Origin of the sequence: Paenibacillus terrae (assembly GCF_000943545.1) — a bacterium.
Taxonomy (GTDB): Bacteria; Bacillota; Bacilli; order Paenibacillales; family Paenibacillaceae; genus Paenibacillus; species Paenibacillus terrae_A.
This window is the reverse complement of sequence record NZ_JTHP01000009.1, coordinates 1-115,343: the sequence shown is the minus strand read 5'-3', so window position 1 is coordinate 115,343 and position 115,343 is coordinate 1. Positions and strand designations below refer to the sequence as shown.

Here is a 115,343-nt window from a genome sequence, read left to right as displayed (position 1 = left end):
CAATCTCCCCGATAGCATTGGTGGTATTGACGAACACCAGCGCTTTTCTCGGATTAAAATGACGCACCAGTCGGCGCAGCATGTCCACCTTATCCCGTTCTTCGGATACAAAGTAATAGTGCTCCAGACCGCTGGCCGTCTTCTGGTCAGGATCAATCCCAATTTCCACGTAATCCTGCATTTCCCGCTTGGCCAGCGCTTGAATTTCGTCGTTCAGCGTCGCGGACAAAAATACTAACTGACGGTCACGCTGGGCGGTGCCCAAGATGTTCGTGACATCGCCTGCTCCCCCGAGCTGGAACATCTGATCCACCTCGTCGATGACGATGGTTGTAATGTTGTGCATTTTCAGCTTCTTGGAAGCGATAAGTTCTCGTACACGTCCCGGTGTGCCGACCACAAGCTGCGGATGGTCCTTCAGCTTCTCGATCTGGCGCTTGACTGCCGCTCCACCGATCAGGCCGAGCACACGGATGCCGCGATGCTCCCCATAACGCTGGCCTTCGCGTACAATTTGCATCGCCAGCTCCTGACTGGGAGCCAGGATCAGCTTTTGCGTAGCCTTTTTCTGCGGGTCAATGGCTTGCAGCAGCGGCAGCAAATAAGCCAGCGTCTTCCCTGTGCCGGTCTGCGAACGCGCCAATACATGCCTGCCCTTGATCATTTCTGGTATAGCCTGCGCCTGAACTGGCGAAGGCTGCGTAATCTCATGCTCAGCCAGCTTGGTCAACAGATCTTGTTCAACGCCGAGCGATTCAAAATTCAATGTCATGAAAAGGTCCAACCCCTATACGTAAATTCGTTACTCTCCATTATATGCGAAAACAGCCCTGCAACCAAATGCAGATATTTAGTCCCGCCCTCCTTTGCTACGAAATAACAAAAAAAAGATGTCCCTCCACCATCACATGGCTTGCGGGACATCCTTTATTTTTTGTTCATCACGCCATGGCCCAGCCTGTCGGTCAGTCTGGGAGCAAGCTGATACAGCTTGAGAAAAGGAGATATCCACCGTGGCAGATTAACCTCCTCCTTGCGAAGCTCCATCGCTCTCACGATGTGCTGCGCCACCTTGTCCGGCTTTAGCATAAACCAGCCTACATTACGGACATATCCGCCCGAAGGATCAGCGAGGTCAAAAAACGGCGTGTCAATCGGTCCGGGGTTAATCGTTGTTATCGTAACTCCGCTTCCGCGCAGCTCCTGCCGAAGCGCATTGCTGAACCCTAGCAGTGCATGCTTCGTTGCTGTGTAGGAGGACGATTTGGCTGTCCCGATTTTGCCGGCCATGGATGCCACATTGACGATCTGTCCCGTACCTCTTGCTGTCATTTGCGGCAGAAATGCCTTGATACAGCGGACAGCGCCCATATAGTTCACATCCATCATTTGTTCAAACTCCGTCAGGTCTGTCTCATGAAAATAATCAAACTTCCCGTAACCTGCGTTGTTGAGCAAAATATCGACCCTTCCGTACTGCTCCAGCACACGGGCAGCCACGGCCTCTACCTGCTCCTGACGAGTGACATCCAGAGGGATCAGCTCATGCCTGCCGCTAATTCCCGCCGACACTTGCTCCAACCGTTCCTGCGAACGCGCTGTCAAAATAGGAATCGCGCCCTTTTCGCTCAGCAACCGTGCGCAAAGGGCACCAATTCCACTGGATGCACCTGTAATGACAACCACCTTGTTTTGCAATGTACTCATGGCCATCCCTCCATATTAAAGAAACCTGCTTCTTTAATATTAAGAGATCATCACCTGAATATCCAGCTCACCGATCCCTTCCATCGTAAGCGGAATATAAAGGGCACGCTGAGGTACGAAGGAGGTCAAGTTTTCCGACTTCATGACCTGCGGAGGCGTAATGTCGACTACAATCCCCTGATTGGACAAAATCGTGCTGGCATTACCGCTGATCATATTTCCCAATTCAGAAATGGCGCTTTTGCCCATCTCATCAATTTCAGTCAAAACGAATCCGCCCATCATCGCCGATACCATGCGCAACGCTACCTGTTCATTCAGGCCGAACACAATATTTCCGCTAAGCTGTCCGGTCATCCCGATCATAATCCAAATATGGTCATCCACCAGCTCGACATTTTTCACCCCGAGATCGCCGGGTGAAGGAGATACTTGGATCAATTGTTCAATGACCCGCCGCGCCGACTCCAAAAAAGGATTTATCACTTCTGCCTTCACGATCATTGCGCCCCTTTACGATGGGCTTTTAGACACACAACAAAAGTCCCATTTTAATTAGAATTTTATTTTTCAAAATGATGCATAACGAGTCAACCTTCAATAAAATACTCTCTCTATCACTTATCGACAGCTATCCGGCAATTTTTTATAGCCGAATCACAAAAAATGTGAATAATGTCCTATTCCATCGCTTTCCATCGAATTCAAATGGGTTACTTTTGATGTATAGCAGGACTTTAGTCTTTATTTTCCAATATACCATACTTTACGGTGTTCTGCTTCGATTCATTGCCCTTCCCGCTCGAATAACCTATAATTTAATGAAATAAGCATAACGATGGTTTTACATATGCACATGTGGATTTGTGAAAAATCCTCAGGCTGTACTACTGCGACAGAATTAAGAAAAGAGAGGAGGAACTTCATGAACATCAGTCAACTTGAAACACTTATCATGATTTCCAAAACGATGAGCTTCCGCAAAGCCGGAGAACTTCTCAATTTGACGCAGCCGGCGGTATCCGCCCAAATCAAAAGTCTGGAGGACGAGTTCAAGACCATTCTGATCGACCGCAACCAACCCGTCACCCTGACCGACCGAGGGGCTGTTTTTTTGGAACATGCAGAGCGGATCTTGAGTGTTGTCGAGGAACTACGGCAAAAATTGTACGATCTGAACGAAACGCCACAGGGTCATATTGCACTGGGTACTACGACGTCCATCGCCATTCAAATTTTACCGCGTGTACTTTCCTACTTTCAGGATCAATTCCCGCTCATCAAAACCTCTATTCAATCCATGGCTTCCTCCATGATTTATCAACAGGTGGAAAACGGGCTTATTGATGTTGGCATCGGTTACTTGATCGAACGTAATCCAAATTTGAGCACTTCGATTTTGTATTACGATTCCTTTGAGCTTGTCGTATCGCCCACTCATCCGCTGGCCTCCCAACCGCATGCTACCATTGAAGCCCTTCGGGAAATTCCACTTATTCTGCTCTCACCCGATACGGTAGGACGAAAATTCGTGGACGATGTATTTAAAAAACACCAAATTGTGCCTCATGTCGTGATCGAATTGTCCAGCAGCGAGGAAGTCAAACGGATGGTCGAGATTAATCTTGGCGCTGCCATTATCTCCAGGCTGTCAGTCACTCCCGAGCTACGTGCGGGTACATTGAAAATGATCCAGATTACCGAGCTGGAGGTTAGCCATCCGGTGGGAGTCATTTATAAATCCGGCCGCTATCTGAACTCCGCTATGCAGCAGTTTCTAAGCGATCTAAAGGGTATGCCGGAAACCAATTTCATCAGTTCTGAATAACGCACTCCGCTATGAACACCATACGAAATACAAACCTTGATTACGAAAGGACGACATCCTATGAAATTTGATCTGCACACCCATCACTTCCGCTGCGGTCATGCAGACGGTAATATTCGGGACTATATCGAAGCAGGCATTCAGTCCGGTTTACAGGCTATTGGTATTTCGGACCATTCCCCCTACTTATGCAGCGAGCAGGATCAGGCTTTTCCAAAAATTTATATGGCGAAATCACAGCTTGCCGAGTACGTAGAAGAGGTACAGCAGCTACAGAAGGAATACGAAGGCCGTATTGACGTGCTGCTCGGATTGGAAACAGATTATTTTCCTGATTTTGCAGAACTGTACCGTTCCACCCTGGCCCCTTATCCGTTCGACTACCTCATTGGGTCGATCCACAACGTTGAGGGAGACAGCATTTTTAATCGCAGCCGTTGGAATGACGTAAGTGATGCACGCAAAATCGAGGTCAAACAAGCTTACTATGCGCTCATTCAGGAATCTGCGCGGAGCGGTATGTTTCAGATTTTGGGTCATATCGACGCCATGAAAGGGAATTTCCCTGCTTTCTCAGATATTCCTGCCGATGAAGCGATTGATGAAACCTTGAGAGTGATCGCAGAATCCGGTGTAGCGATTGAAATCAACACTTCAGGTAAAACCAAGCTCAGTGGCGGATGGTACCCGTCCGTTCCTATTTTAGAAAGAGCGCATCATTTTGGCGTAGAGGTCACTTTTGGTTCAGATGCCCATAAACCTGCGCGGGTAGGCGATGATTGGGACGAAGTGAAGGTGATGCTGAAGGATATTGGCTTCCGCGAATGGGTTTATTTTAAACAAAAACGTAAAATTTCGGTGCCGCTTTAGAATTTGTTTAGGGTGGGAATTGCCGCTTCGCTGCCAACCACCTTAAACCGCACGGCTCCATTATTTTAAATAAACGACATCTATGTGTGAGGAGAATTACATATGTATCCGGAAGACCCGATGGACAAGATCAAAAAGCTAAAACATGATATCACGCGTTTTATGCTGATCTATAAATTTGCGCTCGACGAGATGGAAACCAAGATTGAAATACTAAAGCAGGAATTTCAGGCGTTGCACGATTATAGCCCTATTGAGCATACCAAATCGCGCCTCAAATCCCCTGAGAGCATCATGAACAAAATGCTTCGTAAAAATAGCGAGCTTTCCCTTGCTGCCGTCAAGGATCACATTAAGGATATCGCGGGACTGCGCATTACCTGCTCTTTTATTTCGGACATTTATGATGTCAGCAACATGCTTCAGAGACAAAGCGATTTGAAGGTGCTGGAGGTCAAGGATTACATCAAAAATCCCAAACCAAACGGCTACCAAAGTCTGCATTTGCTGATCCAGGTTCCTGTATTCATGTCCGACTGTCAGGAGCTGGTCTGCGTGGAGGTACAAATTCGGACAATTGCGATGGATTTCTGGGCCAGTCTGGAGCATAAAATCTTTTATAAATACAACCAGTCCGTACCTGAAAGCCTGACACGCGAATTAAAAAATGCAGCAGATTCAGCCAATGCGCTTGACCTCCAAATGGAACGTCTCCACCGAGAAATCAAGGAAATTAAAGACGCTCAAGGTGAAGAAGACCCTGTTGAAGAGATTCGGAAGATTATCATTAATAATCAGCAATTTACGGTGCCAGCCAACTTTTTGAAGCTGCTCGGGGAGTAATTGGACAGACTTCGTTGGTGAATTCACCGCTACGCGAATGATTTGATCTTACGATCGCTGTTGCAACGGGATTCTCAGGATGGTATAACCCCTTTAAGGGTTAGAATCCCATTGCAAAGGCGAACGCTTACGCATATTCGACACCTCTATAAAATTGATTATCAATGAGTATCTGTAGGCTGATCCAATCGCCTGAAAGTGTCTTTAGAAACAGTTTACCGTTAATTAATCTTCCTGTTCTGTACATACACACTCCTCCTTAGTAAACAGTTAATAACCGGATACATAGCGGTCGACTTCGTCCTCAGCCTTTTCAATCGCTTGAATCAGGGGCATTTCAGGTTCCTCTTGTTTATATTGAATGGCCTTCTCACATGAGCCTCCTACCCCTGCCCACTCCCAATACAGATGGATGTCTACAGACTCCAGAAAATATACAGATAAGGCTTCAATAGGATTTGCAGCATACAAGTGAGCATTTTGCAACAATCCCAAGAGCGATTTCAAATCAGCAATATAGAGATCGAAACGGTTTAGTTCGTCTATCTATTGTACTTTCGAGCGTTGGGAATCGAATGATGCAAAATGCTGAACTCCATAAATTCCTCGTCTGTAAGCTGATGCTGCCGAAGATACTCACCTTTCATATTGCAGAGTAGATTAAAAGTGTCTTGTTCGTTAATATAAATAGAACGGGCAATGAATTCATTGCGCCTTTCAACCGAGTTCAGTATGATTTGCATAGCGTTACGGATGTGCTCATCTTCGGGATTGATATGAAACATTTGAATGAGATCGTTCGTGGTCAATTTGGGGTTAAACGGGGCTGGCTCTATGATTCGTGTCCACACATTAGTCTGTCCTTTCTCAAACACTTCAATAGCTTCCGAGACATTATAGCCTATCGTTTGCCATTTACGGTTCAGAGTATCGGTGATGTGATAATAATGTATCTCTTGGTCATCGCTTCCCACTTCTTGCGGCCAAACTGCTTCCATGCGAACAATGTCCAGAATGTGTTGTTTGTTGAGTTTGTTTCCTAGTGTAGTCATATGTATTTCCCCCGATTCTTTTTGGTAAAATGGCAATAGTAAATCCAAGGATATGATGCATATCCCCTTGTTTAGGATGAATTTTATAGTAAATATATACTCTTACAGCGATAAATAAAATATACTCTTGAAGATATAAATTGTCAATAAAAAAATCCCGGAGGCATCTATTTAATGTTAAAAATCAAAATTAAGCTAAAGGAAGTATTAAAAACAAAAGGAATCACTCAAAAAAGCTTAGAAGCTATGACAGGAATACCCCAATCCAGAATATCTACTCTTTGTAGTGGTAATCGACAAGAAGTTAACCTACTCATGCTTGAAAAAATTGCTCACGCTTTGGAGATTACTGATTTATCGGAGTTAATCCAGTTAGAAAAAGAGAACTGAAAGCTCTTTATTCAAGACAGAAGATAATCTAACATGAAACTGGTCATAAAACTTAAAGACGTTATGAAAGAAAGAGGCATCACTCAGTTACAATTAGCAAAAATGGCAAATGTCCGGCAAGCTGCAATATCGGAATTATGCAGAAATGCTCGGGAAGAAGTGAATTTAGCTATGCTAACAAGGATCGCCATCGCTTTAGAAATTAAGGACATATCAGAATTAATGCAATTCGATGAGACAGAGTAGAGAAATTCTACAGGGTTAACTGAAAGGAATAGATAAAACTCCATGTTTTTTTGGACAGACGACCGAAGTTAAATGAATGAGGTTTAAGGAAACATTACATCTTTGATAAAAACTCATAGCTGCCTTTAAATGTATATCTACCGAAGGTTATACTAACGTCTCCATGTGTGATGTAACTGAAGAAGCAGGCGTGTTATTAAATCAATTAAATTACTACTTTAAGGATTATTGAAACTCAAATTGCAACGAGCAAGCCTAAAATGGCATTGCTCGACATTGAAGCATGAGAATCTTTTTCGGGATACTGCTCAACACATTTCTTAATTGCAAGCATAGTTCTGATCTTTGACAAATTCCTTCCAGATCCACTCCCGTCATACCCTCCGTTACTTGAGCAAAAATAGAAAACGAAACATACTCATCAGGCGCCACCAAGTATCATATTTCGGTAAAGTTAGTGAAAAATAAGTAAACACATCCAGATCTAAACAAGGATACTTTCTTCCTTTTTACTACATGTGTCGAGACGATAGAAAGGGATATATTCCTTTTTATTATATATATTACCTACACTATCAAAAGCCACTCTTTCTCACAACACCCCTTTTTCCAGATGATGCCCGTTCTCCCTTCACTTCACTTCTATTGATCCCACTGATTCCATATGAGCCTGTATTAATTTACCGGAATCCATGATCACGATTAAATCAGCCACGTTCTTGACTTTGAAAGGCAATTGCCCAAAATTACTATCAGCTTTCTAAATTCCATTATTTAACATAGTAAATACACCAATCAATGGCTCATTATGTAAACTAAATCTCTCTTTTAACCGATAAATACATATGCTGGACTGTTTAATAAATATCACCTCTTACCCTTTTGTACCTTGAATGAAAGCTTACTCGGAACATCTGTATCCGAATATGAATGTTTTGTACCCAACAAACTCAGTGATACATATGGGTCTTAACTCAAAGTTGTGTCCATCCATTTCTTCTATTCGTCAGACCCGAATTAAAAATGCTGCACTTACTTTTGTAATCAGCCATCACATCTAGAAAGGAGTTATGAACTCACTTGAGCGCATTGTCAGATGGAATCGGCTATGAAAGCCTGCGCTTTTATGGTCCTTTTCAGCCACTACACATTGAATACCTTCAAATCGCACGTGCCATCAACGATCATGCGTACTTACAGATCCGTGGTATGCTCTCCGAAGAACAAGGAGCCGCTTGTATCGGTCAAAATATGGAGCAAGAGCCGATTGTCATTCGTCAGTTGGATGATCAGGGACAATCGCTAAGAAGGCTGTTCCATGGGATTGTTACGAGTATGTCTGTGCATTGTGTGAGAGGCGTGTATACGTTTGAACTGGAAGCTGCTTCCCATTCGTACCAAATGGATATCAAGGTAAAAAAACGCTCCTACCAAGATATTCACCGCACTTATGATGATCTGGTCACCGCAATGGTTCGAAAGTATCAGTATGGAGACGCCATTGATACCGTAACTAATTATGCCAAACTGGATACTTTTGTTTTACAATATGAGGAGACGGATTGGGCATTTTTAAAACGCCTCGCTTCTCGCTTTGGTTCAATACTTGTGCCAGAGGTAACCGCAGCCTCACCCAAAGTTTTCTTCGGGATGCCAGAAGGCAAGCAGCACAAAGTGGAACGGGATGTGTTTTACAGGGTACGAAAAACGTTTCATGAGTTGGATGCGGAAAAGCCCGGAGAACAACGTGCTGGCTCGTATGTCACCTATACAATTGAAAGTCTGCAATACTACGCTCTAGGTGACCTCATCACGTTACCCATTAGTCAAGGCAAAGAACTGGTCGTCGTTCGGGCAGTGACACAGTTAGAGGATGGCTTACTGCGTACCCGCTATGATCTCCAAGCGGAACAGAATATTCGCTATGCCCGGTATGAAAACGATCAGGCCACCGGGATTTCGCTGACAGGAACGGTGCTCAAGGTACAGCAGGATTTCGTACAGCTTCAACTGGATATCGACCCGAAGCAAGATCCTGCCAAAGCCTGTTGGTTTCCTGTAGCGACTCGATATGTAGCCGAAGAACATAGCGGCTGGTACGATATGCCTGAGATTGGGGAACAGGTCGAACTGTATCTGCCTACACACAGCGAACAGGATGCCTATGTGACCGATTCGCTACGACAACAACGCCACACAAATGGACAGCCGAATGTGAAGGTATGGCAACATGTGCAAGGTAGCGGGGTAGAAATGTCTGAGCATGAATTGACCCTCTCCACCTCGGATGGATTTTCTATTACACTGCACGAGGATACGGGCATCACCATCAACAGCCTAGGGGATGTACAGATTCAGGGTAGTCACGTGAAGCTCGATGCAGGTGAGGAACTGTCGTTAGAAGCTGGAACAGCCCTTCATCTAAAAGGTGGGGCCAGTAGCATGGTGCTGGATGGTGAGACGGATACCAAGTCTCCAGTGATTTATCAGGAAGGGACGGTGAAAGCTCCCGTTTTTGTAGCTGACCTCCCTCCTGTCCCAGAACCGCCATTAATGAGCATCAAAGCATATGAGGACGCACAAACCGCAACAGCCAAGAGCAGCCAAGCCCCTACTCCTAAAGCAAAAGTTACGACTCCAGCAGCGCTTCAACAGGCGAATGCCTTGATGGGGACGATATCCAAGCTATTAGGTTCCATTCCCGTAGTTGGGAACGTAGCCAGTGTGATGTTGAATACGGTGGGTGGACCAGCAGGTAAAGTGGCAGAAACGGTGTTACAAGCAACTGGAGCCATCCCTATTCGTAGTAAAGGAACGCCAACGGTTGGCGATGCTAAAGGAACGCCAACGGTTGGCGATGCTAAAGGAACGGGGTTACATCCGCTCAAACACTTGGCTGGTTTAGCCATGCAAGGGTTGATTAGTCAATACGAGCACAAGCTGGCTAAACAAGCTTACTATAGCAAGTGGATTTTGGGGAAAGTGTATACAAGTGCACGTCATGTGGCTGATTCCGGTGGCCCACTGGAGCTGGTGCAGAACTTACTGAAAGAATCAAATGCCAAGGCTCATGCCCAGCAACAAGTTCCTACCGATAAAGCCAAATACGATATCTCTAAGGAAAAGGGAAAGACTAAAGCAGCCTATGACTATAGCAAATATGGTAGAATGACGATAAGAGATGAGTGGTATTTCACCCAAGATGGTTATATTACTCCGGAATCAAGCAATGCTACCATGGCCTATAAGAAAGCTGTCCAAAGTGGAGAAATCAAAATAAAACAGGAACCTGTTCATGAGGATTTTACCATAAAACACATGAAAGCAGCTCAACAAGGTTATGATTCTATAACCGGAAAAAAAATAACAAAAGCACAAGCCGATACTATTATTCTCGGTAGTATAGTTAATAGTTTTCCAGGCGTTGGAGCTTCAATTGGTGTTAAGTTAAATGGGATAAAAATACCTTCTGGGCCGATTAAAGTTCCAGAGGGTAATATAAGAAAACCGGTAACAGTTAAACCTACGCCTTCAAAACCAATCGAACCACCCAAAACTGAGGGGACGGGTAATGGTGGTCAGGGAAGGAATCTCCTCAACTCAACAAATCCTAAAGATTTCCTTGATGAAGCGTTGGAACAACAGGGATTGACGAGCATACCAAATGGACTTAAGCATCCTTGGACGGCAGATGGTTATGTATACGAGGTAAGAATACATCCCGGCAATAGTCAACACACCAATGCTGGAAGTATATATAGAGTCTCAAGAAAATCAGTTCCTAATCCTGACCCTAAAGTTCAAGGAAGTGGTACTGAATATTTGGGGACAGATGGAAAATGGTACAAGGAAAGTGAACTGAAAGAGTTTAATAAAAAGGGAGACTTGAACCCGAATTTTAACGTTACTGGAGCAAAAAATACTCACATAGACTTACCTTAGGAGATGATTTTTATGTTTGTAATGAGTTTAGATGAGGTTAAGAAAGAGATTGACAAAATTAACTTGTATTTAAGCCAATGTTTATGGATGGACTTTGAATTTTGTCAAATGAACACATGGCAAATTGTTTTGTCAGGTAGCATAGACCAAAGTAGTAATGAGTACGCGATAGATATTGAGTTTGAAGAACCATATTTTGTTTCAACTTTGTTTTTATGGCACACAGACACATCAAAAGTATTTATTGAACTAGCCAATGATGAAGAAACTCTTGAAATGAATCAAAAATACAAGGTGGAACTAGGGAATTACATCTTCAAAGTAAGTGTGGAGGATTTTGAAAGCCCACCGATTTTCATTGTTGCAAAAAAAATATCATGTAAAATTCTAAATGATACCCCTTTTCCGAAATAATGGGATGAGCATACAGTAGTTAGCGGTGGGGGCTACCCAGTGCCGAATAAACCCATCATTCAACTAATAACACAAATAACCCATGTAATACCCGTATAAAGATTTCTTCATTTCGGTTGTACGCACATCAAATGCTTTAATTTTATAACCTAAATAACGCTATTCCGTTACATTGAACAGGTCGATTATGGTCAGATACCACCATAATGGATCTGTTTTTTGTTATGTTCGCTTTCTCACCGATTTTTCAAAATCATTCACAACTGTAAATTACGTTTCCTGATGGATGTAGGCTAGAAACATTGCACCTAAATTGCAGGATAGTTCGACCACTATATTGCGAGGCTGTATCTGAACCATTTTTACAAGGAAGCATGCAACGAATTTGATAGTAGTTACGATCTTTATTGTGTAAGGATAATCTGGTGACGACCAGTTGACATACAACAGGCAGGGTAACGTTTAAAGGCTAGCCACCTGCCCCCTAATTAAGCCCGAAATTCATGAAAAATTCGGGAGGGGGTGGCACATGAAAGGGGTAACGGTATCCATAGACCGTATTGTCATTGACTTTACAGACGTGTACTGGGACTTCTTCAATGAGTTCCATAAACGAATCTGTCACTATTACGGGGTCAGGATGACGGTGGGGGATAGAGGATTTCAATACCGTATCAGAATCAACACAGGGGAACACTTCCTGCACATCTCCTATAAGTTGGTTTATGCTCCGAAAACTCGAAAGAACACGTTAAGAATTGAGGTCTACCCGAAGTCGCTTGTCTACTTCCGTCATTGGCTTGAACAAATCCGAGACTATGCCAACGAAATCTTGTTTGTACGTTGTGACGTTGCTTTCGACATCCCTGTTCCAATAAATGACCTGTTTACAATGTCAACGAAGGGTCGCAGGTTACGACCGTTCAAAGGAACTCGTTATTACAACGGCAAGCATCAGCGACAGGAAGATGGCTATTGTCGGGTATATGACAAGAAACGTCAGTTGTTGGAGACAGGGCGGCAGGAAATCAAAGGGGAGAGAACGAGGATAGAGATTGTATATGCACCGAAGGGAAAGATACAGCTTGCTTCGCTCGTTCAGTATCCGCCGCAGTTTAACAGTAAATATCTATGTGCTGTGCTGACGGACTTATCCAAGTTTGCCCCGAAGGTGGGGCGGCTTGTTCAGGAAATTCAGCAAGGAGAACTTCTACCGCAGAATACAACTCCTTATTACCGTAAACAAATTCAAGAACAGATGAGAACGCAGGATATACTAGACCTGAACGATCTGGCGGCGGAGCAATGGCAGGAGGCAATAACGCTCCCTTGTGCCATTCTATCCGGCAAGATTAGTCATCTTCCAGTACAAGAAGTTCGTTCAGGCTAATGTCAAGCGTCCGACAAATTTGTTCCAGTGTATCGAAGTATGCCGCATTGACCTTATCGGAGCATAGATGACTGATTGTATTAGGGCGAACATTCATTAGCCGAGCCAATTCCCTTTGAGACATTCCTTTTTCCTCAAGGATTGCTTTTAATCTAAGTCGTATCGGCATAAGATACTTGCTCACAGCTTATCGTATCAGCAGGACGAAATCCGTTCCTATTGTCAGGAACAGGGATGGAACTTACTTCACATCTTCACTGACGAAGGAATCAGTGGGGCGAAGATTGACGAAGAAGCCCTTGAGGTGGACAGAATCGGCTTTCAGAGCCTGCTGACGGCTATTGCCGCCCAAAATGTGGATGCAGTTGTCGTACTCAATACAAGCCGTCTCTGGCGGTCTGACATCGTGAAAGTTCTCGTTCATCGAGAGTTCAAAAAGCATGGCGTGGATGTTCGTAGCATTGAACAACCGACTTACAGCATCTACAAGAAAGACCCATCCGATTTCTTAATCAATGGGCTTATGGAACTGCTTGACGCATACCAACGGCTTGAAATCTCGATGAAGTTAAGTCGAGGACGCAACAAGAAAGCACAGCAAGGCGGCTACGCAGGAGGTCGGGCGGCGTTCGGCTACAAAGCGAAGAAAGGTCAGAAGGCAATCGAAATTAATCTCGATGAAGCTACCGCTGTACAGCGATTGTTTGAACTCAAGGAGTTATTTCCTGACTGGTCATAATCTCAATTAGCGTATCAAATGAATGATGACGGCTTTACGACACAACAGGGCAAGAAGTTTACAAAGGTACAGATTAAACGCATCCTTGATCGCCGACCGTTATACGAAGGTACTTATCTCTACGGTGGCATTGAAGCCAATGGGCTTCATCAAGCCATTATATAGGCGGTGGCGGCATGGAGCAGATGGAAACCTACAATTGCTACGTCGAACAGGAAGACAGCTATTACAAGAAACTTGAAACGTTGGAACAATGCCAACATGCGATATTTGACCATATCTTCCGATATGGTGAAATTTTTGACAAACTGATGGTAGAAGAAGTATTGCTAGCCATCCACCAATTGGAAGACACAGTGCGTCTGGAACTTTTACATTTGAAATCAGCAAAAGCATTTCTGGCTTTTAAACTGAAATAACTGGTGACATTTAAGGCAAGGAATAGAGAGGCTTGCGTCCCATTGCTGCTCGAAAGAGTAACGCTTGAACTGAGGTTGCCCCTATTCTTTACCTGAGTCACGACAGAATCCGTAATCAGGGGTGAAGTCTTTTGAGCCACTACAAACAATATCACATCTATGTCGGTCTGGATTTACATAAAGCCCACCATACGGCGGTCATCATCAACTGTTGGAACGAGCGGCTTGGTGAGATTCAGATTGAGAATAAACCGTCTGCATTCGATGACCTGATGAAGTTCGTCAAGAAGCATACGGCAAAAGGCTTGACCCCTGTATATGGGTTAGAAGATACGGGCGGCAACGGCAGAGCCTTAGCCGTCCACCTAGTCGAGAAGAAGCAAATCGTTAAGGAAGTGAATTCTGCTCTGTCCTACAGCGAACGAATGAGCCATGCGACTACGCAAAAGAGCAACAGTTGGGATGCATTCTGCATCGCCAAGGTACTCCTTGCAAGACTCGATGAATTGCCGGATGCGAATCCGCAAGACTTGTACTGGACATTAGGTCAACTGGTAGCGAGGCGGAACGCCATCGTCAAATATGCCAGTGGCTTGAAGAATCAAATGCATCAACAGTTAAGTTATCACTATCCGTCCTACAAGAAATTCTTCTGTGACATCGACGGTAAAGCCGCCCTTGCCTTTTGGGAGAAGCATCCTGCTCCGCATCAGGCGTTGACCGTGGGGGTAGATGAACTGGCGGAATATCTACGCCAAGCGAGTCATAACACCTGTTCGACCCGTAAGGCAGAAGAAATACTAGAATTGATTAAGCAGGACGGCGAGACTAAGCGGAACTTCCAAGAATACAGGGACTTCCTCATTGTTAACATGGTCAAGGACATGCGGAGAAGTCGAGAACTCATCAACCAAATCGAGGAACAGCTTCGGGTGGTATTGGCACAGACTGATTACAGGCTAGAGTCGATGGATGGAATTAGCACCGTTACAGCGGCGGAACTGATTGCTGAAATCGGAGATATTCGTCGATTCTCTAACGCTGACAAGCTAGCCCGTTTTGCAGGAATTGCACCTGTCCGCTTTAGTTCAGGCGGCAAGGGCAAAGACCAAGCCAGTGGACAAGGTAATCGTGTTCTGAACGCCATCTTCCATAACCTTGCCGTTCAGCAAATCCAAGTTGCCAAAGGGAAGAACAAGAGACAGCGTAATCCCTTATTCTACGAGTTCTATCAACGGAAGCTAGCAGAAGGCAAGACGAAGAAACAAGCCTTCATATGCGTCATGAGAAGGCTTGTAAATATTATCTATGGCATGATGAAGAACAAAACCGAATACAGGGCGGCAAGTCCATAACGGAACTCAAAGCAGGATGATATAATGGTGGTAATTGGAAAAATGGTTACCATCTTCTTTATTCCCTAATTTAAGATTACTACTTAGGGGACGGGTAAAGCTAGTTCAACAATCAAGAATAAATTCCCTGATGAAGGGTTACCTAAAGACGGGAAAATACTCACATATACTTTGAAAAACGGAAAAATCAAAGGAATTAACGGCAGAACACAGGTGGATTTTGTTATAGATAAAAATGGTAAATTAGTTATTGGTAAACGACATCATACTTTAGGTAATCGAGATGAAGTTCTTGCGGCAGGGCAATTAAAAATAAACGGTCAAGGAGAAGTAAGAAGAATTGATAATAAGTCAGGCCATTATCGGCCAACAGTAGTTGAAGCATCAAACTATCCAGAACTATTTGAAAAAGCTGGAGTAAAGGTAAAAGGAGGGTGGATTGAATTATATAAATTTGAGATAAATAAATCGGGCTATCTTACAGAAGCCGAAAAAGTGGTAAGCAAAAAAATAAAATAATAGGAGCATCTTAAATTGGAAAAAATAACACAAATGAATAAGCAACTTTTTAGAGAAAATTTATTGAAGACCGTTGATGAAGTAAAAAAACAAAAAGGTTTAATAAACCAAGAAATCCGGTTTATTGTGGAGCCTGTAGAAGAGCATGGAAAAAACTTAAACTCAACAGATGAATGGATTAAATTAACCCTTTTAAGTAAAGAAAATACTAACGGGAGATATTTAGAGTTGGATGAGATAATAAAACTATTTACTGGATTAATCCCTCTTGTACCCATTTGGCTGAATATTTCTTTTGAAGAGGTAAAAGATTATGTAGCAATTTTTAAAATTCAAACAAGCTTAAGATTCCGTAAACCTAGCATATTACAAAATCAAGAAACAGGTCATCCTCCATTCAAGGCACTACTTTAGATACAATGTGAACCTCATAAGTTACAAACATTCTAACAGGATTTATATAGGTATTTACATTGTTAAATCAATATTATATATTACGAGCCTATCAATAATTTTGTGCAGACTCGACTTACAATCTTAGCACCATACACAAAACAACTTGACAAACACTTGATAAATTTTCGAAGGCTTATTCCAACTTGACTATGAGTTAGGAATGAGCCTTTTCAACTAAAAACAATGACTTGCCATCCCTTCCTATCAGAGTTAACATACACACACTTCAACCACGGGAGGGAAATGTGTTATGTCAGATTGGCCAGATTGGTTTCAAGAAGCATTACGCCAACGATTTTATCAATTAGAACTTGACAGTGAACAACAGGCTTCATGTTCATTAGAAGATGAGCCTCTGTTCACTCAAGTTGAGCAATTCAAAATGAATCAAAACGAGAATATTCAACATTTGTTATCCGAATGGGAAGAAGCCATGGCTATCAGGTAAGTCAAGACAAACAATCCATCTATATGGAAGGAGTTAAAGACGGGATTCGATTGATCCTTCCCGTCATACAACCCACAGTTACTCGTTAGCCTACTGATAGTGTTATCCTATGATTCCGTTAGCTCAATATTTCATCTATGCTCATTTCACTCTCCAAGATAAAAATAAAATGCCAACAACCGCTTGAATACATTTTCCCCCAAAAGAAACTATATGTATTAAACCTCCCTGCTCAATTTTCCTATTAATGAACTAAGTAAATTTTAAGTAATACCTTATCAGGCAGTCTTAGCGCTGTCCTATAAAAATATAATTGTTCAGCCATTGATATAAGGGGCTTGGAGCTTGAAATTTAGGTGTGGTTCGAAAGTAAACATGCTCCGGATCAATAACTTTCCCTGCCTTTACTTGATCTATAAATTGCTCAGGCACACATCGGATTTCATTGTTTTCAATATGAATTTTTTCTCCATCATGGGTTTCAATTACATAACGTGCTGAAAGACTCTTTCTTTATATATATTTACATGTTTATATTTACATATATAATTATTCCTATATTTCTGTGTCGTCAAATTGGGTTATTTTAAGATTACAACGTCATTTTTCTCGGAATAGTTGCCTACCTACGATGAGCTCAAATATAGAAAATAATAAAGCTAAGAAGAACAGGGGAATATTACTCAGATCAAAATTTAGAGTGAGAAAGACAAAAATACCTGTCGTTGTATACAAGCCGTTTATGAAAACCACAATTGCTAAAATGACTTTACTGTAGGGTGTATTAAAAAAGAAATACAGTATCCCCGCAAATAACGCAATAACAGCAAGAAGAAATAACACCAGATGAAAGCTTGAATGTAACGAAAAATTGAATAAGACAAAACTTTTATGATTCAGGTAATCCATCAAAGGGACATAACCGCCAAAAATCATAAACACAACAATGATAAATTGAAATAGACTTATTTTTTTCATGCGGAACCCTTTCTTGTACTATTATTATAGAAAAATAATCCTTTCATCGTTCCGTTTCCTTTGAGAACATTATTCCGTCTACCTTAATAAAACCAATCCCTTAAGGAGTGATTCATGAATGAGAAAGATACTTGTATTAGGTGGAACGCGCTTTTTTGGAAAAAGGCTGGTGGAACGTCTGGTGAAGGATTCCGAGAATAACGTTACGATCCTCACGAGAGGTCAAACAAGCGATTCGTTCAGTGACCGCGTCCAACGGATTATTGCAGATCGTAACGATGCCGAAGCGCTGGCTGAGGCGGTAGGTGAGCAGGTTTGGGATGTTGTCTACGATAATATTTGCTTTTCTCCAGATGAAGCCAGAGAAGCCTGCCGCATTTTTGATACTAAAGCCAAACGGTATATTCTGACCTCCAGCTTATCCGTCTACGATCCAAGTCCGGAAGTGCTGACCGAGAGTGTCTTCGACCCCCAGGCTTACCTGGTTCGCAAAGGCGGCAAGGACGATTTTACATATCAGGAGGCTAAACGGCAGGCAGAAGCGGTTTTCATGCAACAAGCTACGTTCCCGGTTGCCGCTGTTCGTTTTCCGATTGTATTAGGAACAGATGATTATACGAGAAGACTTCATTTTCATATTGAGCATGTTCGTGATGGAATAGAAATCGGCATACCAAATCCGGCAGCGCACATCTCGTTTATCCGTTCTGACGAAGCCGCAAATTTTCTGCTTTGGCTTGGTCACTCTCATTTGACAGGACCCGTAAATGCTTGCTCTGACGGTACTGTGAAGATTGGAGAACTCGTTTCCGCCATTGAACAGGTAACTGGAAAACAAGCCATGATTCAAGAAAAAACAGCCGACGAGCATATGTCTCCATTCGGTATTACACAATCCTGGTATATGGATACGACCAAAGCCCAGTCAAATGGGTACTCGTTCCTTAGCCTGACCGAATGGCTTCCCGACCTGATCACCAACCTGAACCGTTCCTATGAATCATAAAAGTAACTTGTAAATCACAAGTAGCTGCCATAGAAACAAGGCAAAAAAAAGAGGACCCGAATCATCGGGTCCCAGCAACATATATTATTCAAAAGGGGGTCATGTCTGTATTGTACCCGTCCTGTGTTAGAGTTAGTTTGCAGTTATATTTCATCTCTGTAACAAAATATTCCACTGTCGTTTCTATGCATAATCCCCTTGGGTAATCGAGAACACCAATACACTCGGCACTTCTCCTGAATGATCATAGGCACTGATTGTGCGCAGTAGGCGCATCTTATTTTTGATCAACACGCGCACGGAAGCCTGATTATCCTCTTGGCAACGACCTTCGATCCTCTTGAGCTTTAAAGCACCAAAACCAAATCTCAGCATTTCCTCCACGACCTCTGTAGCCAGCCCTTGTCCCCAGAAAGGACGGTCCAAAATATAGCCTAGCTGCGCCTCACCCGCTTTTTCATTCCATTGCTGGAAAGAAGCGATACCGAGCAGCGGCGAGTGGCTGCGTTCATTGAGTTCATTAAGTTCGCCGGGTTCGTTGTTTGCTGCTGTATTTCCCCCATGCCATTCCACCGCAAAATGCAGGGAATCCAGGGAATCCGCAGCTACTCTGATTTGCGCTACCAGACGCCGCATCCGCGCATCGACTGGCTTGCGAATCCGGTTCACATACCGGATAACCAATGGATCGGACAGTATCCGTTCCAGCGCGGGGTAATCCCTTGCTTGTAGCTGGCGCAACCGGACACGGTCGGTATAAAGCTCCGGTAGCCCTGACCCTGAACGAAGCATTTCTCTGGTCAGCACAATGATCCCTCCTGCGGATGGATTGGCTTTTTGCAGCGAATAGGTTGTACACTCAATCCAGGTCCTGAATTCCCCGGTAAATGCCTGTGCGCAACTCACGGATATAATACGGCAAAGAAGGTACGTCTGCTTCCTCAGCCTGTCTCACCGCCAGCTCAATATCATAAGGCACACGTACAAACTGGATGGAAAAAGGTGCAGGACTCTCTTCTCCCATGTTCCCCTCCAAAATGCAGTAGGAAGCCTGAGTTACATCCAGCGGATTGCCAACACTGCCGACATTAAAAAGCGTTTTGCCCTGAAAATGCTGTATAAAGGCATTATGCACATCTCCATACCCCACGACATCCGGGGCAAAAGCGGCTTTTCCACTTTCCTCGGCCAACGGGTCGAACATCGCGAGTCTTTTCTCCGGCTCATCCCATGGCTGCACGCGATGATATACACTTTGCGGCGAAGCATGCACCAGACGGATACGACGTCCATTCATCCTGAAATCATGATGAAACGGTAGGTCTGCCAAATACTGTAGCCGTTCTGTGCCCAGGCGCTCGGCTTGCCAGCTAAAATTGAGATCATCCGTAATGCTAACCAGCTCATCCCAATTGCCACGCACGACCACCTCGCAATGTTGACGGACAGCCTCCAGAACCTCGCACGGGCTAGGCCCCTTGCCGATCAGATCGCCCAAACAAAACACACGACTAATCCCTCGGGAAGCAATATCCTCCAGCACCGCCTCGCAGGCAGGCCAATTGCCATGTATATCTGAAATGACAGCAATACGATCCATCTGAATATCACTCCTTTATCCGAAACAGCTACAGACTACACTAAACCCTTTTTATGTGAGGATTTTGCAAAATCCTGATAGTAAGTTACAAGCCATGCTGATTGAAGGTAAACATATAATAGCCTATTGACCGGATTTCAGTGTAATGACACTCAGCTCCGGCCTGCATAGCACACGAATCGGCAGTTGGGTCATGCCAATGCCCCTGCTGACATACAGCGGCATCCTGTCGGTCCCTACATGAAATAATCCCTGAATGTACTTGCGTCCACCTGGAGGCGGCATCGGCGCTCCAATGACAGGCAAGCGCACCTGTCCTCCATGCGTATGTCCCGACAGCTGAAGATCAAAGGACATTCTCGCCGCCACATCCGCATAATCCGGCTCATGCATAAGCAGCAGCTTGCACATTTCATCAGGTAGTCCGTGGATGGCACGCCGTGGATTGGGTTTGCCCATAATGTCATCCTCTAAACCGACAATCGCCATTCGCTGTCCTGCTCGCTCCACAATCACATGTTCATTTCTCAGCAACGTAAATCCGGTTTTTGGATATAGCTCCTGTACCCCGGCTGGTAACCCTCTATAATCGTGATTGCCGAGAATGGCGAATTTGCCGAGTGTGGCGTGCATAGAGGCCATGACCGGAACAGCAGCTTTCATAGATACGGCATAATCATCCACAATATCACCTGTAAAACAAAGCAAATCCGGCTCCAGTCCTGCAATCCGGTCCGCAAGCTCCCGCAGGTCCTGCTCATCCATGTGAAAGCCCAAATGTACATCACTAAAATGCACCACCCTGATGCCATCAAAAGCCAACGGCAGACGGGGCAAAGCTAGTGTGAAACGTGTAATCTCCAAATGATTAGGCTCCCATAAGGAAGCATATCCTCCAGTCAAAAGCGCGGTTCCGGCTGTCGCTAAAGCGGCTTTTTTCAAAAAACGGCGGCGCAAAGGATTGGCTGGCTCATTTGAAATGGAACGCCGCCAAGAACCGGGAGGGATCGCGGCCTCATCGTGTGAGCCATCCTGACTCTCGCGGCGGGTTTGCGGCGTCTTCTCCATATGCGTGCCCCCTTGCTATCTATTCAACTATTGTACAGTTCAGATATCTCATGATTCAAATGTTCAAATATCTCACGCTTTTAGCCCTCTAGCGGTTGGTGGCTAACCATCGTTCTGCGTAGTCCACCAAATCGCGCTGCCTCGCTAAAAAACAGAATGCCTCTCCAATGTTGACCCGTGTAAAGCACGCAGGGCAATCCCGTTCAAAGTCATGGCCCAGCTGCTCAAAATCATCTGAGGTAATATTAAAATCCTGAAAAGTGACCCATGCTCTCTCCCCGTCCACCATTATTGGGGCCTGATGAGTCGTTTCTTCACGTCCATTGTACGCCGTGCGGTGTTCGGCCAAATGAAAGGACGTGTTGCTCTCATGTCCACAGCCCAGCAACAGCACATAGGCGTCTGCCTCATACAGCTTCGCTAGTGGCGAATGTTCACCCAGCCCGAAATCAAGCTCATGCCCCTCCAGCAAGCGTGAAGCGACAGGTCCACGGGCCGCAAACGAAACATGCGGGTGTCCACTGCGCAGTGTTCCCGGCAGGCCACGGAACGTTTCTACAATGACACCCATCCCCCCGGTCAGTGTCCAGGCCGGATCATAGACAGGCATTTCCTCGCGTACAAGCTCCCACCATGACTCATCCAGAGGCGGGTTCATCCATGTCGACGGATCGGTCAGATCATGGGATTGCGTCGGCGTGACCAGCGTCCCTTCCGGGCCAATGGCTTCGGTTAACGATGCAAGAATGGCAGAGGCCCCGCCCGGAACAAAACTGCCGAAGCTGCGCATCGACGAGTGCACAAGCAGTGTCATGCCTTTTTGAACTCCCAGATCCTTTAATCCCTTCAACACATCCGACCCGGTAACAGGCCGTCGCGTCATCGGTTGTACAGCCACCTGTCCAGCCTCCTTTTCTCCAAAAACGATACACAATACCATAATTATACCATAACTGCTGCCCCACTCTCCTCCCTCCATGGTAACTCCTATCTGTCCTGAGCACAAAAAAACAGGCTTTCTCCAGTTCAGGAAAAAAGCCTGTTTTAGTATAAAGCATTCACTGTCTAGTGCTATACGGTCAACCAGCGCTTGAACATATGCTTGGTCGTTTGCTTGTTCATTTCAGCAATGGAGGTTGTCAACGGAATGCCCTTCGGGCAGGAACGTACGCAGTTTTGCGAGTTACCGCAGCCCTCCAGCCCGTCGTCCGTCATCAACGCATCCAGCCGCTCCTCCTGATTCATTTCCCCAGTTGGATGACTATTGAACAGACGAACCTGAGATATCGCCGCAGGTCCAATGAATGTCGTTTTCTCGTTAACATTCGGGCAAGCCTCCAGGCAGACACCGCAGGTCATGCACTTGGACAGCTCATACGCCCATTGACGCTTCTTCTCTGCCATTCTGGGGCCGGGGCCCAGATCGTAGGTACCGTCAATCGGAATCCATGCTTTGACCTTCTTGAGCGCGTTAAACATCCGGCTGCGGTCGATGACCAAATCCCGCACAACCGGAAATGTGCTCATCGGCGCGATGGTAATCGGCTGCTCCAGCTTATCCACAAGCGCGGCACAGGCCTGACGCGGCTTGCCGTTAATCACCATGGAGCAGGCTCCGCACACTTCCTCCAGGCAGTTCGACTCCCAGCATACCGGGGCTGTCTCTTTACCATGGCTGTCCACCGGGTTACGTTGAATCTCCATCAACGCACTGATTACATTCATCCCCGGTCGATAAGCCAACTCAAATTCTTCCGTATATGGATTCGCATTAGGTTCATCCTGACGGGTCACAACGAACTTCACGGTTTTATCCGATTTCACTGCTTGCTCCGACATCTAATACACTCCTTTCTGTATCTTCCTTTTACTTGTTCTTGGAGTAATCCCGAATACGCGGCTTGATCAACGAAACATCTACCGCTTCATATGAGATTTGCGGTCCTTCCGGTGTCCAGTCCGCAATCGTCGTTTTCAGGAAATCCTCATCGTTACGGTCCGGGAAGTCCGGTTTGTAGTGGGCTCCACGGCTTTCGTTACGCAGCAGCGCCCCTTTAGTCATCGCTTCGGCCAGCTCCATCATATTCCACAGCTGACGTGTGAACGCCGCACCCGCATTGTTCCAGCGCGAAGCATCATTAATATTAATGTTGGAATAACGCTCCTTCAGCTCCTTGATCTTGTGGATCGTAGCTTCCAGCTTGTCATTATAACGAACCACGGTCATGTTGTTCGTCATCCACTCGCCCAGCTCTTTATGAAGGACATAGGCATTTTCTTTCCCGTCCATATGCAAAATACGCTCATACTTCTCTGTCTGCTGGTTGACCGCCGCATCGAACACGGAGGAAGCTACATCCTGCGCTGATTTTTTCAAACCTTTAATGTATTCTACAGCCTTTGGTCCAGCCACCATCCCGCCGTAAATAGCTGACAGCAGCGAGTTTGCACCCAAACGGTTCGCTCCGTGATACTGGAATTCACATTCCCCTGCAGCAAACAGCCCCGGAATATTTGTCATCTGATTGTAATCGACCCACATGCCGCCCATCGAATAATGCACAGCCGGGAAGATTTTCATCGGTATTTTACGCGGATCGTCACCGACGAATTTTTCATAAATTTCAATAATACCGCCCAGCTTCACGTCCAGCTCTTTCGGGTCCTTGTGGGACAGATCAAGGTACACCATGTTCTCGCCATTAATGCCAAGCCCATCATCGACGCATACACTGAATATTTCACGTGTCGCAATATCACGAGGGACCAGATTTCCATAAGCCGGATACTTTTCTTCGAGGAAATACCACGGCTTGCCGTCCTTATACGTCCAAATACGGCCGCCCTCTCCCCGTGCCGACTCGGACATCAGACGCAGCTTGTCATCCCCCGGAATAGCCGTCGGATGAATCTGGATAAACTCGCCGTTGGCATAGCGTACGCCCTGCTGATATACCGCCCCGGCAGCCGTACCGGTATTAATCACGGAATTCGTGGTTTTACCGAAAATAATGCCAGGTCCGCCCGATGCCAAAATAACTGCATCCGCTACAAAAGTCTTCACTTCCATCGTGCGCAAATCCTGCGCACAGATGCCGCGACAGATACTCTCATCATCCAGTACAGCCTGTAAAAACTCCCAGTTTTCATACTTGGTCACCAAGCCCTCGGATTCCCAGCGTCGTACCTGCTCATCAAGTGCGTACAGAAGCTGCTGCCCTGTCGTCGCTCCGGCAAAGGCTGTCCGATGATGCTGCGTACCGCCGAAGCGACGGAAATCCAGCAATCCTTCCGGTGTCCGGTTAAACATGACACCCATGCGGTCCATGAGATGGATAATCCCCGGAGCCGCTTCGCACATCGCTTTTACCGGAGGCTGGTTGGCCAGAAAGTCGCCGCCATAGACCGAATCGTCAAAGTGAATCCAGGGCGAGTCGCCTTCCCCCTTCGTATTCACCGCGCCGTTGATGCCCCCTTGAGCACAAACGGAGTGGGACCTTTTGACCGGAACCAAAGAAAATAAATGAACGTGAACTCCTGCCTCTGCCGCCTTGATCGTAGCCATTAGACCCGCAAGACCGCCGCCCACGACAATAATGTTGGATGCTGCCATTTCTGCTCACTCCTTTTTTTCAGGATTTTAGCCAAATCCCCTTTTACCATAAGAAATAGAATTTGCAAACGATGTATTGCAAACACGTAAAGTGTGCATTCATTTTTTACAGCAGCTGTTGAATAGCACTGCTTTGTATCAAGGCGGTTGCCGTTTCCTGGAATTCCGCGCTGCGGAATGCCAACAGGGAAGCGATGAAGCCGATGGATACAACCACGAACAAGGTCATGCAGATATAGGAGGACACTTTTTGTGCACGCGGTCCCACCGTAATCCCCCAACTGACCATAAAAGCCCATAGTCCGTTAGCAAAGTGAAAGGATGCCGAAACGACACTGATTAAATAAAGGGTAAAATAAACCGGATTGGTTACAATGCCATGCATCACGCCGCCTAGCTCCTCATGTGTTACATTACCCAGAGCCACCTGGAAACGTGTATCATATACGTGCCAGATAATGAATACGAACGTAATCACACCGGAAATGCGCTGAAACAGAAAGCGCCAGTTACGCGAATAGCCAAAATTTTTGACATTCGGATCGGCCTGATAAGCGATATACAAGCCATAGATTCCATGGAACAGCAATGGCAAGTAAATAAATAACGTTTCAAGCACAATAACAAGCGGTAGACCATTCAGGAAGGCCACGCTGCGATTGAATCCTTCCTTGCCGCCCTCCACCGCTGTGAAGTTGGTCACCAAATGCTCTACAAAAAACAGAGCCAGCGGGATGACGCCAAGAAGCGAGTGCAGCTTTCTGGAATAAAATCCTCTCATCTAGGTAATGCTCCCTTCTCCCAATAATAGCGTTTTCAATAGTAATATAACATATAAAATGACAGTTTCCGACAGGAAATGTCCAACAAGGTGTTCCTTAAAGGGGAAAACAAAAGTGTGAACATCTTGTGTCGCTTTCATGTTACTCCTTTTCGGCTTATAATGGAATTGCAATATACGTATTAATTGTTATGTCTTTTTTGCATATAGAGAGGAAGTGGACGATTTGTTTGAGGATTTGAACGCTTTTGCTGTCATTGTCGAGCAATCCAGCCTGAATAAAGCCTCCAAGCTGCTTAATCTGTCCCAGCCGGCCCTGTCCCGCAAAATCGCCAAGCTGGAGGAAGAGATGGGTGTGAACCTCTTTGATCGGAGGGGCAAACGACTCGAAATTACGTCGACAGGCCGATTTGTATATACCTTCGCACTGGAGCAACGGCAACGGCAGCTCCGCTTTTTGCAAAAGCTGTCCCAGCACAAAAACGAAGCCCAGAGCATGCTCACACTGGGCGCGAGTTTGACGACACTCCAAACGACCCTGCCTACCCTCGTTGAAGCTTTCATGAGCAAGCATCCCCAAACCGAGCTGAAACTACTCACGGGCAAAACCCATGAAATCGTCGCTTTTGTACGCGACAAAAAAGCAGACGCTGGTATTGTCGGGTCTGCCATTCATGAGGCCGGACTGCGTTGCATTCCGCTGTTTGATGATCATTTGGAGCTAGTCGTTCCGATCGGACATGAATTAACGATGAAGACGGGAACGGCCTCGATGAAAGACCTGCAAGGACTGCCGATGATTATTTTTTCCAAGGGAACCTGGTATCGCAGTCTTACAGATGACCTGTTCCAGCGCAGCGGCATCATGCCGGATATCCGTATGGAAATCGACTCGTTCGAGGCGATTGTGCGCCTGCTGCCGACCTGCAAGGCTTCCGCATTGCTGCCCAAATCCTACTTGCGCAGCGAGCTGCTGCGGGATAATGGGCTAACAGCGCTGTACTTGCCCGATCTGAAGGAGACACGACGCACCACCTCCCTTATCTACTCGGAGACGACTGATCTGGGGCCGACAGCACGGCGCTGGATTAGCGAGACACGTGCATCGTTTGCAGGCTATCGTATGGTGTAGCGGAGATCAGCTTTCCTAATTAACGTTAACGACCTCGTCCTCGAAGCGGCCGATATTATCATTGGAGCCGATGATGACCATAATATCGTCCGCTTTTAGCCGATCCATCGCTGTTGGTGCAATCAGGATACCGTTCGCCGTATGAAGCGCGACGATGCTGCAACCAAAGCGGGTGCGGGCATTCAGCTCAGATAGCGTTTTGCCATGCAGACATGCAGGAACGTTGAGTTCTACAATACTGTATTCCTTGGACAGCTCCAAATAATCAAGCAAATTAGGCGTGACCAGTTGATGCGCAACCCGTATCCCCATATCCCGCTCGGGATAAATGACCCGGTCCACACCGAGCTTTTCCAACGCCCGTCCGTGCAGCACAGAAATCGCTTTGGCAACGACTTTGCTCACACCCAGCTCCTTTAGCAAAATGGCAGCCAGAATGCTGACCTGAATATCAGCACCAATCGCAACAATGCCGCAATCGAAATTGCGGATGCCCAGTGATCGTAGTGAATCCTCATCTGTAGCGTCCGCCACGACAGTATGCGTCAACAGCTCACTCATACTGTCCACCACATCCTCATTCCGGTCGATGCCAAGCACCTCGCACCCCATATCTACCAATTGCAAAGCCAGGCTTGAGCCAAATCGTCCCAAACCAATAACTACAAACTGCTGCGTTTTCATATCTACTCGAAAACTCCCTTATCTGAATCAATTTCATAAATGATTGATTCATCCTATAATCATTTTGCCTTCCGGATGACGATATAATTCCTTACCCTTTTTCGGAGTCATTGCATAAGCGAGCGTGAGCGGACCCAATCTGCCCGCAAACATCGTCAGGGTAATGACCAGCTTGCCTATAACTGTCAAATCAGGTGTAAGCCCCATGGACAATCCCACTGTCCCAAATGCAGACACCGTCTCGAACAATATCATCAGAAAATGATGATCCTCGGTTGCCGATAAAATCATCGTCACGCCAATCACAAACAGCAGCCCCAGCAGTGTAATAGTCAAAGCCTTGTAAATTCGCCCCTGCGCAAGCCGGTATTTGAACAGCACAATATCCTCCCGACCCCGCAGCATCGAAATCACGGCTCCAATGAGCAGCGCAAACGTTGTCGTCTTAATACCGCCTCCAGTAGAGCCAGGAGAAGCACCGATAAACATCAATATAACGATGAAAAACTGCGTGGCCTGTCGCAAGCCAGCGATATCTAACGTATTGGCACCTGCGGTGCGTGATGTTACGGACTGGAATAAAGATCCCAGCAGCTTCCCACTCCAATCCAGCGAGCCCAGTGTCTTCGGATTGGTAAACTCGAATACAAAGATGACGAGCGTGCCGACTACAATCAGGGCAGCCGTCATACTGAGTACCACCTTGGTATGCAAGGAAAGTCTCCCGCGCTTGCGGTATTCTACCAGGTCCGACATAACCACAAAGCCGATGCCACCCGAAATAATCAGAAACATAGCTGTAAAATTAACAATAGGATCATACACATAACCTGTCAGGCTGCGAAATTGACCGAATAAATCAAAGCCTGCATTGTTAAACATGGAAATCGCATGCCAGATTCCAAAATAAATCGCCCTGCCTACGGGCATATCAAAGGACCAGCGAATCGCGAATATCGTGGCGCACACGCCCTCAATAATTAGCGAGTACAGCAACACCCTACGAATCAATCCGACAATTCCCTCAACAGAAGTCTGATTCATCGCTTCCTGCAAAATCAGGCGCTCCCGCAAGGAAATACGGCGCTTGAACACCAGCGCAATCAAAGTAGCCATCGTCATAAAGCCGAGACCACCAATCTGGATCAGCGCAGCGATAACCACCTGACCAAAGGTGGTAAAGAAGGTACCGGTATCCTTAACGACAAGACCTGTTACACAGGTTGCGGAGGCAGCTGTAAACAAAGCATCTATAAATGCAAGCGGCTTCCCCGTTGTATTGGAAATCGGCAGCATTAACAACAAGCTGCCTATAAGAATGATAATGGCAAAGCCCACAACGAATATCTGCGGTGGAGAAAGCCGAAGCCATCTTGCATTGGGATTCATCTATTTATCACGGCTCCTACTTGGTGAATTATGAGCATGGAGACGCTCCGGGTGCAGATTGTTCTTCCGATTGCTGTTACCCCCGGATTTTTTTCTGATTTTATAAGCCCTTTTAATGGTTAAAATCCGGTGGTAAAGGCAAACGCTGGCGCTTCTTCAGAACAATTCTGCCCCCTCCGCTTCTGCCAGCTCATAAAATCACCAATCTCTTTTCAGTTTCTTTAGTCCGTTTTTTTAGCAAACAGAAAAGTATCCGCAGAGCAAGATACTTTTACCTATCAGTACTCATCACACTTCATACCTCACTACCTCATGAAACGTTTAATGACTTTAAGGCGGGCAGCAGCGCAGCGATCCATTTGAATCTGGAGAAGCGGTAGCGCTCGCCTGAAAGCTTTCCGCAGGAAAGCTCGCTTCGTAAGCATAAACCATCTCTGAATTTTAACCTTAACAGGGCTTATCTAATCCAATAAAATTCAGAGACAACAGCGATCGGAAGATCAAATGGAGCGCGAAGCGGACTTAACTCAGCAACGTTTTAATTATCCAACTTTTATTCGCACAAAAAAAGACACCGGAAAACCGAGTGCCTGACTTGGTTCCTGCTCACAGCCTACGAGGTTAGCTGACGGATTCGGGCTGCACAGTATGCCCTATTCACACTTCCGGTTCGGGACCGGCTGTAAAATTCACCCCAGTAACATGGTTCCCCCGTTTTCCTATGGAAATTCGGCTCAAATGTATATCGTTACCTATATATTTCATATGCATTGTCTCAACAGATTATAATCCTTCTATATACAGAGCACAAAACCGATTTCGTTGAAATAACGTTAAATTAGCGGTAATTTGAGAATAGGCCACCTTTAATCGCAGCTTATCTTATTTTATTGAAACTTTAAAGTGCTTTCACTCCATTTTCATGAATATCGTAGGTCTGTTGGCGGGAACCTGTGCAGTATGATATCTTTAATGGATGTTCTTATTTACAGATTAAGGAGGAAACTCATGAATCCTATCGGGAAACCGGTCGTGCTCACGGCCAACTTCAAAAGATTAGGCTTGCTGGGCGCGATTGGCCTGATTTGCTTTTTTGTCTTTCAATTGCTTATTCCCTCATTTAGTAATCCGAATCCGGAGGCACTGGCGAATGCCAAGGTCATCAGCAAGCAGGAAGCAGTCATACACGCGCTGGACTTCGCCCGCTCCGAGCTGAGCTATACCGAATTACGGTCTAAGGAGCCTCTGGTGACCTATCAGGCCGAAACGGACCTGTACGGTTATTTATCCAGAGAAAAGCTGCTTCAACAGTATGACCGTACTTGGAAAAAAAGTTATCCTTACGAAACCTTCCGGGTCGATTTACCGGAGCCTTCTTCGAAGAGCAAGTTGCAAATTCATGTGGATTTGTCCACTGGCAAAGTCGTTAGCTTTAAACGAATTACCTCCAGCACCAGTTACACACAAGCTGATATTTCTACGGATGAGCAAGCACGTAGCAGGCTTGTACGTGCAGCCGAGGGAGACATGACGCTGGATGCGAAGGAGCAGGCAGCGACAGCTTGGGTGAAACGCTTTGGCTTTAAGCCGTCGGACTTGAAGCTCGCGACAACCGAAGGCGCGGGTGGATTGAAGTATACCGTGGACGATAAGAAAATCGGTTCCTCAGTGCTTACACTGGCTTTTACTTTTGAAGACGGGGATGTTCGCTCGTTTACACAAAGCTTTTCTGCCCCATCGTCCTATACGGATTATGTCAAAAAACAAACGTACTGGGCAAACTGGATGACCTACGCGGGTTATGCCTTATTAAGCATGGTCTTGGGCATACTTGCCATCGTATACGCCTCACTCACACGACGCCACACTTCCTTTGTACGCGGCATTGTTCTGTCCATTGTATATTTTGCTGCCAGTATGGCAGGGACATTTAACATGCTACCTATGCTGCAAGCAGAAGCAGGCGGTCGGGGAGCGCTTATATTTCTTATGATTTTGCAAGTTGTGGTTTCCTTCGTAATGGCTGTAGCGATCTACTTCTCCTTGGTCGGCGGTGACGGGCTGATGCGCAAGGTTGGACTGAATGCATGGCCACGCGCCAAAGAGCCAGGCTATGGGCTGTATGTGCTTCGAAGTATGTATGTTGGCTACTTGTGGGCCTTTATTTTACTTGGGGTGCAATCCATTTTGTTCTTTGTACTGGAGCGCACGCTTAATACGTTCTCCACAACAGATGCCACACAGTCTCCTTACAACATGGCTTATCCATGGCTACTGCCGATTATGGCTTGGATGGCAGGTATTGGAGAGGAAGCCGTATACCGTCTGTTTGGTATTCCAATGGTGAAAAAAATAGTGAGAAATACTTTTGTTGCCTGTCTGATCACCACATTGATTTGGGCACTGGGGCACACACTGTATCCGATCTATCCGGTCATTTCCAGACCGATTGAGCTGACCTTCCTTGGATTGCTGTTCAGTTTTGTGTTTCTGCGTTATGGCTTTATTGCCGCCATGTTCAGCCACATTATTTTTGACAGCATTCTGATGGGACTGAGTGTGATGACGCTAGGAGATAGCGTGAACCTGTTCGCAGGTATATTCTGGATCGTGCTCCCTGCCATTGTGGCTTATATCATGTACTGGTTTAGTCCAAAGAAACCAAATCGAGTTATGTTTGAGCCCATAAAAAAAGAAGAGCCGTATTCTACGACTCCTCCTCCCGAAGGGCAGCTATAATCTGACGCGCAAGCTTATCACCAATAGAGAGAGGCCGGAAGTCTTCGACGCTGGCCTCTCTTATTTTTTTAAGCGAACCAAAATGCTTAAGCAGCAGCTTACGCCGCTTCTCGCCAATTCCCGGAATCGAGTCCAAACGAGAGGTTACCATGGATTTGCCCCGTTGCTCACGATGGAATGTAATGGCGAATCGGTGAACCTCGTCCTGAATCCGTTGCAGCAGGTAAAATTCTTCACTGTTGCGGGCTAGTGTCACGGCCTCAGGAGAATCCCCCACCAGTAGTTGAGAGGTTCTGTGTTTGGCATCCTTCACCAGACCACACACAGGAATGAACAAACCCAGTTCATTCTCCAGCACATCCACAGCGGCCTTAATCTGTCCGCGTCCACCATCGACGACGATCAAATTCGGACGCTCCAGATTTTCCTTGAGCACACGTTCATATCGACGCCGAATGACCTCACGCATCGTTTCATAATCATCCGGCCCCTGCACTGAACGGATTTTATATTTACGGTACTCCTTCTTGGCAGGCTTGCCATCAATGAACACAATCATTGCCGAGACTGGATCGGACCCCTGTATGTTGGAGTTATCAAACGCCTCCACGCGATGCAGGCTGTCCAGCCCAATCGCACGCCCCAGATTGCTTGCAGCCTTGGATGTCCGTTCCTCGTCCCGTTCAATCAGCTTAAACTTCTCATCCAAAGCGACCCGTGCATTTTCCGTAGCCATCCCTGTCATTTGCTTTTTCAGTCCACGCTGAGGCACCAGTACCTTTACATCCAGCCATTCAGCCAGAGCTAGAGCCGCCGTAGCTGGTTCCTCCAGCCCGCCTGACAGTTGGGTTTCAGTATGGTCTCGATCCGTTGCTTCTCCATAAGAAGCACGCTCCTCTGCCACCAGCAGTGCATCAGCAAGACGCTCGAACGGATGCTCTGCATTCTGCACATCCGGCACTGTCCCTGCTTCTTGTGCAGCATCGTTACTGGTCTGTCCCGTTCCCTCGGTTGTTGCAGTGTGAGGAACAACCTCCGCCACAGCCGATTGACCGACATCCCCCAGTTCCGCCTGCTTCACCAGTTTAGGTGTATCCGGCAGCAATATTTCCTGCGGCACCGCCGGGTTATCACTATAATATTGCGTTACATAGGACATAAAATCGCTGTAAGCCTCTCCATAAAAAGGAAACGTAGACATATGCCGCTCGATCATTTTACCTTTACGAACATATAGGATCTGCACACACATCCAGCCCTTATCCACCGAAAATCCGAATACATCGCGGTCCTTCGCATCGGCTGTCGTGATCTTCTGCTTTTCCATCATCGCGTCAATGCTGATAATCTGGTCGCGTAGCTCCTTGGCACGCTCAAAGTACAGCTCCTCTGCGGCCTCCTGCATTTTGCGTTGAAGATCCTTTTTGATTTCCTCATGCCCGCCACTCAAAAAAGAACCGATCTCCTGACCAATCTGGTCATACGTTTCCTTCTCAACCTCTTTCACACAAGGCCCCAAGCATTGATGCATATGATAATAAAGGCACACTTCCTTCGGCATCACACCGCACTTGCGTAACGGGTACATGCGGTCCAGCAACTTCTTCGTCTGATGTGCCGCGTAGGAATTAGGATAAGGGCCAAAATATTTTGCTTTATCTTTCAGAACGCGCCGGGTCACCTCCAGCTTGGGGTGCTCCTCGTTCGTAATTTTCAAATACGGAAAGGTTTTGTCATCCTTCAACAGCACGTTATAGCGCGGCTGATGCTTTTTAATCAGGTTGCACTCCAGAATGAGCGCCTCCATATTACTGCCCGTAACGATATATTCAAAATCACGGATATCGGAAACCAGTCGCTGCGTCTTGCCGTTATGGCTGCCTGTAAAATAGGAACGGACCCGGTTTTTCAGCACTTTGGCCTTGCCGACATAAATGATGGTGCCCTCACTGTTCTTCATCAAGTAACAGCCCGATGCATCCGGCAGCAACGCTAATTTGTGCCGTATGTTCTCCAGCGCCTTCTCCTGATTCCGCAAGTCCTCCGCATAAGATTCCATTCGCCCGGTTCCTCCTTCCATTCTTAAATGACTTCGACTACTATATAATATGCAGGAATAATACACAAAAACGCCCCCGGTATTTACAACCGGAGGCATTGACCGTTCATGGCCGCTCTCCAAGCCCCCGCAGGAGCATGGGTCACATGCAATGATTACTGGTGTTTGGTAAGCATGCTTTTCAGCGCTTCTTTGGAGTTCAGACCTACCACTTTATCAACAGGCTGTCCGTCTTTGAAGACGATCAGGGTAGGAATGCTCATAACGCCGAAACGGGAAGCAGACTCTGGATTTTCATCCACGTTCACTTTCGCGATTTTGACGCTGTCGCCAACTTCTGTGGAGAGATCCTCCAGAATAGGAGCGATCATTTTGCAAGGCCCGCACCATGGCGCCCAAAAATCAACTAAAACGGTTCCTGTACCTTCGACTTCTGCGTTGAAGGATTGGTCGGACACGTTAACAATTGCCATTGTATGTTCCTCCTTTATAGAAAAGTCAAGATTATTATAACCTGTAATTTCTTTTTTGACACCTTTTAATTATATCACAATAGTTTTTTAATTGTAAGATATCAAAATAGCAAATGGATTTACAATTATCCTCGCTGATTTTTCCCTTTAACGGTAATAACATCTACAAAAGGGCGAATCCGATCCATCAAACGCTGTCCCTTGTACAATTCCTCACCGTCCTTGCTCGTAAAGCTCAAATGCTTCTCCAGCCCCTGCAACGAGTAATTCGAAGTATAAAAGGTAGGTTTGCGGTTCATTCGGTAATTCAAAATCGAGCCCATCACATGATCCCGTACCCATGGACTCAAATTTTCGGCTCCAATGTCGTCAAATACGAGCAGATCACAATTTTTAAGCATTTCGGTCGTTTCCTTCAGCTTTTGTCCTTCCTGAATCATGGACTTTAAGTCCTCCACAAAATCAGGCATATACACGATCACACCGTTCAGCCCGGACAGCGCCAACTCGTGCAGCAGATATCCCATTAAAAAGGTTTTACCCGTACCAAACGTACCTTCCAGGTAGAGTCCTTTTTTGGATAAGCCCTGGCTTTTCGTTTCTTCGATGTAACGGAATAGCTGTGTGACTGCGGGCATACGTTGTGAGTCCTTACGCGCAATCTCAAGGGCATTATAGCCTTCCAAGAGCGCACGCTCATCCACATAAAAGCTTTTAATCCGCTGACGCACCCGCTGTTCGTGCTGTGAAGCTACCAGTTTGGCGCAAGGGGTACGGATGTCCACCATTTCGGCTGTACCATTCGGATATTCCACGCCCAGCTTGCAAAAATGTCCCTGAAAATCGTTAGGACACTGTTCGAGTCCCGGACAGTTGCCGCAATTCTTACGATCCCGGGTATACTGAAAAAGCATGCTCATGTTTAATCGCAGTTGTGCTTCGTCAATATCGGGATGCGCAGCGCAAAATTCCTGCACCAGCGGATCATTGAGAACCTGATCGGCCACATTGCGCGTGCGCTGGCGAAACGAAGGGTTCTGCATCTGCTGTAGCAAATCGCCCAATGATTCCAAGAACGCTCCTCCTTTCTAAAATGTGTAGAGCTATCCACTACACCTTTTTCTGTTTACCAGATTGCATTCGTTCGGCTAGGCGCAGCAGTTCATCCAATTCTTCCTCGGATACGGATTCCTCGGAAGGATGATCCTGTACGATGGGAATGGATGGCTTGGATGGGCCGCTGTTTTTGGCATACGAACGCGAACGGCCGCCGGAAGGAGAAGCAGCGGACTGCTTGCCTTTTACCTTGGCTTGATCACGTATATATTGAACGGCCTTTTCGTAGGTGCTTACTTGCTTTAACAGCATATTAGAAGCGACGGCCTCGACAAAGTTTCGGTTAATCCGCTGATCGCTTCCTGATACCAGCAGGGACATTAAATAATGGATAAGTACATTGATGACTTCACCGGGCAGCTTGTAGCTGATATCAATCTTTTCGAATATATCCAGCAGGTTACCTGGAACCGTGCCGGGGAAAAAGGTTTGCAGCAAACGACGATAAGGCTCATTGCGCAGCATCATATTATATTGGTGAATGTCGCACTTGGCTGTGAACTGTGGTGGAACCTCCACATAAAATTCCATCTCCACGGCTTGCTCCGCAGGCGGCTCTTCTGGATTGGCAGCTTCTCTCTGGCGCAAGGCAACCACTTTGGCGGCCTGCACCTGCTGTTCCTCCTGACGCTTCCGATCCTGTCTGGAATGCTGGCTGGCCCGGAGTTGAAGCTCGTCTAGCAGCAAATCGCCCGCTTCGGTAAAAACACCGTCCTCATCCAGCAAGCGGCTGATGTCCTGTACAGATAAGTCAAATTTGCGAACAACGTAATTGACCATGCCTAACTGCTCGTGCTCAAAACGCAGACGCTCTACATGCTTGCGATTAACGGATTCACGCGGAAAACGGAGAATGATGTCTGCATAATTCAGCCCTTCCTCCGACTCTGCGGCCAAAGCCCCATTGTGACGCCCCGAAGACACCTCGGACAGCGCCTGCTCCAACTCGTAATCAATGACATGGGTGTTCAGCTCAAATAACTCGTAAAACGGAATAGATATATTCTCTTTATTATAGGAAGATTGCGACCATTCCGCAGATTCGCTGCTCCACAGCGATTCTCGCAGAGAAAGCACCGCAAACTTGCCAATTTTGTCTCTCAACAAAAGAGTAAGATGCTGCGTCCTGAAAAAATCGGCAGGTGCAAGCGGTGGCTGCATCTCATATTCATACATATAGTCGTCCGTTTCCGGTGCATACAGCCTGGACGTCTGCAACAGACCGACAGCCTCCAGCTTGGAGGTCTGTTCAATTAGATGCTTGCGTCCCTTCTCACTCGGCTCCAGCCCTAGTGTCAGAAAAAGACGACGCTGCTGCTCCAGCGGCGAATAACCGATCTGTCCGACTGGCACATGCTGGAACAATAGCCGATACAGGCTGACCGCAAATGCGCCTACCATCGGCTGATAGACGCTTCCCAGCATCAATTCATCCAGTGCGCTCAAGCCGAATTCCCGATAAACGCAGTAGCGGTGGTTCTCAGTATAGTGCAGCAGGTTTTTCATCCGCATTCCAACATTCTTCCTTTCCTGACATAACGGTCTCCAAGATGTTTTTCTATTCTATCATACTTGACCCCAGCTGAGACCAGCAAAATAAGTCCAATTGTCCTCCTTTTTGGCAGCCTCATTCGTCCGCGTTCCCCTTTTTTCGAGAATACTAACTATTTTACGACTTGTGACCTGCATCACGGAAAAAATAAAATTCTTCACATTTCTTTCATTGGTGAAAATCCTTTATTTGGGCTACAATATAATAGTTAAGCATTACACATTTTTCATTCGCAGGACATACTTAAAACGCACATGTTTCGGCCATGCCGATGATTATTTACAGATTTGAAAAAGGAGTGACCATTGTGAACCAACATCAACCTCAACAACCCCCATCAACGCCAAATGAAGTAGCATCCACGCTGGAAGGCTGGTATGCACTTCACGATTTCCGGTCCATCAACTGGACGGCATGGAAAACAGCAGACGATGAAGAACGCGCCGGGGCGCTGGACGAGCTTCAAGAATTTATGAAGGAATGGAGCGTTACCGAGGAAGCGGGTCTGGGCAGCTCTGCCGTATATACTGTAATCGGACAAAAGGCTGATTTTGTTATGTTACATCTACGCGAAACGCTGGAAGACCTCAACAAACTCGAAAATGAGTTTAACAAAACAACCTTTGCCAAATATACGACTAAAACCTACTCTTACGTGAGTGTGGTGGAGCTGAGCAACTATTTGAGCAAAGAAGAAGATCCGATGCAAAATCCGCAAATTGTTGCACGTCTGAAGCCTGTTTTGAACAAGGCTCGATACATTTGCTTCTATCCGATGAACAAAAAACGCGATCTGGATGACAACTGGTACATGCTTTCCATGGATGAGCGTCGCACTCTGATGCGCAGCCACGGTTTGATCGGACGCAGCTATGCTGGCAAAGTGAAGCAAATCATTTCCGGTTCTATCGGCTTCGACGATTGGGAATGGGGTGTCACGCTGTTCGCCGACGACGCACTTCAATTTAAAAAGCTGATCTACGAAATGCGTTTTGACGAAGTCAGCGCCCGTTACGGCGAGTTCGGCTCCTTCTATGTCGGCAGCGTCCTGAACGAGGAAACATTTGAAGACATGTTAAAGCTATAAAACGACCAAGGATTTCGTGAGCTCCCGCTTTAGGGACTGCGGAATCCTTTTTATATGCTGCAAAGCCGCACAAGATGAGAAAAGGCCCCCTCACAGGCGCCTAAAAAATCATATTCTTTGATATTAGTGTAACACAGGTTCAACCACTACAGCTGCATCCTCGCTTTTTGCTAGCTTTCTTTTCTCCAGAGCAATCAGAATAAAGATCAGAAGCAACAAAGCACTTAACAGGATCAAAAATCCTCCAACCTCAGGAATGAAATACTTCAAGCTTCCGCCCTTGAATCCCATCCCTCTCAAAAACTTGAAATGCCAGGTTAATGGAAGAATGTTACTTACATACTGCAACGATGGAGGTAGCATAGCTACAGGCAATTGAGCACCACTCAGCATAAACGAAGGTAATATAAGCAGCATGAGACGCGGGGAAGCTTTTCCCGGATTAGCCGCACTCCATCCCAGAACCATTGCAAACAAACCCAAAGTAATCGTGTACATTAGAAACGGAATACTCATTTGCCATACATTGGCTTCAAAACGGAGTCCGCCGATCTGCTTGAGCAAACCAATGGATAGAAAAAAGGATACACATCCTACTACCGCATACGGTATCACCCTCAAAATCAGACCGTATGAATGCTGCAGCTCTTCTTTTAATCGTCCTTCCTCCCGTAAGCGAGGAACAATCGTCAGCGTAGCAGCACCAATCAGCGAAATCATGATTGTATTCATAAACCCCATAACCGAGGTCATCAGCGTAACGTTGGTGGGATTATACAATAGCCGCTGCTGGAGCAGCATATTGGAGGTAAGCCCTGTAACCTGGCTGTCACTCATTCCCATGCCCTTTAGTCCACTACCAGCCAGCATCGCATTTTCCGTGGCAATAATCTCCGTCACCGCCGACCGCAGATTCCCTGTAGCCAGCCCGACCGTGTTATCTACATAAAAGCCGATGTTGCTCTGGACTCCCTTAACTCTATTCTCCTCCAGACCTGCCGGAAGATAAATCACTGCAAAAAACTTTTCATTATATAAGAGTAAATTCGGATCGGCTTCATTCTCTTGCACATAACGTACATCAATATACTGGGATGCATTTAATTTATTAATAAGCTGTCGGCTATAATTGCTATGATCTAAATCGACTACAGCGACAGAGGCATCATTAAGCTGATTGTTTTTAAAAACAAACCCTAAAGATGCCGATACGACAATCGGGACGAGCAGCATAACGAATACCAGCTTGCCGCTGATCAATAGCTTCCATTCCTCTATAAACGCCTTCATTTCGTCACAACCTCTATCGTCATTCCAGGTAATAATTCAGGTGTTCGCTGAACATCTACTCTTACCTGGAAGGAGCTTATATCCGACAAACCTTTATCCCGGCTCATTCTCATGTTGGTATATTGCGGAGCAGAGGTAACGTATCTCACCTTGCCTTGAATATTTCTGTCTAAAGCTACGACATGTGAAGCCACATTTTCCCCTGCTTTAAACTGTGAGATGGAATCCTCATCCACATAAATATCATAGTATAGCTGGTTGGTTTCAATAACGACGCCTGTTGCCCCCGTAGCAACGATTTCCCCCATCTTGGGAACAATGCGGGACACTTTACCGTCTGCGGATGCCTTCAGCACCGTACGTCCGCGCTGCAATTCCAAGGTTTTCAGCTGAACGGTTAATGCCTGCTTTTGTTGAGCCAGAAGATCCACGTTGTATTCACTATTTTTAACATCTTTACGTGTTTGGGAGGTCTGGGTAAGTGCTTCCTTGGCCTTTTCTGTTTTGATGCGGGCCTGTTCGCGTTCCTCTGCGGTTGCGCCTGCCTCCATTTTTTCCAGAGCGGTTTGCTGCTGGGCGATACTATTTTTAGCAATGTCGGATTGTTTGCTGGCCGCAGTAATCTGATTATTGGCAATCTCCACCTGATCCCGGGCTGTATCCAGCGTAATTTGGGCAGAATCCAGTTGGTTTTTAGCGTTATCCAGCTCCGCCTTGGTTCCAGCCCCGGCATCGTACAAAGCTTTGATACGGTTGTAATTGACTTTAGCCAGCTCATGCGCCTGTTGTCTGGAGGTCACTGTCTTTTGCGCGATCTCTGCATTTCTTTTGGCTGTCTCCACCCCTGTCAGAGATGCGTCCAGCGATTGCTGCGCCGCTTCAATCGCCAGCTTTTGCTTCTGGATATCCTCCGCACGTGTGCCTTGGTTCAACAGGGATTCTCCCGCTTGCGCAGCCTGAATATCCAGTTGCCCCTGTTTTTCTGAAGTCGAAATTTTCTCCGACTGATTTTGCAGTCCGTCTTTAGCCTGCTTTATTTTTACATCAGCCTGCGCGATATCCGTTTTTAATTTCTCAATTTGCAGATCGAGGTCCACAGGATCGAGGGTCATGAGCACATCCCCTTTTTTCACCTGTTGTTCCTCCTTCACCTCAATGGTGTTCACTCTTCCCCCAACGCCCTGAAAGGCAGCATTTACGGTATCTGCCGTAAGCAGCGTGTTTTTTTGTGTGGCAGCCATACTCACAGCATCCTTGCCGCTCATAGCCATCAGCGTACCTCCAGTACCTAACGCGGCAATAAGTATAACGTACACAATGATCTTCTTATTCATTGCAATGAACTCTCCTTCATGATGATTTAGCCAATAATAAGCGGAAAATGATTGTTTTAAAAAAACAAGTACGCAATCTGATAGTACGATGTCTAACTATCGGCCTCGGGAAAGGTATTATTCCCGTTTTATTCGCTCCAGACCTGTGGAAAGCTTCTGTAGCATCCCAGCGAAGTGGACATGATCTTCCTTCGTAAATTCCTTCAATAAATCCGAAAAAAGCTGAATGAACATCGGAATTCTTTCCGTCATTAACTGTCTTCCTTCCTCAGTCAAGTAGATCGCAGTCATACGGCGATCCACCAGCGTACTTCTTCGGATGATACCGTCACGTTCCAGCTTGTCGATTACACTGGTTACGGTTGAACGTGTAACTCCTGAATATTCGGCCAGTTCAGATGGAGTCAACGCACGTTCATGCAGATACAGCGGAATTAAAATTTTCAGACTTCCAATCGATAGTCCATATTCGGACAGTCTGGAGCACACACCATTGTATACTTCATGAGCTGTCTGAATGAAAAGCGCTAGCGTACTCAACGATTGGGGGTCCACATGCGGAAATTTTTCTGCCAATAAATTTATCTTTTTGGGATCACTCTTGAAGTTAAAATCAGAATACAACGTGAAGGCCCCCCTCTGTAATTAATATCCACACTATACGTCGCCGTATAGTTATGTGTCAATACCCTTTTTAGGGGTACATTAATAAAAAAGGTTTCCAAGCTCCCTGGCCAGGAGTCATGGAAACCTTCTCAATGCATAGGATTTTTTGATGCCATGCTCAAGCTTAGAAAAATCGTCCCTTTTTCAGCACCAACGGAATCCCGCCAATGATAAACAGATAACGGATATCCACAATTTTTTTCAGTTGCGCGGCTATCCAGCCCTTTATTTTGCGATTGCCCACGACCGCGACAGCCTCCCCTTTTCCAAGAGAAGCAACCGTGCCTTTGTTGGAAAATACGAACTTGTGCAGCTCCTTTTTCCGTAGCGTAGCTGCTAAATTCTTCGCACAGAGTACCCCTTGCTGCATCGCAATTTGGGCGGTCGGCGGATACGGGCGTCCTTCGGGATTAAACATTAAAGAACTGTCCCCGATAATAAAAATGTCGTCATGGCCCGGTGCGCGTAGAAAATCGTCGATCTTCACCCGTCCGCGCATCACTTCAAATCCGGCTTTCTCGATCAGGCCGTTACCACGAATACCTCCAGTCCATACGACCGTGCAGGCTTCGATTTTCTCATCCTCACCAACGATGACGCCGTCCTCAAGACATTCCTTAATGGGAACACCGATGCGGAAGGTAACGCCCTTGCGCTTAAGGACATCCATCGCGTATTCTACCAGCTCCGGATCGAAGCCCGGCAGTGCCGTAGGAGCCGCCTCGACGTTAATGATTTGAATCCGGTTAAAGTCAATATCATAGGCTCTCGCCAATTGTGGCAGACGATCCGCCAGCTCCGCCACAAATTCAATGCCGCTAAAGCCCGCACCTCCGACTACAAAATTCAGCCGTCCGGGGTTTCCGTCATTTTTATACAAAGCAAGCTGGTATTCGACATGCTCACGGATCAAGCGGACCGAGTTAATGCTTCGAATTGTAAGCGCGAACTTATCCATCCCCTGAATACCGAAGGTTTCCGGTTCTCCGCCCAATCCGATCACCAGATAATCGTAGGATAGCGATCCATCCTCCAGCACGATTTTTTTCTCCTTCGGTATGATATCCTTAACCGTCCCTTTGATTAGATCCACCTTGAACTCATCTATCAGCTGCGAAATCGGAATACGTGAATGTTCAATCGTATCCGTACCCGCTGCAGGCATGTGGAGATGCGTTGTTATATAGTGGTAATCATGGCGGTTAATCAGCGTGACATCAGCCTCGTTGTGCTTGAGCTCCTTTTGCAATTGCTGAGCCGTCAAAATACCGCCATACCCGGCACCCACAATGACAATTTTGGGAATACTGCTCATGCTTCTACCCCTTCCGGTTTACGTAATCAGTGATTATTCACAGCTTTGCTCTCAAAATGACTTATTTATACACGCCGGATAACCTTCATCAAAATATTAATCACTTAAACTTTCCAAGCGGAACCCGGCAGTTTATAATGATAAACAGTGAATCATGCGTTCGGCGGCTTTCTTAACCTCTATGCGGCTGATTCTACATTCAATATTCATTATCCATACTATCCCTTTCGGAGGTGTTTTTAGAGTGACAGTTCAATCCACAGGTGCGGAACTCCGCGATCTGATTATCATCGGAGGCGGCCCAGCTGGTATTTTCGCTGCTTTCTACGGGGGAATGCGTCAGGCATCCGTCACCTTAATTGAAAGTATGCCCCAACTCGGAGGCCAGCTTGCAGCCCTTTATCCTGAAAAATATATTTATGACGTCGCTGGCTTTCCTAAAGTGACTGCACAGGAACTGGTCAACAATCTGGTTCAGCAGATGAACCACTTTAATCCAGAAGTACAGTTAGAAGAGAAAGTCGTATCATTAGAGAAAAAGGAAGAACGCCACTTCATCGTAAAAACAGATAAAGGCGGCGAGTATCACGGTAAAGCGGTCATTATTACCGCTGGCGTGGGTGCTTTCGAGCCGCGCAGACTGGAACTGCCGGGCGCAGATCGTTTTGAAAAAACGAACCTGCATTACTTTGTCAGCGACCTGAGCAAATTTGCAGGCCGGAAAGTGCTGATCAGCGGCGGCGGCGACTCTGCGGTAGACTGGGCGCTCATGCTGGAACCGATTGCAGAACAGGTTACATTGATTCATCGCCGCGACAAATTCCGTGCGCATGAACACAGTGTAGAAAACCTCCTCGCTTCCAAAGTAAACGTCGTTACACCGACTGAAATTACAGAGCTGCACGGGGAAGACTCGATTACGAAGGTTACCCTTGCTCATGTAAAAACCAAAGAAACTCAGGAAATCGAAGTGGACGATGTGATCGTTAACTTTGGATTTGTATCCACTCTCGGCCCGATTGCCGAATGGGGAATCGAAATCGAAAGTAACTCCATCGTGGTCGATTCCCGTCAGGAAACGAATATTCCCGGCATTTTCGCCGCTGGGGACATTACGACCTATCCAGGCAAGCTCAAGCTGATTGCTGTCGGCTTCGGTGAAGCGCCTACGGCCGTCAACAACGCCAAGGTTTATGTTGATCCGGACGCCAAGCTGTCCCCGGGTCACAGTAGTAACATGAAACTGTAGTCTATTCTTAGACTATGACAAAAAAGGGTATTTTACTCCAAAATTGAATTATTGGAGTGAAATACCCTTTTCTACGGTGTGCCTATTCGTTGCAGTGATTGTCCGTAAAGTCATTCGAACCCTGAATGACTTCACAGTCGCAGTACGAGAGCTTGTCCGGTCTAATGAAGGACTACGGCTGTATTCATCTCTAAGTTTCTTTTGTGGATCTCAGCCAGCAACAGTGCAATGAAGTCGCATTCAAGTTTAAGCTCGATTGCCATCTGATAGGAATCCAAAAGCATTTCATCCGTCAGCATAGCCATCCTCGACACAACCTTTCCTTTTATTTCAAAATCTATTCTATCAAAATACCAAAAACGGAACAAGCGTTCTGTTATCCACAGCATGTTGTGGAAATCCTGTGTATAAATTGTTGGTAAGTGTCGTAAAGCCTTATATGTGACAGGGGATAATGTGGACAATACTTATACACAGGATTTTGACGCTTGTAAATAAAAAAAATATTTTTATAGTTTACACATATAGATTATATTTACAATCCACTAAATTGAATTTTATGGGAGTTAATTTAAGAAGATCCAGGATTATTGGGGCCTTGTGTTTACCTCCAAAATCCATATCCGTCCATTCGGATCAAGTCCATAATCAAATCCCAATTGTCCAATCCCCGGAATTCTTTTCTCCAGTACAGGAATACACCGCTGTGTAAGATTAACGATTTCACGTCGCTTTCGGGTAGCCACCTGGCAGGGATAAATCTTCCGAAGTGCATCCATTCCCTTCATCAAAGTCCCCCCTTTGCACAGGTTCGTAATGACCAGTCCGGGACGGGCATGACGTGCAACCACCGACCGGAAAACCCATTTCTGGCCCACTTTCACCACTTTTACCCGATAGTCAACAGGTCTGCCCTGAATAGTAGCCAACAAAATACCCTGCTGAATCAAATACGGACGCTGGAGCCGGAGCTTTCCGATTCCGACAGCAAGCTCTCCAAAGCTGCTGAACCGGTATGTGCGTTCCATGCGCGTGCAGGTGTATTCCCTGCGCCCCCTAGCCACACGCATGACTCCGATTCCACCGCCGCCCTTCACAGGCTTTATGAACACAAAAGCTTGCCGCCGCAGCATCATGCGCAGTTGATCTTCGCTATACAGACACGTTTCCGGTATATAAACGGCAATATACGGATGGCGGAGCAGCGCCTTCGTCTTTAACCACTTGCTTGCAAGTTGTCTCATGAATCCTCTCTCCTTTCGCCGTCAAACTATACTTATACATACTCAACACGGATGCTCTATTCTTGGATGATTGCCCGAGGCATATATTCATTTCGACAAGATCAATGCTAACGGTAGCATGCACGGGACATCACTGGTACAATGACAATAATCTACTTATATTTGCACGGAGCAGCGGGTTTGCCGGCAAATTGTTTTTTCGACAAGGAGGTCAACTCATGAACAGCAAAATCGGCATCATGGACATTGGCTCCAACTCCATACGTCTAGTGATCTATGAAATAACAGAGACAGGAGCCTACCGGATTGTCCAGGAATGCAAAGAGGCTGCCCGACTAAGTGAAAAGGTTGGAACCAACGGCCGTATGGAGCGGGAAGCGATTCGAAGCATCGCTCCATTACTGCGCCAATTTATAACGGTATGCCGTATGCACGAGGTTGTTCGTATGCGTGCAGCAGCGACAGCCGCTATCCGTAATGCGGCGAATTCGGATGAGATTGTTCAATGGATTGCGGAGGAAACAGGCTTAACGCTGGAAATATTGAGCGGGGAGCAGGAGGGCTATGCCGGTTTTCTGGGCGTCGTCAATACCATGAATGTAAACGACGGCATTATTATTGACATCGGGGGCGGCAGTACCGAAATTACGCTGTTCCGCGAGCGACAGCGGCTTCATACCGTATCGTTTCCTTTTGGCGCGGTCAACACGAATTCGCGCTTTGGCCAGGAAGTCAGGAACGGTGAATGGTCCCCTCAGCAGATCGAGGAGATGGAGAGCTTCGTCCGTTCTTCCCTGCAAGACCATGATTGGATCTTTTCCAATCCGGGCCTGCCGTTCATCGGTTTGGGCGGTACCTTGCGTACCTTGGCCAAAATCAATCAGAAGCGGCAGGATTACTCGTTGCCCGTGACGCACCATTACGAAATGACGACAGAAGATGTCGATTATTTTTATGTCAGTCTGCCCCATCTTCCCTATGAAAAACGCAAAAAAACAGCCGGCCTGTCCAAAGACAGAGCCGACATTATTGTACCGGGGCTAGTTATATTGAAAACGATATTCGAGGCCGCTCATGGCTCCACCTATTTGGTCAGCGGAGCGGGCTTGCGTGACGGTTTGTTTCATGAACTGGTCAATTCCGAAAAGCCTGTGGTCGACAATCCGCTCATCACGTCGATCCGCAATATACTTTCATTCGCTGTCCCGGTTAGCGAAGAGCACGTCAAGCGGGTTAACGAGTACGCTGTCCGACTCTATGACGAACTCGTTGACGTATGGGCTGACGTATCATCCTCAGCGATGGACAAACGTCTGCTGCTGACCGCCGCAACGCTGTACAAAACCGGAGCAGCCTTAAATTACTATCATTTCCGCCAGCATTCCGTGTTCTGGATCCTACATGCGGGCATCGGCGGTTTATCCCATCAGGAAACGGTGCTGGCTGCGCTGATCGCAGACTACCATCCCAAGAATCGGACGCCCCGACTGTTGCGCACACATGCCGATATTCTGGAGCCTTCCGACGAAGAACGTGTACATCGGTTGGGCTCCCTGCTCCAGCTTGCGATCGGCATGGATCGGAGCGAATCCGGCATCATCACCAGCATCAATCCCACCACAGGTGACGATGCGCTACATCTTCGTCTGGAAAGCATGGGTGAACCGATTCTGGAACAGCGGGAGCTGGAGGCTGTCGCCAAGGATTTTCAAAAAGCATGGAACCTTACGTTGTCGTGGTCCATTCTTCCTTCTTCCAATTTCTAACCTTCATGGCTTCGGATTGGCTCCGCATAGGGGCCTCTTCGTCGTTTCTTGCCACAAACTGATAACTGCCATTAGACAGAAGCTGCCGCGCCTTCACATTATCTCTCAAGGACAAATGCAAAATGTCCGACAGCATTCCCTTGATCCGGTCATCGTAAATCGGGCACATCAGTTCAATCCGGCGTGTCAGGTTGCGAGTCATCCAGTCCGCGCTGGACAGGAACAGCTCCGAAGCCCCTGCATTTTCAAAATAAAACAGCCTTGAATGCTCCAGAAAGCGATCCACAATACTAATGACGCTGATATTCTCGCTGAATCCTTCCACACCTGGACGCAAGCAGCAGACCCCTCTAATGATCAAATCAATCTTCACACCCGCCTGAGAAGCTGCATATAGTTCATCAATCATCTCCTGACTGGATAAGGAATTGATTTTGGCAATGATACGGGCTGGCTTGCCTGCAAGTGCTTGCTCCGCTTCCCTGCGGATCAGCTCGAACAGCTTGTTTTTCATTCCCGTCGGAGCCACCGTAAAAGCTTGCAGCGTCTTGAGTGCGGAGAAGCCCGTGATTTCATTAAACAGCTCGGAAGCATCCTCGCCCAAGACCGGGTCTGACGTGAATAACCCGATATCCGTATATACGCGGGCCGTGCTTTCATTGTAGTTGCCAGTCCCCACATGCACGTATCGTTTGAGCGTGTTACGCTCGTGGCGTACCACGAGAATGATTTTGGCGTGCGTCTTCAAACCGACCAGCCCGTACACCACATGACAGCCTGCTTTCTCAAGCGTACGCGCCCAGGCAATATTACGTTCCTCGTCAAAGCGGGCTTTCAGCTCCACGACCACCGTTACCTGCTTGCCCGATTCAGCCGCACGAGCTAATGCCGGGATCAGCTTGGATTCCCCGTTGACCCGGTACAGGGTCATTTTGATCGCCATCACATCCGGGTCCTCTGACGCCTCAATGATAAAATCCGTTACCGCATCGAACGACTCATACGGATGATATACCAGCACGTCCCGTTTGCGAAGTACGTTGAAGATATCCTCTTGCGGGGGCAGCTCTTCTGGATACACCGGTTTGATTGCCGGAAACTTCAAATGCGAATACCCTTCCAATTGATCGGCAAAGGACGATAGAAACGTCAAATCCAGCGGCCCGTCCATCTCAAACACATGATCGAACAGCTTGAATTCGCGCTGAAGCTCCATCAGAGCAAAGGGATGAATCCCTTTTTCCACTTCCAGCCTTACTGGCGCACCGCGTCTTCTTCGACGCAGTTCTTTTTCAATCTCTTCGAGCAAATCTTCGATTTCTTCTTCATTAATGGACAAATCGGAATTGCGCGTGACACGAAAGGCTTGAACCGATTCCGGCACATAACCCGTGAACAGCGTTTGAATATGATGCTTGATCAGCTCTTCAATTAAAATGAATGATTTCTTCTTGCTATTGGAACGTAGCGGCACAGACACGACACGCGGAATATTGGAAGGCACCTGCACGATGGCAAAAAACGGCTTATCCTCCTCCGTATCCCCTTGACGTCTCAATACAACTGCTAAATATACATATTTATTGTGAACTAGTGGAAAAGGACGGCTCTGATCGACTGCCATTGGCGTCAGCACCGGAAATATAATTTCATGAAAGTAGGTATCCAGAGACTTGCGCTGTGTCGCATTCAAGCCCTCATATTCAAGCAGCAAAATCCCCTTTTTCGTCAACAGGCGGGAAATTTCGCGATAGTTTCGATACTGCTCCGATACCATTGAGACCGTACGCTTGATCAGCCGTTTGTATAAACCGGAGGGGGTATATCCGGTAAAATCCTTTTGCATAAAACCGGCCTTGATCTTCTCCCGCGTCTCTGCCACCCGAACAGCCATAAATTCATCCAGATTGCTGGACACAATCGCCAAAAATTTGGCTCTCTCCAGCAACGGTGTATCTGTATCCTGCGCTTCCTGAAGCACACGGCGATTAAATTCAATCCAGCTTAAATCCCGATTAAAGTAACGTTCTGACCCGGCTCTATCTTTATCCTTATTCTGACTCTCTATCAACATATGGCCTCCATCAATCATGCAGTATAGTTATGCTTTATTGTACTATTAGATGAAACGCACTAGCATCATAGCTGTGTAAACACAATGTAAAATGTGTGTAAAACGCAGCCTGATGTTGAAAAGGTCACTCGGATACTTTACAAAAATAGCATTAAAGGGTACAGTGTTTACGTCTGTTTCATTGAGATAGATTGTCGAATCGTACTTTTTTTATCGTTATTTATGTTTATCATGCTGTTACTTGTCACATACCAGCCACTTTCAATTGTTTCATTTTCAAATGGCATCATATAGGGAGGATTTACGTTATGGAACCCAAGAAAACGCCACGCGTACTGCAAAAAAACATCGAATTTTTTACCGCGGCGCTGTCTCAGCATCTCGTTTCAGTCTGGCAGGAGGACCCGACGGGCGTATACTGCGAGATTGGCAGCGGATATATCGAATTGTTCAGCAGCGAGATGATTCGGGTGCGCAATCAGGATGGGACCCAAAGCCATTATGACCGCAATATCACGATGTTTCAGTTGATCACCAAGGATCAGCCGATATAATTATTATATGCTATGCCTGTACTGTTCTTCCAGATTAGAATTGCTTTTTTACCTTGAAAATAACTGATATCCAACTGTTACCACAGGGTAATCGTTATTATTTAAGGCAGCGATTCTGCTGGCTTTCGATTTGTGAACATATTGCAGGTTTATCCAAAAGGCGCCACAGAGCGCTTTTTTTTGTCGTTATTTTTTGAACATAATTTCAAAAAGCAGTATGATGAAGTAGCATATGATCTAAATTTAAAGGGGAATCAACCGATGGAGCATACAACATCAGACGGACGCATCCTGATCATGACCGCGGTTGAGGGCGAACGGGAAGCCGTGCTGCGCGGGCTGAACGGCGACACCCGCTTTGCGGTTGAGCTTGCTGGTGTGGGCGCTCCGTCCGCAGCGGCTTCGACTGCGCTGGCGCTGGCTGGCGGCGGCTACCGCCTGGTCATCAGCGCCGGAATCGGCGGCGGCTTCGTGGATGTCGCCGCACTGGAGAGCGTCGTCGTCGCTGACGCGATCATCGCCGCCGACCTCGGGGCCGAGACGGCGGAGGGCTTCAGCAGCGTGGACGAGCTGGGCTTCGGCTCCAGCCGAATCGCCGTGAACGGCGCAACCACACAGCGGCTCGTTCAGGCGCTACGCGCCGCTGGACAGACAGCTGTCGCCGGGCCGATCCTGACCGTCACGACGGCGACAGGTACAGCGGCTACGGCAGAACGGCTGGTGATGCGCGTTCCCAGGGCTGCTGCCGAAGCGATGGAAGGCTACGGGGTAGCCGTAGCGGCGAACAAGCTGGAGCTGCCTGTGATGGAAATCCGCACGATCTCCAATGCAGTGGGCCCACGTGACCGCGCAGCCTGGCGGATCAAAGAGGCTTTGCAAGCGTTGGAAGCCGCATTTTCTACATTAACGGAGGTTATATAGATGCAAATTGCTTTTTCACCTTGTCCCAACGACACCTTTGTCTTTCATGCCTTGGCGCATGGGTTGATTCCGGGCGCACCCTCGCTGGACATCACATTCGCCGATATCGACATCACCAACAATCTGGCGGTAACGCCAAACGGGCTCGATGTCATGAAAATCTCTTATGCTGCACTCCCTTGGGTGCTGGACGAATACGCTCTGCTGCCTTGCGGCGGCGCGTTGGGCCGGGGCTGCGGTCCGCTCGTGCTGACCAAGGAAGGCACCACGGCGGAAGGACCGGAAGCCCTGTCCGGCAAGCGCGTAGCTGTGCCGAGCGAACGCTCCACGGCCTATCTGCTATTCCGCCTGTGGGCGGCCAAGCATGTACCGGGAGGGGTCGATGAAATTGTCGTGATGCCGTTCGACCAGATCATGCCTGCTGTCCGTGACGGACATATGGATGCCGGGCTAGTCATTCACGAGGCGCGTTTCACGTATCCATCCTACGGTCTCAGCAAGCAAGTGGATCTGGGCAACTGGTGGGAAGAAGATACGGGTCTCCCGATTCCGCTTGGAGCCATTATTGCCCGCCGTTCTCTGGACCTCGATGCTATTGCAGGCTGGATACACGCCTCTGTCGAGTACGCTTGGAAACATCCCGAGGCTTCGCGCGAATATGTATTATCCCATGCGCAGGAGCTGTCACCGGATGTGGCCCAATCGCATATCGACCTGTACGTGAACGACTTTACTGCCAATCTGGGCGACAGCGGCTATGCAGCCATCGAAGCACTGCTCGGACGCGCCGCACAGGAAGGACTTGTTCCTTCGTTTGATTTAGCCAAGCTGCGCCTTGCGTCCACCACCCGCTAACGGACCGACATTGCATGTTTTCATGCTGAATAGAGCAGTTTAAACATATAAAACCTCCCGAACGAGCACATTGCCTAGCCATGCGCCCCATTCGGGAGGTTTTATGATTTCATATTGCGAATCATCATTCAGACTCGCCTGTTCCTTGTCCTTAGTTCTGTTCCACGACCTCGGTCTTAAACACGTTATCCAGTTTGGTACCCAATCTTTTGACCAGTGGCACCTTGATATCCCGGCTCAGCTCTTTGAAAAAAGCGTCCATGTCACAATTAATCTTATCCAACACGACCTTCACCGTGCCCTCTGCCAAGATCTGCTCATTCAGATCTTCCGGTACAGTAACCGAGATATCATACTTCTTGCTTAACGTTTTAATGTAGCGGGTAAAGATTTCGATAAGCTCCTCATTGTTGAACTTCTCGACTGCAACTTGCCCTTTGTTCGTAAATTTCAAATTCACTCTCACGTTAGCATTTCCCCTTTTCCTTTTGACCATTTATTTTGGATAAACGTTGAACCTTACGAGGCTCTTCAAAGAAAGGGCCTTACCGGTCGTTTTAGACTCTTGTCCTTTGATATACTAAGTATAACACATTAAGTGCGTTTTCATTTCCCAACCTGTCGTTTTATGATAAAAAATGATACAAATTGCGCATTTTCAGCATTAATTCTTTCTTTTCATGCCAATCATTAGGAAGATTTTATACATAAATACATAAAAAAACGCCTATCTCGCAAAAGAAAGACGTTTCCGTACAGATGCTTATGCAGCATGCATTTACAAAGGTTTTGTACATTCCCAACCATGTGAACGATACTCACGCACCGCATCCCGTACATCCTCGATATCATCGGTATGCAGCAGAACAGCAGGTAAAATCACCCAATATTCGTTCTCTGCCAGATCAATAAACACGTCCTCGACATCATAATATTGCATATCGCCAAAAGCCGTATCCCTGATTTTCTGTCCAACCAAAGGTGTAAAATGGGAATCAAGTGTTTTAATCACCTTCGTATATTCCTTCACGCCCGTTGCTGATATCTGCTGTGAAATAATGACGCTCAATGCTGTTTACCTCCCTGACTGATAATGCTCATTATAACCTCTTATCAGGCCTTCCACAAAACCTTGTGCTGCAAAAATAATAAAAATCAACAACCCGATGCCGATCCCAACGGAGCTTAAAACGATAATCAGGATGCCCTGTGTATTACGTTGCTCTATCCGTTTCGTCAAAATGCCGAAGACTAAACCCAGAATAGCCGACAGATTACCAATGACTAAAATACTTAATAGTAGCCCCAATCCTGCAAAAATCCAGCCAAACAAAGCAAGCACCCAGCCCTGCGGCTGCGGCTCACTCTGTCTCATCTGCCAGCGTTCCCTCGCTGTAGACGTGTACCTATCCATTCTTTAGCTCCCCCGCTCTTTAAGCATTACTCAAGAAAGAAATTCGTTCGCCTTCTCCCGGTGGGCAGGCTTGATATGCATGTCCAGCACTTTTAAGGCCGCCAGCACGACACCCGCATCATCCGTGAAGCCCAGCATCGGAATGACATCCGATATCGCATCCAATGGAGAAATAAAATACGCCAAGGCCCCGAAGGCCACCCCTTTGGCATAAAGAGGCGTTTCAGGATCTATCGCACAATAGTACATGGCCACCGCATCCTTCACAAAAGGAACCTTCCCGGCCGTGGATTTCACCTTTTTGAAAAATCCCTTTTTCACCTGTTCTTCCTGCTTCGGATCATACTTGGCTTTAGTTACATCAAAATCCTTCATAAGGTACCTCCTATTTCTGACTGGCAAGCTTGAAAATTCCACCTTCCCGCTTTCCAAGTTCATAATTTTGTACCGTCATTTCCACCTTCGTATTTTTATCCCATACCGGAATCTTGTCCGACGTACCATACTGTTTCATAGCTATGTCTATGACTTCCTCCGCCTTCTTCGTCAAAGTAGAAGAAGCCATATTATATTTACCATAACCTTGATAAGCACCACCCAAACCAAGATTCGGTTGATTGTTCACATTTAAAAGCACACCCTTCAACGTACCATTCTCTGCTACATTAAAGGTCACTTTTTCCAATACAAAATCATTAGTAACGACGGAAGTCTGCTCCAATGCATGCGATATGGACGACAGGTTGGCTGCTAATCTAACCTGTTGCAGCAGCGCCTCTGTATCCTTTTGTTGCTTTGTCAATGCTTGCGTTGTCTTGTTGAGTGAAGCATTCGCTGTAGTTAAAGTATTTACCTTTGCAGTCAGATTATAATTCCATAACGCCAAGGTAATACATCCGAGTACAGCTATTCCTGAAATGACCGTGGCTACAACTGCGAGCTTACGAACAGCCTGTGATTGCGGCTCCACAGACTGAGTATGACTGCTTAATTCCCCCATAGCAAACTTCCTCTCTATTTACATAGTCATATTTTACTATGACCCCCTTTTATAATCTAGTATATTCTTCCTACTTTCGCATTCTCTATTTATTTGAATCCATTTCATAAATGATTAAGCCAACGAAATGTATACTACATGTACTCTTTATTAAAGCTACTGAGGGTATTATGAAATGGATTTATTTGTACAGGATTTCGTTTCATTGGCCCTTGAGCTTCGGTTGCCTCGTTTTCCCGGTAAAGCCGTATTCACCAGATACACACTGCCCGCGATCAGCACCAATCCCACCACGAATGTCAGAGTAAGCGACTCCTTGAGCATCACCATACTGAAGATCGTAGACAGCACCGGAATCATAAACGTATAGGAGCCGACCGTTCCTGCTTCTCCGTTGTCAAGCAGTTTAAAATAAATCATCCAGCCCATCGCAATCACGAATACGGATATAAACAGCAAGATACCGATAAAGGAAGGGCTCCAATGAATATCGCTCCATTTCTCCGTGGTAAGTCCAATCCCATTAAGTAGAATCCCCCCAAAAATGAGCTGCATCGTCACCGCCCAAATGGAGTCCAACTGCTTGCTTTTTTTCTTCATATAAATCGTTCCGAGCGCCCAACACAGTCCAGAGGCCAGCCCCAGCATGATACCCAAGACGGACAAATGCCCTGCCATCCCGCCGGAGCTAATCACGATCACCCCGCCAAAGCCAAGAACCAGTCCAATGACCTTCATCGGAAACATGCGCTCACCCAACCACAACCAGGAGAACAATCCAAGCAAGATCGGCTGGAGGAATACTAAAGTGGAAAATAACCCGGCAGGCAAATACCGTAGCCCCACTGTCTGCAAGCCATAGTAGCCTGCAATATTAAATATCGCCAGAACGAGATACGTCCACGCATTCTGTCTCAAACGCAAAGTTTCCCTGTGACGCATAGCGAACAGAAGCAGGATTAGCCCGCCTAACAGTGTACGGATGCCTGAAAATAAAATCGGCGGTGTATCCGGCAGAGCCAGCTTGGTCAACGGCCAGTTAATTCCCCATACCATCACTAATATCAATACAAGCCACAGCGTAGCTTTAGGTGTTAATGTTTTCATAGATATCTTCCTCTCCCCTAGCGATGATCATCGCTCATTTCATACGGCTATAGTCATTTACAGCCATTTGCAAAGCTTTACTTTACTAGCGTATACTGTGGGCACTAATAAATAAAATGAATGTTTTCGATAAGGGAGATAACTTTTCGCTTATGACCATTACCCAAATCATGATCTTTGTCTGCGTAGCTGAAACGCTAAACTTTACCCAAACTGCCCATGAGCTGCATATGACACAACCCGCAGTCAGCCATGCCATCGCCAGTATTGAGAGTGAACTAGGTGTCCAGCTATTGCTGCGTGACCGGAAAAAAGGCGTACTGCTGACAGATATCGGGCAAAAGGTACTGCTGCAATTCCGCATGATGCTGCAAAGCATGGAAAAGGTGGAGCAGCAGGTCGCCGCCGAAAAAGGGCTCGACGTTGGCACCATCACCATCGGAGCCTTCCCTTCGGCATCCGCCTATTTTCTGCCCCCCATCATACATCATATTCGCCAGCATTACCCGAATCTCATATTCGATCTGCATGAAGGCTCCACGAATGAGGTTAAGGAATGGCTGCATAACCGAGAGATTGAAGCAGGCATCATTCTGCTGCCAGATCCGCAGGTGGATGTCATCCCTTTATGTCAGGATAATATGGTTATCCTCCTGCCGGACGGTCACCCTTTGCAATCACAAAGCAGAATCGCCATTCGGGACTTGAACCAGCAGGATATGATCTTCTGTAAAGGCGGACATGAGGTTGCCATTATGGAAGGCTTTGAGCGTGAACAAAGCCAGTTGCAGGCACGTTTCACCACTCACAATGTCAGCACCCTGGTCAGCATGGTTCGACAAGGACTGGGTATGGGAATCGTCTCTGCCCTCTCCTTGTCCACATTCCCCCATGATCTGACCGTCAAGGAAACCACCCCCCTGATTACGCGCCAGATCGGTATCGCCGTGCCATCCCTTCACAATGCTTCTCTGGCTGTACAGTTATTTGTGCACACCGCGCAGGAGCTGTTTACAGATGTGACAAATTAGGAGGCATTGGTAACGAGATTTTGGCAGATGTATAATGTTTCCTAAATACTTACTGATCGTAATCATAAGGGGGTCTATTCAGATGCAGGAAAATCAAATTATTGAACATGAAGAGAAGCTTCGTAAAGCCATGCTGTCCAGTGATGTGAAGGTCCTGGATGAACTGATTCATGATGATCTTATATTTGTAAATCACTTTGGACAGATGTTGAACAAAGAAGCGGATCTGGAGGCTCACCGTTCAGGTCTTTTACATTTTACGGATATTCAAGTTCTGGATCAAAAGGTGATTCCGCTGGATGGTACTGCGGTAACTGTGACGCGAGTTTCTTTACGAGGAACGGTAGGTAATGAACCCATTGAAGATGAAATGTGCTATACCCGTGTTTGGCACGATATGGATGGAGCGTTGAAGATCATTTCAGGGCATTGTAGCACGGTGAAATAGCTAAGTCTTACACCATTTGTAGAAAAAAGAATAGCGCTATGCTATACTATAAGCAGAAAATGCATCACGTACTACGTGTCATATATCATATGATACGTGGGTAAAATAAGAATAGCCGCGATGGTTGCACATCGCGACTTTCTGACAAAGGCCGGTGGGCGACCACGGCGAGAATTTCATACTGCGTACGAAAAATCACCGGATAGCTAGGCGCCTAACCTATTCCCGGTGGTTTTTCTTGTCTTTACGTGATTGTTTCCAGGCTTGAACCAAAGCCTTCAGGCCAGTAGTAATACTGACCAACTTTAGCACAACGTCAAGAACCTTCACGATTAGATCAAATGACACGGCGTCACCCCCTCTCGGGCTAGCTTCGCCGCATCTTCCCCACCGGTTATTTTGTCCAAATCATTATAGCATAAATGGGATAATTGGAATATAGAAGGAGCCATAAGAAAAACAATACTGGCTTACAGATTTCCCTTAGTTTTCACGAGGTTAAGTTCAATATGACTTCGACCTTGTAGCCATAGCAGTTCATCCAGTAAAAACGTCAATCCATCCTTACTACGCAAACGCTCGATCAGCTCTGTAACGACCTCCATAATCTTACGTTGTACATTCTCTGCTAATTGTAGCCCCCCACTTTCCCCATCCACATAAAGATACGGATGATCCGGTTGTTCTAACTTTCGTACATGTCGCAGATACAATATTCCATGTTCAATATAAAAGAAATAGCTACGATCATACAGGACTCCCTCAAATAGTTCATACATATGAGGATCATCATCAGGTCCATATACCATGGCAACTCTTTTCAATTCAACAGATTCGCTCATAAAATAAATCCCCCTACCTTATAATATTACTGATTTAATTATGTATTGTATTGATATCCAGCATAAACATGATTACTGTATGAATGATTTGGAAAACATAACGCCCCCCCCCCTTCACTCCCTAAATCATTGTTATAGAACAAAGTACCAAGTGATCAAATAGTAACAATATTGAGAGAAAATTAATTTTTTATACTAAAATTCGTATATACGTTTATGAGTAATAATATATACGGCTTTCAGTATAAAGTCAACATCTATTTTACGGATATTCGTATATTGGATATAATGGGCTGGAGGATGGTGTACATATGAGAACGATTCGGCTTAAATTGAACGAAGTTTTGACACAGCGGAGACTTACGCAAACTCAACTTTCCGAACTATCTGGTGTTCGTCAGGCGGCTATATCAGAAATGTCACGGAACATTCGTGAACAAATAAATCTAAAAACACTTATCAAAATCGCGGATGCACTTGAAATTGATGATATATCTGAACTCATAGTAATTGAAAATTCTGAGAAGGATCGCCTATAAAAGCGGTCCTATTTTTGTTAAGTAATTTTCGTCTGCACTGGCTAAACTTAAGAAATGTACATGAAAAGCGGAGAAGACGGAATGGTGCTGTACAAGCGAAGCGGTCGCTTTTGTCCCCGGATTTCTACCCAATTATAAGCTTTATTCAAGAAATCCGGGGGCGGTGGCGATGGGAAGCACCATCCGTCTGCGGAGTGGCACTAAAGTAACTTTTAAGTTCCATTTCTTTTAAGTTCCATTTATATATTCGATCTTTTGATTGGTTGCTCCACTGCTTTATACGTCATGCCAGGGTAATCACTTATAATAAAATGGAGAGTGATAAAATGCACTTTATAAAATCGATTTACACAAAACAAAACATAAATACCTCAGTGCTCTTTTTTGCATTTTTAGTTCTATATAGTGTTTTTTCTGAGATTGAAATTAAACCCATAGCACTCTTACTTTTTACAGTTGTATTTGCCTTTTTTAATGCCCTGAGTAAATTTGTCCAATCCACACGTAGTGATAATGATCTTAAATAAAGTTTCTTAAACACATTCAAAAAGGCCTCTATAGCAATATAGTATACGACTATACCGCTATAGAGGCCTTCATTTATAGTTAGATCATTTCTTTGCTTTCGTCTGATCCTACTATTGCTTTAAAAATCACTTCGATTGCTTTGTCGCTTCGTACAAACGCTGTAAAATGGTAACCGCTTCAGCCCGTGTGACTAGCGCTTTGGGGTGAAGGTATCCATCATTGGCGGTAAGGACGCCCATATTAGTCAGGGTGTAGAATGCTTCTGCCTTTTGATCTTGGGAATCTCCATCATAATAGGGCTCCTCTTGAGTCGTGTCGATGTATATTACTGGATAGCTGAACGAGTAATTGTCATTGTAATTCGCCTTACGAATTTTTATATCCTTATACTGCGCAGCTGCAGAGATTACTTCCTTGATCTCAGGATGAAGAGTCTGATTCGTATAATCCGTCCGAACGGAAGCAATCATCATAACATCCCAGCGGGTCAGCGGTTTGTCGGGATTGATATAGAATTGATAGTTTGGATATTTGCCTCCTACTCTTTCAGTGAAGCCCCAAACATAATCCCCATTGAATAATGCTGCAAAATCTTTATTCGCCCAGTGCTTACGCGCATCAACAAATTCTGAAGCTTTTCCGGACGAATGATTGATCTCTGGAAAAAGCTTGTGAAACATATTTACAAATTCCGCTTTCGTTATGGTTTTGCCCGGCTTGAAGGTCCCATCCGCATAGCCCTTGACAACGCCTTTGTCGACCATCGAACGAATGGATTCGGCAGCCCATTCATATTTTGTCCCGTTCACATCAGTAAACGTATTTGCCGCGAATGCGGATTGACTAAAAAACAGTGCCACCGCAACCAGCGGAGTGATAAGCCATTTCTTTTTCAACATCTTCTCTTGCCACTTCCTTTAGGTAAAATTTATGTAGAAAATAGTTCTCCAGAACTCCATGTTATATCGGCATCTCAAAAGCAAATGATGATAATAAACAGAAAAAACAACACAAAAACGACCTCCGCAACGAGTAAAATCCCGTCACAAAGGCCGTTATCCGCAACCTAAACGCATGTTTTTAGGGAACCATCCTGACATTTAGGCTTCTATAATTCAGACCACCACTCGAAAAACATTAATTAACAAGGCTCTTCGTTCGGCTTCCCTGCATCCGTAGCTGTACGGAAGCTTGAACCGCAACCACAGGTAGCGATTGCATTCGGATTATGAATGGTAAAACCGCCTGACATACCAGACTCTTCAAAGTCGATTTCCAGACCGTCCAGGTAGCGGATGCTTTCCTTTTCCACTACAATCTTCATATCCTGTACGTTCATATATATATCCTGATCCGTCTCGTTGTCGTCAAAGCCCATGGCATACGAGAATCCGGTGCAACCGCCCGGCGTAACACCCAGACGCAAAAACATATTCGGCGTTTCCTGCTGCTCCAGCATATCTTTCAAGCGCTCGGCAGCGGAATCGGTGATGTTAATCATGACTCCATCCTCCTCTTTTACTTCATGTTCTCCTTCAGTATACTCCACTATTTGCAGGTGCTCAAGTCATGGAATGTCCTTCCCTTACAGGCTTAAAGACCTGTTTTTCTATTCGTTTGTATTGAACACAGGTGGTGTGAGGTTTATAATAGGTGAAGAGTGTGTAAAAGAAACTGTCGGAAATTTGTCATTTCAAAGGCGATATTTTGAGACATTCATCATTGTAGCCTGGCATTGTAACATTTTTCACATATCGTATATCCGCGCTGCCGGATTCTTACCGACGGAACGGGACATCCTGTGCGCACCTAGCGCTTGTGCCGCTGATTTGGCGGACAGCCTCGCACAGAGCAACTTGAAGGAGGAATAGGCATGTCCACATTAGTTACACCTTTTACAGACCGCAGAATGGCGGAAATTGTAGAAAAGGTACAGAACGGTATTCGTTTGAACCTTGAAGACGGTATATATTTGTATGAAACTGACGATATCCTCACACTGGGTCAGTTGGCTAACGAAGCTAATTTACGCAAGAACGGAAAAAAGGTTTATTTTATCGAAAACATGAGCCTGTACTTCACCAATGTATGCGAAGCGCGCTGCGCGTTCTGCAATTTCCGCAAGGATCAGGGGGAGGACGGCTCTTATACGTTGTCCGGGCAGGAAATGATTGATTATGTAGAGCAACACATCCATCCGGGGGTAAGAGAATTTCATATCGTCGGTGGTCATAATAATCATGTGCCTTTCCAATACTATGTAGACTCATTGAAGGCGCTAAATGAAAAGTACCCCAACGTTACACTCAAAGCTTACACCGCAGCGGAAATTGACTTTTTCACACGTATTAGCGGCTTGAGCATTAAGGAAGTGCTTCAGGAGCTGCAAAAGGCAGGTCTGCAAACGCTGACCGGCGGTGGCGCAGAAATTTTATCGGATGAGTATCGCCAAAAGATGCGTGTCACCAAAGCGAATGTAGATCGCTATCTTGAGGTTCATCGCACGGCTCACAATCTCGGCATGAGAACCCATACGACAATGCTGTACGGTTCGGTTGAATCCTACGAGGATCGTATTGAACATATGCTGCAAATCCGTGCATTGCAGGACGAAACGAACGGATTTATGGTATTTATTCCACTGTCCATGCAGCCGAAAAGCAAAAATGCCAACATCATGCGCCGCAACTCCGCTTACGAGGATCTCAAAACGATTGCAATCAGCCGCCTGATGCTGGACAATATCGATCATGTTAAAGCTTACTTCATTAATATTGGCCCGCAATTGACGCAGGTTGCTCTGACCTTTGGCGCATCGGACGTCCATGGCACGATTGTGCGCGAGCAAATCAGCCATGCCGCAGGTGCACTGACCCCGGCCGGATTGACCCGTAAAGAGCTGATCTGGCTGGTCAAAGGTGCCGGACGCATCCCGGTTGAACGGGACACCTTCTATAACGAAATCGAAGTTTTCGAATAAAAGCCATATCAGATTCGGATTTCCCGCGTGCATTTTATCCCCATACCTCACACTATGCAGCGTCAAGCTGCCTCGGAATTTTCTGGTCTGCCTGCCTATAGGCGGGCCGGGAACCCGGGTTTTATAACAACAAAAAACCTGTGTCTGATCGGAAACATTGAATTTGCATGTCGCCGGGATAAGACGTAATTTGAAGGCGAACAAGGTTTCCTGATGAGGCACCAGACCATTTGCCGGGGACACGGCAGCGAAAGGACGGCGGATTTTGATGAAAAATTTCGTTATTCTGGGAGGCGGCTACGGTGGCCTTACCATTGCCAAGGAATTACTAAATAAACATATTCCCGACGATGTTCAAGTCATTTTAGTGGATCGGATGCCCTTTCAGGGATTGAAAACAGAATACTACGCCCTCGCAGCGGGTACGGTATCTGATTTTGATTTACGTGTGCATTTTCCCGATGAACAACGGCTCATTCGCAAATACGGAGAAGTCACCTCGATGGATTTGGAAAATAAAATCGTACATTTTCAGGACGGCGAGCCTTTGCCGTATGAACAGCTTGTGATTGCACTGGGCTGTACGGACCGTTTTCACAATACACCAGGGGCTGAAGAACATAGCTGTACCATCCAGTCCTTTAACAATACACGTCAAACGTATCTGCGCCTGAATGAAATCAAGCCATACGGACATGTGCATATTGTAGGTGGCGGTCTGAGCGGTGTTGAGATTGCTGCGGAATTGCGCGAAAGCCGCACGGATTTGAATATTACCATTATGGATCGGGGCGAGCGGGTGCTGTCGGCATTCCCGCAGCGTTTGTCTGCCTATGTGCATGCCTGGTTTAAGGAGCATCAAGTCGATGCGTTAAATCATGTCGGGGTTTGCCGCATTGAGCCGGGCGCTATTTACAACCATGATGAAGAAATTGTGACGGATGCGGTTGTATGGACTGCCGGGATTCAACCCGTGAAAATCGTGCAGGATTTAGCTGTGCCCAAAGATCCTCAGGGCCGCATTGTGCTAAATGAATATTACCAAATTCCGGATCATCCCGAGGTGTATGTAGTTGGAGACTGCGCCAGTCTCCCCTACTCCCCAAGTGCTCAGGCGGCCGAGGTGCAAGGTGAGCAGATTGCACACATTGTACACGACCTGTGGAAAGGCCACACGCCTCACCCGCATCCTTTGAAGCTGCGTGGCACATTGGGTGCGCTTGGCAAGAAAGCCGGATTCGGCTATGGTTTTATGGGCAGCACCTCGCTACGTGGTCGTGTGCCCCGCCTGCTCAAAAGCGGCGTGCTCTGGAAATCCAAACGCCATTTTGGCTAATCTGTTGGTACAACACACAAAGAAGACCTGCTATGGGAGCGGGTCTTCTTTGTTTTAAACATGTATGGACGGTGCATATATCATAGATAGAACGAAGCAGGCTGACGAATGATTAACATCCTAGTCCAGATCAAGGTTATCCCATGCCTCGGCTTCTTTGATTTTGTTCATAATCACTTCGTACAGCAGCTCTGCTGAATCGGCAGATACAATCTCGCCGTTGACCATCGCATACGGTTCTGCGTTACACTGACCACAATTGCTGAGACAGCCGTATTCAATGACGTCGTAATCCGGATTTTGCTCCAGTCTGGACATCAATTCATCGGTGCCAAAATGCATATTGCTGGTGCAAAATTCAATGATGGGTCTTAACATTTTTTCACCTGCTTTGGACGACGGGCATTTTAATTTGGCCCGCTTTGTAATATAATAAATAAGGTATAGGAAAGGAGTTGAATTCTAATGAGCGAAACACAAAGCGTTCAAATGTATGATGAAGTAGCGGATGTACTGGATAAGCTTCGTCCGTTCCTGCAACGCGATGGTGGCGACGTTGAGCTGGTTGATGTAGAAGACGGCATCGTTAAGCTGAAGCTGGTAGGCGCTTGCGGCAGTTGCCCAAGTTCCACAATCACGCTGAAAGCAGGGATTGAACGCGCTCTTCTCGAAGAAGTCGACGGCGTCCAAGAAGTGGTACAAGTATTCTAATGCTTGATGCATAATGATCATGAGAGTCTTGACTTCGGTAACGAAGCTCAAGACTCTTTTTTGTGTGACGGGGTCTACTGGATCTTAATCCCTTATATGATCGGCCGAATCGGGTCCAGCCCTCCCGACACATCCATAATATTACCCGTTATAAAATCTGAATGCTCATCACACAAATAAGCAATCACTCGCGCAATATCCTCTCCACTCCCCGGGCGTCCGCGCGGTGTCTCTTTATCCTGCAAGCCGATGACGTCGGCAATTGACTTTTCCTTGTTCGCCCCCCGGATATCCCCGGGACAAATCATATTGACCGTGATACCAAAAGGAGCTTCCTCCACAGCCAGTGACTTCGTAAATGACACCAGCCCCACCTTGGCGGCTGCGTATACCGCGCGATGCGGCCAAGCTCGTGCTTCTCCAGCATGACCGAAGCCAAAATGAATAATACGTCCCCATTGCTGGTTCCGCATATGAGGTAATACCAGATGATCCAGCAGCATCGTACCGACCAGATTCCCCTGAATCATGGTATGAATCTCGGCTACACTGTAATCCGCAAACAAGCGACGTTCCCGAATGAACGGTCCGGCGTTATTTACCATAATATCTACGCCGCCCAGCCGATCCTGTACTTCACTGATCAGCCTTGTAATATCTTCCTGAATCGAAATATCCCCTTGCAAAGACAGACAGCGTACTCCCTTGGCTTCAATCACCTGCCTAAGCTCTTCGGCTTCCGTTTGGCTATGCACATAGTTTAGTGCAATGTCACAGCCTTCATCAGCCAGACGCAGAGCGGTCATTTTACCTAATCCTTTGGCACTGCCCGTTATAAGTGCGACTTTGTGTCTCAACAGTTTTCCTCCTCTTCACAGAGAACGGTCACCCCCAAGTATAAAATATTTACGCTTCGCCCACAACTCCAAGCAAAAAAGAAACCCCAAATCCTCTTGTTTATGAGAATTCGGGGTTGGGGTTCAAAGCGTTCTTGTGTCCAGCTTAAAATGCCGGGATAATCGCGCCTTGGTATTTGTCTTCAATGAATTTTTTAGTTTCCGGGGATTGCAGCGCTTTGATCAGCTTTTGAATCGCTTCGGAATCTTTATTATCAGGACGTGCTACCAGAACGTTAGCATATGGAGAATCTTTATCTTCCAATGCCAGTGCATCCTTCGTCGGGTTTAGCTTCGCTTCCAGAGCATAGTTCGTGTTGATCAGAGCAATGTCCACTTCAGGCAACTGACGTGGCAGCATAGCCGCTTCCAGCTCCTTGAATTTCAGGTTTTTCGGGTTTTCTGTAATATCTTTTACGGTTGCTTCGATGTTGCTTGCGTCTTTCAGCTTGATCAGACCTTGTTTCTCCAACAACAACAATGCACGACCTCCATTGGTTGCATCGTTCGGGATGGCTACGGTAGCACCGTCCGGAATTTCATCAAGCTTTTTATATTTTTGGGAGTAGATACCGAATGGTTCGAGATGAACCGCGCCCACAGAAACCAGGTCCATTTTGCGCTCTTTGTTCATAACATCCATGTATGGTACATGTTGATAGAAGTTAGCATCCAGTTGCTTGTCGAACAATTGTACGTTCGGTTGTACGTAGTCGTTAAACTGAACGACTTGAAGACGAACGCCCTCTTTTTCCAACTGAGGCTTGATCGCTTCCAAAATTTCCGCATGTGGCACAGGAGAAGCACCAACTTTCAGCTCGACTTCACGTGGTGACCCACCAGTATTTTGGGTCGCATTGTTTGTATCGGATGTCGTGCTTTTCGTGCCGCAAGCAGCCAATACCGCAATTAATGTCAAGCTTAATACGGCCAATACCCATTTTTTCATGTTATTACCCCTCCAATGAATTGTGATGTTCAGGATTCAGACGCCCTGATCAATAAGGATTTCTATATGGTTTCCCTATTTTCGAGTATAATGCCGCACCAGACGGTCTCCCGCCATTTGCAGCAATTGCACCAGTACGACCATCAGTATGACCGCAACGATCATTACAGCCGTTTCATAACGGTAGTATCCGTAGTTGATAGCCAGTGTACCCAAACCACCGCCCCCGATCATACCGGACATTGCTGTATAGGATACGAGCGTAACGACGGTAATCGTTAATGCGGCGAGCAGACCCGGCAGTGCCTCACGCAACAGCACCCGCCTAATAATCTGACCTGTAGAGGCGCCCATGGCTTGTGCAGCCTCGATAACACCCTTGTCTACTTCGCGCAATGACGTCTCTACGAGACGGGCGAAGAATGGCGCAGCGCCAATGACCAGCGGTGGAATCGTACCCAGCACCCCGGTAGAGGTACCAACCAACGACCGCGTAAAAGGAATTAGTGCAACAATCAAAATAATAAACGGTACGGACCGCAAAATGTTTACGATAAAGGAAAGTACAACGTATATCACCTTCATCAGACTCCATGAAGAGCGGCTTGCCAGAAATAATAAAATCCCGAGCGGTAAACCAATAATAAGGGTGAACAACGCAGATGCACCGAGCATCTGGAGTGTCTCTAATGTAGAGTTACCTAGTTCTTCCCAACTCACTTGCGAAAAATCAAGTTCACTCATTGTCCGATCACCTCCACATCAAGTCCCTGACCGGACACTTCGCGCAGCGTATGCTCAATATCCTCCTGATTTCCTTCAAAACGGACGATAAGCTGTCCATAGGGTACATTTTTAATCGTGGAGATGGTTCCCTGCAAGATCGCAAAATCAACGCCGGTACTACGAGCCGTTCGTGACAGAATCGCATCGTATGTCTTGCTGCCCAAAAATGAAATCCGTACAACATGGGCCGATTCGCCGCCTCCTGCTGCTGCAATCGCTGCTTGCAGCTCCTCGGGATGCTCAGACTCCCGCTGGATAAAGTCCTTGGTCACCTGATGCTGCGGCTTGAGGAATACTTCTGCCACCGGACCTTGCTCCACGATGTCGCCCTGATGAATGACGCCGACACGATCACAGATGCTTTGAATGACATGCATTTCATGCGTAATCAGCACGATGGTCAAATTAAAACGCTGGTTAATGTCTAACAGCAATTTCAGGATGGACCCTGTCGTCTGTGGATCAAGCGCCGAGGTCGCCTCGTCGCACAGCAGTACATGAGGATCACTGGCAAGCGCCCGTGCAATACCTACCCGCTGCTTCTGTCCGCCCGAGAGCTGTGACGGATATTTTTCGCTGTGCTCTTCCAGACCCACCAGTTCCAGCAATTCACGAACCTTCTGGTTCAGCTTCTGCTTGGGCGTGTTCACCAGACGCAACGGAAAGGCAATATTGTCATATACCGTCGCCGAGGATAACAAATTAAAATGCTGAAAGATCATTCCGATTTTACGACGCTGTTTCTGTAACTGGGATTGGCTTACCGTGGCGAGATTCACGCCATCTACCCATACCTCGCCCGAGGTCGGACGTTCCAATAAATTAATACAGCGGATCAGCGTACTTTTTCCCGCTCCGGAATGACCGATGACTCCAAATATTTCACCACGCTCTATGGAAAGATTCAAACCTGACAGCGCACTAACGCGTCGGCTGCCTTTGCCATAATGCTTGGTTAATTGTTTAAGCTCTATCAACGTGCTGCGACCCCCTTCACTCTTCCTTACCCTTTTAAGCGACGTTCATCTCTATGATGATACAAAAAGAGCCCCTTTCACAGAATGAAAAGGGCCCCGCTATGCGAACCTTTTCTCATCTGTCAAAACCGCTATAACTCTAGCGGTTTTGTAGGAATTAGCACCATCATGTCCCCTCCCGGTGTGTTACACCGGGAAAGAACGGGTTGCCGGGCTTCATCGGGCCAGTCCCTCCACCTCTCTGGATAAGAAAAATATGTTAAACTCCAGCTTTAGCTGTCCGTTAAGTTTATATTTAAAATCATAATTCAAGCATTTTTCTGAAACTAGATTTCAGTATAGATAGTTTACATAGCTTTGTCAAAGGATATTTTCTCACATAATTATGGGCGAGCTTCCCGGTTCTCCCATTGTTTCACCGTATAACGAAAGGCAGTTGTCAAGGAACGGTTCACCATCTCCAGGCCTTGCTTCAAATCCTCCAGGTGATGATCCAAATCCTCCAGTTGTATCTTGCCGTACAAAGCACGATGCCGTTGCCAGAGATCATCCTGCATTTCCGTATTCATATAGTGTATTTCCGTGTTACGCCGCTTGCGCAGCCGATTGATCGCGTCAGTGTATGAGTCCTTGATATCATTCAGATCGTCGGTCATTGCAGGATGCATTTTCAAATACCTGAATTGCCGTAGCACGGTAAAATAAGAATAATGCGGCTTATACTCGCCTGTTTTCAGATCATACAAATCATTGAGCCAGTTCCCGAGCTTATCCAAAATGGAAAATACCCTCACAAACCCATCCTTATAAAAGAATACGTACAACGCATAATCCGATTTTTCATTAACACTCATATCCTCGGCATATCCGGCTTTGACTTTCGTTCGGAAAAAGGCGGCAGCATGATGGCTCTGCTCCAGCTCATCCAAAGATGACATCAGGCCGCGTGTCAAAATATCCGCCTTGCGAAAAGCATGAGTCGGATCTCCACTGGCCTGAATTTGCCGCTCCAGCAGTTTCAGCATGTCTGACATGCTGTTCATAGCATCCAGCAGGATGCCCTTGTTCACACGTGGCGGCTCGCCTAGCAGCTTGCGTATCATGCTCACGCCTCCTTTTATGAATGTAAAATCCGGTTGTTGGGTTGGCTAGGGCGTCAAGCGAAATAACTCGTCCACCGTTGGTCTACAAGCTTAACAATATCCTCGCGCGGCAGCACTTCATCCGGGTAGCCCGGCTTCATACGCGCATCCACTACAATTGGCAGCTTGTAGTTCAAATGATGCAAACGCACCTCGCTATCTGCATACATATCCGTAGCCGGGTTAAATCGCGTAAACACCGTCCACAAAAATGATGCTTGTGAGCGAACGACTTCCTTGGCATCATCTACAATAAAGATAAGTGGCCATTCCTGCTCACCCGCAGCCAAACGCTCCAGTACCCGCGCCGCCAACTCAGGCTCCTGCTCAAAGGACGCACCGGATACGACGAGACAGCCTCCGCAATACGGCTCAATCTCGCGAATACCCGGCAGGTCGCCACCTTCATAGGCTCGAGGCAGTTCACGTATAGGCTCACCTACACCCATCAGGATCGCTTTACTGCCGTGATTCAGCTTGCGGCCCGTATAATCAAGTGTATCGTGAGACGTATGATTGAAAATAAACAAATCTGTCGCCGGATTAAATCTCTCCAGAATGGTTTCCAGCAGCAGGTTAAAGTCGGATAAATCAATGACCCGATCCGTGAGCATCAGGAATTTGGTTAACGACAATTGGCCCTGTCCCAAAATGGTAAAGCCTGAGACCAGTGCTTCACGGGAATAGCTTTCACGCACAACTGCCGCTGCCAATGCATGTACGCCCGTTTCTGCGTAAGCCCACAGCGACTTGACGGAAGGCATCACAAGCGGATAGGCAGGTGACAGCAGACGTTGTAAAAATTCTCCGAGATAGTAATCCTCCTGCCGTGGTTTACCTACAATGGTCGCTGGATAAATGGCATCCTTGCGGTGGTACATATGCTTGACATGAAATACAGGGAAATCATGCTGTAAGGAGTAGTAGCCAAAATGATCTCCAAACGGTCCTTCCGGACGGCGTTCATGAGGCGGCACGTAGCCGCTGATTGCAAATTCGGCCTCTGCCGGAATCCGGTGACCGCCGAGCGGGTCCTCCGTCATCGGCAGCTTGCCGCCCATAATGAGCGAGGCAAGCAGCAGCTCAGGCAGATTTTCCGGTGCCGGAGCAATCGCGGACGCAATCAGGGCTGGTGGCCCGCCGATAATAACTGTCGTCGGCAACGGTTCATTACGCAGCTCAGCTTCATGATAATGAAAGCCGCCGCCTTTATGAATTTGCCAATGAATCCCGGTCGTCTGATCATCATAAATCTGGATGCGATACATGCCCAAATTATGATCCTTGGACTGACCCGGCTTCTCGGTATATACGAGCGGAAGCGTGATAAACGGCCCCCCGTCATCCTGCCAACTCGTCACTCTTGGAAGTGGAGCCAGCGGAGCATCCGTACGGCGAACTCCCAGTACAGGAGCCTCGCTATGGGATACCGTTTTCAGCCCTACTTTTAGCATGTCCTTAATCAGTCCACGTTCATTCCACAAAGCCTTGGGTGTGGGTGGAAGCAATGTTTTGGTCGCCCCTACAATCGCATCCATCAATTGCTCCGGGCGAGGGCCAAAGGCCATGTCCACACGACGGTTTGTGCCAAACAGATTGCTGGCTACAGGGAACGGGGTACCTTTTACATTGGTGAACAGCAATGCCGGGCCTTCTTCCTCAATAACTCTCCGATGAATTTCGGCCAGTTCCAAATAAGGATCGACAGGTGCTTCTATTATTTGAAGATTATTTTCTTTACGTAGCGCTTCAATAAATTGGCGCAAATTCTGGTAGATCAACTGGACGATTCCTCCTAAGCAAATCAAGCCCTCGAGTAACTCGCGGGCCAGGTTTGTTTCTTATACAGGATTTTGCAAAATTCGGTTCCAGTCGCTCCAAGGGTACAATATATAGACGGATACAATCATTTTGATCTATCTATTGCTGATGACAAGTCGCTTTGTGGATTTTTGCAAAATCCTTATATGCTATTATACGTGCTTCAACGCCACTTGGGCAAAATATCCGTTTCACCAACCATAAATGAACTACTTAAGTGCGCTGTGTGTGCGTCCGAACAATGTTGCGATCCGGCGACAACTGCCATACCCGATAGCTCAGATAAGCCAAGATGGAGAACAACGATGCAATCACCAGCATATGTCCCAGCACGATAAACATGTAGATTTCAGGTCTGTTGACGTACAACAAGATAATTCCAATCACCACTTGAAGCAAGATTAACAAGACCGATACGACACCCAATATACGGATATCCCGGTGATTCGGGTGATAACGGTATGAGTAGTGACCCACAGCCAAGATAATGACGAACAGCAGACCAGCTGAAATCTGATGAAGCAGCAGCGGAGATATGAAGCCCCCAATATTTACAACCTTCTGGATGACCGAGTGACTAAGCAACGCCCCTGAATAGACAGCAATATAGGTATAAATCGTCGATAGCCATATAAAGTTACGAAAGCCCCGACTGACAGGCCCAGGAATCAGACGCGGGGTGTAGCGTGAATCCGCATGCTCCTGCCAGGCCCCCAGCGTCATCATGGTCGCACTGGCAAAAGCGATAAGCGCAAAGCCAAAATGCAGCCCCATGACTGCAGCAGATTGAGAAAAGATGACAGCCAGTGCCCCCATCGCTCCTTGTATTATGACAAACATTAACGTCAGCAACGAGAATAACTGTAAATCCTTACGATGCTTCATAAACAGCAAAAAGCCAACAAAAGAGGCAATGGAGAGTATGCCAGCCATGGCACTAACAGAGCGATGCGTAAACTCAATAACTGATGCGATCGTATGCGCCGGAACCAGCTTGCCATTACAAAGCGGAAATTCACGTCCGCAGCCCAGCCCCGAATCCGTCCGCGTCACGACGCCTCCACCGAAGGTAGCCAGAAACATGACAATACATGTTACGAGTGCAAGCCACTTTAATATTCTGATTTTGTTATTCAAAGAATTCACCCGTATCCTTCCAAATATAATATTTATTCACTTCATAATGTTGTGAAATGATTACTTAAAATAATTATAACTGATATATCGTTCCTTGACATACGTGCTTTGTTGACAAAATGTGAACGTGTCCGTGAGAAAGCCGCCCCCTTTGGAAGGAAGCGGCTTTCTGAATGCCCTAATGAATAGAATTCCACAACATCAATTATTTAGCCAAGCTGGCGTGTACTTCTACTGCCCGATCCAAAAATTGCTCGATTTCCTCACGGGATTTGCGCAGTTTGTTTACCAGACGCACTAGCTCGCGCCCTTCACTGTAAGCGATAAAGCTGGGAATACCCAACACATTCTGCTCCTGGCTGACACTTTCGGCCTGCTCTACATCAATTTCAATCAATGTAAGCTTGTCTGCATATTGTTGCTCCACATCAGGCATGAACGGATCAATGAAATGGCAATCCCCACACCAGTCCGCCTTAAACACAGCTACTGTTACGCCAGAAGTGGATATTGCCTTATTAAAGTCTTCATGAGAGACGATCTTTTGCATGGATTATTCCTCCTTGAATTCTGTTTGTAAAAAAGAGCTTGTGCTCTCTATTGTAACGCCAAGTGGCGCTTTTGCACACTCCCCTATTATTCCCGTATCACCGATTGGAAGCCCTGCCATCGAGACATACTAACCATATAAACTTAAGAGCACACTTAGTACATCCCAACATACTTAACGGGTACGGAGTGTTCTCATCATTGAAAGGAGGTTATCAAGTATGTCTCTCACCGAATGGTTCCATGTGGCATCACGTCAGCTTCAGGGTGGGCTAAAGCTGCTCGGTTCCGTACCACGTGCTGCGGAGGAAGCTTGGGAGGGCAAGCGGGCGGCCTGGACCGAGTCCCGCAAACTGCGCTATCCGCTGCGTGAGCTACCGTGGGATTACCATACCGCACAGGCCGCCATGGATGAAGCCGAAGCGCTGATGCTGGTGAATGCACCCGCATCCCGTCCCTCTTCTCTGAATATGCCCTTATGTGAAACGGACTGCGAGCTAGTCGAGCGGATCAAGAACGATACGGCACAGGAAAATCGCAGCAACATCACCCGTACAGCCGCTTACCTGGAGTGCTATCATGGCTACCCCGAGTTGCATTGGGCGCTGCTGGCTCACCTGGTTTCTCGCAATGGTGGCTATAACATGACCGATTTGAAGGGCGGTCTGATCGACAGTCTGTTCGGCGAACAAGAGAAGGAATGGTTATATCGGCTGCTGGAGCGCTGCAATGCCCTTATTTTTCAGGACGCCTACCCACAGCTGCAACTATACATGCACAGCCGTCATTTGGGCCGAAGCTGCTTTCATTTGCTGCCCCATTTCCATGTATCACCATTCATGAGACCCTTCTGGGAACGTTTCTGGGCTTGGCGGGACAGCTCTCTCTTAAGCGTAGCCCTGATCATCAATGAACAAAACTATATTGAAGGCCGGGTGGTGAAAGATCCATATTTCCAAAAATTTGTGATGCACAAGCCGGGCTTTTATTTGCACGATTGGCTCCAGTTGAATCAGATCATATTTCCGCTCGGACTAAACGGGGGGCTCGCCGGACTTGTAATGGAGCGCTTTGGCCATCTGGATGAACGGATTGGCTTTGGTAAAAGCCTGTATGCCATGCTGTTTGGACACCAGCAGGTGCTGGATCAAGTAACAGCATTCGCTACCAGCGTGCCCCACACTGGCTCACGCAGCGACTATTGGCCGGGACTGTTCACTCCGGACAAACAAAAAGCGCTGCGCTCCCCTGAAGAGAGTGCAGCGCTCTTGGCGCATAAATGGCTACCGCAAGAACAACGCCTGTATAGCCCCAAGCTGAACGCTGTCTGGTCGGATACGGCTTATGATCCGATCCCCCGTTACGACTGGTTTCAGGACGGATCCACGCTTGGGCATCTCAGCGAACCAAAGCGACCGCTGTTATTTGCCATGCGGCATGAGCACCGCCATGGCATCCAAAAAACAGCGATGGCCCATGACGCTCATGCCAGCCTGCGGCCTTTCCACTAAAAAAGCTGGAGGGCTGCCTATACTTCTTTTAGCCTCGTTGCCCTGTGGACTCACGCTGGAGACGCATCAGTGGACGCAGTACCTTTTGCAACACACGCGGGTAGTTACCCAACTCGTCCCTGCGCAGTACGCGCAGCACAACCAGCAACACCAAATAGCATACCAGTACAGCCGCCCCGGCAATACAGCATGCGATGAAGAAGGCCACACGTGCAGGCATGATATGAACCAGCAGAATACAAGCCTCATTCACACCATATCCAATGACTCCCGAGAGCACGACTGCGGTCAGAAAGCCTGCCCAGCGACGGCCCATGATGGAGAAGGATACGATGCCTTTGAGCACACGCAAATTCAGCAGCGTAATCACAAGGAAACATAATCCGGTTGCGGCAATGATGCCGTAAATCCCGAGCCAACCAGCCAGCAACCAGCTCGCAGCCAGCTTAACAACGATACCGACCAAGACATTAACCATTGAAATACGCGGTTTGCCCATACCGATCAAAATCGAGTTAGAGGTCATCATCGTGATCTGGAATATCGTTCCGAGTGTCAGAACAGCGATAATCCCGCTGCCTCCAAGCGAACTGAACAGTAAGCCATTGATGGAATAGGCGGTTACACACAAGGCCAGCACAATCGGCATTCCGGTCAAAATAGAGATCCGCAAGGCCAGCGTCATCTGATTTTGCAAATGCTGTTCATCCTTGCGGGCAAAGGCCGCCGAAATGATCGGAATGAGCGATTGACTGAGCGCGATAGCCAAAATCGGCGGAATTCCCGCGACACTCTGCGCACGTGCTCCCAAATAACCCAACTGGGTGGTCGCCTGATCCAAGCCAATTTGGACGGACAGCAGTCTAACCACAATCGACGTATCAATAAAGTTAACGGCCGGAACCGTCAAAGAAGACAATACAATTGGAATAGACAGCGTAAAAATGTCTTTGTAAATGCGCATCATCGGCAGTGCGGAGCTTTCCTCCTGGAATTGCTCTTGTCGATCCTGACGATCCTGGCGACGCATTTTCACCATGTAATACAGCATAACTGCCAGTGCGCCAAAGCTTCCCATGACACCCCCGAACGATGCCCCCGCCGCAACCTCGCGATCTCCATAACCGAGCTTCAAAATAATAAAAGCGAGCAAAATTGCAGTAGCCACCCGTGCGACTTGCTCCACAATTTGTGAAATACCGCCCGCGGTCATGTTACCGCGCCCTTGGAAGTACCCACGCATCATGGCAATGGCGGGAAACAGCAGCAAGGCAGGTGCCAATGCCTGAATAGCCAAGGCCGACTGAGGAACTCCCGCCACATGCTCGGCAAAATAAGGCGCGCCAAAATACAGCACCACCGTAATGATAATGCCCGCCGCCGCCGCAAACAGCAACGCCGCATGGTACACACGTCGTGCTTCTGAAGGCCGATTCAGCGCGTAGCGTTCGGAGACCATTTTGCTCAACGTGCTTGGAATACCCGCCGTAGCCACCGTGAGCAACATTAAATAAGCATTGTTCGCAATCGTAAACGAGGCGTTCCCTACGGAACCAAGCAAATGCTCTAACGGAACTCGCTGCACCAGACCCAGCACTCTCGCCACCAAGGCGGCTGCGGCTAAAATAAGCGTGCCTCTAAGAAATGTTTCTTTATTGGACAAAATGCGTTCCCTTCTTTCTTGCTGTTGACACGCATGCAAAAGCTCCGCAAAGCAGTCATGGCCTGAGCCATCACCGGTGCGGAGCCGCATGTCGATTCTGTCTCTGCAAATCACAAGCATAGGATGTTAAACTAGAACACCCAAATCAAGAATACAAGAATCATGACAAGCTGTAAAATTACTTTCATCACGGTGCTGGTAAACAGCCCTAATACAGAACCAAAGCCCACTTTAATCGCTCGATCCAGCGGGGCCTTGCTAATTAGTTCACCCAGCACAGCGCCAATAAACGGCCCTAAAATCAGACCAAACACCGGAATAACAAAAGGGCCGATAATAATCCCAATGGTACTAAGGATCGTGGACAGACGCGAGCCGCCAAATCGTTTCACTCCCCACGCAGTGACGGCATAATCTGCAACAAATAGTGCAACGACGATAAGCGTCTGTATGATCCAAAACCATGCGTTATAAGCAGCGAACGAGAAAAACCAGCCGTACACAAAAAATGCAAAATAGATGGCGAGCGCCCCTGGCAATACGGGATATACCGCCCCGGCCATGCCAACAATGAACAGCGCCACAATAATAATCCAGCCTACAACGTCCATTGGCTCCCTCCTTCTCGTCCAATTATTATCCTATATGCTTCATCATTCGTTCTCTTAGACAAGTACATAATCGCGGATAACTTCAACGATGCCATCTTCATTGTTCGAAGCTACGACCAGATCAGCCGCTTCTTTTACCGTATCCTGTGCATTACCCATCGCAACACCCAGTCCAACCGCTTGAATCACAGCCAAATCATTCAAACTATCACCCACTGCAACTACCTGTTCCATTGTAATTCCAAGCAAATCGCATACTTCAGCAATCCCACTGGCCTTCGATATACCAGCCGGATTGATTTCCAAGTTCGTCATGGATGAATTGGAAATTTCAAGTCCACCCATGTCCTGAAGCTTGAGCAAAATTTGATGACGAATTTCGTCATTTTCCGTATTAAAACCGAATTTTAGCCATTCCTGTGTATCCAACGTATCCGGCCAACGATCTCTGTTAAATAATTCATCAGTGGAGTATGCCCAGAACCAGGACCCGGTTTCTACAGCAATCTGGTGCATTTCCCGAACTAGCTCCTTATCAAGCAAATAACGGCGCCACAGTTCATGCGGGGATTTCCATACCTCGCTGCCGTTTACCGTTACCATAGGCGTATCCAGGCCGAGCTGTTGCCCGTAAGGCAAGGCATGCATCGCCGCCCGTCCGGTAGACAAGCACACGTGAATCCCCTCTTGAATCGCCTTATTAATCCAGTTGATCGTTTCCAGCGTAATTTCATGATTGTCGTTCAATAAAGTTCCATCCATGTCGAGCGCAAGCAGCTTGTATTTATATTGGTTTTCTCCCATGGGTTCTCTTCCTCCTGTATGTCCCTTATGTCCAACGACATTTTACCATGAAAAAGAGAAGCCCACAAAAGAATTCAAGTCCTCATTTCGCTGCCTGCGGCTTTTTTGGTGTACCATCCAATCCGTAAACCTCGTCATAAGCTTCAAATATTTTACGTGCCACAGGCCCGGCGCTCGTCGCGCCAAAGCCCCCTTCAGGAATAATGACCGCTACGGCCAGCTTCGGATTTTGACGCGGAGCAAAAGCAATGAACACCCCGTTATCTTTAACAGCACGTCCCACCACCTGCTGGGAAGTCCCCGTTTTACGGGCATAATCATATGGAAACCCGTTAAATGCTTTAACATCCGTAGCCATACCGCGAATCACCGTATTCCAGTACGTATCTGAAAAAGCGACCTCATTTAGCACCTTGGGCTTGAAGTCACGCACGAGGTTGCCCTGATCATCCACAATTTTACCGACCAAATGCGGCTGCATACGCTTGCCCTTTGTTGCCAGTACAGTTGTATACTGGGCAAGCTGCATCGCCGTATATTTCCCCTGTTGACCAAAGGATGCCTGTACCAAGCGTGTCAGCGCACTTTCATGCTTGCTCGTATACTCAAGTCTGCCTGCCCACTCGCCCGGCAGATCGACTTCAGTCGGGACGCCTAATCCAAATTCCTTCATATACTTGTCCCATACATCAATTCCCTGATGCATCCCTGCATTACTTCCGTATTTGTCATACAGCGGCTTGCCGATCATATCCACCATGAAAGTATTCGACGAGAACTCAATTGCCTTGCTAGGTGTCAGAGGACCATACACGTGTCCACTCGAATTACCGACCCGGCTTGATCGATTTTTACCATAGTATGCGCTACCCGTATCCAGATAAGTTTGTCCGGGAGAAAATAAGTTTTCCTTCAACCCGATCAGCACGGTTAGGGGTTTAATGGTTGAACCCAGCAGCACCGAGGATTCTGGATGCGGACCCGCTTTTCCACTAGGTACGGATTTAATCGTTCCGTTCCCCATTTTATGCTGAATTTCGTCATATACCGAAGGCGATGTACTTCCCGTTTTCCATACATTGGAGTCATAGTCCGGCATACTGGCCATCGCTACGACATTTCCTGTCTCGACCTCCATCGCTACAGCGAAGCCGGTAGTGGCATCGCCGTGGAGCTTACCCGATACCGGATGAGTATGAAGCCAACGAAGCTGATCAACAATCGCTTGTTCCGTTTTTTGCTGAATTTCCTTGTTAATGGTGGAATACAGATGGTATCCTTTTTTCGGAGGAGTAATGGATTCAATGCCTTCTGGCATGCTACGCGGATTTACCTCTATCGTTTTATAGCCGTTTTTTCCTCTCAGCTCATCCTGATACTGAAGCTCCAAGCCATCATATCCGACGGTCTCACTTTCCGAGTAAACCTGTTCGGGTCTTAGGACCTCCGAATTGGCTTGATATATCTCCTTGTATTTTGGCCGATTGGTACGCGCTCCTTTGAACTTGTACATATATCCAATCGTTTGCACCGCCACCCGATCCGGGTCATAATGGCGCACACTCTCCTCCACAACTTCTACTCCGGGAAACTCCTGCCGATGCTCCAGAAAATAGGCAATTTCCTCCCGATTCAAGTCAGATTTGACCAGGCGCGGAGTAAAGCCCCTGTATTGAGTGTAGTCCTTGTCCAGCCGTTCCTTAATTTTCTCTACATCAAGCTGCTCGCCCTCTGTACTTCCTAACTCATTCAGCTTGACAGCAAGCTTTTCAACAAAAGCATTAAACTCAGGAAGCAGCTTTTTTCCCGGCTTACGGTCTTTTTCTGCTCGTTTGCTATAATCCTTGGGTAAGGTCACATACAGCGACTGTACCGGAGTTGAATACGCCAGCTTGACGAGACCCGTAGAGTCATAAATCGTGCCGCGTCTCGGGGCTAACGGGACATTTTTCGTATTTACGGATTGCTGCTGCTCCTTCAGCTCTGCCGATTGCACAAACTGTAAAACCGCCAGTCTGGTAATGATAATGGCAAATAACACAAAAACACTAAAAAAAAGAAGATTGGTCCGATAAACCGTCCGCTTTTTTTGTGTCTCTTCATTTTCTTCATGGCTTTTCTTTTTGAATGAAAACTTCTTATCCAAACTTCCTCTGTCCATATTAGCAGGTCATTACTCCTTTCACCGGGGTTATCATATCCCTGATCCTACCATAATAGTGGTAAATAACGATGAATTTGGTGGTTACAATTTTGTAAGAAAACGGATAAAGATCATAAAAAAAACTCCTCTTAGCACAATGGCCGAGAGAAGCTTTAATGAATTGTTACGTAGTACTTTATTATGGCTGTTTAACTGCATTGGGATCGGATGCTGTAGCATCCTTTTTCTTAGGCACTCCGTCCAAACCATACACCTCATCATAGGCGTCAAAGATTTTGCGTGCCACAGGTCCAGCGCTCGTCGCGCCAAAACCTCCTTCGGGAATAATGACCGCTACGGCCAGCTTCGGATTCTTTCGTGGTGCAAATGCAATAAATACCCCGTTATCCTTCAGTGTTCCGCCTACGCTTTGCTGAGATGTACCCGTTTTGCGGGCAAAGTCATACGGGAAACCCTTAAATGCGCTGACATCTGTAGCCATCCCGCGTATGACTTCATTCCAGTAAGCATCCGGGAATTTCACTTCATTCAGCACCTTCGGTTTAATCGTTTGAACTACATTGCCGTTAGTATCTTTAATTTGGCTAACCAAATGAGGCTCCATCCGTTTGCCCTTGGTCGCCAGCACTGTCGTATATTGTGCAAGCTGGAGCGTTGTATATTTACCCTGTTGACCAAAAGAAGCATACGCCAACTTGGACAGTGACGACTCCTTATCATTATGCGCATACTCTCTTCGTCCTGCCCATTCAGTTGGCAAATCTACCCCCGTAGACACACCTAGTCCAAACTCCTTCATATAACGGTCCCATACATTCACACCTTGATCTTCCTTGGCATTATTAATGTATTTGTTGTACAGTCTTTTGCCTACCATGTCGACCATGAATGCATTCGAAGAATGTCGAATGGCAGATGCCGGGTCCAGTCCGCCATACACATGACCCGAAGAGTTACGTACCCGAGACGAATTGTTACGTCCAAAATAAGCAGCACCCGTATCCTGATAATAGGACGATGTACTGAATAGACCTTCCTCTAAGCCCACCAACACAGATAGCGGTTTAATAGTGGAACCGAGCAGTACAACCGACTCTGGATGTTGACCCGATTGACCGGAGCCGAAGGAGCGAATAGTACCATTCAAATATACATTTTGAATTTTCTTGTAGTTATCTGATGATATATTTCCAGTTTGCCAATAGTTCGCATCATAATCCGGCATACTGGCCATCGCCACTACATTCCCTGTATCCACTTCCATGGCTACAGCAAAGCCTGTCTTGGCATAAGGATGAGTCTTGCCAGATACAGCATGGGAATGCAACCATCTTAATTGATCCATAATGGCGTTTTCTGTTTTAACCTGAATCTCTTTGTTAATGGTGGAATAAATGTTGTTTCCCTTTTGCGGAGGAGTAACGGAATCTACACCCTCCGGCATATTACGCGGATCAATCGGGACCGTTTTGTAGCCATTTTTCCCTCGTAACTGCTCCTGATATTGAAATTCCAATCCATCAAAGCCAACAGATTCGTTATCCATATAGATGAGTCCCGGATCATTTTCCGCTGACATGGATTTTTGAATGTCTTTATATTTATCCAGGTTTTCACGCGCACTTTTGTAGCTTTTAATGTAACCCACTGTTTGGACAGCCACCGTATCAGGATCATAATGTCGTACGGTTTCCTCCACAACATCTACCCCTGGAAACTCACTCTTATGCTGCATGAAATAGGCAACTTCATCTTTATTAAGATTGGTTTTAATCAGGCGGGGCGTAAAACCGCTAAACCGTTGATAGTTCCGGTCCATAGCGTCCATAATTTGCGCTGCCGTCATTTTCGGCTCGTTTTTATCGCCATATTCGGCAAATCGATTCGCCAGCTTTTGCGTCATTTTCTCCAGCTCAGGCAACAGCTTTTTATCATTATCACGCAATTTTTCCATACTATCACTGTAGTTCTTGGAAAGCGTAATATACAGCGATTGTACAGGTGTAGAATATGCCAGCCTGTTTTGCCCGGTTGAATCGTAAATCGTTCCGCGAATCGGCGTAAGCGGTACATTTTTGGTAACATTACTGGCCTCCTGCTGCTTAAGCTGAGGGCCTTCCACAAATTGAAGTATCGCCAGTCTTACGATAATGACCGTAAATATAATGAACGAGCTGAAAAAGAACAGATTGATCCGGAAGCTGAATCTTTTTCGGTCGGACGTCTCGTTGTCTTTTCCTTGCTCGTTGTCCATCTTTCTCATGTGCCCTTTTCCACTCCTTTTTAAATCACTTTATCCTTGATATGTGTTTGGGCAAAACCAGGCGGATTAAACCAGTCTCCACTCTGTGCCCAGGTCGGGTCTAACGGTACCCACTGATGCTGCCCACTCAAGTACACTTCATTCCAGGCATGTGAACCGTAGCCTCCCTGTCCGTTGTAGCCAAGCCCGGTTACCACCTTCACCTGAAGCCCTTGAGAGCGAGCCATCACCGCATACAGACGGGCATAGTCAATACAGACACCCTTGCGTGTATCAAATGTATCTCTCGGGGTCTGCTCATGCCAGTCACCACGCTGCTCATAGGCCTCTACTTTGCCGTAATCATAGCTAATACGCGTGCCTACCCACTGATACAACGCTCTGGCTTTTTGCTCATCGCCGCTTACCCCCTCTGTAATCTTGGTCGCGGCCTGCTCAATATCGTTCGGAATATCCCGGTCAATCATTTCATATTTACGCTGCAAAATGCCGTTCAATTCCTTGGTGACGGCCTGCGTAAATACGGGCAGCTTATCCTTAATCAGCGTACCGGATAAAGGTTCAATGACCGATTGCGCTCCTTGTTTATAAATCGGTGAAGCTTGGACATAGCTGCTAAACCCGCTGTCCGGGTATAAACTTACACCTATAAATAGTAACGCTATGACCATCACAGCGCGTGCTCCACCGATAAGGGTACCAATCCCGGCCCCCGCCAGCCTGCTGAAAAAGCCCGATTTCTTTTCCTGCTCACGCAGAGAGGAATCCGATCTGCCACCCACTACCATCACATAAATCGCACGCAGCACAAATTGCGCAACAGCATAGCTGAGCATGAACAAGACGGCAAAACGCAACAGCGGAAAGCCTTCAAGCCCTGCTACAAGCGTATAATAAAATTGCTCAATTCCGCTCAGTCCCCGTTGCGGCAAATGCTCCATATAAGCGGCCAGCCATTGCTGCACCTTTGGTGAAAGCCACATAGCCAACCCTAATGAGCACAGAATTCCGGCAACAGTCAGTATGCCATCCACAATGAGACCGAATAGTGCACCTACAGATCTGGAAGCTCCCCGCCGCCAGCCCTGTATTAACGACAAAAGAACGATAGCGATCAACAACACCGTCACGCCATTCCAATGAAGGACAGGCTCCAGCCAGGATGGTTTCATCATGCTCCCCCTGTCTTTACGGCGACTGCGGCGACTGTTGTGTTACAGTCGAGCCTTTCGCACTTTCGATATATTTCTTGACGGTGTCGCTCATGCTCCACTCGCCCAGCGGCATGCCTTGAAACCATACCTTGACCTTATCGCCATCGAACGGGCCTTTTACCTCCAGGTTGGAGCTGGTTACCGAGAACGTACCGTCTCCGTTAGAGGTGTATTTCGCATCCCGTCCTTCCTTGATCATCATACTCAAGGCCTCGCTCTGAAACTTGTTAATCGCATCATCCTTCGCCTGGGTAACTACCTTGCCCACCTGATCAAAGGAAATACCGCTGTAAATTAGCAAGCCCACAACCACCACAATGACAAGCAGCCATTTAACAAGGGTTCTCACAATCTTCAATATGACAAGCAATAGGACAAGCCCAATTAATATATATAGCCAGTTATCCTGAACGATCTGCCAATTATGTTTTAAAAACTCTGTCCAGACACTCTTATCCATTTCACTACACTCCCGTTTTCAACTGCATCTTTCGAATTGTAAAATCGTCTCTGTAATTATACATGATTACATAACGCCCTGTCAGCTTAGCTCTTTTCCGCCCCTTGTCCGCACAAAAAGGGTCTATGTCCGTCCACTCCAGCGTACAACTTAGAATGAGCTCATGCCACATAGCAGCATAGAAAGTCTATCTAGGGAAAGGGGGTCATCCACTTGAAAACAGCCCTCTGGCTGTATCTGTTTTTGTTCATCGCTTTTTTTGATCTGCACGCACAATATCCTATTCTCACACCATTCGCCATCTCTCTGGGCGCAGCGCCCACCTTTATCGGCTGGATGTTGGGCATATACTCCCTGACTCATCTGCCTGGTAATTTAATGGCGGGGCCAAGGGTAGATAAACACGGCAGCCGCCGATATATTATGTTCAGTCTGACAGCTGCAGGGCTCATCCTGATTATTCAGGCATACATTCATACCCCGTGGGAGCTACTTTTTCTTCGTGCAATCAGCGGCTTTGTGCTGGCTTTTTTGTCCCCGGCTTGCATGACTATGCTCGCCCAGCTATCCGATCACCCGGTTACGCAGGGCAAATATATGTCGGGACATGGCGTAGTTCACACGCTAGCCTCTGTCCTGTCTCCAGCGGCAGGCGCGTTCATTGTAGCCAGCTTTGGCTTTAGCGAGACATTCCGTTCCCTCGGCATCATTCTCGTGATCACAGGACTCATGGCTTATTTTACATTGCCCAAAACGGCGCCCGCTCTCCAGGCTCAACGATCTGACGGACATACAGCACCCGCTCCACTAACCGGGGCACAACCGCTTCTACCCTTCAATTGGCGTTACCTACTTGTGCCTTTTGTTTTGGCGTGCGCACAAGGCATTTTATTTTACGAAATCCCGTTGCGCAATAACGGTACTGCGTCCATGATGTCCACAGGACTGCTCTTTTCCATTATCAGTCTGGGAGCGCTCTGTACACTCAGTCTGCTTTTTCTAAACAAGTATTCACCGATGATACGGCTGATTTGCGGCATCATACTGATGTCCCTGTGCTTCTATGCCCTCGCCACCTTGCCCGAGTCCGTGATTGGAATCGTACTCTTTATACTGGGAACAGCCAAAGGCATTACTTTTCCAGCACTGGCCTCACTCTTTATACGGCTTGGAGGTGCACGGTTGGGCAAAACCTTTGCGATGCAATCCATTGCAACGTCTCTCGGCTCCTTTGCCGGACCGGTGCTGGCTGGCCAGCTCCCCGTTCATTTTTCACCTTTTTTTATCGCTTTTCTGATTTTGATGACCGGCCTGCTGTTCATTCCTATTCAACGGTTATTCCCGGCACCGCCGCTGTCTACTTCAGGGCCATATCATTCCTAGATCGTTTGAGATGCTCCCCCTGTAACGCCCAAAGCACCTTACAAAAAGGCGAATGCACAGTACCTAAATCCCTTATCAACATAGACTGGTTTGACTGAACATTTATGTATGAAGGGAGGTGCATTCCGTGAGCCACTGTCATCCTGTAAGCCCTGTTTCTTGTGGTGGATTTGGGACTTCGACCGGCACCATTCTCGTTCTTTATATCCTGCTCGTCATTATTCTTCGTACTTGCTGGATTTAATGTCTGAATTGCCCTAACATGCCGCCCTTGTACCCATGCCTGCCACTTCTGGCAGGCTGTTTTGTTGCTTTTTTGCATGAGAACCCTGTTTGGAGCTACACTATACACATATTCTTTCATTTCCCGGGGAATTTCGAGCACAGGCTTTAAGCAGGGGGTGAGCAAGATGACGATTACCGTTATCGTTGAAGGGAAAAATGACCGTAGTAAACTTCGTCGTTTACTTGATCCCGAGGTTCATATCTTATGCACCTTCGGCACGCTAAACTCAGTAAAACTGGAGTCCCTCCGCAAGAAGGCCAAGCATGACGAAATATACTTATTTATGGACAATGACAGCTCAGGCAAAAAAATACGTGGTGTGCTTGCCGACTCTTTTCCAGATGCGCATCATATGTATACCCGCAAAGGATACGCAGGAGTAGAAGGCACACCAGATGAATATGTGATCGCCCAATTGGAAAAGGCAGGACTGGAAGAGTATATTTTATACCCGCCTGTTCTATAGTTATGAGAACCCTAGTCATGAAAACCATCCACAAAAAAAGCTGTCCGCCAGGCCGATTTATGCCTGATGGACAGCTAAATGTTACACATTTAAAAATATCTTGTCTTAGAACTTGTGAACCGTATCCACGATCATCAGCAGAAAGCTGAGTGTCAGATGGTTAATGGAAAAGAAAAATACTTTTTTAGCCCAGGAATCCGTCTCTTCTTCTTTAATGGTGAAACCTTTAAAGGCATAAAAGGCCCAGAGCACGGACAGCAATACGGAAACGATCATAAAAATCATGCCAGCATATCCATAAGCATACATCAGGATCGGTACCGGAATCAGCAACACGATATAAGGAATCATTTGAATTTTAGTACGGTGAATACCTTTCACGACAGGCAACAACGGAAATCCTGCTGCACGGTATTCTTCGACCCTGCGGATTGCAAGTGCCCAAAAATGAGGCGGCTGCCATAGGAACAAAAGGGCGAATAAGAGCCATGCGCCCATGTCAATACGACCCGAAGCGGCCACATAGCCGATCACAGGAGGCATTGCGCCCGAAATACCGCCAATGGATGTACTCCATGTGGATGAGCGTTTCAGCCAAAGCGTGTAAATACCGACGTATACGAACATGCCGAGTATACCGAGCAATCCTGCCTTGACTCCAGAGAAAAAGAACAGTACAGCCAGCCCGACAACGCCCAAAATAATAGCGTATGACAACACCGTTGTGGGAGTCAAACGCCCTGTTGGCAGTGAGCGATTGCGTGTACGCTCCATTTTCAAATCCAGTTCACGATCAAAATAGTTGTTAAAAACACAAGAAGACGCCATAACCAGCATTGTACCTAGCAACGTCAGAATCAGCTTTATATAGTCAACGTCCCATTGTGAGGCCAACCAAAAACCACCAAATGCCGCAACCAGATTAGTGCGGAGAATGCCTGGCTTGGTGACTGTTATAAAATCTTTCCATGTACCCGCCTTACCGGGTGGTTTGGATTTAACCGAATAGGTAGCCGTATCTGAAGTAGCCTTATAACTAATATTGTCCATAGTGAGTAACTCCCCCTTAGAGATATATGAATTCGGGAGTAAGTTGAACTCCGATATAAATTTTATCATATAGTTTCCGTAAAAAGTTTGACAGAAAACGCACAAAACGTTCACAATTTCGATAACGAATCGAGCTTGCTGATCGTTTACAGTAAATTGGGGTAGTAATAAGTACAGGATACAATACAAAAAGGAGCGACAGATATGGATACAGCCACACACTTTGTCATGGGGATCGGGTTGGCCGGGCTCGCCTACACCGATCCTGCCGTCGCCGCAGATCCTAAGCTGGCGGCAGTCATACTGCTGGCCACGGTCGTAGGGTCACAGGCACCAGACTTTGACACCTTGCTTCGATTAAAAAACAATGCAGCCTACATCCGCAATCATCGTGGACTGTCGCACTCCATCCCCTTCTGGTTGATATGGATCTTGTCCATAACGGGATTAATTGGCCTTATTTTCAGGGATGTACCTATCGAACATGTCGCCTTGTGGGTCACGATTGCTGTCTGCCTGCACGTGTTTGTAGATTTGTTCAATACGTACGGGACACAGGCATTTCGACCGTTTACGCCCAAATGGATATCATGGAATATTATTCACATCTTTGATCCCTTTATATTCGGCACCCATGTTGCTGCTATTCTACTGTGGGTCACTGGACTGGTTTCACCAGCTCCCTTATTTATTACGTTGTACATCATTACAGGCCTGTACTATATTTGGCGCACCTGGAGTCATTTCCGTACCAGAAATGCGGTAGGTGATATGGACACCGAGCGTCAGCCGGACGATATCTATTATATCATTCCCACGGTTTCATGGAACCGGTGGCATGTGGTAAAAGCTCATCAGAATGGAAGTTATGACATTGGTGGACTGAACGGAAAGCATCTTTTTTGGACAAAACATGCGGTTCCGTCCACACATCCGGCCGTAGAAGCATCCAAATCCTACCGTGATGTGCAGGCATTCCGCTATTTTTCTTCCTTTGCTGTTGCGGAGGTGGAAGAGCTGGAATGGGGCTACATTGTACGCTGGGCGGATGTTCGGTATCGGCATCGGAGGCAATATCCCTTCGTGGCCGTAGTCGCCATGGATAAGCAGTTTGGACTGATCAACAGCTATATCGGCTGGCTCAGCCATGAAAAGATGCAGAAACGCCTCTCCCTGCATACGAATTAAAAAAGCATATCAGCAAGCAACGCGAACGACAAAAGAACAGCAAGTCTCCCCTGACCCTGGAGCTTGCTGTTTTTTTGCCATTCACCGAAAAAACCATCCCTCCATAAAGAGCTGCATGAAAGCGCCCTCTTGACGAAGCGGACTTGTGTGATTCACAATGGTCATAAGCCATGCTCGCAAAAAATCCGGAGCATAATTGCTCCGGATTTTCTTCATCACAGTTGCTCATAATACAGCTTCCAAGATGGAGTGTTTATGTGTATTACTGCATACGGCCACTGCCCGACAAGGATTGCTCTGCTTGTTGGACCAGCTTTTTAGTGATGTATCCCCCGAGAGAGCCTGTTTCGCGGGAAACGACGTTACCGTAGTAACCATCCTGAGGGATTGTGATGCCGAGTTCTTGAGCGGCCTCATATTTTAATTGTTGTAAAGCGGCGTTGGCCTGCGGTACTTGCAGGTTGTTTGAACGACGTCTGCTCATATTTGAATCTCCTTTCAGTTCTTTGTGAGTGAGGTTCATTGCAAGCTTGCAAGATTATTATGGCTCGCTTACACCTGCTTATTCCTAAAATTCAACATTCGAACGCTGGAGGTTTTTTCCATGAGCAAAGGTCTATCACTGTGGTTCGCCGTTTCATCCATTGTCCTGCTGACGGCAGCCGCCATATCCATCAGTTATTCCGCTTGGCTTGCTATTTTACTGGGCCTTCTCTCTGTCGGCAACATCGGCTGGGGCTTTGTTATCAAGGCCAAACAACGTCGCTCCTGAGACATTCACATTCCTGTTAAACGCCTGATCGCGTTGGCCTGCGGTTTGTCTTAGCGCTTGCGGGGCAGAAACCCCATACGTTCTTTGACCGCAGCCAGCGTGATTTCAGCCGCTTCTTGCGCCCGCTCTGCGGATTGGGCCAAAATGCGTCCAATCTCACCGGATTCCCTGATGTCACGATAACGCTGTTGAATAGGCTCCAGGGTGGATACAACCGCCTCTGCCAGCTCTTTTTTGAACGTACCGTACATTTGACCTTCATAACGATTCTGTACTTCCTGAAGCGACAGGCCCGTACACTGGCTGTAAATTCCCATCAGATTGCTGATCTCCGGTTTGCTTGCCGGGTCATATTTAACCTCACTGCCGGAATCAGTGGTAGCGCGACTGATTTTCTTGCGAATGACTTTCGGTTCATCCAGCAGAGCAATATAGCTGCCCGCATTCGGATTGCTTTTGCTCATTTTTTTGGAGGCATCATCCAATGACATAATTCGTGCACCCACCTCAGGGATATACGGCTCGGGAACAGTGAAATAATCTCCATAACGATGATTGAAACGACCTGCCAAATCGCGCGTTAGCTCCAGATGCTGCTTCTGATCGTCACCTACAGGAACCAAATCCGCATTGTAAAGCAAAATATCAGCTGCCATCAGTGCTGGGTATACGAACAATCCCGCACCTACCGAGTCCTTACCCTCCGATTTGTCCTTGAACTGGGTCATGCGTTCCAGCTCGCCCATATTGGTCAGGGTTGTCATCAACCATCCCAGCTCCGCATGCTGAGGTACATGGGACTGTAAAAAGACGTTGGATTGCTCGGGGTTAATACCTGCTGCAATAAATAATGCCGCCACGGCCTCCGACTGTTCACGCAATTGAGCAGGTTCCTGCGGCACCGTAATGGCATGAAGGTCTACGACCATAAAGTAACAACGATGATCCTCTTGCAACTTGACAAAGTTTTTCATTGCACCGATATAATTGCCCAAAGTAAGCTGTCCGCTGGGCTGAATACCTGAAAGTACAGTTTTCATATTCATCATTCCTCCTGAATTTATTGAAACAATTGAACGCAAAAAGGCCCCGCATCCTCAAGGGACGCGAGACCGTGGTACCACCCTTATTCATTGCCTTCAGCCTGTTACTTGTCGGAGTCATGCCCCGTGGCTGCTTGCAATCTTATAGCTCCGTTAACGGGGAGCAATCGGCCGTCATACTGAGGAAGAATGCTTCCTGTTCTGTACGGCACTCCAAGGTCCATTCAGCAGTGCAGGCTCACCGGTTCGCATCTACCACCGGCTTTCTGAAGAGCGTATGCGAAGGCTTACTTGTCCTCATCATCGCGTTATCCATGTCATTACATCGTAAACTACATTTATGATAATTCCGCATCCTGTAATTGTCAAATGACGATTGTACCCTGCGAGCAAAAATCTGTTATCATAATGACACGAAGCTTCAACCGATTATAGTGGACAAAGGAGCATGGATATGAAACAAGTGACCAAAGAACATTGGAATGGTTACGACACGTATGTTTTACATAGCCCTGAGCTGGAAGTTACGATGATCCCCCGTCTCGGGAATAATATTATCTCGGTGCGTGATCTGAAGCTGGATCGGGATATCGTACGGCGTCCTGGCGAGGAAGAACTGGCCTTTTATTTGCAAAAGCCGTATCATTTTGGCTTGCCGATTCTGATCCCTCCCGGCCGAATCCGCAAAGGACAATTCGAGTTTGACGGTGTTCCCTATCAGTTTGATCGGAATACGGCCAACGACAATCATATACATGGGCTGCATCGTAATCAATCCTGGCGTTGCAGTGATATTGAAGAAGATGAGGAAGGTTGCAGCGTGACCACCGAGCTGTTGACGGAAAGTGATCCGCACTGGATCGAGCAGTTTCCTATTCCTCTGCGTCTGGAGATGACTTACCGCTTGCAGGGACCCGTATTGAGTCAAACGCTGCGTGTAACAAATCTGGGTGACAAAGCAGCCCCGTTCGGCTTGGGATACCACACCTGGTTTATGGTGGACGGAGAGCCTGAGCGCTGGCGCCTGGAGCTGCCTGTGAATGGCATATATGAGCAGGACGCTGAACAGCTCCCAACAGGTACAATCACCCCTTTGAATGACTTGGAGCCGCTATCTACGGGACTTTCCCTGAAAGGAACGAATCTGGATACGCTGCTGCGAGCATCGGAAGGACCTGCTGAGGCCCTATTGACCCGTGATGACGGTTATCAGATACGCTACACGGCGGATGAACAATACTTTAAGTATTGGGTGTTGTATACCAAGGGTGAATGCGATCAGTATCTTTGCATCGAGCCTTATACCTGGCTGTCTGATGCACCCAATTTACACGATCCTGTGGGGACAGGCGGACTGATTCGTCTGGAGCCTCAGCAATCCATTAACCTGAAAACTCAGATTCATATGATATATCCGTAATTTCCCTCTATTCATTTTCCTTCCTTCGGCGCATATTTTCATAACTCTGTCGCATAATAACCTCATCACAGCCGAAGGAGGTGACTACACATGGCTAATGGAGCTAATCAAGGCAGAGGACGCCGCAGTAACAACCTGGTCGTACCTCAGGCCACCAACGCACTGCAACAATTGAAATATGAAGCAGCACAAGAACTCGGCATCACCATTCCGGCAGACGGTTATTATGGTGACATGCCATCCCGTGAGGCTGGTTCTCTGGGAGGTTATATCACTAAACGCTTGGTACAGCTGGCCGAACAGCAATTATCAGGACGTTCAGGTCAATAAGCGTCATTATTCCACATGTTGCATTCCGTTCATCGCATTTAACCAAAATGCGGTAGGGCGGGCATATAACAAAGGCGGTCTTCCCCAGGAAGGCCGCCCTTTCTTTACCCTTTTCTATGGATGATTATTCCGATTTAGCCGCTCGGTATGTAGGCTTGTTATAACGGATCATGAGATTCGCCATGTTATAGTTCGATTCCAGCGTAGCATCCACCAGAATGGTTCCCTGTCTGACAGCAAAATCGAAAGCAATTTCGCCATGAGTCCAACTCCGCTTGTGATTTAGCGTATCCAGCGCCATACGACGGAAGTCCGCCCGATGATCTACAGACAGTCCCGGCTCCACCGCTCCAAATGTACCTCCTTTGCCTGCAATCGGATTATGACGGATACCAAATTTCCCAACCACGTTGTTACGTATTTGTACAAATACAGTTCCTGACGACAAACCCGCCAGTTCATCATCCAGTTCTTTAAAAACGATATCCATCTGCCTTGCTAACGACAATTGACCTACTTCATCCATTATAAAAATCCCCCTATATACCTGTTTCAAAACCATTAATAGGTCTTATGACTCAATTATATGCGAAGCTTTTTAACGTTACAATCATAAACAACATAAATGGGCATTTATAACTAATTTCTAAGTATATCCATCAATTTAAATTTCGCCAACAGGTAATACCAACGCTTATTCGACACATTACGACTTTATTCCTCATTTTCTGCAAGAATCGCAAAAAAGGCCCCCCCTCGTGAGAGACCTGATTTGAAGTACATCCGTTATTCCGTCATTTGCAAAAATTGCTCAATATCCTGAACTGTGACTTGCGCGGCATTACGCCAGAAGTCAGCCTGTGTTAAATCGGTCCCCAAATGCTTGGAGGCCAATTCTTCCACGGTCATGCGACCCGTATCACGCAGCAAGGCATCATATTGATCGGCAAAGCCATCTGAATTTTTCTTCGCAAAGGCGTAAATCCCGGCACTGAACATGTATCCAAATGTATATGGGAAGTTGTAGAATGGAGTGTTCGTAATATAGAAATGCAGCTTGGAGGCCCAAAAATGAGGGTGAGCCTCATCCAAAACACCGCTGAACGCTTCACGCTGTGCTTGTTCCATCAATTCGCCCAGTTGCTGTGCTCCTACGACCCCTTTTTTCCGCAGCTCGTAAAAACGGGTTTCAAACAGGAAGCGGGCATGGATATTCATGAAAAAGGCTACGCCGCGCTGAATTTTATCCTCCAGCAATGCTACCTTCTCCTGACCCTCGGCAGCCTCCAGCAAAGCATCCGATACAATCAGTTCTGCCAACGTCGAAGCCGTCTCGGCTACGTTCATCGCATAATTTTGATTCAATGGATGCAATTCATTCATCACATGCTGATGATAACCGTGTCCAAGCTCATGGGCCAGTGTCGAAACGTTGGAAGGCGATCCGGCGTAGGTCATGAAAATACGGGTCTCTTTACTAAGACGAAGGGAAGTACAGAATCCACCAGGACGTTTGCCCGGACGATCTTCTGCTTCAATCCAGCTTTTCTCAAAAGCCATTTGAGCAAAATCAGCCATTCTTGGACTGAATTTACCGAATTGCTCAACAATCGTTACGGCTGCATCGTCGTATGGGATTTTAGTAGTAGACGTTCCCAGTGGGGCCTCAACGTCATGCCAAGACAGTTTCTCCAAGCCCAGCAGCTTCGCCTTCCGCTCCAGATATTTAACCAGTACAGGCTTCGTTTCATTAATGACCTGCCACATTGTATCCAGCGTCTGTGCCGACATGCGGCTGATTTCCAGCGGCTCCTTGAGCACGTCAGTCCAGCCCCGATTTTCATACAGCTTGAGGCGGAAGCCTGCCAGATGATTAAGCGTATCCGCACAATAGTCCTCAACCTTGGTCCATGCTTCTTCCCAACGTGTGAACACTTCTTGACGTACACTACGATCCGGTTCATCCAGCTTGTTGGCAGCCTGCCCTACAGACAGATTTACGATTTCTCCATTCTCTGGAACAGGGATCGTCATATTTTTGACAATCGTGTCATAAAAATCACCCCAACCGTGGTAGCCGTCCACAGCCAAATCCAATGCCAGACTTTCCAGCTCAGGTGCCATTTTCTCACGAGCCTCGTTCCGGTATTCATTCAGGACAAAAGAGATTGGCTTAATCGCTTCCCGTTCCATCCACTTCTGCCAAATGTCTTCACTCGTTTGTGCCAGCAAGTTCTGGAATGAAACCAAAGCACTTTTCCCCTGTGCATACAGCGTATTTATGCGTGCGCCCAGTTCAACAGCCTGCTTGTCATGTTGGTTCTGAGCAGTCAGACAGGAAACAAAAGAACCTGCTTGCGATGCTCCGTTAAACAGCTCTTGCATAGCACTCAGCACACTATCCAGACGCTCGGTATCCAATACCGTTTGCGGTACTTTGGCTGATTTAAGCTGGGACTGCAATTGTTGAACCTTGCTCTCCAGTTCCTCCAAAAATGCTTTAAATGAGGGAGAGGAAGACCCCCCACTAAATATGGATTCCAAATCCCATGTTTGCTTCAATGGTGTTTTCATAGCAGTTCCACCTTTCTTTTTGGCGAATCATGTGGTTTCATATACAATAAAGCTACATCGTGATGGTAAAATCACTACAATTGGGAGGAATACAGGATGAGACCTTTACAAATTTCGCCGGAAACGGCTGTGAAATTATCCGAAAAGCTCGGCATTCCGCTGGAACATCTCATGCATACACCCCAGCATATTCTGATGCAAAAGCTGGCCGAACTGGCCAAAGAAGAAACCGCTGACCCGAACGGCGGTGAATCGGACAAATCATGATTCCTTTTCACAAAACCTGGCCTTATGACATTGTCATGGGAGACGTTTATGTACAATATTGTCCGTTTTGCGACCATGAAAACGTCCTGCTACCCCTAAAGCCCAAAGAGCTTAAGCTCATACATGAAGGTATGAAAAAGCTACTTGTGTTTCCATGCTGCCATAGCAGGATTACTTTGGTGGATTGTGACAACGATTATCTGCTGTCAGATACCACCCTGCGCCATCATTAATTCATGAGGCAGTACTGAGAAAGGTAACCTTTTTTTATTAAACAAGGTGTGAACCATGAGCCTGATCCGGCCATAGTGCACACCTTTTTTATCAGGAGGAGCTTGCGTCCTGCATTTCCTCCGGCAGTTGAATATCCTTAGCCAGCATTTGTTCTCTCAATACAGCCCATTGTTCACGGGAAGCCCGGATCATAGCCGCATCCATAATTTTCGTGTCATTAATGACACGTGAAAACCAGCGAACCGCTTCGTTAAAGTTGCCTGTACGTCGATGCAATTCTCCAATCAGATAGAGAAGCTTGGCATTATTCGCCCCGACACCTTCCAGCTCATAGACTCGAATATAGGAGTCCAGACTAAACTTTAGAAACCGAAGCTCCTGCTCCTCGTTCCCCTGGTATCGGTACATCCACGCGATATGCTGTAACAGGCTGGCTATCACCCGTTCCTTTTCCCCGATGACCTGCGCACACAGTAAACCCAGCTTGTACGTTTCCAGCGCCTCTTCCCAGTTGCGATGTCCGCTATACTCACGGGATTGCCAGCGATTACCAATTTTGTTGTTAAACAGCTTGTTCTGCTGATCGCTTAACTGAACGGTAGAATGCTCAGTCGAGGTAAATCCGCAATGAGGACAAACCCGTACGACATAAAAATCGGGATTTTCATTCTTGTAATACGCGCAGAAGTCTGAATCCGTACGAATTGCCTTCTTTAGGCTCGGTCTGACACGAGATGTCTGAAATTCTTCTTCACAAAGCGGACAAGAGATTTTAATCTGATATAACGGTTCAAGTTCCAATGTTTTTACAACCCTCTCCAAAATTCGGCAATCCCCGCAAGTTTACGGGGTATTTACAAAATGATGCGCAGGACCGGACAATCGGTTAAGTATAAATGAACGAAGCGGCTCCTCAATGCCTGTATCCGTTAACGCACCCGCCATACAGGACAACCATGCCTCTGCTCGCTCCTCCGTTACGGGAAACTTCATATGTCTGGCACGTAACATCGGGTGACCATAGGCATCTGAAAACAGGGATGGTCCGCCAAAAAACTGGCTCAGGAACATATACTGTCTTTCCTTGACCGACTCTATGTCTTCAGGAAACAGCGGACTTAACAACGGATCTTTATAAACTCTCGGGTAGAAGGCCTCAATAATAGCACGAACACCTTCCGCACCCCCAAGATTGTCATAAATGCTCAGGCTAGGATTCACTTTTCCCCCAACTTTCTGTGCTATGGTAATAAATATACACCCGTATTATAACAAAAAACAAAAAATGACGCTAAGAATAAGCGTCATCTTATCATTTCACATATACAGACAGGCTCGCACGACTTACAAACAGGTCCGCCATTCAACAAACACAGCTAATAACTCCGCCAATCCTCTTCACCGGGATGGACGAGAGAGGCACGAATAACATACACAAAAGCACACACGAGTAGACCGGCAACGATACTCATCCTGATCACTCCATCCTTAAGGTTATGGATCGTTGTTTTTTTAATTTTAACATATTCTTTACAAAAATACAGCAATTCGCGCAAACGATTTCTTGACTTTTTGGTACTCTTTGTCCATCCTCGTCCATAGAAATAGTAGTAGAACTCCAAAGGAGGGGCCTCTATGCCGCTGTACCGCCGTTACTCACTCCCTTTGCTCATTCTTATGCTGCTATTCCTATTTATACTTATGGCGGCGCACCCGCAATCTTCTCTGAATGCCGGACTTCGTGGTCTAGCCATTTGGTGGGACGTGCTGTTTCCGTCTTTATTCCCGTTTTTCGTTATTTCCGAGCTGCTGCTCGGTTTTGGCATCGTTCATTTTATAGGTACACTGCTGGACCCACTCATGCAGCCTTTGTTTCGTGTACCCGGTTGCGGAGGCTTTGTCGCCGCTGTCAGTTGTGCATCCGGCTACCCGATTGGAGCCAAATTAACGGTCAAGCTGTGGGAGCAAAAATGGATCACCCGCATCGAAGGAGAACGGCTGGTCGCCTTTACAACTTCCTCTGATCCGATATTCCTGATCGGTGCCGTTTCCGTCGGCTTCTTCCATCAACCTGAAATTGCAGTCGTGCTGGGCGCTGCCCATTATGGTGGCGTGCTAATCATCGGCCTGCTCATGCGCTTTCACGGTTCCCGCTCGGGGGACGCTGATACTCACGGCAACCGTCCCCAGTCTGCTGCAACCGCAGCAGGCCACACCGGGCAGCCTACACCAACATCCCTCGCTGTCGCTCCAAATGCCAAATTAGATGCGTCTTCTGCGCAACGACGCGGACGACTGCGCCAAGCGTTATTTGCTATGCATACAGCACGCTTGGAAGATGGCCGTCCGTTTGGGGAGCTGCTCCGTCAAGCCATTGCTTCCTCCCTCCGTCTTATTATTGTCGTAGGAGGACTGGTTGTATTCTTCTGCGTCATTCTGGAAGCTTTGACGAACTCCGGTTTAATGAGCGGGCTTCGTCTGCTTACAGCAAGCTTGTTGTCCGCCTGTGGCCTTCCTCCTACGTTAACAGATTCCATTGTAGGTGGTATTTTCGAAGTCACTTTAGGGGCACAAGCCGCTGGTGAAGCCATAGGAGCGGCTTTGCCGTTCAAGGTAGCCGCAGCAGCCTTTGTCCTCTCCTGGGGCGGACTATCGGTTCATGCACAAGTCGCGAGTATTTTGAATACAACGAATCTCCGGTACCTACCTTTTTTGCTGGCTCGGGCTGCGCACGGCATCATCTCTGCTCTGCTGGCTCTCGTGCTATGGCGTCCGCTCATGGGCTGGGGAAGCTCGCCGGTCTTTTCTCCGATATACGTTATCATCTGGTCTCCCGGCTTCTCATCCACTGTGCTGTGGCAAAGCCTGCTATTCCTTACCTGCCTGCTGATAGCAATGCTCTGTCTCTCTTGGTTGAGTGCAGGCACAAGCCGCTTATTCGCACGTCTAAGGGGAGCGCCCAGGAAATGAACGATTGTGTTCTTGCTCATAATTGATTATGATCGGTATATACCCATGACAAAGGAGCTTTTCATCTTGAGATATTATGTTCTGGATCGCGGGGATCAGCACTCCATGGACTTGAGTCAGCAGTTTCACCGTCTTGCCCAAGAAAAGAATTTCAAGCTGGATGCCGAATCGCCGGAAATCGTCGTGTCTATTGGAGGCGACGGTACTATGCTTCATGCGTTTCATACCTTCATCGACCGACTTTCGGATATAGCCTTTGTTGGTGTACATACCGGTCATCTGGGCTTTTATGCCGATTGGCGTGCGGACGAGCTGGAGGAGCTAATCCACCTGATGAGCCAAAGCGGATCTGAGGGACCCCTTAAACCGAGAATCGTCAAGTATCCATTGATCGAGCTGGAGATTCACAAGAAGTCGGGAAATGCTTCTTTTATTGCGTTGAATGAATTTACGTTAAAAGGGGTCGATGGCACTGTCGTTGCACAAGTGGATATTAACGATGTCACTTTCGAAATGTTCCGTGGAGACGGAATATGCGTTTCTACCCCTTCAGGTACGACTGCCTATAACAAAGCACTCGGCGGAGCTATGGTTCACCCCACCATTGAAGCGTTGCAATTAACCGAGATCGCTTCCATTAACAACCGGGTGTATCGGACACTTGGATCGCCATTGTTGCTGCCCAAGCACCATCATTGTGATATTTTTTCGAGAAAAGATCAGCGTCTTCTGTTGACGGTAGATCATCTGAACTTCCCTGTGGATGATTTGATTTCTGTTCGTTGTCAGGTCTCCAGTCACAAAGTCAGTTTCGCTCGTTATCGTCCCTTTCCATTTTGGGATCGGGTACGCATTGCCTTTCTTAATTAGGCAAGCTGCTTTCGAATACACATAGAACTGAAAAGTACTAGTACAAGCAAAAAGAGCCAACCTTGGCTCTTTTTGCTTGTATGATAGGGCCAACTCAATCCATAGTTGATCTTTTTACCAGTAAACAAAAACGGCTCCTGAAATTCAGGAACCGTTTTGTTGTGGAGCTGTGAATGTTTTATTCTTTTTGCTTCCCTCAGCTCTTTCGGCTTTGGCAGCAGGCTGCACCTGACGCTGGCCTCCGGAATCACGTGAGACGCGGACTTGCCGTCCCTCCCGGTTTTCCTTCGGTTGACGCTCATAGCGTGGGCCACGGGATTCCTTTTTCTCGAAATTCCCTTGCTGATTACGCTGTTTCCGGGCTTGCTGCCCTTCACCGGAAATTCGTCCATCCTTCGCCTCACGCGGTTCTCTCGGCTGACGCGAATCACGTGCTTCTCGTGGCTCACGCTGTCGATTCCCTTCACGTCCTTCTCTGGACGGACGGCTTTCACGGAATTCCCGTGGCTGTCGCTCACGCGGTTCCTGGACTTCCCTTGGTTCCCGTTGTTGCAACTCCCGTGAGTCCCGAATTTCCTGAGCTTCACGCGGCTGCTCCACTCGCAGCTCCTCGGCTTCCCTAGACTCGCGACTTGGCTCCGGCCATTCCCGTTCTTCTCCGTCTGCGCGTTGCAGCACTTCTTGCGGCTCTCCGGCTCCAACCGTTTCCATTGGTTCCGCTTGAGGTTCTGCCAACTGTTGATGATCTGGCGAAACGGATTCATCATTGTTTTCATTCTTGCCGAGCACTTCGCGGCTCTTAAGCAGCACAAAATAAGCACAACCGAAATTACAATATTCATTAATGTAATCGTCCAGTACTGCTATGGATGTATCTTTGTTGGCCTTGGGATGCCCGTCACGGTAAAAACCCTTTAGACGTAGCTGATTGTAACCCCAATCACCAATAATATAATCATAGCGCTCCAGCACTTCACTATACCGGTCACGAAAAGCTTCGGGATTCCACCCGTTCTTGTGATCCTGCAACACTTCATAGTTTTTACCACCGATATGAAACAAGCTAATCTAACCGCCTTTCCCGGATCAAGCCTGCGAAAGGGCGCCTTCTTCCTTATGCTGAGCGGCAGACTTCACCTGCTCATGCGCTTGGTAGGAGCTGCGGACCAACGGACCAGATTCGACGTGGCTGAACCCCCGTTGTAATCCCTCTTCCTTTAACTTCGCAAAATCTTCCGGTGGGTAATATTTTTGCACATACAAATGTTTCTCGGATGGCTGCAAATATTGTCCAATTGTCATAATATCGCAATCGACTTTACGCAGATCATCCATGGTTTGTAAGATCTCGTCAAACTCTTCTCCGACACCCAGCATGATACTGGATTTGGTAGGGATGGACGGATTTAATTGCTTTGCACGTTGAAGAAGCTCCAGGGAGCGACGGTATTTGGCCTTGGCCCGAACTTTATCGGACATCCGCTCCACCGTTTCAATATTATGATTCAAAATATCTGGCTTGGCATCCATGACAATTCGCAGCGATTCGATATCGCCCATAAAATCGGGAATCAACACTTCTACGCTGCAAAAAGGCAAACGACGACGAATCGCCCGCACCGTTTCTGCAAATATAGTGGCTCCCCCATCCTTCAAATCATCGCGGGCCACACTGGTTACGACACAGTGTTTCAAGTTCATGTTTTCAGCCGCTTCCGCGACGCGTTCAGGCTCCTGTAAGTCCAGTTCCGTAGGCATTCCCGTATTCACTGCGCAAAAACGGCACGCACGCGTACAAATATCACCCAAAATCATAAATGTAGCTGTCCTGTTGGCCCAGCATTCATATATATTAGGGCATCGCGCCTCCTCACATACGGTATGTAATGTCTTGGAACGCATCATGCTCTTGATTTCCTGATAGTTATCGCCTGTCGTGAGTTTAATACGAATCCAGTCGGGCTTGGCTTCCTTCACTTTTCTAGACAATGGCATAGACCTTCTTTCTGATAAGCTTGGGCTGTCATTGCCATACATTATAACATGAAAGCCATGGAAAAACCTCCATTCATTGTTCCCTTTTTGATATGACTTTGATGCCGGAAAAGTAAACTCCTTATATGGATAAAAGCGACGGATATGGCTCAATCTAAACCAAAGCGCCCGTACCGCTGCCGTTGGATGCGGGCCTGTAATCTACGGGGGCTGTCAAGCTCCCTTATGAGGAGGTCGGTTCACGTGCCTTACCCTAAACGTATAGCCCGCGCTGTTCGCCTGTTGCCGCTGCTATTATGCGCTACTACTTTGACAATGGCCTGTCCGCTTCCTGCTCAGGCCTTGGCCAAACCTTTACAAACATCATCCCAAAGCATTCAGCAAGCACATGTCGCTACTCCAAATTCCCAGTCATCATTGTATACGTCCAGGCTTGCTCTATATCGTTCCGTCGAAGCCTTGACAGGGATTCCCTGGTACAGGCTAGCCGCTATCGACCAGTATGAACGTACGCTTACGATTGCGCATCCCAAGGATCGCAAGCATGCAGAGCGAGTCACAGGTATATTTGTCACCGGTCCCGTCTGGTCCGGTCTGATGAACCCTGATCCGGAGGATCGGCATCCACGTTCCATTTCTTTTTTTTCCGGGTTGGGACAGGACGGTTCGGGTGACGGAATTGCTGACCGTGATGATGACAGGGACTTGCTGTTCAGCATCGCCTCTTATCTCGGTAAATATGGAAGCACAGAGGATGAGTTTTCCATTGCGGTATGGGAATATTACCACAACAGCCGCGCCGTTCAAAGGGTACAGCAGTTTGCCAAACTGTATCGAACATATGGAAAGCTGGAGCTTGGCAAACAAGCCTTCCCGCTTCCCTTGAGCAGCATTTATAGCTATCGCAGCACTTGGGGCAGTCGTCGGAGCTGGGGCGGTTACCGCATTCATGAAGGAACAGACCTATTCGCTGGCTATGGCGTTCCGGTTCGCAGTACCTGCTACGGCGTAGTGGAAATGAAAGGCTGGAATCCGTTCGGTGGATGGCGAATCGGGATTCGGGATCTCAGCAACCGCTATCACTACTATGCACACCTCTCTGGCTTTGACAAAACTGTTCACAACGGGGACATTGTCAAGCCAGGTCAGATTGTCGGCTGGGTCGGAAGCTCGGGTTACGGCAAGCCCGGTACCGAGGGTAAATTCCCGCCACATCTGCACTACGGCATATACCGGGACAACGGTTGGATGGACTGGTCCTTTGACCCGTATCCGTTATTAAGACAATGGGAGCAAACGGAGCACAAAGCGCTGAAAGCTGGCAAAACAAAAGGGACCTCCTCATAAGGTCCCTTCACATTCCACTTGCCTTCGCTTATGGCGTTGGAGATGAAGTGGTGGGTTCGTCTTGCTGCATCTGTGGAACACTCTCTATGCCGGAATCCGCAACGCCGCCTGTCTCTATCGAATGGGGTGGAAGCGCCAAATTGGGGGCGACAGCTCCATTTTTACCAACGGGCTTACCCTGATTATCATAGTAATACATCGGGACATTGCCCACCACGAGCAAATAAGACACCGGAATTTCCGTCTCCACAATCTGAGGCTGCATTTCAAAAGGAATCACGACGGACACCTCCGTCGTAATCCGAATATACACTTCCACCAAAATCATGTTGATGCCCGCATCCTGCTGGCGTGTATTTAAATCTACCTTGATCGCTCCATGCGGCTCTACCTTGAGTGGAACCTTCGGGCCATAGGCTGCCAACAGCGGACTACCCAATGCCTGACCGATCGGAACGCTCTCATCAAAATGGCTCATGCTGTCCATCGTTGCCTTGACTGCCTTGAGCGTATCCGAAGTAATTCTCATATGCTCCGCATAATTCAGAACAAAGCCGGAGGTTTTCCCTTGCGCATCTGTTCTCCATTCAATCAGTTTATCAGCGGTCTCGCCCTGCTCTACCTGCGCAGTAATCGCTGAATTAATGGCCTCCGTCGCCATTTGCTTGACCCGCACTTTTGCCAAATGCATCATAGGCGGCTTCAAATGCTGCTCCACATAAGAGGCAATCTGTACGATTCCTACCAGCAGTATCAGCCCCACAATGAGCCATACTCTGCGCCTGCCTTGTCTTCTTCTGTTGGGTCGGCTATGCCAATGCGGTCTTCTCTTCATCCCGATCCCCCCGCAGCGATGAGCTTACCCTACAAGGATATGCGAGGGATACACGAAAAAGAAGCCGCCCGTCCGGCAGCTCCTTTTGGTGTGCTAAAAATATATAATCCCCGATGTGACTCTTAAGTCAGGATTTTGCAAAATCCTCAAGTATTATTTGAAAAAATTATTTAAAAATACGGTCAATCTTTTCAATATCCGCCTGGCTCAGTTGAACATCCAGCGTTTTCAGATTCGCCAGCACCTGCTCCGGCCCCTTCGCCCCTGGAATGAGGGCATCAATCGAATCGCGGGTCAAATACCATGCGAGCACAACATGAGCCACCTCTGCATTCAACGCATTGGCAATTTGCCGTACCTGCTCCACTTTGTCCAAATTACGAGCAAATGCTTCTCCCTGAAATAATGGACTTTTCGCTCTGTTGTCTGTGAAGGTTGTGTCTTTCGTATACTTACCGCCCAGCAATCCGGAAGCCAGCGGGAAATAAGGAACAAACGAAATGCCATTGGCCTTGGTGTAAGGCAGCAGTTCCTTTTCCGCTTCCCGTTGGAGCAAATTATATTCGGATTGAAGCACATCTACATAGCCGTCACTATTCGCATCCTTAAGTTGTTCAATGGAAAAGTTAGATACGCCTATGGCCTTGATTTTGCCTTCGTCCTTGAGCTTCTTCAATTCTCCGACAGCCTCTGCCTTCGGCGTAGCTTCATCCGGGAAATGGATATAGAACAGATCAATATAATCGGTCTGCAATCTTTTCAGACTGGATTCGACAGATTCACGTAAAAAAGCAGGCGAGTTGTCAACAACAACCTCTCCGTTCACAAATTTGTGTGCCCCCTTGGTCGCAATGACAGCTTCCTCACGTTTACCACGTTCTTTCAGCACCTCACCGATCAACCGCTCTGAGTGCTCAGGTCCATAAATAAAAGCCGTATCCAGAAAATTGATGCCGTTGTCCAAAGCGGTGCGAACGACTTCTTTGCCCGTTTCATCGTTCAAACCAGAAAAAAGATTATGTCCTCCCACCTTATTTGCACCCAAACCGATTTGCTTTACATATAGATCTGTTTTGCCAATACGCACTTGCTCTGCCAATTCACGTCATCTCCTTTTTTTTAAGTTACTTCCATTTTAATATTGGATTCCAAAAAAAGCAAAGCTAATATACTTAAAATCAAATAGGAATAATAAGAAATAAACTGATACTATTTTCTTTTTCGCTTCATACTGCGAATGGTTGTTTTCGTTTCCTGATCCACCCGGTATGATTCCGTGATCTTTTGCAGAGCTTTGTTGAACGTAAAATCATCCAGTGTATTATTTTTCAAGTAATTCATCGTAATCTCAGGCAGCTTGATATAACAGATAGATATTGCCCATGCGACCGCCATTTGTACATAATAATCCTCACGGTGGGTTTGATCCATCCATTGCAGTACCCGGATGATATACTCTTCCTCAATATAAAAATTCAGAAGCATGACCACTCCAAACCGAATTTCATATTCTTTTCTGGATAACAGATACGGCTGGATAAAGTCCCATACCCGTTCCTTATGATTTTTCGTACATTTTAATCCGGCGCAGAAGCTATCACACACTGACCAATTATCAATTTTAGGAATAAGCCTGGTGACGTAGCCCAAAACTTCCTCTATATCCGCTTTCACATAGCCAATCACCATACCTTGCAGCATTACTTCTTCGAAATGTTCACTTTCAGCGGTTTCAAGGTAGAGACGCCAATCGCCCTTGGCAATATCCTGAGCCAGCTTACGCAGTATCGGCAGACGTACGCCCAGCACATTATCAATATTCGGAATCAATGCCGCCGTAAATTTTTGAAAATCTGAATCGACATATGATAGTATTTGTTCTCTGATTGTTGTTTTCACCGTTCCCACTCCCTGATCCTTAACGAAATGAAATACTCCATAAATAAATAGAGGCCACCGAACCATAAGGCGAATAGACTCGACGGTACTCTTCGAATTGCTTCCTGGTAAGTGAATCCAGATTGTACAGCTTCATCATCCCCCGCCGAATAGCTATATCGCCCCAACTGACGACATCCGGACGTTCCATGGAATTAATCAGCATCATTTCAGCCGTCCACGGGCCTATCCCATGCAGCGAGGACAGTTTTTGAATCACTTGTGTATCGGAGAGTTCATATAATTCCTGCAAATCCAACAAGCCCTGCTCTATCGTTTGGGCTATATTCAGGATACAAGCCGCCTTTTTCATCGTGATACCACAGCTCTGAATAGCTTCAACCGACTGGGTCGCTATATTTTCCGAATTCATCGCACCCAGCTTCTCCTGCATTCTTGCCCATATGGTTTGAACCGCCTTGGCAGAAATAAGCTGTCCCACAATCGCATGAACAAGCGCAGCGAACAGATCGGGAATAATCACTCGTTCGACCTTGCCCATTTGCGTCATCGCTGTGCCGAGTACGGTATCCACATTTTTCAGATAATTGATTTCCTTCTCCCCATAGTCAAAATTTTTCGTGATCACAGTTTGCACACTCAGCTTCCCCCTCTACAACCCTTATGCTGTCCACCCACATTCCATTTGAATGAGGTCTATTCCAAAATCAGGGCTCAAATCCTTCACGACTCACATAAAGCTGTTCTTCTGGAAAAATGTTACGAAATTGTTCGTAGACCGCCTTGTAGGCAGCCGGATGATACCAATCCTCCAGCCCTAGCGGCTCATACAGCGCACCGATATTTAAGCTTCGTGTACGCCTTCCTCCACTGCCGTCTCCCATAAAATAATCATCAATACAGACACGGTTGACCAGTGGCAAAAGCTTGTCCGCAAATTGCTCGCTGCTTGGAAGCATCGGAGCGATGGTGGCTTGCGTCGGTACTCCTGCCTCTTTTAACAGTTGCAGCGTCTTGAAACGGGCCTGAATGGGGGGCGCATCCGGCGTAAAATGTTTGCGAATATCTTCGCGGTCTGTTTCTACCGTCATGCTCACCCGTACGCGATCCTCTAATCGGAGTAACAAGTCGATATCCCGCCTTACAAGCGGACTGCGAGTCTGTAGAAACAGGAAATCCGGCGCATCTTCCACCATCACCTCCAGCAGTGAACGGGTCACTTCTTCCTTGTACTCGGCAGGTTGATAAGGATCTGTGCTGGAAGACATAAAAATAGTGACTTTGCCCCTGGATTTGGCCCGCCGAAGCTCCTTGCGAAGAAGATCTGCCGCCTGCTTTTTAATATCAACCCATGTGCCCCATTCCTCGCCGCGAAACGTCGAAACCGGCATTTGGCGTACATAGCAATACGAGCAACCAAATGTGCAGCCTGTATACGGATTTAGCGAGTGCGTATACCCCGACAAGAAACCTGTTCCTTTATTCAGAAGGGTCTTGGGGGATTTGTATATATGATGTGCTTCCATTATTAACCTCTTTCGAGCTGCAAAAGCTTTACTTTCATATCCAAACCACCGCGATATCCGGTTAAAGCGCCATTTTTGCCGATGACCCGATGGCATGGGACGGTGACCAGAATCGGATTAGCACCGATGGCAGCTCCCACCGCACGAACAGAGGCAGGCTTTTGAATAGCGTTGGCAATGTCTGAATAGGATTGTGTCTCTCCATACGGAATGTCACACAGCGCGTTCCAGACTGCCATTTGAAACGCAGTCCCCCGAAAGTCAAAAGGAACGGTAAAACTTGTGCGTTTCCCTTGAAAGTATTCAATAAGCTCTGTGGCATAGGGCTGTAAAACCTTATCATCTTCAACTAATGGACTGCCGGAAAATCGACTCCCTGCGCACGAAGCCAATTCCTCTATAGGTTTCTCGGGTGAACCTACGTAACATAATCCATCCGGTGTAGCTGCAATATATAAATTCCAATCCTCGTGGGTTAACAATGACCAATAGATTGTTTTAGGGGTTTGGGTTAACATGATGTATACCTCCATTTTGTAATTGTTCTGATTTAAGGTGGCGATATTGCAAAGGGGTGTAGCCTGTATTCTTTTTAAATAACGTAATAAAGTAAGGGGTATTGGACAGACCTACGCTCTCCCCTACTTCCGCAACGGACTTATCCGAGTCCATTAGCTGTTGCTTGGCATGCTCCAATCTGGTTTGCTGTATATATTCCATCGGGGTTATATCCATGACCCGCTTGAAGGTACGATGTAAATGGTACGGGCTCCCATGACTCATCTCTGCAAGCAGATGCAGCGTTAAATTTTCCTTATAGTTAGCATCCACATACTCTGTAACCAGTGCAATCCATTCATGATCAGGCAAGCGTTCCCCCGTCGGTTTACACCTTTTGCATGGTCGAAAATGCTCCGCTAAAGCCTGTTCTGCTGTTTTGAATAAGCGGATGTTTTCTCTTTTGGGAGGACGGGATTTGCAGGAGGGGCGACAACATATTCCTGTTGTCTTCACAGCATAAAAAAATTCACCATCATAAGACTTGTCGTTCTCCACAATAGCTCTCCACTTCTCGTCAGTGATGGGCAACTCGGATTTCTTCATTACATTCACCTCTCATTTGCGATGTAGCCTCCCATTTATCTATGTCTAAATTATAAACCAAACAGTGAACATATGTACCCCTCTTGGAATGTAAAGGCAAGATAACGAAAAAAAGATGACTCCATCGGAGCCACCTTTGATCTTACATGCCCATCTTCTTTTATGCACTGAACCAAAGCCCGGAAATACCGATAAGGTGGACCCTCAGAGCTTATTTTTATGTCATTCAGGCAATGCCCTCTTTCTCATTGGTACCGCCGAACAGTTTTAAGAGCGGTTCCTGCACCCTTACCTGTCCTTTGGTGGTTGGAAGGATTTCTGAATAAGCGGAAGAATTCGTAACGATAATCGGCGTAATCGTAGGGTAGCCTGCTGCCCTGATCTGCTCAACATCAAATTCGAGCAGAAGGTCCCCCGCTTTTACCTGGTCGCCTTCTTTGATATGGGAGGTAAAATGTTTACCGTCCAGCTTAACCGTATCTACTCCGACATGAATCAGAATTTCTGCGCCTTTGGGCGAAACAACCGCAAGCGCATGTTTTTTCTTGAACGCCACGGTAATCGTCCCGTCGAAAGGAGCTACAACTTTGCCCGATGTCGGTTCGATGGCGACGCCTTTACCCATAGCTTCCGACGCAAATGCAGGATCGGGAACTTCCGAGAGGGAGACAACGGTTCCTTCAATCGGACTAAATACCTCTTCGTTAGAAACATCTGTTGTATGAGCTGGTTCTTTAGTCGAATTTTCGGGTGATTCTTCCGCTTCAACCGGATCTTCAAACCCTAAAATATAAGTCAGAATGGCCGAAACCAGAAACGATACCGAAATTCCTAAAATCAGTCCCGGGAAGCCTTGTCCGCCAGGGCCGTAGAAGATTGGCAAGGTCAGCAGTCCCGGCGCGCCGGAAGCGAATGCTTGCGTTCCCGCTTGGCCGATAATTGCACCACCGATAGCACCGCCGATAATACCTGCAATAAACGGACGTTTCAGCGGAAGCGTGACTCCATAGACGGCTGGTTCTGTGATACCGAACAATGCGGTAAGCGTAGCGGAACCCGCCAAGGTCTTCAACTTTTTATTTTTTGTTTTAAGCATGACACCAAACGCAGCACCGGTTTGGGCGAAGATGGAAGCCGCAGCGGAAGGTTTGATTCCGTCTCTTCCGTTAACAGCAATGTTATTAATGAATACAGGTACGAGACCCCAATGGACGCCGAAAATAACGAGAATTTGCCAGCAAGCACCCATGATTGCGCCAGCCAATAACGGGCTGAAGCCGAACGCGGCAATGAGTCCAGTTGCGATGCCGTTGCCCACGTAGACCCCGAATGGACCAAACACGATCAAGGTCAGAGGAAGCATAATCACGAGCAGGATCAATGGCGTAATAAAATTTTTGACGCTTTCATGGATCAACCGATTACACCATTTTTCTAGCTTGCTCATGACAATGATAGCAATAATAATGGGAATAACCGTAGACGAATAACTCATCATGACAATTGGAATACCGAAAAAGTCAGTAGGTGTACCTTCCGTTTTCAACGTGACGATGGACGGGTAAAGCAATCCTCCGGCAATGGTCAGGGCGACGAAGATGTTACCTTCAAATTTTCGGGCTGTTGTAACCGCTAACAAGAGCGGGAGAAAATAAAACAGACTGTCAGCAGCGGCCAGCAAAATAATGTAGGTGGTGTCCTTCGGTGTCAGCCATCCAGCGTTGCTGGCAATCAGCAGCAGGCCTTTCAGAATACCGGCTCCCGCCATGACTCCGAGTAGCGGTGCAAAAATGCTGGAAACAACGTCTATAATGGCACCGAAGCCTTTGTTGGCTTTAGCAGGTTTTTCATCTTTTTTGGACTCGTCCAAAATGTTGGATACCTTGCTGATAGCACTGTATACTTCTGGTACTTTGTTACCGACTACGACCTGAAACTGGCCACCGCTTTGCTTAACCGTGATAATCCCTTCGGTTTTTTCCAGTTTTTCTTTGTCCGCTTTCGCCTCGTCCTTTAGCACAAAACGCAAGCGGGTGGCGCAGTGAACGAGTGATACCACATTTTTTTCACCGCCTACCAGATGAACGATTTCCTTAGCCAATTTTTCATAACTCATGCTAGACACCTCCATGTTCTAATGGGCATTTTACGTATTTAGGCACACAAAAAACCTAAGCCTTGAAAAATGGTGGGCGCTTTTTGTCCCGCAATTTTTCATGACTTAGGTTTTGCCTGCATAACCAGTAACAATCCCAGTTAAAACTTATTAAATTCCTGTTGTTTTCATAATATAATTAATCAACCATATCTGTCAATAAAAATATTTACCCATATATTCTCTATCCTGTTTGCAGGAAAAGTCCAGCTTATCTGTTAACCACCCGCTCAATATGCACGGTCAGATACAGCTTTTCTTCGTTCGTCAATTCGTGGTTGTATTCTTTTTCCACAAAAGCTCCGATTTTCTCCGTGCAATCAGCCGCGTCTCTATGCTTTTCCTTGATCATGTCATACAAATGATCGTAGTTGTTTTCGTAGTGATTCCCCTTAAACACACGCTGGGCGAAAAATTTCAGATGCGTAATAAAGCGGAAATAACTCAGAGAGTCCTCGTCAAAATCGACCTTAAAATGATATTTCGCTATATTGATAATTTGCTGCATAAATTTTGTAATACTCATTGTGGTGATAACTTCCTCGTTCATTTCGGCATTCACGATGTGAATCGCAATAAAAGCCGCTTCGTCCACTGGCAATTCAATATCGAGCTTTTGTTTAATTTGTTCCAGCGTTTTCAGACCGATCGCAAATTCTTCTTTGTACAACTGCTTGACTTCCCACAATAACGCGTTTTTGATCTCCAATCCTTCCTGGTATCTTTCAACGGCGAAATTGATGTGGTCGGTCAAGGAAACATAAATATTTTCGTTCAGCTTTTTGTTTAAATTGTGCTTGGCGTCATTAATGATTTCTTCCACAATCACAATCAGTTCCAGTGGAACCTCACGCAGCAGCATTTTGAAGTTGTCGGACGTCTGCTTGTTTTTCAGGGCAAATACTTTCTGAATTCTGGTTTCGTCTACTTTATCTCCGGGCTTTTTCTTAAAAGCAACCCCGCGGCCCATCACCACGAGTTCTGTACCGTCCGTCTGGTAAACGCTGATTACATTGTTGTTGATGACCTTTGCTATTTTCATCTAAATCCCCCCATATGCCAGCAAGAGCCACTCCTGTTCCATCCTGTTTATGGCAAACAAAAAAAACCGAAGCTCAACAAATAAACAAGACTGTAAAATCCGCTTATTGGTGGCTTAGGTTTTGCCTGCCTATGCAGTAACAATCCTAAAAATGATGGAATTGCGTCAAGTATAGCCCGAAGACGAGAGATTGTCAACGCTTTCAATCAAGAAACATAGACCGGAAATCCCCTTTACAATCGGGATGTCCGATCTATTTCTTATGAGATTCTTACTCGCCCAGATTCTCGCCATCAGAATGAATTACGTTTTTGTACCAGTGGAAGCTTTTCTTTTTAATCCGGTTCAGCGAGCCGTTGCCTTCGTTGTCCCGGTCCACATAAATATAGCCGTAGCGTTTTTTCATCTCTCCAGAGGAGGCGCTGACAATATCAATAGGGCCCCAGCTTGTATAACCGATAATCTCAACCCCATCCTGAAGAGCCTCGCCCATTTCCGCAATATGCCGCTTCAAATAGTCGATCCGGTAATCGTCGTTGACTTCTCCTTCAGGAGAAACCACGTCGTTGGCACCAAAGCCGTTTTCCACCACAAACAGAGGCTTTTGGTAGCGGTCGTGCAATTGGTTTGCCGTGATACGGAACCCCTTCGGATCAATCGTCCAGCCCCAATCGGACTTGTCCAGATACGGGTTGGATACGGAGCCAAACACATTGCCGCTCGTCATGTTTTTGACAACTTCCGGGTCTGTGCTGGTCGTCCGGCTAGAATAATAACTGAATCCGATATAGTCAACGGTATGATGCTTCAAAATATCCACGTCGTCCGGTTCCATCTCGATGGAGAGTCCATGATCCTTGAAGAAGCGCTTCGCATAACCTGGATATTCACCGCGTGACTGCACGTCGATAAAGAAGTAGGACTCGCGGTCTTTTTCCATTCCTTGATAAACATCTTCGGGATTACACGTATACGGGTAGAAGCTGCCGGCAGCGAGCATACAGCCAATCTTGGCATCTGGAATGATCTCGTGGCACGCTTTGACAGCCAGTGCACTTGCAACAAGCTGGTGATGTGCAGCCTGATACTGAATTTGTTTGACGTTTTCACCTTCTTGAAATACAAGCCCGGCACCAATAAACGGCAAATGGAGCAGCATGTTAATTTCGTTGAACGTCATCCAATATTTCACTTTATCTTTGTAACGGGCGAATACTGTTTTGGCATATGTTTCAAACAAAGCAACCAGTTTTCGGCTTCGCCAGCTTCCGTATTTATCAATCAGATTTACTGGTACGTCAAAATGAGCGAGCGTAACCACTGGCTGGATGCCATGTTTAAGCAATTCGTCGAACAGATCATCGTAAAATTGTAACCCGGCTTCATTCGGTGCAGTATCTTCTCCCGTTGGGAAAATACGGGCCCAGGCAATGGAAACACGCAGCGCCTTGAAACCCATTTCTGCAAATAGCGCAATATCCTCGCGATAGCGATGGTAAAAATCAATCGCTTCGTGGGAAGGATAGAATTCGCCTTCGAGCGGAGTGAGCGAGGGAACATTCCCCTGCATGATGCTTCTTCTCTTCTCGCCAGTCGGCAACAGGTCCACCAAACTCAATCCTTTGCCGTCTTCCAGATAAGCACCCTCGGCCTGATTGGCAGCAAGAGCACCACCCCATAAAAAGTCTTTCGGAAAAACAAAGCTGGACATAAACGTTCTCCTTCCAAATGTGTGATGAGGGAAAGCCGAAAGGGTTTGGAGAAATAAAAAAACCCAAACTGGCCAGGATACACGCGTAGTGTAAACAAGCTGGTTCAGGTTATGCCCTAATGGTAACATCCCATGAAAAGGTTATACGTATTTGATTGAAACTCTAACAAAGATTTGGAAGCCTGTCAAATTCATTTGATGTTATAACCCACATGTGAGTTATAACATCGAATGAGACTAAAACGTGCTTAGAAAGCTATTTTTATAAAATTAGTCAAAGATACTTATAAAAACTAGTAGGATAAACACACCTTTTCTATATGATACAATGAGATAAGTATGTTCCACTGATTGTTTATTGTTCCCCAATACATAGATGTTAACTGTATATTCACGAGTGGGATTGCCCCCAATAATAAGTAATATTGGTTTTGGACAACGAATAGATTTATCAGTGAAATTTATCAGATGATAGAATTTATTGTGTCGCCGAACATTAGGATTTCCCGTTCTCCTTGCAGAGCCGCAAAAACATCCTCCGGTGCACTCGTCAATGGATACGCAGGAATATAATCCAATATACATCCGATTTGGGCATCAGAAATAGCTTCATGACAAGCCTTAACGGCGAGAGCACTCGCTACGAACTGATGGTGTGCAGCCTGATATTGAATCTGTTTCTTGTTTTCTCCTTCTCGGACGATAATTCCACCGCCTGTGAACGGATAATGGGCAAGAATATTAATTTCATTAAAAGTCATCCAATACTTTACTTTCCCTTTAAATCTCTCAAATAGAACCTTGGCATACCGTTCATAACATTCGATGGTCTTGCGGCTTCTCCAGCCCCCATATTTCTTGGCCAGTCCTAAAGGCATTTCATAATGAGATATCGTAATGACAGGTTCAATATTGTATTTGAGCAACTCATCGATCAACTGCTCATAGAAACGGAGGCCCTCTTCGTTTGGTAGCTCTTCATCTCCCTCAGGAAAAATACGTGTCCATGCAACTGATGTCCGGAAACAGCGGAACCCCATTTCTGCAAAAAGTGCGATATCTTCTTTATACCGATGGTAAAAATCGATAGCTTCGTGAGAGGGATATTTGCCTTCGGGAATTTCCATAATCGGCCCTGTAATTCCATGAGGCAATACATCTGCTGTGGACATTCCTTTTCCATCCTCTAAAAATGCACCTTCTACCTGGTTGGCCGCTACAGCGCCGCCCCATAAGAAGTTTTACAGAAAACTGTATGTGTTGGATTGCAAAGGTGAGTCTCCTTTCTGACTAGTTCTGCTTAGACAACAAGCGTCAGCAACTTATCTTGTGCCAAAACCGATGAGTTTGTTGTTTCAATAACATCCAAATAATCGCCGGAATTCGAGATTATAACTGGAGTGATCGGATTATATCCGGCTTCCTTAATCTTCTCAAGATCAAAATCAATCAATAGATCCCCTTTGCGGACCTGATCTCCTGCCTTAACCCGAGGGGTGAAATATTGCCCTTTTAATTGAACGGTGTTGATTCCAATGTGAATCAATATTTCCGCACCACTCTCAGACAAAATAATTACAGCATGACCTGACTTGAGGATTGTGCCAATCGTACCGTTCACTGGAGATACGGCTTGGCCAACACTCGGAATAATTGCAATCCCTTTCCCCATAGCACCTTCTGCAAAAGCAGGATCGGGAACTTCAGTCAAGGATTTCACATCTCCTGTTAATGGGCTGAAGAGTACCTCTTTCTTCAAGATCTGCGAAACACCAGTAAGGTTGACACTTGCTTCCGGTTGAACAGCCTTTACTTCTACAGTAGGAGTTGCGTCACTTGGCTCAGTCACTGCAACAGCTTGTTTGTCTTGGTAACCGAAAAGAATCGTCAGAATCAAACCAATCCCCATGGCGGCGGCAATCCCTATTAAATAATACCCGACAGGTTCAAATGCACCGATTGAAAAAATATTTTGGAAGACAAATGCTGTAGCATACGTATGGAAACCGCCATTAATCGCCCCTCCGACAGCTCCGGCAATAATAACGTATGGGATCGTTCGCTTGTAACGCAGCAATATCCCGTATACGGTCGGCTCAGAGACACCGGCTAACAACAGACTTAACGTAGAGGAACCGGCAATTGATTTCAAAGACTTTTCTTTAGATTTAAGGAAAACAGCCAGTGCCACCCCTGCCATTGCAAAGTTAGAAGCTGCCCACATCGCAAGGATTGGATCGGTTCCATTCGTAAGATTTGCCAGAACGATCGGAATAATGCCCCAATGAAGGCCAAATACAACAAGGAAGAAGATTAACCCGCCAATAACAGCACCGGTTAACAGCCCACTTACTCCCATAAGGTAATTGATCGAATTCGCTATCGCATTTCCGATATATACACCAAACGGACCGAAGATCATCGCAGTAAGTGGCACAATAATGGCTAAAGACAACAATGGAACCAAGAACGTTTGAAGCTCTTTATGGATGATTTTCTTTAGATATTTCTCCACGTAAGAGAAAATCCAAATTGCTACGAATACCGGAAAGACGGTTGATGAATAATCCATCAAGACTACAGGGATGCCTAGAAAGGAGGTCGTATCTCCGTTAGCTAATAACCCCGTAAAGTTCGGTTCCATTAATGCTGCACCGATAACTCCACCTACATAAGGATTGGCGCCAAATTTGATCGCTGCAGAGACGCCCAGGAATATAGGTAGGAAATAGAAGACGGCATTAGCTGCTGCAGCCAGAATGAGGTAGGTTCCACTTTCCGCAGATACCCAGCCAAAGGTTGTGAACAGGGTTAAAAAAGCTTTTAGTATCCCCGCTCCGGCCATTGCAGGCAACAGAGGAGAAAGACTTCCGGAAATCACTGCAAAAATTGTGGACAGAATCTTCTCCTTAGGTTTATCTGCATCCTCTGATGCAGAATTCCCTGTCCCAAGTTTGCTGGTTTTCATAATCTCTTGATATACGTGTGCAACGTCATTTCCGATAACCACTTGAAATTGACCGCCACTTTCTACGACAGTCAGCACTCCTTCTAAGCTTGTCAGCTTCTCTTTATCGGGTAAATGATTGTCTTTTAAATTAAATCTCAACCGGGTTGCACAATGGACAAGGTTCGTAACATTCTCCTCTCCACCGATGTTCTGCACGATATCTTTCGCTAATCTTTCGTACTTCATTTGTGCTCGCTCCTTTAGACCTCATTCTGGTTTATATGAAATAAAAAAACCTGAATAGGTGATTAAGTACACTGAAAAACAGTACACTTATCACTTATCCAGGCTTTGCCCAACTAATGGTAACAACCCTGCTATTTATTGTAATAGGCTAATCTCTGCTGGTCACACGCCTAATATGGAGCATGAAATAGACCATTTCACCCTCGGTTGTCTCAACTTGATACTCTTCCCGTAAATATGCTCTTACCTTCTCACTGCAGGCAAAAGCTTCAGGATACTTGGCAACGACTTGTTCGTAGAGCTCATCGTCCTCAGAAGGAATCGATTCATGACGCATGGTGCGATAAGAAAAATATTTTAAGTGAGTCACAAAGCGGCTATAATTTAACGAATTCTCATCTAGCTCAATCCCATAATGAAGTGTTACTATATTAAGAATTCCTTGAACCATCTGGGTAACCATCAAGGTCTGTTCCATTTCCTGACCATCCTGCTGACCATTTACAAAATGCATTGCGATAAAGCCAGCTTCATCTACAGGCAGTTTAATTCCGGTTTCCTTTTCAATTAAGTGTAAAGCATGCTTTGCCGTGTGATATTCTTTCGGATAGAACTTCTGTATCTCCCAGAGCAGCGCATTCTTGAGACTCAATCCCTGCGCGGAGCGCGTAATTGCATAACTAATATGATCTGTAAGAGCCAGGTAGATATTATTACTAAAGGAAGTGTGTAAATCCTTTACTGCATAACGGATAATTTGATCTGTCAATTCTAGATGCTTTGGAGGAATCTCACTCAGTAATGTAGATAGCCGCTCAGATAATTCCTTAGTCTCCATCACGAAGGTCTTTTCAATTCTTGATGGATCTATATTTCCACCTGGATTTTTCTGATAGGCTAGTCCCTTTCCAATTACAATGATCTCGGATCGATTCGGCCCTTCAACCAGTGCAACATTATTGTTAAATACTTTTTTAATCCTCATGAGTTCGCCCACTTTATATTTTTTACTAACAAAAAAAGCCTAAACTAATCCTAAACTAAATATAATTTAGCACGGATTGGTTTAGGCTTTGCCTGCGATGCAGTAACAACCCTAATATTAATTGTAGATTCATTATATAAGATGGGGAGAACGTTTTCAACAAAAAAATAATCTCAAATCTGGATTTGAACACCTGTCGCTTAATTTTGGAATTGCATAGCTAAAATATCACCTGAACGAGGTTTAGCTGTACGATGTGAATAAACTGTAATTCTCCAATTCAAATAATGTTTAAGATATCCTCTATTTCTATCCATTCCAATTGATCCCTAATAGTTCTCAGTTCAATTCGTTGTAGCTGATAATCAGCAGTCATTACGATACCGTGTAATACTTTATCATAATTTGCAGGAAATACTTTTAATTATAATGGGCTATGATCTTCAATCCGGATAGGTTACTTTATTTCACAAATTCTCATCTATAAAAGTTGATTTAAAGATCTACCTGTACTTTTCTTTGTGTTTATGCAACTATTTTAGTACTACCTCTACTTCTTCGTGAGGCTCTATCACCTAAACCACATTTCCAAAGAAGTAGTTGTTTTTGGCATAGATTTAAGGGCTCTTCGCTCTATTGGATGGGTAAC

Annotated in this window: 113 protein-coding genes, 3 pseudogenes and 2 riboswitches (1 of these 118 running past the window's edge); of the genes and pseudogenes, 43 read left to right on the top strand and 73 right to left on the bottom strand. The window is 46.7% G+C overall.

The window, feature by feature from the left end; all coding sequences use genetic code 11:
- The 3 genes from QD47_RS07315 to QD47_RS07305 form a co-directional block, all read right to left on the bottom strand.
- Positions 1-772, bottom strand: partial view of a DEAD/DEAH box helicase gene (locus QD47_RS07315; RefSeq protein WP_044645497.1) — the 5' portion only. The gene continues 620 nt to the left of window position 1, outside the view; the window shows 772 of its 1,392 coding nt (coding positions 1-772); it begins with the start codon at positions 770-772; its stop codon lies off the left edge, out of view.
- 155 nt (positions 773-927) lie between these two features.
- Positions 928-1,707 (bottom strand): SDR family NAD(P)-dependent oxidoreductase, encoded by a 780-nt coding sequence (locus tag QD47_RS07310; protein ID WP_044645496.1) that lies wholly within the window; start codon positions 1,705-1,707, stop codon positions 928-930.
- A gap of 39 nt (positions 1,708-1,746) precedes the next feature.
- Positions 1,747-2,205: a chemotaxis protein CheX gene (locus QD47_RS07305; protein ID WP_044645513.1), complete on the bottom strand. Its 459-nt coding sequence runs from the start codon at positions 2,203-2,205 to the stop codon at positions 1,747-1,749.
- A gap of 427 nt (positions 2,206-2,632) precedes the next feature.
- Here QD47_RS07305 and QD47_RS07300 point away from each other — a divergent pair, with 427 nt between their 5' ends.
- From QD47_RS07300 to QD47_RS07290, 3 genes are all read left to right on the top strand, one after another.
- Positions 2,633-3,535: a LysR family transcriptional regulator gene (locus QD47_RS07300; RefSeq protein WP_014277800.1), complete on the top strand. Its 903-nt coding sequence runs from the start codon at positions 2,633-2,635 to the stop codon at positions 3,533-3,535.
- A 60-nt stretch (positions 3,536-3,595) separates the two neighbouring features.
- Positions 3,596-4,405, top strand: a complete 810-nt coding sequence (locus QD47_RS07295) for a histidinol-phosphatase (protein WP_044645495.1) — start codon at positions 3,596-3,598, stop codon at positions 4,403-4,405.
- Between the two features lie 102 nt (positions 4,406-4,507).
- Positions 4,508-5,248 carry a GTP pyrophosphokinase gene (locus tag QD47_RS07290; RefSeq protein WP_044645494.1) on the top strand — a complete coding sequence of 247 codons (741 nt, stop codon included), beginning with the start codon at positions 4,508-4,510 and terminating at the stop codon, positions 5,246-5,248.
- 270 nt (positions 5,249-5,518) lie between these two features.
- Here the strand turns inward: QD47_RS07290 and QD47_RS29995 are convergent.
- A pseudogene (locus QD47_RS29995) lies at positions 5,519-6,300 on the bottom strand (hypothetical protein).
- Between the two features lie 174 nt (positions 6,301-6,474).
- Between QD47_RS29995 and QD47_RS07275 the strand changes: the two are divergent.
- The 6 genes from QD47_RS07275 (at position 6,475) to QD47_RS07255 (ending at position 12,682) form a co-directional block, all read left to right on the top strand.
- Complete coding sequence (locus QD47_RS07275; protein ID WP_044645493.1) at positions 6,475-6,690, top strand: helix-turn-helix domain-containing protein; 216 nt, start codon at positions 6,475-6,477, stop codon at positions 6,688-6,690.
- 33 nt (positions 6,691-6,723) lie between these two features.
- Entirely contained in the window at positions 6,724-6,936 is a 213-nt protein-coding gene (locus tag QD47_RS07270) for a helix-turn-helix domain-containing protein (protein ID WP_044645492.1), read from the top strand.
- A gap of 115 nt (positions 6,937-7,051) precedes the next feature.
- Entirely contained in the window at positions 7,052-7,168 is a 117-nt protein-coding gene (locus tag QD47_RS34065) for a TetR family transcriptional regulator (RefSeq protein WP_152643778.1), read from the top strand.
- An 848-nt stretch (positions 7,169-8,016) separates the two neighbouring features.
- The gene (locus QD47_RS07265; RefSeq protein WP_235332206.1) at positions 8,017-10,878 is read left to right on the top strand and encodes a contractile injection system protein, VgrG/Pvc8 family; all 2,862 of its coding nucleotides are present in this window, start codon (positions 8,017-8,019) and stop codon (positions 10,876-10,878) included.
- A gap of 12 nt (positions 10,879-10,890) precedes the next feature.
- Positions 10,891-11,292 (top strand): hypothetical protein, encoded by a 402-nt coding sequence (locus QD47_RS07260; protein WP_052646726.1) that lies wholly within the window; start codon positions 10,891-10,893, stop codon positions 11,290-11,292.
- Between the two features lie 529 nt (positions 11,293-11,821).
- Complete coding sequence (locus tag QD47_RS07255; protein WP_044645491.1) at positions 11,822-12,682, top strand: hypothetical protein; 861 nt, start codon at positions 11,822-11,824, stop codon at positions 12,680-12,682.
- Here QD47_RS07255 and QD47_RS30565 read toward each other — a convergent pair.
- The gene (locus tag QD47_RS30565) at positions 12,645-12,779 is read right to left on the bottom strand and encodes a helix-turn-helix domain-containing protein (RefSeq protein ID WP_412177962.1); all 135 of its coding nucleotides are present in this window, start codon (positions 12,777-12,779) and stop codon (positions 12,645-12,647) included. The genes QD47_RS07255 and QD47_RS30565 overlap by 38 nt on opposite strands.
- Positions 12,780-12,854: 75 nt before the next feature.
- On the opposite strand from QD47_RS30565, the pseudogene QD47_RS07250 reads away from it, so the two are divergent.
- The 6 genes and pseudogenes from QD47_RS07250 (at position 12,855) to QD47_RS07225 (ending at position 16,618) form a co-directional block, all read left to right on the top strand.
- Positions 12,855-13,586: pseudogene (locus QD47_RS07250) on the top strand (recombinase family protein).
- Between the two features lie 11 nt (positions 13,587-13,597).
- Positions 13,598-13,840: a hypothetical protein gene (locus QD47_RS07245; RefSeq protein WP_044645490.1), complete on the top strand. Its 243-nt coding sequence runs from the start codon at positions 13,598-13,600 to the stop codon at positions 13,838-13,840.
- A gap of 131 nt (positions 13,841-13,971) precedes the next feature.
- The gene (locus tag QD47_RS07240; RefSeq protein WP_044645489.1) at positions 13,972-15,195 is read left to right on the top strand and encodes an IS110 family RNA-guided transposase; all 1,224 of its coding nucleotides are present in this window, start codon (positions 13,972-13,974) and stop codon (positions 15,193-15,195) included.
- Positions 15,196-15,366: 171 nt separating this feature from the next.
- A complete protein-coding gene (locus QD47_RS07235) occupies positions 15,367-15,714 on the top strand; it encodes a hypothetical protein (protein WP_044645488.1) in 348 nt (115 codons plus the stop codon).
- Between the two features lie 15 nt (positions 15,715-15,729).
- Positions 15,730-16,128: a hypothetical protein gene (locus QD47_RS07230; protein WP_044645487.1), complete on the top strand. Its 399-nt coding sequence runs from the start codon at positions 15,730-15,732 to the stop codon at positions 16,126-16,128.
- Between the two features lie 292 nt (positions 16,129-16,420).
- On the top strand, positions 16,421-16,618 hold the full coding sequence (locus tag QD47_RS07225) for a hypothetical protein (RefSeq protein WP_235332205.1): 198 nt from the start codon (positions 16,421-16,423) through the stop codon (positions 16,616-16,618).
- A 288-nt stretch (positions 16,619-16,906) separates the two neighbouring features.
- Here QD47_RS07225 and QD47_RS34060 read toward each other — a convergent pair whose 3' ends face one another.
- Positions 16,907-17,074: a DUF3237 family protein gene (locus tag QD47_RS34060; protein WP_412177961.1), complete on the bottom strand. Its 168-nt coding sequence runs from the start codon at positions 17,072-17,074 to the stop codon at positions 16,907-16,909.
- Between the two features lie 640 nt (positions 17,075-17,714).
- Here QD47_RS34060 and QD47_RS07215 point away from each other — a divergent pair.
- Positions 17,715-18,602 (top strand): NAD(P)H-binding protein, encoded by an 888-nt coding sequence (locus tag QD47_RS07215; RefSeq protein ID WP_044645485.1) that lies wholly within the window; start codon positions 17,715-17,717, stop codon positions 18,600-18,602.
- Positions 18,603-18,785: 183 nt separating this feature from the next.
- On the opposite strand, the gene QD47_RS07210 is transcribed toward QD47_RS07215, so the two are convergent.
- From QD47_RS07210 to QD47_RS07180, 7 genes are all read right to left on the bottom strand, one after another.
- The gene (locus QD47_RS07210) at positions 18,786-19,409 is read right to left on the bottom strand and encodes a GNAT family N-acetyltransferase (RefSeq protein WP_044645484.1); all 624 of its coding nucleotides are present in this window, start codon (positions 19,407-19,409) and stop codon (positions 18,786-18,788) included.
- 52 nt (positions 19,410-19,461) lie between these two features.
- Positions 19,462-20,202 carry a metallophosphoesterase family protein gene (locus tag QD47_RS07205; RefSeq protein ID WP_044645483.1) on the bottom strand — a complete coding sequence of 247 codons (741 nt, stop codon included), beginning with the start codon at positions 20,200-20,202 and terminating at the stop codon, positions 19,462-19,464.
- A 123-nt stretch (positions 20,203-20,325) separates the two neighbouring features.
- Entirely contained in the window at positions 20,326-21,270 is a 945-nt protein-coding gene (locus QD47_RS07200) for a metallophosphoesterase (protein WP_044645482.1), read from the bottom strand.
- Positions 21,271-21,358: 88 nt separating this feature from the next.
- Positions 21,359-22,168, bottom strand: a complete 810-nt coding sequence (locus QD47_RS07195; protein WP_044645508.1) for an AAC(3) family N-acetyltransferase — start codon at positions 22,166-22,168, stop codon at positions 21,359-21,361.
- Positions 22,169-22,341: 173 nt separating this feature from the next.
- The gene (gene sdhB / locus QD47_RS07190; RefSeq protein ID WP_014277823.1) at positions 22,342-23,109 is read right to left on the bottom strand and encodes a succinate dehydrogenase iron-sulfur subunit; all 768 of its coding nucleotides are present in this window, start codon (positions 23,107-23,109) and stop codon (positions 22,342-22,344) included.
- A 28-nt stretch (positions 23,110-23,137) separates the two neighbouring features.
- A complete protein-coding gene (gene sdhA, locus QD47_RS07185; protein WP_044645481.1) occupies positions 23,138-24,883 on the bottom strand; it encodes a succinate dehydrogenase flavoprotein subunit in 1,746 nt (581 codons plus the stop codon).
- 106 nt (positions 24,884-24,989) lie between these two features.
- The gene (locus QD47_RS07180; protein ID WP_044645480.1) at positions 24,990-25,664 is read right to left on the bottom strand and encodes a succinate dehydrogenase cytochrome b558 subunit; all 675 of its coding nucleotides are present in this window, start codon (positions 25,662-25,664) and stop codon (positions 24,990-24,992) included.
- A gap of 226 nt (positions 25,665-25,890) precedes the next feature.
- Between QD47_RS07180 and QD47_RS07175 the strand changes: the two genes are divergently transcribed.
- Positions 25,891-26,796: a LysR family transcriptional regulator gene (locus QD47_RS07175; RefSeq protein WP_044645479.1), complete on the top strand. Its 906-nt coding sequence runs from the start codon at positions 25,891-25,893 to the stop codon at positions 26,794-26,796.
- A gap of 15 nt (positions 26,797-26,811) precedes the next feature.
- On the opposite strand, the gene QD47_RS07170 is transcribed toward QD47_RS07175, so the two are convergent.
- Together QD47_RS07170 and QD47_RS07165 are read right to left on the bottom strand one after the other, a co-directional pair.
- Positions 26,812-27,480: a potassium channel family protein gene (locus tag QD47_RS07170; protein WP_044645478.1), complete on the bottom strand. Its 669-nt coding sequence runs from the start codon at positions 27,478-27,480 to the stop codon at positions 26,812-26,814.
- A gap of 48 nt (positions 27,481-27,528) precedes the next feature.
- Complete coding sequence (locus QD47_RS07165; protein ID WP_044645477.1) at positions 27,529-28,869, bottom strand: TrkH family potassium uptake protein; 1,341 nt, start codon at positions 28,867-28,869, stop codon at positions 27,529-27,531.
- Between the two features lie 595 nt (positions 28,870-29,464).
- A riboswitch (cyclic di-AMP (ydaO/yuaA leader) is annotated at positions 29,465-29,614 on the bottom strand.
- 263 nt (positions 29,615-29,877) lie between these two features.
- Between QD47_RS07165 and QD47_RS07160 the strand changes: the two genes are divergently transcribed.
- Positions 29,878-31,608: a CPBP family intramembrane glutamic endopeptidase gene (locus QD47_RS07160; RefSeq protein WP_044645476.1), complete on the top strand. Its 1,731-nt coding sequence runs from the start codon at positions 29,878-29,880 to the stop codon at positions 31,606-31,608.
- Here QD47_RS07160 and uvrC read toward each other — a convergent pair.
- From uvrC to QD47_RS07140, 4 genes are all read right to left on the bottom strand, one after another.
- Positions 31,577-33,667 (bottom strand): excinuclease ABC subunit UvrC, encoded by a 2,091-nt coding sequence (gene uvrC / locus QD47_RS07155; RefSeq protein ID WP_044645475.1) that lies wholly within the window; start codon positions 33,665-33,667, stop codon positions 31,577-31,579. The two genes, QD47_RS07160 and uvrC, sit on opposite strands and share 32 nt — an antisense overlap.
- A gap of 155 nt (positions 33,668-33,822) precedes the next feature.
- Positions 33,823-34,140: a thioredoxin gene (gene trxA / locus QD47_RS07150; RefSeq protein ID WP_010347861.1), complete on the bottom strand. Its 318-nt coding sequence runs from the start codon at positions 34,138-34,140 to the stop codon at positions 33,823-33,825.
- Between the two features lie 125 nt (positions 34,141-34,265).
- A complete protein-coding gene (gene dnaI / locus QD47_RS07145) occupies positions 34,266-35,213 on the bottom strand; it encodes a primosomal protein DnaI (RefSeq protein ID WP_044645474.1) in 948 nt (315 codons plus the stop codon).
- Positions 35,214-35,250: 37 nt separating this feature from the next.
- The gene (locus QD47_RS07140) at positions 35,251-36,768 is read right to left on the bottom strand and encodes a replication initiation and membrane attachment family protein (RefSeq protein ID WP_044645473.1); all 1,518 of its coding nucleotides are present in this window, start codon (positions 36,766-36,768) and stop codon (positions 35,251-35,253) included.
- Positions 36,769-37,115: 347 nt separating this feature from the next.
- On the opposite strand from QD47_RS07140, the gene hemQ reads away from it, so the two are divergent.
- The gene (gene hemQ / locus QD47_RS07135; RefSeq protein WP_044645472.1) at positions 37,116-37,895 is read left to right on the top strand and encodes a hydrogen peroxide-dependent heme synthase; all 780 of its coding nucleotides are present in this window, start codon (positions 37,116-37,118) and stop codon (positions 37,893-37,895) included.
- Between the two features lie 123 nt (positions 37,896-38,018).
- Here the strand turns inward: hemQ and QD47_RS07130 are convergent, their stop codons facing one another.
- From QD47_RS07130 to QD47_RS07115, 4 genes are all read right to left on the bottom strand, one after another.
- Positions 38,019-39,185 (bottom strand): ABC transporter permease, encoded by a 1,167-nt coding sequence (locus QD47_RS07130; RefSeq protein ID WP_044645471.1) that lies wholly within the window; start codon positions 39,183-39,185, stop codon positions 38,019-38,021.
- Positions 39,182-40,519: an HlyD family secretion protein gene (locus tag QD47_RS07125; RefSeq protein WP_044645470.1), complete on the bottom strand. Its 1,338-nt coding sequence runs from the start codon at positions 40,517-40,519 to the stop codon at positions 39,182-39,184. The genes QD47_RS07130 and QD47_RS07125 overlap by 4 nt, the downstream gene beginning before the upstream one ends.
- A 117-nt stretch (positions 40,520-40,636) precedes the next feature.
- Positions 40,637-41,143 (bottom strand): MarR family winged helix-turn-helix transcriptional regulator, encoded by a 507-nt coding sequence (locus QD47_RS07120; protein ID WP_044645469.1) that lies wholly within the window; start codon positions 41,141-41,143, stop codon positions 40,637-40,639.
- A 166-nt stretch (positions 41,144-41,309) separates the two neighbouring features.
- Entirely contained in the window at positions 41,310-42,500 is a 1,191-nt protein-coding gene (locus QD47_RS07115; protein WP_044645468.1) for an NAD(P)/FAD-dependent oxidoreductase, read from the bottom strand.
- A gap of 244 nt (positions 42,501-42,744) precedes the next feature.
- Between QD47_RS07115 and QD47_RS07110 the strand changes: the two genes are divergently transcribed.
- Positions 42,745-43,749, top strand: coding sequence for an NAD(P)/FAD-dependent oxidoreductase (locus QD47_RS07110; protein WP_044645467.1), 1,005 nt, complete (start codon positions 42,745-42,747; stop codon positions 43,747-43,749).
- Between the two features lie 161 nt (positions 43,750-43,910).
- Here the strand turns inward: QD47_RS07110 and sda are convergent, their stop codons facing one another.
- Both sda and QD47_RS07100 read right to left on the bottom strand, forming a co-directional pair.
- A complete protein-coding gene (gene sda, locus QD47_RS07105; protein WP_007431918.1) occupies positions 43,911-44,054 on the bottom strand; it encodes a sporulation histidine kinase inhibitor Sda in 144 nt (47 codons plus the stop codon).
- A gap of 282 nt (positions 44,055-44,336) precedes the next feature.
- Positions 44,337-44,993, bottom strand: a complete 657-nt coding sequence (locus QD47_RS07100) for a YheC/YheD family protein (protein WP_044645466.1) — start codon at positions 44,991-44,993, stop codon at positions 44,337-44,339.
- 218 nt (positions 44,994-45,211) lie between these two features.
- Here QD47_RS07100 and QD47_RS07095 point away from each other — a divergent pair, with 218 nt between their 5' ends.
- Positions 45,212-46,759 carry a Ppx/GppA phosphatase family protein gene (locus QD47_RS07095; protein ID WP_044645465.1) on the top strand — a complete coding sequence of 516 codons (1,548 nt, stop codon included), beginning with the start codon at positions 45,212-45,214 and terminating at the stop codon, positions 46,757-46,759.
- On the opposite strand, the gene ppk1 is transcribed toward QD47_RS07095, so the two are convergent.
- Positions 46,719-48,833: a polyphosphate kinase 1 gene (gene ppk1 / locus QD47_RS07090; RefSeq protein ID WP_044645464.1), complete on the bottom strand. Its 2,115-nt coding sequence runs from the start codon at positions 48,831-48,833 to the stop codon at positions 46,719-46,721. The two genes, QD47_RS07095 and ppk1, sit on opposite strands and share 41 nt — an antisense overlap.
- Before the next feature lie 308 nt (positions 48,834-49,141).
- Here ppk1 and QD47_RS07085 point away from each other — a divergent pair, with 308 nt between their 5' ends.
- The 3 genes from QD47_RS07085 to QD47_RS07075 all read left to right on the top strand — a co-directional run bounded on the left by QD47_RS07085 (position 49,142) and on the right by QD47_RS07075 (position 51,163).
- Positions 49,142-49,387 (top strand): hypothetical protein, encoded by a 246-nt coding sequence (locus QD47_RS07085; RefSeq protein WP_044645463.1) that lies wholly within the window; start codon positions 49,142-49,144, stop codon positions 49,385-49,387.
- 261 nt (positions 49,388-49,648) lie between these two features.
- Positions 49,649-50,308: a futalosine hydrolase gene (locus QD47_RS07080; protein ID WP_044645462.1), complete on the top strand. Its 660-nt coding sequence runs from the start codon at positions 49,649-49,651 to the stop codon at positions 50,306-50,308.
- Positions 50,309-51,163, top strand: a complete 855-nt coding sequence (locus QD47_RS07075) for a 1,4-dihydroxy-6-naphthoate synthase (protein WP_044645461.1) — start codon at positions 50,309-50,311, stop codon at positions 51,161-51,163.
- A gap of 151 nt (positions 51,164-51,314) precedes the next feature.
- Here the strand turns inward: QD47_RS07075 and QD47_RS07070 are convergent, their stop codons facing one another.
- The 6 genes from QD47_RS07070 to QD47_RS07045 all read right to left on the bottom strand — a co-directional run bounded on the left by QD47_RS07070 (position 51,315) and on the right by QD47_RS07045 (position 54,684).
- Positions 51,315-51,629, bottom strand: coding sequence for a hypothetical protein (locus QD47_RS07070; protein ID WP_013311820.1), 315 nt, complete (start codon positions 51,627-51,629; stop codon positions 51,315-51,317).
- A 312-nt stretch (positions 51,630-51,941) separates the two neighbouring features.
- Positions 51,942-52,232, bottom strand: a complete 291-nt coding sequence (locus QD47_RS07065; protein WP_044645460.1) for a hypothetical protein — start codon at positions 52,230-52,232, stop codon at positions 51,942-51,944.
- Between the two features lie 6 nt (positions 52,233-52,238).
- Positions 52,239-52,577, bottom strand: coding sequence for a hypothetical protein (locus tag QD47_RS07060; protein WP_044645459.1), 339 nt, complete (start codon positions 52,575-52,577; stop codon positions 52,239-52,241).
- 30 nt (positions 52,578-52,607) lie between these two features.
- Positions 52,608-52,952 (bottom strand): YkvA family protein, encoded by a 345-nt coding sequence (locus QD47_RS07055; RefSeq protein ID WP_044645458.1) that lies wholly within the window; start codon positions 52,950-52,952, stop codon positions 52,608-52,610.
- 10 nt (positions 52,953-52,962) lie between these two features.
- Entirely contained in the window at positions 52,963-53,577 is a 615-nt protein-coding gene (locus QD47_RS07050) for a hypothetical protein (RefSeq protein WP_044645457.1), read from the bottom strand.
- A gap of 168 nt (positions 53,578-53,745) precedes the next feature.
- Positions 53,746-54,684, bottom strand: coding sequence for a DMT family transporter (locus QD47_RS07045; protein WP_044645456.1), 939 nt, complete (start codon positions 54,682-54,684; stop codon positions 53,746-53,748).
- A gap of 152 nt (positions 54,685-54,836) precedes the next feature.
- Between QD47_RS07045 and QD47_RS07040 the strand changes: the two genes are divergently transcribed.
- On the top strand, positions 54,837-55,715 hold the full coding sequence (locus QD47_RS07040) for a LysR family transcriptional regulator (RefSeq protein ID WP_044645455.1): 879 nt from the start codon (positions 54,837-54,839) through the stop codon (positions 55,713-55,715).
- Positions 55,716-55,797: 82 nt separating this feature from the next.
- Positions 55,798-56,163 carry a nuclear transport factor 2 family protein gene (locus tag QD47_RS07035; protein ID WP_044645454.1) on the top strand — a complete coding sequence of 122 codons (366 nt, stop codon included), beginning with the start codon at positions 55,798-55,800 and terminating at the stop codon, positions 56,161-56,163.
- A gap of 470 nt (positions 56,164-56,633) precedes the next feature.
- Here QD47_RS07035 and QD47_RS07030 read toward each other — a convergent pair whose 3' ends face one another.
- The gene (locus tag QD47_RS07030; RefSeq protein ID WP_044645453.1) at positions 56,634-57,005 is read right to left on the bottom strand and encodes a hypothetical protein; all 372 of its coding nucleotides are present in this window, start codon (positions 57,003-57,005) and stop codon (positions 56,634-56,636) included.
- A gap of 311 nt (positions 57,006-57,316) precedes the next feature.
- Here QD47_RS07030 and QD47_RS07025 point away from each other — a divergent pair, with 311 nt between their 5' ends.
- Positions 57,317-57,544, top strand: a complete 228-nt coding sequence (locus tag QD47_RS07025) for a helix-turn-helix domain-containing protein (RefSeq protein WP_013311830.1) — start codon at positions 57,317-57,319, stop codon at positions 57,542-57,544.
- 653 nt (positions 57,545-58,197) lie between these two features.
- Here QD47_RS07025 and QD47_RS07015 read toward each other — a convergent pair.
- A complete protein-coding gene (locus QD47_RS07015; protein WP_044645451.1) occupies positions 58,198-58,971 on the bottom strand; it encodes an S-layer homology domain-containing protein in 774 nt (257 codons plus the stop codon).
- 242 nt (positions 58,972-59,213) lie between these two features.
- Complete coding sequence (locus QD47_RS07010) at positions 59,214-59,573, bottom strand: HesB/IscA family protein (RefSeq protein WP_014277861.1); 360 nt, start codon at positions 59,571-59,573, stop codon at positions 59,214-59,216.
- Positions 59,574-59,945: 372 nt separating this feature from the next.
- Here QD47_RS07010 and mqnE point away from each other — a divergent pair, with 372 nt between their 5' ends.
- The gene (gene mqnE, locus QD47_RS07000; RefSeq protein ID WP_014277863.1) at positions 59,946-61,052 is read left to right on the top strand and encodes an aminofutalosine synthase MqnE; all 1,107 of its coding nucleotides are present in this window, start codon (positions 59,946-59,948) and stop codon (positions 61,050-61,052) included.
- 268 nt (positions 61,053-61,320) lie between these two features.
- The gene (locus QD47_RS06995) at positions 61,321-62,388 is read left to right on the top strand and encodes an NAD(P)/FAD-dependent oxidoreductase (protein ID WP_044645449.1); all 1,068 of its coding nucleotides are present in this window, start codon (positions 61,321-61,323) and stop codon (positions 62,386-62,388) included.
- 120 nt (positions 62,389-62,508) lie between these two features.
- On the opposite strand, the gene QD47_RS06990 is transcribed toward QD47_RS06995, so the two are convergent.
- The gene (locus QD47_RS06990; RefSeq protein WP_044645448.1) at positions 62,509-62,766 is read right to left on the bottom strand and encodes a YuzB family protein; all 258 of its coding nucleotides are present in this window, start codon (positions 62,764-62,766) and stop codon (positions 62,509-62,511) included.
- 87 nt (positions 62,767-62,853) lie between these two features.
- Between QD47_RS06990 and QD47_RS06985 the strand changes: the two genes are divergently transcribed.
- Positions 62,854-63,099, top strand: a complete 246-nt coding sequence (locus QD47_RS06985) for a NifU family protein (protein ID WP_013311836.1) — start codon at positions 62,854-62,856, stop codon at positions 63,097-63,099.
- Positions 63,100-63,191: 92 nt separating this feature from the next.
- Here the strand turns inward: QD47_RS06985 and QD47_RS06980 are convergent, their stop codons facing one another.
- The 8 genes from QD47_RS06980 to QD47_RS06945 all read right to left on the bottom strand — a co-directional run bounded on the left by QD47_RS06980 (position 63,192) and on the right by QD47_RS06945 (position 71,357).
- The gene (locus tag QD47_RS06980; RefSeq protein WP_044645447.1) at positions 63,192-63,956 is read right to left on the bottom strand and encodes an SDR family oxidoreductase; all 765 of its coding nucleotides are present in this window, start codon (positions 63,954-63,956) and stop codon (positions 63,192-63,194) included.
- A gap of 145 nt (positions 63,957-64,101) precedes the next feature.
- Complete coding sequence (locus tag QD47_RS06975; RefSeq protein ID WP_044645446.1) at positions 64,102-64,944, bottom strand: MetQ/NlpA family ABC transporter substrate-binding protein; 843 nt, start codon at positions 64,942-64,944, stop codon at positions 64,102-64,104.
- Positions 64,945-65,019: 75 nt separating this feature from the next.
- Positions 65,020-65,688: a methionine ABC transporter permease gene (locus QD47_RS06970; protein WP_044645445.1), complete on the bottom strand. Its 669-nt coding sequence runs from the start codon at positions 65,686-65,688 to the stop codon at positions 65,020-65,022.
- Entirely contained in the window at positions 65,685-66,707 is a 1,023-nt protein-coding gene (locus QD47_RS06965; RefSeq protein WP_044645444.1) for a methionine ABC transporter ATP-binding protein, read from the bottom strand. The genes QD47_RS06970 and QD47_RS06965 overlap by 4 nt, the downstream gene beginning before the upstream one ends.
- 112 nt (positions 66,708-66,819) lie before the next feature.
- Positions 66,820-66,959: riboswitch (SAM riboswitch) on the bottom strand.
- 131 nt (positions 66,960-67,090) lie between these two features.
- A complete protein-coding gene (locus QD47_RS06960; protein WP_044645443.1) occupies positions 67,091-67,810 on the bottom strand; it encodes a Cthe_2314 family HEPN domain-containing protein in 720 nt (239 codons plus the stop codon).
- Positions 67,811-67,863: 53 nt separating this feature from the next.
- Positions 67,864-69,630 carry a UbiD family decarboxylase gene (locus QD47_RS06955; RefSeq protein WP_044645442.1) on the bottom strand — a complete coding sequence of 589 codons (1,767 nt, stop codon included), beginning with the start codon at positions 69,628-69,630 and terminating at the stop codon, positions 67,864-67,866.
- Positions 69,631-69,883: 253 nt separating this feature from the next.
- Complete coding sequence (locus QD47_RS06950; RefSeq protein WP_044645441.1) at positions 69,884-70,816, bottom strand: COX15/CtaA family protein; 933 nt, start codon at positions 70,814-70,816, stop codon at positions 69,884-69,886.
- 196 nt (positions 70,817-71,012) lie between these two features.
- The gene (locus QD47_RS06945; RefSeq protein ID WP_044645440.1) at positions 71,013-71,357 is read right to left on the bottom strand and encodes a thioredoxin family protein; all 345 of its coding nucleotides are present in this window, start codon (positions 71,355-71,357) and stop codon (positions 71,013-71,015) included.
- A 220-nt stretch (positions 71,358-71,577) separates the two neighbouring features.
- On the opposite strand from QD47_RS06945, the gene QD47_RS06940 reads away from it, so the two are divergent.
- Positions 71,578-72,867, top strand: coding sequence for a DUF2515 family protein (locus tag QD47_RS06940; protein ID WP_044645439.1), 1,290 nt, complete (start codon positions 71,578-71,580; stop codon positions 72,865-72,867).
- Between the two features lie 28 nt (positions 72,868-72,895).
- Here QD47_RS06940 and QD47_RS06935 read toward each other — a convergent pair whose 3' ends face one another.
- From QD47_RS06935 to QD47_RS06905, 7 genes are all read right to left on the bottom strand, one after another.
- On the bottom strand, positions 72,896-74,530 hold the full coding sequence (locus tag QD47_RS06935) for a putative polysaccharide biosynthesis protein (RefSeq protein WP_044645507.1): 1,635 nt from the start codon (positions 74,528-74,530) through the stop codon (positions 72,896-72,898).
- Positions 74,531-74,661: 131 nt separating this feature from the next.
- Positions 74,662-75,141 (bottom strand): DUF456 domain-containing protein, encoded by a 480-nt coding sequence (locus tag QD47_RS06930; protein WP_044645438.1) that lies wholly within the window; start codon positions 75,139-75,141, stop codon positions 74,662-74,664.
- Between the two features lie 54 nt (positions 75,142-75,195).
- Positions 75,196-75,945 carry a Cof-type HAD-IIB family hydrolase gene (locus QD47_RS06925; RefSeq protein ID WP_044645437.1) on the bottom strand — a complete coding sequence of 250 codons (750 nt, stop codon included), beginning with the start codon at positions 75,943-75,945 and terminating at the stop codon, positions 75,196-75,198.
- Positions 75,946-76,027: 82 nt separating this feature from the next.
- A complete protein-coding gene (locus QD47_RS06920; RefSeq protein ID WP_044645436.1) occupies positions 76,028-78,106 on the bottom strand; it encodes a peptidoglycan D,D-transpeptidase FtsI family protein in 2,079 nt (692 codons plus the stop codon).
- 181 nt (positions 78,107-78,287) lie between these two features.
- On the bottom strand, positions 78,288-80,372 hold the full coding sequence (locus QD47_RS06915) for a peptidoglycan D,D-transpeptidase FtsI family protein (RefSeq protein WP_044645435.1): 2,085 nt from the start codon (positions 80,370-80,372) through the stop codon (positions 78,288-78,290).
- Between the two features lie 20 nt (positions 80,373-80,392).
- Positions 80,393-81,544: a transglutaminase domain-containing protein gene (locus tag QD47_RS06910; protein WP_044645434.1), complete on the bottom strand. Its 1,152-nt coding sequence runs from the start codon at positions 81,542-81,544 to the stop codon at positions 80,393-80,395.
- 16 nt (positions 81,545-81,560) lie between these two features.
- Complete coding sequence (locus tag QD47_RS06905) at positions 81,561-82,046, bottom strand: hypothetical protein (RefSeq protein ID WP_044645433.1); 486 nt, start codon at positions 82,044-82,046, stop codon at positions 81,561-81,563.
- 213 nt (positions 82,047-82,259) lie between these two features.
- Between QD47_RS06905 and QD47_RS06900 the strand changes: the two genes are divergently transcribed.
- The 3 genes from QD47_RS06900 (at position 82,260) to QD47_RS06890 (ending at position 84,181) form a co-directional block, all read left to right on the top strand.
- A complete protein-coding gene (locus QD47_RS06900; protein WP_044645432.1) occupies positions 82,260-83,429 on the top strand; it encodes an MFS transporter in 1,170 nt (389 codons plus the stop codon).
- Positions 83,430-83,556: 127 nt separating this feature from the next.
- Positions 83,557-83,673: a sporulation protein YjcZ gene (locus QD47_RS32980; RefSeq protein WP_235332204.1), complete on the top strand. Its 117-nt coding sequence runs from the start codon at positions 83,557-83,559 to the stop codon at positions 83,671-83,673.
- Between the two features lie 166 nt (positions 83,674-83,839).
- Positions 83,840-84,181 (top strand): toprim domain-containing protein, encoded by a 342-nt coding sequence (locus QD47_RS06890; protein ID WP_044645430.1) that lies wholly within the window; start codon positions 83,840-83,842, stop codon positions 84,179-84,181.
- A 105-nt stretch (positions 84,182-84,286) separates the two neighbouring features.
- Here QD47_RS06890 and cyoE read toward each other — a convergent pair whose 3' ends face one another.
- On the bottom strand, positions 84,287-85,231 hold the full coding sequence (gene cyoE, locus QD47_RS06885; protein ID WP_044645429.1) for a heme o synthase: 945 nt from the start codon (positions 85,229-85,231) through the stop codon (positions 84,287-84,289).
- A 204-nt stretch (positions 85,232-85,435) separates the two neighbouring features.
- On the opposite strand from cyoE, the gene QD47_RS06880 reads away from it, so the two are divergent.
- The gene (locus QD47_RS06880) at positions 85,436-86,419 is read left to right on the top strand and encodes a metal-dependent hydrolase (protein ID WP_044645428.1); all 984 of its coding nucleotides are present in this window, start codon (positions 85,436-85,438) and stop codon (positions 86,417-86,419) included.
- 262 nt (positions 86,420-86,681) lie between these two features.
- On the opposite strand, the gene QD47_RS06875 is transcribed toward QD47_RS06880, so the two are convergent.
- Positions 86,682-86,903 (bottom strand): alpha/beta-type small acid-soluble spore protein, encoded by a 222-nt coding sequence (locus QD47_RS06875; RefSeq protein WP_025686385.1) that lies wholly within the window; start codon positions 86,901-86,903, stop codon positions 86,682-86,684.
- Between the two features lie 120 nt (positions 86,904-87,023).
- Between QD47_RS06875 and QD47_RS32435 the strand changes: the two genes are divergently transcribed.
- A complete protein-coding gene (locus tag QD47_RS32435; protein ID WP_014277888.1) occupies positions 87,024-87,191 on the top strand; it encodes a hypothetical protein in 168 nt (55 codons plus the stop codon).
- 50 nt (positions 87,192-87,241) lie between these two features.
- On the opposite strand, the gene trpS is transcribed toward QD47_RS32435, so the two are convergent.
- Positions 87,242-88,231 (bottom strand): tryptophan--tRNA ligase, encoded by a 990-nt coding sequence (gene trpS, locus QD47_RS06870; protein ID WP_044645427.1) that lies wholly within the window; start codon positions 88,229-88,231, stop codon positions 87,242-87,244.
- Between the two features lie 457 nt (positions 88,232-88,688).
- Between trpS and QD47_RS06865 the strand changes: the two genes are divergently transcribed.
- Positions 88,689-89,654: an aldose 1-epimerase gene (locus QD47_RS06865; RefSeq protein ID WP_044645426.1), complete on the top strand. Its 966-nt coding sequence runs from the start codon at positions 88,689-88,691 to the stop codon at positions 89,652-89,654.
- Between the two features lie 90 nt (positions 89,655-89,744).
- Positions 89,745-89,984, top strand: a complete 240-nt coding sequence (locus QD47_RS06860) for an alpha/beta-type small acid-soluble spore protein (protein WP_044645425.1) — start codon at positions 89,745-89,747, stop codon at positions 89,982-89,984.
- 124 nt (positions 89,985-90,108) lie between these two features.
- Here the strand turns inward: QD47_RS06860 and QD47_RS06855 are convergent, their stop codons facing one another.
- Positions 90,109-90,510, bottom strand: coding sequence for an O-methyltransferase (locus QD47_RS06855; protein ID WP_044645424.1), 402 nt, complete (start codon positions 90,508-90,510; stop codon positions 90,109-90,111).
- 260 nt (positions 90,511-90,770) lie between these two features.
- Entirely contained in the window at positions 90,771-92,558 is a 1,788-nt protein-coding gene (locus tag QD47_RS06850) for a M3 family oligoendopeptidase (RefSeq protein ID WP_044645423.1), read from the bottom strand.
- Between the two features lie 96 nt (positions 92,559-92,654).
- Between QD47_RS06850 and QD47_RS30550 the strand changes: the two genes are divergently transcribed.
- Complete coding sequence (locus QD47_RS30550; protein ID WP_014277894.1) at positions 92,655-92,825, top strand: YycC family protein; 171 nt, start codon at positions 92,655-92,657, stop codon at positions 92,823-92,825.
- Complete coding sequence (locus tag QD47_RS32975) at positions 92,822-93,058, top strand: hypothetical protein (protein WP_082067120.1); 237 nt, start codon at positions 92,822-92,824, stop codon at positions 93,056-93,058. Before QD47_RS30550 ends, QD47_RS32975 begins: the two co-directional genes overlap by 4 nt.
- A gap of 91 nt (positions 93,059-93,149) precedes the next feature.
- Here the strand turns inward: QD47_RS32975 and QD47_RS06845 are convergent, their stop codons facing one another.
- Positions 93,150-93,860, bottom strand: a complete 711-nt coding sequence (locus QD47_RS06845) for a DUF2225 domain-containing protein (protein WP_200893395.1) — start codon at positions 93,858-93,860, stop codon at positions 93,150-93,152.
- Positions 93,861-93,902: 42 nt separating this feature from the next.
- The gene (locus QD47_RS06840) at positions 93,903-94,280 is read right to left on the bottom strand and encodes a globin domain-containing protein (protein ID WP_044645421.1); all 378 of its coding nucleotides are present in this window, start codon (positions 94,278-94,280) and stop codon (positions 93,903-93,905) included.
- Positions 94,281-94,694: 414 nt separating this feature from the next.
- On the opposite strand from QD47_RS06840, the gene ylbJ reads away from it, so the two are divergent.
- Both ylbJ and QD47_RS06825 read left to right on the top strand, forming a co-directional pair.
- A complete protein-coding gene (gene ylbJ, locus QD47_RS06830) occupies positions 94,695-96,029 on the top strand; it encodes a sporulation integral membrane protein YlbJ (RefSeq protein ID WP_044645419.1) in 1,335 nt (444 codons plus the stop codon).
- A 66-nt stretch (positions 96,030-96,095) separates the two neighbouring features.
- Positions 96,096-96,899 (top strand): NAD kinase, encoded by an 804-nt coding sequence (locus QD47_RS06825; RefSeq protein WP_014277899.1) that lies wholly within the window; start codon positions 96,096-96,098, stop codon positions 96,897-96,899.
- Positions 96,900-97,043: 144 nt separating this feature from the next.
- On the opposite strand, the gene QD47_RS06820 is transcribed toward QD47_RS06825, so the two are convergent.
- Together QD47_RS06820 and lipA are read right to left on the bottom strand one after the other, a co-directional pair.
- Positions 97,044-97,961 carry a YutD-like domain-containing protein gene (locus tag QD47_RS06820; RefSeq protein WP_044645418.1) on the bottom strand — a complete coding sequence of 306 codons (918 nt, stop codon included), beginning with the start codon at positions 97,959-97,961 and terminating at the stop codon, positions 97,044-97,046.
- A gap of 24 nt (positions 97,962-97,985) precedes the next feature.
- Positions 97,986-98,888 carry a lipoyl synthase gene (gene lipA / locus QD47_RS06815; RefSeq protein ID WP_044645417.1) on the bottom strand — a complete coding sequence of 301 codons (903 nt, stop codon included), beginning with the start codon at positions 98,886-98,888 and terminating at the stop codon, positions 97,986-97,988.
- Between the two features lie 249 nt (positions 98,889-99,137).
- Between lipA and QD47_RS06810 the strand changes: the two genes are divergently transcribed.
- Entirely contained in the window at positions 99,138-100,241 is a 1,104-nt protein-coding gene (locus QD47_RS06810; RefSeq protein WP_044645416.1) for a M23 family metallopeptidase, read from the top strand.
- A 28-nt stretch (positions 100,242-100,269) separates the two neighbouring features.
- Here the strand turns inward: QD47_RS06810 and yunB are convergent, their stop codons facing one another.
- The 13 genes and pseudogenes from yunB to licT (QD47_RS06745) form a co-directional block, all read right to left on the bottom strand.
- Complete coding sequence (gene yunB / locus QD47_RS06805; protein ID WP_044645415.1) at positions 100,270-101,076, bottom strand: sporulation protein YunB; 807 nt, start codon at positions 101,074-101,076, stop codon at positions 100,270-100,272.
- A gap of 166 nt (positions 101,077-101,242) precedes the next feature.
- A complete protein-coding gene (locus QD47_RS06800) occupies positions 101,243-102,175 on the bottom strand; it encodes an aldo/keto reductase (protein WP_044645414.1) in 933 nt (310 codons plus the stop codon).
- A 110-nt stretch (positions 102,176-102,285) separates the two neighbouring features.
- Entirely contained in the window at positions 102,286-102,975 is a 690-nt protein-coding gene (locus tag QD47_RS06795; RefSeq protein WP_044645413.1) for a DNA alkylation repair protein, read from the bottom strand.
- 19 nt (positions 102,976-102,994) lie between these two features.
- Positions 102,995-103,612, bottom strand: a complete 618-nt coding sequence (locus QD47_RS06790; protein WP_044645412.1) for a DNA-3-methyladenine glycosylase family protein — start codon at positions 103,610-103,612, stop codon at positions 102,995-102,997.
- A gap of 70 nt (positions 103,613-103,682) precedes the next feature.
- Entirely contained in the window at positions 103,683-104,501 is an 819-nt protein-coding gene (locus QD47_RS06785) for an SPL family radical SAM protein (RefSeq protein ID WP_044645411.1), read from the bottom strand.
- A gap of 2 nt (positions 104,502-104,503) precedes the next feature.
- The gene (locus tag QD47_RS06780; RefSeq protein ID WP_044645410.1) at positions 104,504-105,019 is read right to left on the bottom strand and encodes a methylated-DNA--[protein]-cysteine S-methyltransferase; all 516 of its coding nucleotides are present in this window, start codon (positions 105,017-105,019) and stop codon (positions 104,504-104,506) included.
- Positions 105,000-105,605: a bifunctional transcriptional activator/DNA repair enzyme AdaA gene (locus QD47_RS06775; RefSeq protein ID WP_044645409.1), complete on the bottom strand. Its 606-nt coding sequence runs from the start codon at positions 105,603-105,605 to the stop codon at positions 105,000-105,002. The genes QD47_RS06780 and QD47_RS06775 overlap by 20 nt, the downstream gene beginning before the upstream one ends.
- Positions 105,606-105,831: 226 nt before the next feature.
- Complete coding sequence (locus QD47_RS06770) at positions 105,832-107,721, bottom strand: beta-glucoside-specific PTS transporter subunit IIABC (protein WP_044645408.1); 1,890 nt, start codon at positions 107,719-107,721, stop codon at positions 105,832-105,834.
- A gap of 250 nt (positions 107,722-107,971) precedes the next feature.
- The gene (gene licT / locus QD47_RS06765; protein WP_044645407.1) at positions 107,972-108,802 is read right to left on the bottom strand and encodes a BglG family transcription antiterminator LicT; all 831 of its coding nucleotides are present in this window, start codon (positions 108,800-108,802) and stop codon (positions 107,972-107,974) included.
- A gap of 271 nt (positions 108,803-109,073) precedes the next feature.
- A complete protein-coding gene (locus QD47_RS06760; RefSeq protein WP_044645406.1) occupies positions 109,074-110,513 on the bottom strand; it encodes a 6-phospho-beta-glucosidase in 1,440 nt (479 codons plus the stop codon).
- Between the two features lie 485 nt (positions 110,514-110,998).
- Positions 110,999-111,751: pseudogene (locus tag QD47_RS06755) on the bottom strand (glycoside hydrolase family 1 protein); the annotation flags it as partial.
- A gap of 62 nt (positions 111,752-111,813) precedes the next feature.
- A complete protein-coding gene (locus QD47_RS06750; RefSeq protein ID WP_044645405.1) occupies positions 111,814-113,709 on the bottom strand; it encodes a beta-glucoside-specific PTS transporter subunit IIABC in 1,896 nt (631 codons plus the stop codon).
- 148 nt (positions 113,710-113,857) lie between these two features.
- Entirely contained in the window at positions 113,858-114,694 is an 837-nt protein-coding gene (gene licT / locus QD47_RS06745; RefSeq protein ID WP_044645404.1) for a BglG family transcription antiterminator LicT, read from the bottom strand.
- Positions 114,695-115,343: the final 649 nt, after the last annotated feature.

Excerpts from the sequence above, each read along its gene's own strand:
- QD47_RS06905 (WP_044645433.1), bottom strand. The coding sequence starts at position 82,046 with ATGGATAAGAGTGTCTGGACAGAGTTTTTAAAACATAATTGGCAGATC.
- QD47_RS07030 (WP_044645453.1), bottom strand. The coding sequence starts at position 57,005 with ATGAGCGAATCTGTTGAATTGAAAAGAGTTGCCATGGTATATGGACCT.
- QD47_RS06890 (WP_044645430.1), top strand. The coding sequence starts at position 83,840 with ATGACGATTACCGTTATCGTTGAAGGGAAAAATGACCGTAGTAAACTT.
- QD47_RS06850 (WP_044645423.1), bottom strand. The coding sequence starts at position 92,558 with ATGAAAACACCATTGAAGCAAACATGGGATTTGGAATCCATATTTAGT.
- QD47_RS07255 (WP_044645491.1), top strand. The coding sequence starts at position 11,822 with ATGAAAGGGGTAACGGTATCCATAGACCGTATTGTCATTGACTTTACA.
- QD47_RS06975 (WP_044645446.1), bottom strand. The coding sequence starts at position 64,944 with ATGAAAAAATGGGTATTGGCCGTATTAAGCTTGACATTAATTGCGGTA.
- QD47_RS06970 (WP_044645445.1), bottom strand. The coding sequence starts at position 65,688 with ATGAGTGAACTTGATTTTTCGCAAGTGAGTTGGGAAGAACTAGGTAAC.
- QD47_RS07295 (WP_044645495.1), top strand. The coding sequence starts at position 3,596 with ATGAAATTTGATCTGCACACCCATCACTTCCGCTGCGGTCATGCAGAC.
- QD47_RS06960 (WP_044645443.1), bottom strand. The coding sequence starts at position 67,810 with ATGATACGCAAGCTGCTAGGCGAGCCGCCACGTGTGAACAAGGGCATC.
- QD47_RS06985 (WP_013311836.1), top strand. The coding sequence starts at position 62,854 with ATGAGCGAAACACAAAGCGTTCAAATGTATGATGAAGTAGCGGATGTA.
- trxA (WP_010347861.1), bottom strand. The coding sequence starts at position 34,140 with ATGGCAATTGTTAACGTGTCCGACCAATCCTTCAACGCAGAAGTCGAA.
- QD47_RS07205 (WP_044645483.1), bottom strand. The coding sequence starts at position 20,202 with ATGGATCGTATTGCTGTCATTTCAGATATACATGGCAATTGGCCTGCC.
- QD47_RS06750 (WP_044645405.1), bottom strand. The coding sequence starts at position 113,709 with ATGAAGTACGAAAGATTAGCGAAAGATATCGTGCAGAACATCGGTGGA.
- QD47_RS07095 (WP_044645465.1), top strand. The coding sequence starts at position 45,212 with ATGAACAGCAAAATCGGCATCATGGACATTGGCTCCAACTCCATACGT.
- QD47_RS07125 (WP_044645470.1), bottom strand. The coding sequence starts at position 40,519 with ATGAATAAGAAGATCATTGTGTACGTTATACTTATTGCCGCGTTAGGT.
- QD47_RS06865 (WP_044645426.1), top strand. The coding sequence starts at position 88,689 with ATGAAACAAGTGACCAAAGAACATTGGAATGGTTACGACACGTATGTT.
- QD47_RS06875 (WP_025686385.1), bottom strand. The coding sequence starts at position 86,903 with ATGAGCAGACGTCGTTCAAACAACCTGCAAGTACCGCAGGCCAACGCC.
- QD47_RS07100 (WP_044645466.1), bottom strand. The coding sequence starts at position 44,993 with ATGAGACAACTTGCAAGCAAGTGGTTAAAGACGAAGGCGCTGCTCCGC.
- uvrC (WP_044645475.1), bottom strand. The coding sequence starts at position 33,667 with ATGGAATCTTATGCGGAGGACTTGCGGAATCAGGAGAAGGCGCTGGAG.
- QD47_RS30565 (WP_412177962.1), bottom strand. The coding sequence starts at position 12,779 with ATGAATGTTCGCCCTAATACAATCAGTCATCTATGCTCCGATAAGGTC.
- QD47_RS06930 (WP_044645438.1), bottom strand. The coding sequence starts at position 75,141 with ATGGACGTTGTAGGCTGGATTATTATTGTGGCGCTGTTCATTGTTGGC.
- QD47_RS06785 (WP_044645411.1), bottom strand. The coding sequence starts at position 104,501 with ATGGAAGCACATCATATATACAAATCCCCCAAGACCCTTCTGAATAAA.
- QD47_RS06880 (WP_044645428.1), top strand. The coding sequence starts at position 85,436 with ATGGATACAGCCACACACTTTGTCATGGGGATCGGGTTGGCCGGGCTC.
- licT (WP_044645407.1), bottom strand. The coding sequence starts at position 108,802 with ATGAAAATAGCAAAGGTCATCAACAACAATGTAATCAGCGTTTACCAG.
- QD47_RS07180 (WP_044645480.1), bottom strand. The coding sequence starts at position 25,664 with ATGAGAGGATTTTATTCCAGAAAGCTGCACTCGCTTCTTGGCGTCATC.
- QD47_RS06780 (WP_044645410.1), bottom strand. The coding sequence starts at position 105,019 with ATGTTAACCCAAACCCCTAAAACAATCTATTGGTCATTGTTAACCCAC.
- QD47_RS06925 (WP_044645437.1), bottom strand. The coding sequence starts at position 75,945 with ATGGGAGAAAACCAATATAAATACAAGCTGCTTGCGCTCGACATGGAT.
- QD47_RS07170 (WP_044645478.1), bottom strand. The coding sequence starts at position 27,480 with ATGAAAACGCAGCAGTTTGTAGTTATTGGTTTGGGACGATTTGGCTCA.
- QD47_RS07010 (WP_014277861.1), bottom strand. The coding sequence starts at position 59,573 with ATGATTAACATCACCGATTCCGCTGCCGAGCGCTTGAAAGATATGCTG.
- QD47_RS07045 (WP_044645456.1), bottom strand. The coding sequence starts at position 54,684 with ATGAAAACATTAACACCTAAAGCTACGCTGTGGCTTGTATTGATATTA.
- QD47_RS30550 (WP_014277894.1), top strand. The coding sequence starts at position 92,655 with ATGAGACCTTTACAAATTTCGCCGGAAACGGCTGTGAAATTATCCGAA.
- sda (WP_007431918.1), bottom strand. The coding sequence starts at position 44,054 with ATGGCTATGCTGACGGATGAAATGCTTTTGGATTCCTATCAGATGGCA.
- trpS (WP_044645427.1), bottom strand. The coding sequence starts at position 88,231 with ATGAAAACTGTACTTTCAGGTATTCAGCCCAGCGGACAGCTTACTTTG.
- QD47_RS06995 (WP_044645449.1), top strand. The coding sequence starts at position 61,321 with ATGAAAAATTTCGTTATTCTGGGAGGCGGCTACGGTGGCCTTACCATT.
- QD47_RS06860 (WP_044645425.1), top strand. The coding sequence starts at position 89,745 with ATGGCTAATGGAGCTAATCAAGGCAGAGGACGCCGCAGTAACAACCTG.
- QD47_RS07055 (WP_044645458.1), bottom strand. The coding sequence starts at position 52,952 with ATGAAGGATTTTGATGTAACTAAAGCCAAGTATGATCCGAAGCAGGAA.
- QD47_RS06990 (WP_044645448.1), bottom strand. The coding sequence starts at position 62,766 with ATGTTAAGACCCATCATTGAATTTTGCACCAGCAATATGCATTTTGGC.
- QD47_RS07200 (WP_044645482.1), bottom strand. The coding sequence starts at position 21,270 with ATGGAGAAGACGCCGCAAACCCGCCGCGAGAGTCAGGATGGCTCACAC.
- licT (WP_044645404.1), bottom strand. The coding sequence starts at position 114,694 with ATGAGGATTAAAAAAGTATTTAACAATAATGTTGCACTGGTTGAAGGG.
- sdhB (WP_014277823.1), bottom strand. The coding sequence starts at position 23,109 with ATGTCGGAGCAAGCAGTGAAATCGGATAAAACCGTGAAGTTCGTTGTG.
- QD47_RS07290 (WP_044645494.1), top strand. The coding sequence starts at position 4,508 with ATGTATCCGGAAGACCCGATGGACAAGATCAAAAAGCTAAAACATGAT.
- QD47_RS06940 (WP_044645439.1), top strand. The coding sequence starts at position 71,578 with ATGTCTCTCACCGAATGGTTCCATGTGGCATCACGTCAGCTTCAGGGT.
- QD47_RS07300 (WP_014277800.1), top strand. The coding sequence starts at position 2,633 with ATGAACATCAGTCAACTTGAAACACTTATCATGATTTCCAAAACGATG.
- QD47_RS06770 (WP_044645408.1), bottom strand. The coding sequence starts at position 107,721 with ATGAGTTATGAAAAATTGGCTAAGGAAATCGTTCATCTGGTAGGCGGT.
- QD47_RS07050 (WP_044645457.1), bottom strand. The coding sequence starts at position 53,577 with ATGGGGGAATTAAGCAGTCATACTCAGTCTGTGGAGCCGCAATCACAG.
- QD47_RS06945 (WP_044645440.1), bottom strand. The coding sequence starts at position 71,357 with ATGCAAAAGATCGTCTCTCATGAAGACTTTAATAAGGCAATATCCACT.
- QD47_RS07270 (WP_044645492.1), top strand. The coding sequence starts at position 6,724 with ATGAAACTGGTCATAAAACTTAAAGACGTTATGAAAGAAAGAGGCATC.
- QD47_RS07140 (WP_044645473.1), bottom strand. The coding sequence starts at position 36,768 with ATGCGGATGAAAAACCTGCTGCACTATACTGAGAACCACCGCTACTGC.
- QD47_RS07080 (WP_044645462.1), top strand. The coding sequence starts at position 49,649 with ATGGAGCATACAACATCAGACGGACGCATCCTGATCATGACCGCGGTT.
- QD47_RS07060 (WP_044645459.1), bottom strand. The coding sequence starts at position 52,577 with ATGGATAGGTACACGTCTACAGCGAGGGAACGCTGGCAGATGAGACAG.
- QD47_RS06910 (WP_044645434.1), bottom strand. The coding sequence starts at position 81,544 with ATGAAACCATCCTGGCTGGAGCCTGTCCTTCATTGGAATGGCGTGACG.
- QD47_RS07260 (WP_052646726.1), top strand. The coding sequence starts at position 10,891 with ATGTTTGTAATGAGTTTAGATGAGGTTAAGAAAGAGATTGACAAAATT.
- QD47_RS07025 (WP_013311830.1), top strand. The coding sequence starts at position 57,317 with ATGAGAACGATTCGGCTTAAATTGAACGAAGTTTTGACACAGCGGAGA.
- QD47_RS06775 (WP_044645409.1), bottom strand. The coding sequence starts at position 105,605 with ATGAAGAAATCCGAGTTGCCCATCACTGACGAGAAGTGGAGAGCTATT.
- QD47_RS07015 (WP_044645451.1), bottom strand. The coding sequence starts at position 58,971 with ATGTTGAAAAAGAAATGGCTTATCACTCCGCTGGTTGCGGTGGCACTG.
- QD47_RS07215 (WP_044645485.1), top strand. The coding sequence starts at position 17,715 with ATGAGAAAGATACTTGTATTAGGTGGAACGCGCTTTTTTGGAAAAAGG.
- QD47_RS07115 (WP_044645468.1), bottom strand. The coding sequence starts at position 42,500 with ATGAGCAGTATTCCCAAAATTGTCATTGTGGGTGCCGGGTATGGCGGT.
- QD47_RS07075 (WP_044645461.1), top strand. The coding sequence starts at position 50,309 with ATGCAAATTGCTTTTTCACCTTGTCCCAACGACACCTTTGTCTTTCAT.
- sdhA (WP_044645481.1), bottom strand. The coding sequence starts at position 24,883 with ATGGCAGCATCCAACATTATTGTCGTGGGCGGCGGTCTTGCGGGTCTA.
- ylbJ (WP_044645419.1), top strand. The coding sequence starts at position 94,695 with ATGCCGCTGTACCGCCGTTACTCACTCCCTTTGCTCATTCTTATGCTG.
- QD47_RS07130 (WP_044645471.1), bottom strand. The coding sequence starts at position 39,185 with ATGAAGGCGTTTATAGAGGAATGGAAGCTATTGATCAGCGGCAAGCTG.
- mqnE (WP_014277863.1), top strand. The coding sequence starts at position 59,946 with ATGTCCACATTAGTTACACCTTTTACAGACCGCAGAATGGCGGAAATT.
- QD47_RS32435 (WP_014277888.1), top strand. The coding sequence starts at position 87,024 with ATGAGCAAAGGTCTATCACTGTGGTTCGCCGTTTCATCCATTGTCCTG.
- QD47_RS07040 (WP_044645455.1), top strand. The coding sequence starts at position 54,837 with ATGACCATTACCCAAATCATGATCTTTGTCTGCGTAGCTGAAACGCTA.
- QD47_RS32975 (WP_082067120.1), top strand. The coding sequence starts at position 92,822 with ATGATTCCTTTTCACAAAACCTGGCCTTATGACATTGTCATGGGAGAC.
- QD47_RS07160 (WP_044645476.1), top strand. The coding sequence starts at position 29,878 with ATGAATCCTATCGGGAAACCGGTCGTGCTCACGGCCAACTTCAAAAGA.
- QD47_RS07085 (WP_044645463.1), top strand. The coding sequence starts at position 49,142 with ATGGAACCCAAGAAAACGCCACGCGTACTGCAAAAAAACATCGAATTT.
- QD47_RS07165 (WP_044645477.1), bottom strand. The coding sequence starts at position 28,869 with ATGAATCCCAATGCAAGATGGCTTCGGCTTTCTCCACCGCAGATATTC.
- QD47_RS07245 (WP_044645490.1), top strand. The coding sequence starts at position 13,598 with ATGGAGCAGATGGAAACCTACAATTGCTACGTCGAACAGGAAGACAGC.
- cyoE (WP_044645429.1), bottom strand. The coding sequence starts at position 85,231 with ATGGACAATATTAGTTATAAGGCTACTTCAGATACGGCTACCTATTCG.
- QD47_RS06915 (WP_044645435.1), bottom strand. The coding sequence starts at position 80,372 with ATGAGAAAGATGGACAACGAGCAAGGAAAAGACAACGAGACGTCCGAC.
- QD47_RS07310 (WP_044645496.1), bottom strand. The coding sequence starts at position 1,707 with ATGAGTACATTGCAAAACAAGGTGGTTGTCATTACAGGTGCATCCAGT.
- yunB (WP_044645415.1), bottom strand. The coding sequence starts at position 101,076 with ATGAAGAGAAGACCGCATTGGCATAGCCGACCCAACAGAAGAAGACAA.
- QD47_RS07225 (WP_235332205.1), top strand. The coding sequence starts at position 16,421 with ATGTCAGATTGGCCAGATTGGTTTCAAGAAGCATTACGCCAACGATTT.
- QD47_RS07035 (WP_044645454.1), top strand. The coding sequence starts at position 55,798 with ATGCAGGAAAATCAAATTATTGAACATGAAGAGAAGCTTCGTAAAGCC.
- QD47_RS06760 (WP_044645406.1), bottom strand. The coding sequence starts at position 110,513 with ATGTCCAGCTTTGTTTTTCCGAAAGACTTTTTATGGGGTGGTGCTCTT.
- QD47_RS06855 (WP_044645424.1), bottom strand. The coding sequence starts at position 90,510 with ATGGATGAAGTAGGTCAATTGTCGTTAGCAAGGCAGATGGATATCGTT.
- ppk1 (WP_044645464.1), bottom strand. The coding sequence starts at position 48,833 with ATGTTGATAGAGAGTCAGAATAAGGATAAAGATAGAGCCGGGTCAGAA.
- QD47_RS07275 (WP_044645493.1), top strand. The coding sequence starts at position 6,475 with ATGTTAAAAATCAAAATTAAGCTAAAGGAAGTATTAAAAACAAAAGGA.
- QD47_RS06920 (WP_044645436.1), bottom strand. The coding sequence starts at position 78,106 with ATGGACAGAGGAAGTTTGGATAAGAAGTTTTCATTCAAAAAGAAAAGC.